The organism is Dehalogenimonas formicexedens (assembly GCF_001953175.1).
GTDB classification, from domain to species: Bacteria; Chloroflexota; Dehalococcoidia; order Dehalococcoidales; family Dehalococcoidaceae; genus Dehalogenimonas; species Dehalogenimonas formicexedens.
This window is the reverse complement of record NZ_CP018258.1, coordinates 849,549-964,891: the sequence shown is the minus strand read 5'-3', so window position 1 is coordinate 964,891 and position 115,343 is coordinate 849,549. Positions and strand designations below refer to the sequence as shown.

111 protein-coding genes, 5 tRNA genes, 2 riboswitches and 1 other annotated feature (2 of these 119 cut by a window edge) are annotated in these 115,343 nt (G+C 53.5%); of the genes, 60 read left to right on the top strand and 56 right to left on the bottom strand.

The annotated features are described in order from the left end of the window. A protein-coding gene (gene ileS, locus Dform_RS05130; RefSeq protein WP_076004055.1) for an isoleucine--tRNA ligase crosses the window boundary here: on the top strand, positions 1 to 2,115 show its 3' portion. 921 nt of this gene lie to the left of the window's left edge; the window shows 2,115 of its 3,036 coding nt (coding positions 922-3,036); its start codon lies off the left edge, out of view; its stop codon occupies positions 2,113 to 2,115. A gap of 70 nt (positions 2,116 to 2,185) precedes the next feature. On the opposite strand, the gene Dform_RS05125 is transcribed toward ileS, so the two are convergent. Further along, positions 2,186 to 3,550 (bottom strand): TrpB-like pyridoxal phosphate-dependent enzyme, encoded by a 1,365-nt coding sequence (locus Dform_RS05125; RefSeq protein WP_076004054.1) that lies wholly within the window; start codon positions 3,548 to 3,550, stop codon positions 2,186 to 2,188. 109 nt (positions 3,551 to 3,659) lie between these two features. Then, positions 3,660 to 3,911, bottom strand: a binding site (T-box leader). A 123-nt stretch (positions 3,912 to 4,034) separates the two neighbouring features. Between Dform_RS05125 and Dform_RS05120 the strand changes: the two genes are divergently transcribed. The 10 genes from Dform_RS05120 (at position 4,035) to Dform_RS05075 (ending at position 16,065) form a co-directional block, all read left to right on the top strand. Continuing rightward, a complete protein-coding gene (locus Dform_RS05120) occupies positions 4,035 to 5,558 on the top strand; it encodes a class I adenylate-forming enzyme family protein (RefSeq protein WP_076004053.1) in 1,524 nt (507 codons plus the stop codon). Positions 5,559 to 5,584: 26 nt separating this feature from the next. Next, the gene (locus Dform_RS05115; RefSeq protein WP_076004052.1) at positions 5,585 to 6,178 is read left to right on the top strand and encodes a P-loop nucleotide/nucleoside kinase family protein; all 594 of its coding nucleotides are present in this window, start codon (positions 5,585 to 5,587) and stop codon (positions 6,176 to 6,178) included. Positions 6,179 to 6,188: 10 nt separating this feature from the next. Then, a complete protein-coding gene (locus Dform_RS05110) occupies positions 6,189 to 7,685 on the top strand; it encodes a leucyl aminopeptidase (protein ID WP_076004051.1) in 1,497 nt (498 codons plus the stop codon). Positions 7,686 to 7,882: 197 nt separating this feature from the next. After that, positions 7,883 to 9,793 carry an AMP-binding protein gene (locus Dform_RS05105; protein WP_076004050.1) on the top strand — a complete coding sequence of 637 codons (1,911 nt, stop codon included), beginning with the start codon at positions 7,883 to 7,885 and terminating at the stop codon, positions 9,791 to 9,793. Continuing rightward, positions 9,793 to 10,677, top strand: a complete 885-nt coding sequence (locus tag Dform_RS05100) for a branched-chain amino acid ABC transporter permease (RefSeq protein ID WP_076004049.1) — start codon at positions 9,793 to 9,795, stop codon at positions 10,675 to 10,677. Before Dform_RS05105 ends, Dform_RS05100 begins: the two co-directional genes overlap by 1 nt. 1 nt (position 10,678) lies before the next feature. Further along, complete coding sequence (locus Dform_RS05095) at positions 10,679 to 11,734, top strand: branched-chain amino acid ABC transporter permease (RefSeq protein ID WP_076004048.1); 1,056 nt, start codon at positions 10,679 to 10,681, stop codon at positions 11,732 to 11,734. A 63-nt stretch (positions 11,735 to 11,797) separates the two neighbouring features. After that, positions 11,798 to 13,078, top strand: a complete 1,281-nt coding sequence (locus tag Dform_RS05090; protein ID WP_076004047.1) for an ABC transporter substrate-binding protein — start codon at positions 11,798 to 11,800, stop codon at positions 13,076 to 13,078. A gap of 43 nt (positions 13,079 to 13,121) precedes the next feature. Then, a complete protein-coding gene (locus tag Dform_RS05085) occupies positions 13,122 to 13,913 on the top strand; it encodes an ABC transporter ATP-binding protein (protein WP_076004046.1) in 792 nt (263 codons plus the stop codon). 42 nt (positions 13,914 to 13,955) lie between these two features. Further along, positions 13,956 to 15,224 (top strand): phenylacetate--CoA ligase family protein, encoded by a 1,269-nt coding sequence (locus Dform_RS05080; protein ID WP_076004045.1) that lies wholly within the window; start codon positions 13,956 to 13,958, stop codon positions 15,222 to 15,224. A 1-nt stretch (position 15,225) separates the two neighbouring features. Then, a complete protein-coding gene (locus Dform_RS05075) occupies positions 15,226 to 16,065 on the top strand; it encodes an ABC transporter ATP-binding protein (RefSeq protein ID WP_076004044.1) in 840 nt (279 codons plus the stop codon). Positions 16,066 to 16,091: 26 nt separating this feature from the next. Here Dform_RS05075 and Dform_RS05070 read toward each other — a convergent pair whose 3' ends face one another. Beyond that, on the bottom strand, positions 16,092 to 16,379 hold the full coding sequence (locus Dform_RS05070) for a hypothetical protein (RefSeq protein WP_083635361.1): 288 nt from the start codon (positions 16,377 to 16,379) through the stop codon (positions 16,092 to 16,094). A 109-nt stretch (positions 16,380 to 16,488) separates the two neighbouring features. On the opposite strand from Dform_RS05070, the gene Dform_RS05065 reads away from it, so the two are divergent. Then, positions 16,489 to 16,728, top strand: coding sequence for a hypothetical protein (locus Dform_RS05065; RefSeq protein ID WP_076004043.1), 240 nt, complete (start codon positions 16,489 to 16,491; stop codon positions 16,726 to 16,728). Here Dform_RS05065 and Dform_RS05060 read toward each other — a convergent pair whose 3' ends face one another. Continuing rightward, positions 16,729 to 17,142: a PaaI family thioesterase gene (locus Dform_RS05060; RefSeq protein WP_083635360.1), complete on the bottom strand. Its 414-nt coding sequence runs from the start codon at positions 17,140 to 17,142 to the stop codon at positions 16,729 to 16,731. Beyond that, positions 17,139 to 18,665: a cobyric acid synthase gene (locus Dform_RS05055; RefSeq protein WP_076004042.1), complete on the bottom strand. Its 1,527-nt coding sequence runs from the start codon at positions 18,663 to 18,665 to the stop codon at positions 17,139 to 17,141. Before Dform_RS05055 ends, Dform_RS05060 begins: the two co-directional genes overlap by 4 nt. 117 nt (positions 18,666 to 18,782) lie before the next feature. On the opposite strand from Dform_RS05055, the gene Dform_RS05050 reads away from it, so the two are divergent. Further along, positions 18,783 to 18,857 (top strand) — tRNA-Gly (locus Dform_RS05050). A 48-nt stretch (positions 18,858 to 18,905) separates the two neighbouring features. On the opposite strand, the gene Dform_RS05045 is transcribed toward Dform_RS05050, so the two are convergent. The 4 genes from Dform_RS05045 to Dform_RS05030 form a co-directional block, all read right to left on the bottom strand. Beyond that, on the bottom strand, positions 18,906 to 19,553 hold the full coding sequence (locus Dform_RS05045; RefSeq protein ID WP_083635359.1) for a response regulator: 648 nt from the start codon (positions 19,551 to 19,553) through the stop codon (positions 18,906 to 18,908). 2 nt (positions 19,554 to 19,555) lie between these two features. Continuing rightward, a complete protein-coding gene (locus Dform_RS05040; protein WP_076004040.1) occupies positions 19,556 to 20,716 on the bottom strand; it encodes a sensor histidine kinase in 1,161 nt (386 codons plus the stop codon). Positions 20,717 to 20,854: 138 nt separating this feature from the next. Continuing rightward, positions 20,855 to 21,598 carry an ABC transporter permease gene (locus tag Dform_RS05035; protein WP_225973737.1) on the bottom strand — a complete coding sequence of 248 codons (744 nt, stop codon included), beginning with the start codon at positions 21,596 to 21,598 and terminating at the stop codon, positions 20,855 to 20,857. Next, a complete protein-coding gene (locus Dform_RS05030) occupies positions 21,585 to 22,331 on the bottom strand; it encodes an ABC transporter ATP-binding protein (RefSeq protein ID WP_076004039.1) in 747 nt (248 codons plus the stop codon). Before Dform_RS05030 ends, Dform_RS05035 begins: the two co-directional genes overlap by 14 nt. A 166-nt stretch (positions 22,332 to 22,497) precedes the next feature. Between Dform_RS05030 and Dform_RS05025 the strand changes: the two genes are divergently transcribed. The 5 genes from Dform_RS05025 to Dform_RS05005 all read left to right on the top strand — a co-directional run bounded on the left by Dform_RS05025 (position 22,498) and on the right by Dform_RS05005 (position 23,474). After that, entirely contained in the window at positions 22,498 to 23,025 is a 528-nt protein-coding gene (locus tag Dform_RS05025; protein WP_076004038.1) for a hypothetical protein, read from the top strand. A 77-nt stretch (positions 23,026 to 23,102) separates the two neighbouring features. Next, positions 23,103 to 23,175, top strand: a tRNA-Phe gene (locus tag Dform_RS05020). A 29-nt stretch (positions 23,176 to 23,204) separates the two neighbouring features. Beyond that, positions 23,205 to 23,292, top strand: a tRNA-Leu gene (locus Dform_RS05015). A gap of 24 nt (positions 23,293 to 23,316) precedes the next feature. Continuing rightward, positions 23,317 to 23,390 (top strand) — tRNA-Gln (locus Dform_RS05010). Positions 23,391 to 23,399: 9 nt separating this feature from the next. After that, positions 23,400 to 23,474 (top strand) — tRNA-Asn (locus Dform_RS05005). Between the two features lie 49 nt (positions 23,475 to 23,523). On the opposite strand, the gene panC is transcribed toward Dform_RS05005, so the two are convergent. From panC to surE, 5 genes are all read right to left on the bottom strand, one after another. After that, positions 23,524 to 24,357, bottom strand: coding sequence for a pantoate--beta-alanine ligase (gene panC / locus Dform_RS05000; RefSeq protein ID WP_076004037.1), 834 nt, complete (start codon positions 24,355 to 24,357; stop codon positions 23,524 to 23,526). Further along, complete coding sequence (gene panB / locus Dform_RS04995; protein WP_076004036.1) at positions 24,344 to 25,189, bottom strand: 3-methyl-2-oxobutanoate hydroxymethyltransferase; 846 nt, start codon at positions 25,187 to 25,189, stop codon at positions 24,344 to 24,346. Before panB ends, panC begins: the two co-directional genes overlap by 14 nt. Positions 25,190 to 25,197: 8 nt before the next feature. Further along, the gene (panD, locus tag Dform_RS04990) at positions 25,198 to 25,575 is read right to left on the bottom strand and encodes an aspartate 1-decarboxylase (RefSeq protein WP_076004035.1); all 378 of its coding nucleotides are present in this window, start codon (positions 25,573 to 25,575) and stop codon (positions 25,198 to 25,200) included. Continuing rightward, positions 25,572 to 26,438 (bottom strand): Rossmann-like and DUF2520 domain-containing protein, encoded by an 867-nt coding sequence (locus tag Dform_RS04985; RefSeq protein ID WP_076004034.1) that lies wholly within the window; start codon positions 26,436 to 26,438, stop codon positions 25,572 to 25,574. Before Dform_RS04985 ends, panD begins: the two co-directional genes overlap by 4 nt. 142 nt (positions 26,439 to 26,580) lie before the next feature. Then, positions 26,581 to 27,363 carry a 5'/3'-nucleotidase SurE gene (gene surE, locus Dform_RS04980; protein ID WP_076004033.1) on the bottom strand — a complete coding sequence of 261 codons (783 nt, stop codon included), beginning with the start codon at positions 27,361 to 27,363 and terminating at the stop codon, positions 26,581 to 26,583. Between the two features lie 86 nt (positions 27,364 to 27,449). On the opposite strand from surE, the gene queA reads away from it, so the two are divergent. Further along, entirely contained in the window at positions 27,450 to 28,487 is a 1,038-nt protein-coding gene (gene queA / locus Dform_RS04975) for a tRNA preQ1(34) S-adenosylmethionine ribosyltransferase-isomerase QueA (RefSeq protein ID WP_076004032.1), read from the top strand. A 68-nt stretch (positions 28,488 to 28,555) separates the two neighbouring features. On the opposite strand, the gene Dform_RS04970 is transcribed toward queA, so the two are convergent. Both Dform_RS04970 and Dform_RS04965 read right to left on the bottom strand, forming a co-directional pair. Beyond that, complete coding sequence (locus tag Dform_RS04970) at positions 28,556 to 29,638, bottom strand: ABC transporter permease (protein WP_076004031.1); 1,083 nt, start codon at positions 29,636 to 29,638, stop codon at positions 28,556 to 28,558. Beyond that, entirely contained in the window at positions 29,635 to 30,552 is a 918-nt protein-coding gene (locus Dform_RS04965; RefSeq protein WP_076004030.1) for an ABC transporter ATP-binding protein, read from the bottom strand. The genes Dform_RS04970 and Dform_RS04965 overlap by 4 nt, the downstream gene beginning before the upstream one ends. Before the next feature lie 122 nt (positions 30,553 to 30,674). On the opposite strand from Dform_RS04965, the gene hpt reads away from it, so the two are divergent. The 3 genes from hpt (at position 30,675) to Dform_RS04950 (ending at position 33,688) form a co-directional block, all read left to right on the top strand. After that, complete coding sequence (hpt, locus tag Dform_RS04960) at positions 30,675 to 31,241, top strand: hypoxanthine phosphoribosyltransferase (RefSeq protein WP_225973736.1); 567 nt, start codon at positions 30,675 to 30,677, stop codon at positions 31,239 to 31,241. Beyond that, positions 31,213 to 32,901: an adenine deaminase gene (ade, locus tag Dform_RS04955; protein WP_076004029.1), complete on the top strand. Its 1,689-nt coding sequence runs from the start codon at positions 31,213 to 31,215 to the stop codon at positions 32,899 to 32,901. Before hpt ends, ade begins: the two co-directional genes overlap by 29 nt. Positions 32,902 to 32,995: 94 nt before the next feature. Continuing rightward, positions 32,996 to 33,688, top strand: coding sequence for a phosphoribosyltransferase (locus Dform_RS04950; RefSeq protein ID WP_076004028.1), 693 nt, complete (start codon positions 32,996 to 32,998; stop codon positions 33,686 to 33,688). Here Dform_RS04950 and Dform_RS04945 read toward each other — a convergent pair. From Dform_RS04945 to Dform_RS04930, 4 genes are all read right to left on the bottom strand, one after another. Next, the gene (locus Dform_RS04945) at positions 33,685 to 34,374 is read right to left on the bottom strand and encodes a pseudouridine synthase (protein ID WP_225973735.1); all 690 of its coding nucleotides are present in this window, start codon (positions 34,372 to 34,374) and stop codon (positions 33,685 to 33,687) included. The two genes, Dform_RS04950 and Dform_RS04945, sit on opposite strands and share 4 nt — an antisense overlap. A gap of 224 nt (positions 34,375 to 34,598) precedes the next feature. Continuing rightward, positions 34,599 to 35,834, bottom strand: a complete 1,236-nt coding sequence (locus Dform_RS04940; RefSeq protein WP_076004027.1) for a metallophosphoesterase family protein — start codon at positions 35,832 to 35,834, stop codon at positions 34,599 to 34,601. Positions 35,835 to 35,900: 66 nt separating this feature from the next. Continuing rightward, entirely contained in the window at positions 35,901 to 37,196 is a 1,296-nt protein-coding gene (locus Dform_RS04935; protein WP_076005068.1) for a glycine--tRNA ligase, read from the bottom strand. 110 nt (positions 37,197 to 37,306) lie between these two features. Then, on the bottom strand, positions 37,307 to 37,852 hold the full coding sequence (locus tag Dform_RS04930; protein ID WP_145925532.1) for a DUF1648 domain-containing protein: 546 nt from the start codon (positions 37,850 to 37,852) through the stop codon (positions 37,307 to 37,309). Between the two features lie 80 nt (positions 37,853 to 37,932). Here Dform_RS04930 and Dform_RS04925 point away from each other — a divergent pair, with 80 nt between their 5' ends. Continuing rightward, positions 37,933 to 38,601 carry an MBL fold metallo-hydrolase gene (locus tag Dform_RS04925; RefSeq protein ID WP_225973734.1) on the top strand — a complete coding sequence of 223 codons (669 nt, stop codon included), beginning with the start codon at positions 37,933 to 37,935 and terminating at the stop codon, positions 38,599 to 38,601. Positions 38,602 to 38,605: 4 nt separating this feature from the next. On the opposite strand, the gene Dform_RS04920 is transcribed toward Dform_RS04925, so the two are convergent. From Dform_RS04920 to rsmG, 8 genes are all read right to left on the bottom strand, one after another. Beyond that, positions 38,606 to 39,253 (bottom strand): translin family protein, encoded by a 648-nt coding sequence (locus tag Dform_RS04920; RefSeq protein ID WP_076005066.1) that lies wholly within the window; start codon positions 39,251 to 39,253, stop codon positions 38,606 to 38,608. A gap of 4 nt (positions 39,254 to 39,257) precedes the next feature. After that, entirely contained in the window at positions 39,258 to 40,103 is an 846-nt protein-coding gene (locus Dform_RS04915; protein ID WP_076004025.1) for a thiamine phosphate synthase, read from the bottom strand. 65 nt (positions 40,104 to 40,168) lie between these two features. After that, positions 40,169 to 40,531, bottom strand: a complete 363-nt coding sequence (locus tag Dform_RS04910; protein WP_076004024.1) for a YraN family protein — start codon at positions 40,529 to 40,531, stop codon at positions 40,169 to 40,171. Continuing rightward, positions 40,528 to 41,166 (bottom strand): ribonuclease HII, encoded by a 639-nt coding sequence (locus Dform_RS04905; protein WP_076004023.1) that lies wholly within the window; start codon positions 41,164 to 41,166, stop codon positions 40,528 to 40,530. Before Dform_RS04905 ends, Dform_RS04910 begins: the two co-directional genes overlap by 4 nt. Beyond that, positions 41,166 to 42,203: a tRNA 2-thiouridine(34) synthase MnmA gene (mnmA, locus tag Dform_RS04900; RefSeq protein ID WP_076004022.1), complete on the bottom strand. Its 1,038-nt coding sequence runs from the start codon at positions 42,201 to 42,203 to the stop codon at positions 41,166 to 41,168. The genes Dform_RS04905 and mnmA overlap by 1 nt, the downstream gene beginning before the upstream one ends. Continuing rightward, the gene (tmk, locus tag Dform_RS04895; protein WP_076004021.1) at positions 42,200 to 42,835 is read right to left on the bottom strand and encodes a dTMP kinase; all 636 of its coding nucleotides are present in this window, start codon (positions 42,833 to 42,835) and stop codon (positions 42,200 to 42,202) included. The genes mnmA and tmk overlap by 4 nt, the downstream gene beginning before the upstream one ends. A gap of 2 nt (positions 42,836 to 42,837) precedes the next feature. After that, positions 42,838 to 44,361, bottom strand: a complete 1,524-nt coding sequence (locus Dform_RS04890; protein ID WP_076004020.1) for a R3H domain-containing nucleic acid-binding protein — start codon at positions 44,359 to 44,361, stop codon at positions 42,838 to 42,840. 63 nt (positions 44,362 to 44,424) lie between these two features. Then, entirely contained in the window at positions 44,425 to 45,141 is a 717-nt protein-coding gene (gene rsmG / locus Dform_RS04885) for a 16S rRNA (guanine(527)-N(7))-methyltransferase RsmG (RefSeq protein WP_076004019.1), read from the bottom strand. 57 nt (positions 45,142 to 45,198) lie between these two features. Beyond that, positions 45,199 to 45,299: riboswitch (TPP riboswitch) on the top strand. Here rsmG and thiC point away from each other — a divergent pair. The 6 genes from thiC (at position 45,297) to Dform_RS04855 (ending at position 50,070) form a co-directional block, all read left to right on the top strand. Continuing rightward, on the top strand, positions 45,297 to 46,598 hold the full coding sequence (gene thiC, locus Dform_RS04880; protein ID WP_076004018.1) for a phosphomethylpyrimidine synthase ThiC: 1,302 nt from the start codon (positions 45,297 to 45,299) through the stop codon (positions 46,596 to 46,598). It overlaps the preceding riboswitch by 3 nt. Continuing rightward, a complete protein-coding gene (locus Dform_RS04875) occupies positions 46,595 to 47,377 on the top strand; it encodes a PrsW family intramembrane metalloprotease (protein ID WP_076004017.1) in 783 nt (260 codons plus the stop codon). The genes thiC and Dform_RS04875 overlap by 4 nt, the downstream gene beginning before the upstream one ends. After that, positions 47,367 to 47,558 carry a hypothetical protein gene (locus tag Dform_RS04870; protein WP_076004016.1) on the top strand — a complete coding sequence of 64 codons (192 nt, stop codon included), beginning with the start codon at positions 47,367 to 47,369 and terminating at the stop codon, positions 47,556 to 47,558. The genes Dform_RS04875 and Dform_RS04870 overlap by 11 nt, the downstream gene beginning before the upstream one ends. A gap of 140 nt (positions 47,559 to 47,698) precedes the next feature. Further along, positions 47,699 to 48,514, top strand: coding sequence for a GreA/GreB family elongation factor (locus Dform_RS11020; protein WP_083635355.1), 816 nt, complete (start codon positions 47,699 to 47,701; stop codon positions 48,512 to 48,514). 26 nt (positions 48,515 to 48,540) lie between these two features. Further along, a complete protein-coding gene (locus Dform_RS04860) occupies positions 48,541 to 49,659 on the top strand; it encodes a site-2 protease family protein (RefSeq protein WP_076004015.1) in 1,119 nt (372 codons plus the stop codon). Positions 49,660 to 49,719: 60 nt separating this feature from the next. Beyond that, on the top strand, positions 49,720 to 50,070 hold the full coding sequence (locus tag Dform_RS04855) for a DUF4870 domain-containing protein (RefSeq protein ID WP_076005064.1): 351 nt from the start codon (positions 49,720 to 49,722) through the stop codon (positions 50,068 to 50,070). Between the two features lie 27 nt (positions 50,071 to 50,097). Here the strand turns inward: Dform_RS04855 and Dform_RS04850 are convergent, their stop codons facing one another. From Dform_RS04850 to Dform_RS04825, 6 genes are all read right to left on the bottom strand, one after another. Then, positions 50,098 to 50,655 (bottom strand): DUF6812 domain-containing protein, encoded by a 558-nt coding sequence (locus Dform_RS04850; RefSeq protein ID WP_076004014.1) that lies wholly within the window; start codon positions 50,653 to 50,655, stop codon positions 50,098 to 50,100. Between the two features lie 29 nt (positions 50,656 to 50,684). Next, a complete protein-coding gene (locus Dform_RS04845) occupies positions 50,685 to 50,924 on the bottom strand; it encodes a hypothetical protein (RefSeq protein WP_076004013.1) in 240 nt (79 codons plus the stop codon). Positions 50,925 to 50,967: 43 nt separating this feature from the next. Next, positions 50,968 to 51,663: a response regulator transcription factor gene (locus Dform_RS04840; RefSeq protein ID WP_076004012.1), complete on the bottom strand. Its 696-nt coding sequence runs from the start codon at positions 51,661 to 51,663 to the stop codon at positions 50,968 to 50,970. A gap of 2 nt (positions 51,664 to 51,665) precedes the next feature. After that, positions 51,666 to 52,682 carry a sensor histidine kinase gene (locus Dform_RS04835; protein ID WP_158513469.1) on the bottom strand — a complete coding sequence of 339 codons (1,017 nt, stop codon included), beginning with the start codon at positions 52,680 to 52,682 and terminating at the stop codon, positions 51,666 to 51,668. Between the two features lie 148 nt (positions 52,683 to 52,830). Beyond that, positions 52,831 to 53,844, bottom strand: a complete 1,014-nt coding sequence (gene gap / locus Dform_RS04830) for a type I glyceraldehyde-3-phosphate dehydrogenase (RefSeq protein WP_076004010.1) — start codon at positions 53,842 to 53,844, stop codon at positions 52,831 to 52,833. A gap of 97 nt (positions 53,845 to 53,941) precedes the next feature. Further along, entirely contained in the window at positions 53,942 to 54,940 is a 999-nt protein-coding gene (locus Dform_RS04825) for a 2-hydroxyacyl-CoA dehydratase family protein (RefSeq protein WP_076004009.1), read from the bottom strand. A 210-nt stretch (positions 54,941 to 55,150) separates the two neighbouring features. Between Dform_RS04825 and Dform_RS04820 the strand changes: the two genes are divergently transcribed. Beyond that, positions 55,151 to 55,666 (top strand): nitroreductase family protein, encoded by a 516-nt coding sequence (locus tag Dform_RS04820; RefSeq protein ID WP_076004008.1) that lies wholly within the window; start codon positions 55,151 to 55,153, stop codon positions 55,664 to 55,666. 6 nt (positions 55,667 to 55,672) lie between these two features. On the opposite strand, the gene eno is transcribed toward Dform_RS04820, so the two are convergent. The 5 genes from eno to Dform_RS04795 form a co-directional block, all read right to left on the bottom strand. Beyond that, positions 55,673 to 56,953 (bottom strand): phosphopyruvate hydratase, encoded by a 1,281-nt coding sequence (eno, locus tag Dform_RS04815; RefSeq protein WP_076004007.1) that lies wholly within the window; start codon positions 56,951 to 56,953, stop codon positions 55,673 to 55,675. 190 nt (positions 56,954 to 57,143) lie between these two features. Continuing rightward, positions 57,144 to 57,572: a universal stress protein gene (locus Dform_RS04810; RefSeq protein ID WP_076004006.1), complete on the bottom strand. Its 429-nt coding sequence runs from the start codon at positions 57,570 to 57,572 to the stop codon at positions 57,144 to 57,146. 54 nt (positions 57,573 to 57,626) lie between these two features. Further along, the gene (locus Dform_RS04805; protein WP_083635354.1) at positions 57,627 to 58,733 is read right to left on the bottom strand and encodes an FtsZ/tubulin family protein; all 1,107 of its coding nucleotides are present in this window, start codon (positions 58,731 to 58,733) and stop codon (positions 57,627 to 57,629) included. A 392-nt stretch (positions 58,734 to 59,125) separates the two neighbouring features. Further along, positions 59,126 to 59,440, bottom strand: a complete 315-nt coding sequence (locus tag Dform_RS04800) for a hypothetical protein (RefSeq protein WP_076004005.1) — start codon at positions 59,438 to 59,440, stop codon at positions 59,126 to 59,128. Positions 59,441 to 59,559: 119 nt separating this feature from the next. Next, a complete protein-coding gene (locus Dform_RS04795) occupies positions 59,560 to 60,231 on the bottom strand; it encodes a LuxR C-terminal-related transcriptional regulator (protein WP_076004004.1) in 672 nt (223 codons plus the stop codon). Between the two features lie 715 nt (positions 60,232 to 60,946). On the opposite strand from Dform_RS04795, the gene ligA reads away from it, so the two are divergent. From ligA to Dform_RS04775, 3 genes are all read left to right on the top strand, one after another. Continuing rightward, positions 60,947 to 63,010 (top strand): NAD-dependent DNA ligase LigA, encoded by a 2,064-nt coding sequence (gene ligA / locus Dform_RS04785; RefSeq protein WP_076004002.1) that lies wholly within the window; start codon positions 60,947 to 60,949, stop codon positions 63,008 to 63,010. Further along, on the top strand, positions 63,007 to 63,576 hold the full coding sequence (gene pth, locus Dform_RS04780; protein ID WP_076004001.1) for an aminoacyl-tRNA hydrolase: 570 nt from the start codon (positions 63,007 to 63,009) through the stop codon (positions 63,574 to 63,576). The genes ligA and pth overlap by 4 nt, the downstream gene beginning before the upstream one ends. A gap of 62 nt (positions 63,577 to 63,638) precedes the next feature. After that, a complete protein-coding gene (locus Dform_RS04775) occupies positions 63,639 to 64,940 on the top strand; it encodes a DUF1015 domain-containing protein (RefSeq protein WP_076004000.1) in 1,302 nt (433 codons plus the stop codon). On the opposite strand, the gene pdxT is transcribed toward Dform_RS04775, so the two are convergent. The 5 genes from pdxT to Dform_RS04750 are packed head-to-tail and all read right to left on the bottom strand — an operon-like array spanning position 64,937 to position 70,423. After that, positions 64,937 to 65,539: a pyridoxal 5'-phosphate synthase glutaminase subunit PdxT gene (pdxT, locus tag Dform_RS04770; RefSeq protein ID WP_076003999.1), complete on the bottom strand. Its 603-nt coding sequence runs from the start codon at positions 65,537 to 65,539 to the stop codon at positions 64,937 to 64,939. The two genes, Dform_RS04775 and pdxT, sit on opposite strands and share 4 nt — an antisense overlap. A gap of 13 nt (positions 65,540 to 65,552) precedes the next feature. Further along, positions 65,553 to 67,130 carry a phosphoglycerate dehydrogenase gene (gene serA, locus Dform_RS04765; RefSeq protein WP_076003998.1) on the bottom strand — a complete coding sequence of 526 codons (1,578 nt, stop codon included), beginning with the start codon at positions 67,128 to 67,130 and terminating at the stop codon, positions 65,553 to 65,555. A 17-nt stretch (positions 67,131 to 67,147) separates the two neighbouring features. Next, positions 67,148 to 68,236: a pyridoxal-phosphate-dependent aminotransferase family protein gene (locus tag Dform_RS04760; RefSeq protein WP_076003997.1), complete on the bottom strand. Its 1,089-nt coding sequence runs from the start codon at positions 68,234 to 68,236 to the stop codon at positions 67,148 to 67,150. Positions 68,237 to 68,264: 28 nt separating this feature from the next. Continuing rightward, positions 68,265 to 69,488: a tyrosine--tRNA ligase gene (gene tyrS, locus Dform_RS04755; protein ID WP_076003996.1), complete on the bottom strand. Its 1,224-nt coding sequence runs from the start codon at positions 69,486 to 69,488 to the stop codon at positions 68,265 to 68,267. Further along, positions 69,488 to 70,423 (bottom strand): bifunctional riboflavin kinase/FAD synthetase, encoded by a 936-nt coding sequence (locus Dform_RS04750; RefSeq protein ID WP_076003995.1) that lies wholly within the window; start codon positions 70,421 to 70,423, stop codon positions 69,488 to 69,490. The genes tyrS and Dform_RS04750 overlap by 1 nt, the downstream gene beginning before the upstream one ends. Positions 70,424 to 70,723: 300 nt before the next feature. Here Dform_RS04750 and rpoB point away from each other — a divergent pair, with 300 nt between their 5' ends. The 6 genes from rpoB to rimI all read left to right on the top strand — a co-directional run bounded on the left by rpoB (position 70,724) and on the right by rimI (position 82,043). Continuing rightward, positions 70,724 to 74,491, top strand: coding sequence for a DNA-directed RNA polymerase subunit beta (rpoB, locus tag Dform_RS04745; protein WP_076003994.1), 3,768 nt, complete (start codon positions 70,724 to 70,726; stop codon positions 74,489 to 74,491). A gap of 1 nt (position 74,492) precedes the next feature. After that, on the top strand, positions 74,493 to 78,371 hold the full coding sequence (gene rpoC, locus Dform_RS04740; RefSeq protein WP_076003993.1) for a DNA-directed RNA polymerase subunit beta': 3,879 nt from the start codon (positions 74,493 to 74,495) through the stop codon (positions 78,369 to 78,371). Positions 78,372 to 78,540: 169 nt separating this feature from the next. Continuing rightward, entirely contained in the window at positions 78,541 to 79,308 is a 768-nt protein-coding gene (locus Dform_RS04735) for a hypothetical protein (protein ID WP_076003992.1), read from the top strand. A gap of 72 nt (positions 79,309 to 79,380) precedes the next feature. Further along, on the top strand, positions 79,381 to 80,424 hold the full coding sequence (gene ruvB, locus Dform_RS04730) for a Holliday junction branch migration DNA helicase RuvB (protein ID WP_076003991.1): 1,044 nt from the start codon (positions 79,381 to 79,383) through the stop codon (positions 80,422 to 80,424). A 442-nt stretch (positions 80,425 to 80,866) separates the two neighbouring features. Then, positions 80,867 to 81,430, top strand: coding sequence for an epoxyqueuosine reductase QueH (locus Dform_RS04725; protein WP_076003990.1), 564 nt, complete (start codon positions 80,867 to 80,869; stop codon positions 81,428 to 81,430). A 1-nt stretch (position 81,431) separates the two neighbouring features. Beyond that, the gene (gene rimI, locus Dform_RS04720) at positions 81,432 to 82,043 is read left to right on the top strand and encodes a ribosomal protein S18-alanine N-acetyltransferase (RefSeq protein ID WP_076003989.1); all 612 of its coding nucleotides are present in this window, start codon (positions 81,432 to 81,434) and stop codon (positions 82,041 to 82,043) included. Here the strand turns inward: rimI and Dform_RS04715 are convergent. The 4 genes from Dform_RS04715 to Dform_RS04700 form a co-directional block, all read right to left on the bottom strand. Then, entirely contained in the window at positions 82,040 to 82,237 is a 198-nt protein-coding gene (locus tag Dform_RS04715) for a tautomerase family protein (RefSeq protein ID WP_076003988.1), read from the bottom strand. The genes rimI and Dform_RS04715 overlap by 4 nt on opposite strands. Beyond that, the gene (locus Dform_RS04710; protein ID WP_076003987.1) at positions 82,238 to 82,570 is read right to left on the bottom strand and encodes a hypothetical protein; all 333 of its coding nucleotides are present in this window, start codon (positions 82,568 to 82,570) and stop codon (positions 82,238 to 82,240) included. It abuts the gene before it with no gap. Between the two features lie 8 nt (positions 82,571 to 82,578). After that, positions 82,579 to 82,797, bottom strand: coding sequence for a hypothetical protein (locus Dform_RS04705; RefSeq protein WP_076003986.1), 219 nt, complete (start codon positions 82,795 to 82,797; stop codon positions 82,579 to 82,581). A gap of 85 nt (positions 82,798 to 82,882) precedes the next feature. Continuing rightward, positions 82,883 to 83,632 carry a class I SAM-dependent methyltransferase gene (locus Dform_RS04700; protein WP_257787731.1) on the bottom strand — a complete coding sequence of 250 codons (750 nt, stop codon included), beginning with the start codon at positions 83,630 to 83,632 and terminating at the stop codon, positions 82,883 to 82,885. On the opposite strand from Dform_RS04700, the gene Dform_RS04695 reads away from it, so the two are divergent. The 9 genes from Dform_RS04695 to Dform_RS04655 all read left to right on the top strand — a co-directional run bounded on the left by Dform_RS04695 (position 83,583) and on the right by Dform_RS04655 (position 93,218). Next, positions 83,583 to 84,965 carry an elongator complex protein 3 gene (locus Dform_RS04695; RefSeq protein ID WP_076003984.1) on the top strand — a complete coding sequence of 461 codons (1,383 nt, stop codon included), beginning with the start codon at positions 83,583 to 83,585 and terminating at the stop codon, positions 84,963 to 84,965. The two genes, Dform_RS04700 and Dform_RS04695, sit on opposite strands and share 50 nt — an antisense overlap. Positions 84,966 to 85,132: 167 nt before the next feature. Then, positions 85,133 to 85,723, top strand: coding sequence for a 4Fe-4S dicluster domain-containing protein (locus Dform_RS04690; protein ID WP_076003983.1), 591 nt, complete (start codon positions 85,133 to 85,135; stop codon positions 85,721 to 85,723). Beyond that, positions 85,720 to 86,583, top strand: a complete 864-nt coding sequence (locus Dform_RS04685) for a CoB--CoM heterodisulfide reductase iron-sulfur subunit B family protein (RefSeq protein WP_076003982.1) — start codon at positions 85,720 to 85,722, stop codon at positions 86,581 to 86,583. Before Dform_RS04690 ends, Dform_RS04685 begins: the two co-directional genes overlap by 4 nt. Before the next feature lie 2 nt (positions 86,584 to 86,585). Further along, positions 86,586 to 89,615 (top strand): FAD-dependent oxidoreductase, encoded by a 3,030-nt coding sequence (locus Dform_RS04680; protein ID WP_076003981.1) that lies wholly within the window; start codon positions 86,586 to 86,588, stop codon positions 89,613 to 89,615. Between the two features lie 22 nt (positions 89,616 to 89,637). Further along, positions 89,638 to 90,081: a hydrogenase iron-sulfur subunit gene (locus Dform_RS04675; RefSeq protein WP_192846602.1), complete on the top strand. Its 444-nt coding sequence runs from the start codon at positions 89,638 to 89,640 to the stop codon at positions 90,079 to 90,081. Between the two features lie 8 nt (positions 90,082 to 90,089). Then, a complete protein-coding gene (locus tag Dform_RS04670) occupies positions 90,090 to 90,275 on the top strand; it encodes a hypothetical protein (protein WP_076003979.1) in 186 nt (61 codons plus the stop codon). A 64-nt stretch (positions 90,276 to 90,339) separates the two neighbouring features. Beyond that, complete coding sequence (locus Dform_RS04665; RefSeq protein WP_076003978.1) at positions 90,340 to 91,257, top strand: NADH-quinone oxidoreductase subunit B family protein; 918 nt, start codon at positions 90,340 to 90,342, stop codon at positions 91,255 to 91,257. Between the two features lie 21 nt (positions 91,258 to 91,278). Continuing rightward, positions 91,279 to 92,721 carry a Ni/Fe hydrogenase subunit alpha gene (locus Dform_RS04660; protein WP_076003977.1) on the top strand — a complete coding sequence of 481 codons (1,443 nt, stop codon included), beginning with the start codon at positions 91,279 to 91,281 and terminating at the stop codon, positions 92,719 to 92,721. Further along, positions 92,721 to 93,218, top strand: a complete 498-nt coding sequence (locus Dform_RS04655; protein ID WP_076003976.1) for a hydrogenase maturation protease — start codon at positions 92,721 to 92,723, stop codon at positions 93,216 to 93,218. Before Dform_RS04660 ends, Dform_RS04655 begins: the two co-directional genes overlap by 1 nt. On the opposite strand, the gene Dform_RS04650 is transcribed toward Dform_RS04655, so the two are convergent. Further along, positions 93,215 to 93,526, bottom strand: coding sequence for a hypothetical protein (locus Dform_RS04650; RefSeq protein WP_076003975.1), 312 nt, complete (start codon positions 93,524 to 93,526; stop codon positions 93,215 to 93,217). The genes Dform_RS04655 and Dform_RS04650 overlap by 4 nt on opposite strands. A 243-nt stretch (positions 93,527 to 93,769) precedes the next feature. On the opposite strand from Dform_RS04650, the gene glmS reads away from it, so the two are divergent. The 12 genes from glmS to cobU all read left to right on the top strand — a co-directional run bounded on the left by glmS (position 93,770) and on the right by cobU (position 106,109). Continuing rightward, positions 93,770 to 95,557 carry a glutamine--fructose-6-phosphate transaminase (isomerizing) gene (gene glmS, locus Dform_RS04645; RefSeq protein ID WP_158513468.1) on the top strand — a complete coding sequence of 596 codons (1,788 nt, stop codon included), beginning with the start codon at positions 93,770 to 93,772 and terminating at the stop codon, positions 95,555 to 95,557. A gap of 160 nt (positions 95,558 to 95,717) precedes the next feature. After that, positions 95,718 to 96,461 carry a radical SAM protein gene (locus tag Dform_RS04640; protein WP_076003969.1) on the top strand — a complete coding sequence of 248 codons (744 nt, stop codon included), beginning with the start codon at positions 95,718 to 95,720 and terminating at the stop codon, positions 96,459 to 96,461. A gap of 344 nt (positions 96,462 to 96,805) precedes the next feature. Continuing rightward, positions 96,806 to 97,993 (top strand): ABC transporter substrate-binding protein, encoded by a 1,188-nt coding sequence (locus Dform_RS04635; RefSeq protein WP_425481070.1) that lies wholly within the window; start codon positions 96,806 to 96,808, stop codon positions 97,991 to 97,993. A 67-nt stretch (positions 97,994 to 98,060) separates the two neighbouring features. Then, positions 98,061 to 99,122, top strand: a complete 1,062-nt coding sequence (locus tag Dform_RS04630; protein WP_192846599.1) for a FecCD family ABC transporter permease — start codon at positions 98,061 to 98,063, stop codon at positions 99,120 to 99,122. Beyond that, complete coding sequence (locus Dform_RS04625) at positions 99,123 to 99,941, top strand: ABC transporter ATP-binding protein (protein WP_076003967.1); 819 nt, start codon at positions 99,123 to 99,125, stop codon at positions 99,939 to 99,941. A gap of 1 nt (position 99,942) precedes the next feature. Next, positions 99,943 to 100,689 (top strand): adenosylcobinamide amidohydrolase, encoded by a 747-nt coding sequence (locus Dform_RS04620; RefSeq protein WP_076003966.1) that lies wholly within the window; start codon positions 99,943 to 99,945, stop codon positions 100,687 to 100,689. Between the two features lie 8 nt (positions 100,690 to 100,697). Beyond that, positions 100,698 to 101,654, top strand: a complete 957-nt coding sequence (gene cbiB, locus Dform_RS04615; RefSeq protein ID WP_076003965.1) for an adenosylcobinamide-phosphate synthase CbiB — start codon at positions 100,698 to 100,700, stop codon at positions 101,652 to 101,654. Beyond that, positions 101,635 to 102,738, top strand: coding sequence for a pyridoxal phosphate-dependent aminotransferase (locus Dform_RS04610; RefSeq protein WP_076003964.1), 1,104 nt, complete (start codon positions 101,635 to 101,637; stop codon positions 102,736 to 102,738). The genes cbiB and Dform_RS04610 overlap by 20 nt, the downstream gene beginning before the upstream one ends. Before the next feature lie 11 nt (positions 102,739 to 102,749). Beyond that, a riboswitch (cobalamin riboswitch) is annotated at positions 102,750 to 102,937 on the top strand. A 101-nt stretch (positions 102,938 to 103,038) separates the two neighbouring features. Continuing rightward, complete coding sequence (gene cobT, locus Dform_RS04605; RefSeq protein ID WP_076003963.1) at positions 103,039 to 104,100, top strand: nicotinate-nucleotide--dimethylbenzimidazole phosphoribosyltransferase; 1,062 nt, start codon at positions 103,039 to 103,041, stop codon at positions 104,098 to 104,100. A 59-nt stretch (positions 104,101 to 104,159) separates the two neighbouring features. After that, entirely contained in the window at positions 104,160 to 104,924 is a 765-nt protein-coding gene (cobS, locus tag Dform_RS04600) for an adenosylcobinamide-GDP ribazoletransferase (protein ID WP_076003962.1), read from the top strand. Between the two features lie 11 nt (positions 104,925 to 104,935). Beyond that, the gene (locus Dform_RS04595; protein WP_076003961.1) at positions 104,936 to 105,544 is read left to right on the top strand and encodes a histidine phosphatase family protein; all 609 of its coding nucleotides are present in this window, start codon (positions 104,936 to 104,938) and stop codon (positions 105,542 to 105,544) included. 1 nt (position 105,545) lies between these two features. Beyond that, positions 105,546 to 106,109, top strand: coding sequence for a bifunctional adenosylcobinamide kinase/adenosylcobinamide-phosphate guanylyltransferase (gene cobU / locus Dform_RS04590; RefSeq protein WP_076003960.1), 564 nt, complete (start codon positions 105,546 to 105,548; stop codon positions 106,107 to 106,109). Between the two features lie 78 nt (positions 106,110 to 106,187). On the opposite strand, the gene trxA is transcribed toward cobU, so the two are convergent. The 8 genes from trxA to acsB all read right to left on the bottom strand — a co-directional run. Next, positions 106,188 to 106,505 carry a thioredoxin gene (gene trxA / locus Dform_RS04585; RefSeq protein WP_076003974.1) on the bottom strand — a complete coding sequence of 106 codons (318 nt, stop codon included), beginning with the start codon at positions 106,503 to 106,505 and terminating at the stop codon, positions 106,188 to 106,190. Positions 106,506 to 106,641: 136 nt separating this feature from the next. Further along, on the bottom strand, positions 106,642 to 109,995 hold the full coding sequence (locus tag Dform_RS04580; protein WP_076003973.1) for an FAD-dependent oxidoreductase: 3,354 nt from the start codon (positions 109,993 to 109,995) through the stop codon (positions 106,642 to 106,644). A gap of 19 nt (positions 109,996 to 110,014) precedes the next feature. Next, positions 110,015 to 111,163, bottom strand: coding sequence for a (Fe-S)-binding protein (locus Dform_RS04575; RefSeq protein WP_076003957.1), 1,149 nt, complete (start codon positions 111,161 to 111,163; stop codon positions 110,015 to 110,017). 75 nt (positions 111,164 to 111,238) lie between these two features. Then, positions 111,239 to 112,189, bottom strand: a complete 951-nt coding sequence (locus tag Dform_RS04570; protein ID WP_225973733.1) for a sensor histidine kinase — start codon at positions 112,187 to 112,189, stop codon at positions 111,239 to 111,241. A 212-nt stretch (positions 112,190 to 112,401) separates the two neighbouring features. Beyond that, entirely contained in the window at positions 112,402 to 113,076 is a 675-nt protein-coding gene (locus tag Dform_RS04565; RefSeq protein ID WP_076003955.1) for a response regulator transcription factor, read from the bottom strand. A gap of 61 nt (positions 113,077 to 113,137) precedes the next feature. After that, positions 113,138 to 113,776, bottom strand: a complete 639-nt coding sequence (locus Dform_RS04560) for a DUF3786 domain-containing protein (protein ID WP_076003954.1) — start codon at positions 113,774 to 113,776, stop codon at positions 113,138 to 113,140. A gap of 1 nt (position 113,777) precedes the next feature. Next, positions 113,778 to 115,124: an acetyl-CoA decarbonylase/synthase complex subunit gamma gene (gene acsC / locus Dform_RS04555; protein ID WP_076003953.1), complete on the bottom strand. Its 1,347-nt coding sequence runs from the start codon at positions 115,122 to 115,124 to the stop codon at positions 113,778 to 113,780. 13 nt (positions 115,125 to 115,137) lie between these two features. Continuing rightward, a protein-coding gene (acsB, locus tag Dform_RS04550; protein WP_076003972.1) for an acetyl-CoA decarbonylase/synthase complex subunit alpha/beta crosses the window boundary here: on the bottom strand, positions 115,138 to 115,343 show its end. It continues 1,978 nt past the right edge of the window; 206 of the gene's 2,184 nt are visible here — the last part of the coding sequence; the start codon falls outside the window, past its right edge; it ends in the stop codon at positions 115,138 to 115,140.

Below are 115,343 nucleotides of genomic sequence, written 5' to 3'. Positions count from 1 at the left end.
GTTCCCGTGAACCGTTTGAGTGAAGCCGGGATAGTGCCCGTCGAAACAACCTCTTTGCTGTACCCGGTTATCGCTACTGATTACGTCTCGATGGAAGACGGCACCGGCATCGTCCACACCGCCCCGGCCTACGGAGAAGTCGATTACGAGTCCGGAAAGAAGTACGGGTTGTACTTCATCCATCACGTCGATCTCCAGGGAAAAATTACCGGGTCGTATCCTGGTTCCGGCAAATTTGTAAAGGCGGCTGATCCACTGATCACCCATGCCCTGAAAGAACACGGCCTGGTGCACAAGGCTGAAAAGATACACCATACCTATCCCTTCTGCTGGCGCTGCGGCACGCCGCTTCTTTACTTTGCCAAGCAAAGCTGGTACATCCGGACAACGGCGTGCAAGGCCGAACTTATCGAAGGCAACGAAAAGATCAACTGGTATCCCGAGCACATCAAGCGGGGGCGCTTCGGCGACTGGCTCCAAAACAACGTTGATTGGGCTTTCTCCCGTGAAAGATACTGGGGAACCCCGGTTCCCGTTTGGAAATGTGAATCCTGCCAGGCTACCGATTGCATCGGTGGGATGAATGATCTGAAAGCCAAACCGGGGTTTTCGGGATTCCAAGAACCGCTCGACTTGCACCGGCCTTATGTGGATGACCTGACCTACGATTGCCCGCAATGCGGCGGGAAGATGAAGCGGGTCACCGATGTCATCGACTGCTGGTTTGATTCCGGTGCGATGCCTGTAGCCCAGTACCATTACCCCTTTGAAGCGGACAGTCTGCAGATTTTCGATGACGGGCGGTTCCCTGCCGACTACATCTGCGAAGGCATCGATCAAACGCGCGGCTGGTTCTATAGCCTCCATGCCCTGGCGACATTGTTGTTTGATCGACCCAGTTTTAAGAACTGCATCTCGCTCGGCCTTATCCTGGATGAGAAAGGCGAGAAGATGAGTAAGACGCGGGGCAACGTGGTGCTTCCCGAAACTGTCATCTCTAAACACGGCGCCGATGCCGTCCGGTGGTACCTGTTCACCGCTTCGCCGGCGGGCAATACCCGCCGCTTTTCTGAAAAGCTGGTAGGCGAGGTTACCCGCGCCTTCATGTCCACGCTCTGGAACACTTACTCGTTTTTCATCCTTTATGCCAACATCGATAACTACAAGCCTGGCAACGAAAAGTATGATGTTGCCTCGGAACTGGACCGCTGGATCATCTCCGAGCTTAACCAGCTGATTTTGGAAGTCACGGCTGATCTTGAAAATTACGACCCGGTTTCAGCCGGGCGCTCTATTGAGGCATTTGTCGACTACCTCTCAAACTGGTATGTTCGCAGATCGAGGCGGCGGTTCTGGAAGAGCGAGTCCGATGCCGACAAATTGTCAGCCTACAATGCCTTGTACGAGTGCCTGGTAAAACTGGCCAAACTCCTTGCGCCGTTCATGCCCTTTGTCGCTGAGGAAATGTATCAGAACCTGGTGGTATCGATAGACGGGAATGCTCCGGATTCGGTGCACCTTTGTGATTACCCTGAAACGGACGAGACGAAAATCGACTCTGAATTGTCAGCCTCCGTCCGTCTGGCGATGAAAGTGTCGAGCGTAGGCAGAGCCGCCCGCGCCCAGGCCGCGATCAAGGTTCGGCAGCCCATAGCCGAAGCTATGGTGGCGGGTTTGGCGCCTTCGGAGCAGGCGAACCTTTTAAAGCTGGCCGATTCGATAATCGAAGAGCTCAATGTAAAGAAATTAGGCTTCATCGCCGACGCGGCTTCGTTACCAACTGATGCCTACTCGCTGGTGTCAGAAGGTCCAGTCACCGTCGCCATAGACAAACGCCTGAGCAAGGAACTGGCCGACGAGGGCTTGGTGAGGGAGATCACCCATCGACTACAGGGATTGAGGCGGACGGCCAATTTCGAGATCGCCGATAGCATCATCGTCTACTATGAAACCGATGATCATACCGAAGCGGTAATCGCGAATTGGGCGGATTACATCAAAAAGGAAACCCTGGCGAAAGAACTGGTCAAGGGTATGCCGGATAACTCACTGATCACCGCTGAAAGCTTCAAACTTGAAGGGCATGAGATCAAACTGGGAGTGAAAAAAGCCTGAAAAGATAGATATGATTTAAAAAGAACGGGGGCGTCTTAATCGCCCCCGTTCTTTCGTTTACCTGGGTGTTTTATCTGAGAATGCATTGCGGCAGGTCTTTTAGGGCTTCTTTGACCATCTCGGCCGGATACTCGAAATCGGCTAATTTACCCGATAGGTAGGCGTCATAAGCAGCCATATCGAAGTGGCCGTGACCCGAGTGGTTGAACAGGATCACCTTCTTCTCTCCCGATTCGCGGCACTTGATGGCTTCGTCGATAGCGGCACGGATGGCATGGTTGGTCTCCGGCGCGCTGATAAAGCCCTCGGTCCGGGCGAACTGGATCCCGGCTTCGAAGGTGGGCAGCTGCGGAACAGCCTTGGCCTCGATGAGCCCTGACTTATAAAGATGGCTGACAATGGGAGCCATACCATGGTAGCGCAGACCACCGGCGTGCACCGGCGGGGGCATGAACTTGCGGCCGAGAGTGAACATCTTGGCGATCGGCGCCATTCCGGCGACATCGCCGTAATCGAAAGCGAAGGTACCCTTGGTAAGAGAGGGACAACTCGAAGGCTCGACGGCCATGATACGGGTCTTCTTGCCCGCAGTGAGGTTCTGATGGACGAAGGGCAGAGCCATGCCGCCGAAGTTGGAGCCGCCGCCGACGCAACCGATGACGACATCCGGGTATTCGCCGGCCATTTCCATCTGTTTCAACGACTCAAGACCGATCACTGTCTGGTGCATGAGGACATGGTTCAGGACGCTTCCCAACGCATAGTGGCTATCCGCGCGCGGGGCGGCATCTTCAACTGCTTCCGAAATCGCAAGTCCAAGGCTGCCGGGATTATTGGGATCTTCGGCGAGGGCGGCGCGGCCTGATTCGGTGTCCGGGCTGGGGCTGGGCACGCACTGAGCGCCCCAGGTCTCCATCATCATGCGGCGGTAAGGTTTCTGCTGGTAGCTCACCTTCACCATGTAGACTTTGAGATCAATGCCGAACTGGCTGCAGGCAAAGGCCATAGAGGAACCCCACTGACCGGCGCCGGTCTCAGTGGTTAGTCGCTTGATTCCTTCTTTCTTGTTGTAATATGCCTGCGGGACAGCGGTGTTCGGCTTGTGGCTGCCGGCTGGAGAAGAGCCCTCGTATTTGTAGAATATCTTGGCGGGTGTTTGAAGTGCTTTCTCCAAGCGGTGAGCTCTATACAGTGTCGTCGGTCTCCAACTTCGGTAGATGTCGATAACAGCACCAGGGACGTCGATATAACGCTCTTTTGAAACTTCCTGCATGATGAGTTCCATCGGGAAAAGGGGCGCCAAATCGGCGGGTCCAAGAGGCTCCTTTGTCCCCGGATGCAGGTAGGGGGCGAGAGGGGTAGGCAGGTCAGCCTGGATGTTGTACCAGGCGGTGGGCATTTCCTTTTCATTCAAAAGAAACTTTGTACGATCCATAGTTGTTTCTCCTTTCAATTCGTCTTTTAAGAGTCACTCAGGCGTCAACCAGTGTCCTTCAAAGCATTTTGGTGCACCTCCCGAGGGCAACAAAAAGCCCTCTGCCTTATTAAGGGGCAGAGGGCTCTGCGGTGCCACCCTTTTTAGCTTCGCCACACGGCAGGAGCTATCTCATTACGGATACGCCATCATTTGATGGTATATATCCTGGGATTATAACGCATCCCTCGCGGCTGCTCCTATTTTCTTTCGGGCAGCGGCTCCCGGGTCCATTCAATTCCCGCTCAGGCGCCGGCTTTCACCTTTTCCGGCTCTCTGGGGCCTGGCTGAGGAACTTACTATTCCCGCTCACAGCCTTTGATATTGATTTGGCGCCAATATAGACCAATTGAAATTGCCTGTCAAGTATTAATACTTTGGTATTAAGTTTGGCATTGACTGCCGGATTTGATAGACTTCTGCTCGACGAACATGTCGAGGCAATATGAATTTAGTTGAATTTATAGCCGGGGCGGCGGATAAGTACCAGGACCGAACGGCCTTTCAAATGGGCGACAGATGCCTTTCGTTTCGGGATCTGGACAAACTCTCCAACGGATTAGCCAGGAATTTGATTGAGACAGGGTTAAAACCCGGCGAGCGGGTCGCTTTGCTGCTGGAGAACAATCCTGACTTCGCGGTCTGTTATTTTGCTATTATCAAAGCCGGGGCACTGGCCATACCGCTGGATACCAAGTATAAAATACTCGAAATCAAAGCGGTTTTCGATGACTGTGAGCCTTCGATGGTGATTGCCGAGGGGGCCATCTTGAAAACCCTCGGCGGAGAATTTTCACGTTTCGAGTTTTTGAAACACATTATTAGTAGCGTTGAAACTCCTGGCATGAACTACACAGTTTTAGGTAGTCTCCTTGACGCTGCGGACTCCCCGCCGCCGGTTGAAAAATATCTCGAATTGGCTCACATCGCCTACACCTCCGGTCCCACCCTGAGGCCCCACGGCGCCGAGATTACCCAGGAACACCTTATCGAAGCGGCAGCAGGGTCTGCGGCTGGTTTTGGTCAGACAGATCAGGATACGGTCATTCTGTTTGCCCTGCCTCTGCACCACACCATCGGCATCGCGGTTATCATGATGACCTCGCTTTTCGCCGGCAGCCGGGTGGTTATTGTCTGCGGCGTATCCATGGATGCGGCTTTATGCGCCGTTGAGAAAGAACGCGCCACCATGTTCCACGGTGTGCCTTTTATCCATGCCATGATCGTTAAGCACATCAAAGACAACGGGCTCAAATACAATTTAAGCACACTGCGTTTCTGCGGCAGCGCCGGGGCTCCGATACCTGTAAAGGTGATCACTGATTTTGAAGAATTGACTGGGAAAAACCTGGTGCAGTACTACGGTCTGACCGAGTCCACCAGCCACGTCACTTGCCAGGACGTAACAAAAAGCGGACGGAGCGGCGGGGTGGGCAAAGCGATTCCCGGATTTGCAGTCCGGGTCGTGACCGAAGACGGCATCGACGCCGCGGCGGGAGAAGCCGGCGAAGTCATTATCAAGGGACCGATAATGCGCGCTTATCACAACCTGCCCGGCCTGACGGAAGAGTTCATCCGGTCAGGCTGGCTATATACCGACGACATCGGTGTCATCGACGGTCAAGGCGAACTGTTCATCAAAGGCGTCAAGAAACCGATGCTGATCACCAAGGGGCAGAATATCTATTTTTCCGATATTTCCGACTTACTGCTGACCCATCCTGCGGTAGCTGATGCCGCCGCTTCAGGAATCCTGGATCCCGATGGCATGAGGGGTGAGGTTGTGCTTGCCGTTATCAAGCTGAAAATCGGCGCGGCAATGACCGAACAGGAGGTCAAGAAATTCTTCCTCGAAAAACTTGCCAACTATAAATGCCCCAAAAAAGTTGTTTTCGTCAATGATATCCCCAGGAAGGCAAAGGGCGAACTGGATACCTTCGGTTTGCTAGACAGACCTGTTCAGGTTTGATAAGCCCTCAGCGTATAATAGCTTCGATGAGGGATGAGCAGTTACTGGCCCGGGACGCAACCCGGCTCCGTAAGGCTGTTAACACCAAAGCCGGTTCGCGGACCGATCATCCGGCCTTGATCGTTTTTGTCGGCTTACCGGGCAGCGGTAAAAGTTATCTTGCCTCCCGCCTGATCGAAAAAGTCTCAGCCGTGGTTCTTGAAAGTGACTTCCTCCGTAAAATCCTGGTCAGGCGGCCGATATACACCCAATTCGAGAGTTTTCGGCTCTTTCATGCTATCCATAAATTGATAAGAGAGATCCTCAAAGAAAAACACAATGTGATTCTCGACGCGACGAATCTGAGCGAGGATTCGCGGCGACCTCTGTACAACATCGCGAAGGAAACAGGCGCAAAACTTATTATCATCCACCTGAACACCCCCAGGGAGGTGGCAGAGGAACGTTTGCTGGGGCGGCAGTTTAGGCGCGACGGCTATTCGGACGCGGATTGGACTGTTTATCAGAAATTGGAGCCTGCTTTTGAACCTATTCGGGAACCGCATTTCGAGGTCAAAGGCATTATGGACATTTCCCCCGTTATTGATAAAATAGTCGCTGAAATTAACAGTAATTTATAAAAGGAGTCTCATGGACATCAAGCTCATCACCGGAGACCTGGAAAAAATCAAGGCTGATGCGATCATTCTCGGGGTGTTCGAAAACGGCGAAGGCAATAACTTGGAACAGTCGCTCGATGAAGCTTTAGGCGGTGCAATTGCCGAACTTCGGCTGAAAAAAGAAATCAAAGGCAAATCTGGCGAAATCAACGTGATTCACTCCATGGGCAAGGTAGCCGCCGCCAAAGTAGCCGTTCTCGGCCTGGGCAAGAAAAAAGACCTCGACGCCACCAAATTACGCGCTGCCGTTGCCGACGCGGTCAGGGCTCTTCACAGAAAAAACAGCCTCGATCTGATACTTGCGTTGCCGGATACCGGGATCAGCGTGAAAGAGATCGGCCGCGTGTCAGCCGAGGCGGCTTATCTGGGTAGCTATAATTTCAGAAAGCATTTGACTAAGGAAGCGGAATTTGGCGAAATCAAGTCACTCGGGGTTCTGTTTTCGACGAAACCGCAACAAGATGATTTTGCGACAGGAGCCAACAGAGGGCAAATCGTTGCCCAGGCGATCATGCTTGCCCGTGACATGGGCAACGAGCCATCCAACTTCATGACCCCGCAGGACATGGCTGACACCGCCGAGAAAGTCGCTAAGGAATCGGGTTTCAAGGTTGAGGTTTTAGAACGGCGCGATATGGAAAAACTGGGGATGGGAGGTTTGCTCGGGGTATCGAAAGCGTCCTTCGATAAAAACCCGCCCAAGTTAATTATCATGCGTTACAAAGGTAAAGAAGCCGACGGTTGGGATCTGGCGCTCATCGGCAAGGGGTTGACCTTCGATACCGGCGGCATCTCCATCAAGCCTGCCGACAAGATGGAAGACATGAAGTTCGATATGACCGGCGGCGCCGCCACTATCGCCGCGATGGGCGCCATAGGCAAACTCAAACTCAAGGTCAACGTCATCGCCGCTGTCCCGGCGACGGAGAACATGCCGGACGGTGGTTCCTATAAACCGGGTGACGTCCTGAAAATGTTCACCGGCAAGACTGTTGAGGTCATCTCTACAGACGCCGAAGGCCGGCTTATCCTGGCGGACGCGCTGGGTTACATCAATAAAGAGAAACCCGCGGCGATGGTGGACATGGCGACTTTAACGGGGGCCTGCGTTATCGCACTCGGCATGATCACGACGGCCGCCATTACCAACAATCAGGCTCTTGTTGACAAGGTTATCAAAGCTGGAGCAGCGGCAGGCGAACGCATCTGGCAACTCCCGGGTTACGATGATTACAAAGAACAGTACAAGAGCGACTACGCAGATTTCAAAAACGTTGGCGGGCGTCCGGCGGGTACCATCACCGCGGGGCTGTTCCTCGGCGAGTTTGTGGGCGACACCCCGTGGGTCCACCTGGATATCGCCGGTACCGCATACGGAGAAAAAGAAAAGGGCATCATCACCAAAGGCGGCAGCGGAGTGCCGGTGGCGACACTGGTGAACCTGGCGGAAATGATGTCGGAGTCCTAGTCCCAAAGTCCGATGCCTATTTGACACGGTTTTAGGCACATGATATTCTACGGCATCATGTTCACAGGCAGGTTCGGCTATACATTCGCCTTTACCCGGCGCACCAGGGTGCGCTTGGGCCGGTCGAATATGAACTAATAAAGTACTTAGAAGGCGAAAACTAAAGACCACCTCCCAAGCGGGGGTGGTCTTTGTTTATGGGGGTATTCACCAGTTTGGATCCACAGACCATACCGGGCCTCATAAAACGAAATGCCGAGCGTTGGTCGGACAAGGCGGCCATGTGCTACAAGAACCTCGGCGTGTGGCACCGCTACACCTGGGCAGATTATTTCACCTCGGTCAGGCATTTTTCGCTGGGGTTACTGAGCCTGGGTCTTAAGACCGGAGACGTCGTCGCCATCATCGGCGACAACGAACCGGAATGGTTCTGGGGCGAGTTTGCCGTCCAAGCAGCTGGGGCAATCCCAACGGGTATTTTTGTAGACGCCGTGCCTGACGAGGTCAAATTCGTCGTCAATCACTCGGGAGCAACTTTCGCTATCGTCAATGACCAGGAACAAGCCGATAAATTCCTGGAGATTCGGGACGCCGCTCCCCAGTTGAAGAAAGTCATCTACTGGGACCCGAAAGGGCTCAAGAATTACGACGACCCGCTCCTTATCGGATTCATTGAAGTAATCGCAATGGGCCGGGAATACGAAAAGAACTACCCCGGCGTGTTTGAAGAAAAATTGTCCCGGGTCAAACCTGCAGACACCGCTTTCATCTACTACACCTCCGGCACCACGGGACAACAGAAAGCCGCGATTTTAACCCATAAAGCGCTTATCGCCACCGCCTCCGGTTTCGTTACCCGCTATCCGCTAGATCAGAAGAGCGATCTCATTTCCAATTTTCCGGCGGCATGGGTCGGCGATAGTTTTTTTGCCACCATCCCGCACATTTTGTCCGGGGCGAGGTTGAACTTTCCCGAGGAACCGGAAACCATTGCTGCCGACACCAGGGAAATCGGGCCGCATTTCGCCATTTACGGCCCGAGGCAATGGGAGGGCATCGTTTCCGATATCCAGGTGAAGATGATGGATGCCCACCCATTTAAGAAATTAGCCTATAAAGCCTTTCTGCCGGTCGGTTATAGGCTGGCTGAAGCCAAATTATCGGGTGTCGAGCCCAATATTTTCTGGAAGTCGCTCGGAAGGGTCTCCGATGGGCTGATGTTCCATCCGCTTAAAGACAAACTAGGTCTTTCGCGAGTGCGCTGGGCGGTTACTGGCTCATCAGTTTTGGCGCTGGATACTTTCAAGCTCATCCATGCCATCGGGATAGAACTCCGGCAGAATTACGCTTCGACCGAAGCCGGATTCATCGCTTCCCACGGCCAAGGCGATATCGCTTTCGAAAGCGTCGGCCGCCCCGCTTTGAATACCGAAGTTCGCCTTACCAATGAAGGTGAACTGTTTGTCCGCTCCGACTGCATGTTCTCCGGTTATTACAAGGATGAAGCCAAGACCAAAGAAAGCTTCGCTCCCGGCGGTTGGTTCAAAACCGGAGATGCGGTCAACATCAATGAGGCCGGACATATTATTTTCCTGGATCGACTCAAAGACATGGGTGAACTGAAGAGCGGCGTCAAGTTCGCCCCTCAATACATCGAAGGCCGGTTGAGGTTTTCACCGTACATCAAGGACGCAATGGTCCTGGGTGACAAAGACAAGGATTATGCCTCAGCTGTCATCAACATCGATTTTGCCATGGTAAGCAAATGGGCGCAGAACAATCGCCTCAATTTCACCACTTACGTCGATCTGTCTCAGAAAAAGGAGATCGCGGATCTTGTTTCTAAAGATGTCGCCCGAGTCAACAGCTTTTTACCTGAAAACTCACGAGTGAAAAAATTCGTTATTTTACATAAGGAATTTGACCCGGATGAGGCTGAACTCACCCGCACGCGAAAGTTGCGGCGTGGGGCTGTGTACCAGAAATACGCCGATCTTATCGAAGCGATGTATGGCGAGCGTAAGGATGTGGTAGTAGAAGCCCCTGTTACTTATCGCGACGGGCGTAAAGGCGTTGTGACTACTTCTATCAAGGTGAGGGGACTGTAATGGCTGATCTGATGCAGTTCGTCCTGACCGGCATCACTGTGGGGCTGGTGTACTCTCTGATCGCGCTCGGCTTTACGTTCATCTGGAAATCATCATCAGTGGCCAACCTGGCGCTAGGCCAGATGGTGCTGCTGTTTTCCTGGATCGCTTACGGCACGATGCAGCAAGCCGGTATGCCTTTCTGGCTGGGACTGCCGGTGACAATCGCTGCGGCTGCCGGAATAGGTTGGATCCTCGAACGGGTCATTTTGAGGCCGCTTATCGGACAGCCCATCCTGTCGCTCATAACAGTAACCCTTGGCGTCGCCTTTGTTTTCGAGGGGCTGGTGGCGATGTTCTGGCCGATTTCAACGGCCGCCATGCCTGATTTCATTCCCGACGAACCGGTCCACATTCTGGGTGCGGTGGTATCCCAGGAATACCTGTGGGCGGCGGGCATAGCTCTCGTACTCTTTATCATCGTCAGCTTATTTTTCCGCTACCATCGATACGGAGTCGCCATGAGAGCCACCGCCGACGATCAGATGGCTGTCTGGGCGTGCGGTATCCCGGTGACCAGGATATTCTCGGTGTCATGGATGTTCGCCGGAGCCCTTGCCGCCATAGGCGGGGTGTTGATGAGTTCTATCGGCGGTATTACCACCGGACTTGTCGAAACGGGGCTTAAATCGTTCTCCGTGGTTATTCTGGGCGGGCTTGATTCGTTCCTCGGAGCGATAGTTGCCGGACCGGTCATCGGCCTGGCGGAAAATGTCGGGGGCGGCTATCTAACCGATCTCACCTGGTCGGGAGTCAAGGACGTTATTCCGTTCATCATTATCGTCATCGTCCTGTTCATCAAGCCCTTTGGGCTGTTCGGGCAGGAAAGGATAGAGAGGATCTAGCGTGGCACTTCCTTGCGGGACCCGCAATTTCAGCTATGCCGCGGACATGGCCATATTCCGTACCAAAACGCAGTTGGCGCTGCTGCTTATCGGCCTGGCCGTCCTTTTCACCGCCCCGCTATGGTTGTCCTTCTACTGGCTTGGTGTGGTCAACCTTATAGGAATAACGATCATCGCCGCGACGGGACTCAATCTCCTCACCGGCTATTGCGGCCAGCTTTCGGTCGGTCACGCCGGATTTATTGCCGTCGGCGCCTTTACGTCGGCGGTATTCACCGCCAAGCTGGACCTGCCGTTTTTGGTTGCCTTGCCGGCCGCCGGGCTCCTCGCCGGGTTTATCGGCATCATCTTCGGGGTTGCCTCTTTAAGGGTAAAAGGCTTCTACCTGGCTATTTCGACTATCGCCGCCCAGATTATCATCCTATGGGTGATCAATCACCTGGACAATATCACCGGCGGCTTCATGGGCATGGCGGTACCGAGAGCGGAAATTTTCGGCTTCACGTTCAAGACCCCTCAGAGCCTGTTCTTCCTGATTATGACCGTTGCCGTTGCCGTCATTTTCTTCGCTAAGAACCTGGCCCGGACCCGCATCGGCAGGGCGTTCGTCGCTATCCGTGATAACGACCTGGCCGCTGAAGTCATGGGCATAAACCTCTTCAGATATAAACTCCTGGCTTTCTTCCTGGGGTGCTTCCTTGCCGGTGTGGCCGGATCGCTCACCGCCCATTGGGTGACCTACGTCTCTGCCGAACAGTTCTCCATCACGGAGTCGATTCTCTACGTCGGCATGATTATCATCGGCGGCGCCGGAACCACCCTCGGGCCGATCCTGGGGGCGGTCATCATCCGGCTATTGCAGCAGGGGGTCACCTACGTTTCGCCGATCCTGGAGAGCACATTTTCAGGCAATTTACCTTCCGGCTTTACCGCCGGGTTGGGACCCTTTTTATTCGGACTTGTGATCGTATTGTTCCTGGTCCTCGAGCCGCGAGGTCTGGCCCACCGCTGGAACCTCTTCAAAGCCTCCTACCGGCTCTGGCCCTTTTCATATTAGGTTCGGGAGGAAAAGATGTGACGAACTGCCCGGCGACCAAGCCATAGATTAAAGGAGGGGAGAATGAAAGGAAAAACCTGGTTCAGCAAGGCAATAATTGCGCTCGTGACCATTGTTGTCGCCGGACTGCCCGTACTGGCCTCTGGCTGCGGGAACGGCAACGGTTCAACGACAACACCCGGTTCGACAACCGACGCGGTGAAGAACCCAATCAAAGTGGGTATCATGGCCCCTTACACCGGTGTGGCGGCATCCAAGGGCAAGCCCATGGGGGACGGTGTTCAAGATGCGATCAAGTACATCAATACGGAGTTGGGCGGAGTTCAGGGTCACCAGATCCAGGTGGTGTTCCGGGACGACCAGTACACTGCCGCCAATGAAACAACCATTATCAATGAATTCATCTCGCCGTCCAGCGGCATCGTCATGTTCGCTACGCAGGCTTCGGCCGAAATGACCGCCGTCATGGGCATCGCCAACGAAGCTGGCTTGCCGGGTTTCACCGTCTTTTCAGCCCCCAACATTACCCAGCCTGCAAAGCATCAATACGCCTCGTTCCCTGATTACGGCGATGACTGGGTGGCCTTCGCCAAATACTACATGGCTAACATCTGGAAGGGGACCGGCAAACCCAAGATGGCATTGCACCTTCTCAACAATGCCACCGGTCAGGGCGCGAAAGACGCTGCCGATAAACTGGCTGCCAGCCTCGGCATCGAAATCGTGGCCGTTGAAACCCATACCTCAACGACCGCTTCCGAGATCGAAAGCCTGACCCGCATCAAAGCTAAAAATCCCGATGTGATCTACATTTCCTCCACACCGCCGCCGACCGCGGTAATACTGAAGAACGCGGCGACCCTGGGCATGACCCCCGCCATCACCATCGGCTGCGGCGGTGCTTCGTTTACCAGCGAAATGGTCAACCTGGCCGGTGCTGCCGCTGAAGGCGTCTGGGGCATCTACCCGACCGTCGGCTGGGGAGATAACGTTCCGGCGATGGCCAAGATGACCGAATACATGACCAAGAACCATCCTGAGGATGCCAATAACATGGACTACATCACCGGATGGGCTGAGGGCTTACTTATCGCCGAAATCCTGAACAAGGCCATTACCAACACTCCGGGCGGCGGCAATGCCCTCACCCCGGCGCTGGTCGAGGCTAACGGCTTCAAGAAGTTAAGCGGATTCGATGTGGGCGGACTACAGGGCTCAGCAAGCTACACCGTTGGCGACAACCGTTTCAGCAAAACCGTCAAGCTCTACCAGGTTAAAACCGGCAAGATAACCGCTGTCGGCAGCTGGATTGATGCTCCGTTCATCGACTACGGATTCAAATAGAAGGAAAGCGGGAGGGGGCTAAAACCCCCTCCCAACCTCAACGATGCTCAAGATAAACAATATCGAAGTCGCCTACCTCAACGTCATCCGCGTCCTGCACGGTGTCTCGCTGGGCGTGCCTGACGGGCAAATCGTCACTTTACTTGGAGCTAACGGCGCCGGCAAGACGACGACCCTGAAGGCCATTTCCGGCCTCCTTCATGTGGAGGAGGGAGAAGTCACCGACGGCAACATCGAGTGGAACGGCGAGCGGATAGATAAGAAGAATGCTGAGTATATCGGGCGGCTCGGCATCGTCCAGGCGTTGGAAGGCAGGCGCGTTTTTGAGCACCTTACCGCGGAAGAGAACCTTCTGGTAGGCGCTTTTCATCGCAAAGACCGCTCCGAGGTGAAGAATGACCTGGAGATGGTCTACAACTACTTCTCCCGGTTGCGGAACTTGCGCAACAACACCGCCGGCTACCTGTCCGGCGGCGAACAACAGATGGTGGTAATAGGAAGGGCTATGATGGCCCGGCCGAAACTCATGATGCTCGATGAACCATCTTTGGGACTGGCCCCGTTGATGGTCGATGAGATCTACTCCATTATCAGACGCTTCAATGAGGATCAAAAAACTTCCGTCTTACTCGTCGAACAAAACGTCCGGATCGCCCTTTCCATCGCCCATTACGGGTATGTCATGGAAAACGGCCGGGTGGTACTCGATGGCACGGCGGACTTCCTGAAGAATAATGAGGACGTCAAAGAGTTTTACATGGGGCTTTCGGCGGTTGGCAAGCAAAAGAGTTACCGCGATGTAAAGCATTACAAACGGCGCAAACGCTGGCTATAAAAGCACGAAAATCGATATTAGAAAATAGAGTAGATTAGTCGAATGGATCAGCATTACGATAAGCTGGAATCGATGACCGCTGCGGAGCGGAAAGTATACATGGATGGCCGTCTGAGGACGGCGGTCTCCCGGGCTTACCGCGGGGCGCCCGCGTCCAGGGCAATGATGTTGGAAACCGGGGTCAGGCCTTCCGAAATCAAGACCGTCGCCGACCTTGAAAAATTGCCCATCAGCCGCAAGACCGATCTTATCGATTCCCAGAAACTGGCCCCGCCTTATGGCGGCTATTATATCGGTAAACCGGAAGAGATCGAACGTATTTTCGTCTCGCCCGGGCCGGTCTATGAACCCCTGCACTCGTCCAAAATCGAATGGTTCGCCAGGTCATTCTGGGCGGCGGGGTTCCGTAAAGGTGACATTGTAATCAATACCTTTACTTATCATCTTTCGCCAGCGGGAACGCTTTTCCAGGAAGGGCTGCGCGATTGCGGGGCGACCGTCATAGTAGCCGGGGCTGGGAACACCGATATTCATATCAAGACAATAAAAGATCTCTCCGTTAACGCCTTTGTCGGCACGCCGAGCTACCTGATGTCCCTCATAAAGAAGATCGAAGAGACCGGTGGCGATTACAGGAAAGATTATCGCATAAACAAAGCCTGGTTCACGGGAGAAATGCTGTCGCCGTCGATCAGGAAAGTCCTGGAGAGTGATTATGGCATCGACACCTACCAGGCCTATGCGGTTACCGAACCCGGCGGGGCGCTTGCCTACGAGTGTTCGGATAAATCCGGCCTGCATCTGATGGATGATTATGTCATTGAAATTGTCGACCCATTGACCGGAAAACAACTGCCGCCAGGGGAGGTGGGTGAAGTAGTAGTGACGCCCTTGCACAATCCTCATTGGGGTTTGCTTCGCTTTGGAACAGGCGACCTTTCTAAAATGCTCATCGACAACTGTCCCTGCGGCAGGACGGCTCCAAAACTGGCGGGGCTACTTGGGCGGTCGGGAGAGGCGGTCAAGGTCCGCGGGATGTTCGTCGTACCCAAGCAGGTTGAGACGGCTTTAGCGGCGGTCGCCGAGGTCGGGAGGTTCCAACTGGTGGTCCGCCGAAACGGGACACGGGATGAACTGACTCTAATAACAGAATTAAAGTCCGGCGTTACCGCTAACCTTGAACTTCAGAACCGCATCGAATCTGTTTTTCAAAAAACGAGTATCGTTAAGCTGGACTCCGTGGTGCTTTTACCTCCGGGAACCATCGCTGCAGACGCCAAACCGGTCATTGACGAAAGAAAATGGGACTAAGATGGGACAGCCGATAACCTCCGTTGCAAACGGTGTCAAGGTCAGCCTGCGAAACCTTACCCTTTCTTTCGGCGGCATCAACGCGCTTAAAGACGTGTCGGTCGACATCCGGGAAAACGAAATCCTGGCGATCATCGGACCAAACGGCGCCGGCAAGACCTGCCTGTTGAATTGCCTCAACGGCTTCTACAAGCCCCAAAAAGGCGAGATATTGTTTGAAGGTAAGAATATCTCCCGCATCCGCCCGGACAAGGCCGCAAAATTGGGCCTGGCGCGAACCTTCCAGAATATCGAACTATTTTCCGGCCTGACAACCCTTGAAAATGCCATGGCGGCCAGGCACGTGTTCATGAAGCAGAATCTGCTGACTGGTGCTCTTTATTTTGGTCCCGCGCATAACGAAGAGATCCGGCATCGGAGAGTCGTCGAGGACATCATCGATTTCCTGGAGATCGAGCCGGTGCGCAACAAAACGGTGGCTTCTCTTCCTTACGGCATGCGTAAAAGGATTGAGCTGGCGCGCGCTCTGGCACTCGAGCCCAAGGTGCTGCTCCTTGATGAGCCTATGGCGGGCATGAACACGGAGGAAAAGGAAGACATCGCCCGGTTCATCGTAGATATCTTTGAAGGCCAGGGAGAGTCCTACCCGGATACTCCCGTCCTACGGGATGGAGTTCGTACCATCGTGCTGATAGAACACGACATGGGTGTTGTCATGGACCTGGCAGACCGCATCGTGGTGCTGGATTTCGGTCGTAAGATCGCCGAAGGCACCCCGGAGGAAATCAAGAACAATACGCAGGTGATCTCAGCTTATTTGGGGGAGAGCTCAAAACGCTAAAAAGCGTTTCCCATTTTTGACGCGGATTACTTTACGGCTTCCTCAGCCATAATTTTATCGCGGTATTCGGTGACGCTCCTGCACTGCGGGCCTTCGCACCTGGTGGTAATCCCGAGCTTCCTGGCCCGTCTTTCGAGATTAGCCAGGTTTTTTTTATCTGTTGCGCCATATTTCAAGAAACTGGCGCATTTTGCGGTCCCGTCAGGGTAAACCATGATGGTCACTTCATCGCTGACGATATCGCATTTGATCGTGGTGGCTGTTAACTGCCAGTCCGGCTTTTGCATAGTGCAGGTATTATAGCACAGGGGCATACCTGGGAATATTCTCCCATTTTCGTATGAACGTTGTCTTTGACATAACTAACATTTTGCCTCTAAAAACGTTTCTATTATTAGAAACACTTTTTCGGGGAGAATTCCTATGGCGGACACATCGATCAGGCGAGAACAGATTAAAGTTGCCGCGGCCCAATATCCTGAATCTATTGAAAAGGGTATTTCTCAGCTTATCGGCGGGCTGCTGGTTTTTGGTTTGGCGCTGGGAGGGCTGGCGATCGGCTACTCTACGACAATAACCCAATGGGCGGCGACATCGGTGTTAGTGGTCACCGGTTTCTTATTAACCGTTTCGGCTCTATGGTCTTTGATCAGGAAACAATAACTATTCCTGCTGCCTTTCCAAGGGTATTCCTGTGCCCGTTGCTTTGGCGATGATTTTACCAGATGTTGTCGATACCGTTATTTCAGCCATCACAGTGCGTTTCCCGGCTTTAACTACCCGGCATTCGGCTTCCAATTCATCGCCAAGATTCGCCGGGTTAAGGAAATGGATATTGAACTGGCTGGCCACTGTCGGAAAATATAACGAATTCAGCGCATAACCGAAAGCCGAGTCAGCCAGGGTCGCAATGATTCCGCCATGAACCGTGCCCACAAAATTCAGGAAGTCCGGCCTGACCGTGAGATTGACCCTGGCAAATCCATCCTCGATGGCTTCCAGCCTTATCCCGAGCAACTGCCAGGCGGGCTCACCAATACTTGCCTGGCGCATCCTCTGGATATTTTCCTTGCTCACGCCTCGACGCCTTCATCGATAATCCTGTAGACGGTTTTCATGTCCAGCGAACTTCGCACCAGATCAGCCAGGGCGTCATAATGCTTTTCCTTGTCCAGAGGAGCATCGTATATCCGTTCCGGCAGACCTTTCCGGCGGCGCAGATTGTTCAACAAACCCCGCCTGAAGCCGTGGCTCTGAAAGATCCCGTGGATGTAGCTACCGATAACCGTGCCATTTTCGTTGGCGCTGCCGTCAGCATAAAATGCCGGTCCGTCCTGGGTTTCTGTGATCTGGAACGGGCGCACACGGCTTTCTGTCCGGCCCATGTGGATCTCATAACCGGTCAGGATTTCACCTTTCAAGCCCTCCAGCAACCCGCTGCCGCCGGTGACGATGCCTTTCACCTGGGTGGTCGCTTTCTCGCTGACAAAAGTCGTTTCCGCGTCTATCAGGCCAAGGCCCTGCACCCTATCGTTATCCGATTCGACATGGTCAGGATCGTGGATCAAGTTCCCCAGCATCTGGTAGCCGCCGCAGGCGCCGAACACCGGTGTGCCTGATCTGGCTTTGTTGACAATGGCATCAGCGACGCCTGATTCTCGGATGGCTAAAAGGTCGGGGACCGTGGTTTTGGAACCCGGAATGATAATGAGGTCGGGGTTTCCCATTTCTTCGGGACGGCAGATAAACCGCAGGTTGGCTCCGTCCTCCTCAAGCGGATCAAAATCATCGTAGTTGGATATCCTGGGACTGCGGATGATGGCGATATCGAGGTCGGCGTTGGAAGCGGCATTGCGGCGCTCGTCGAGATATACGGAATCTTCCTGGGCAAGCAGGATATCCCGGTAGTAAGGAACCACTCCGAGAACAGGCAATTTAGTTCGTTCTTCCAGGAAGTCGTTGGCATCCTTGATCAGGCTGACATCGCCCCGGAATTTATTGATGATGAAACCCTTTACCAATTTCCGTTCGCTCTCATCGAGCAGTTCGAGAGTTCCGACGAGGAAAGCGTAAACGCCGCCGCGGTCGATATCTCCGGCAAGCAGCACAGGTGACTTCGCCAGCTTGGCGATGCGCATGTTAGCGATTTCACGGGCTTTCAGGTTGATCTCTGCCGGGGAACCGGCCCCTTCGATGACTACAATGTCATTCCGCGATCTGAGATATTCCAGCGACTCCTTCACTTTCTCAAGGAGCATCATGGTGTAGTTGTAGTAGTCTCTGGCAGAGGAGGTGTCGAAAACCTTGCCGTGCACTATTATCTGGGCACGCGAATTGGCTTCAGGTTTCAGCAGAACCGGATTCATGTGGATACTGGGGGCGATTTCAGATGCTTCGGCCTGCATCGCTTGAGCCCGGCCTATCTCACCGCCCTCAGGCGTAACAAAGGCGTTGAGGGCCATGTTTTGTGCTTTGAAGGGCGCTACTTTATAGCCGTCTTGTTTGAAAATTCTGCAGAGGGCAGCCACTAACACGCTCTTGCCAACGTTGGAAGATGTTCCCTGCACCATGATAACTTTTGCTTGTTTGTCGTTGGGCATAATGTCCTCCAGGCACGCAGATTATAGCAACTGGGATGCCGGGAAACCATATTGGAAGTTAGATGCCGGCGGGCGCTTTACAAACGCGGCCGCTCAAGGTTAAAATTGCCTTGTATTGCGGGTGTAACTCAGTGGTAGAGTTCCTGCCTTCCAAGCAGGTTGTCGCGGGTTCGAATCCCGTCGCCCGCTCCATTTTCGAACTTGTTTGTCCCGGATCTCGATCAATCGAATCGGGACATTTTATTTGTTTGAAGACAGTCCCCGCCTGGTGGCATACGCAACGGCGGCTGCCCTGTTCCTAAGCTGGAGTTTGTCCAGGAGCCGGGACAGGTAAGTGCGGACGGTGCTTTCTCCCAAAAACATTTTCTCAGCAATTTCCGAGTTGGTCAGGCCATCGCCTACAAGTTTCAAGACTTCCATTTCACGCGGAGAAAGGTCGATATCTTCTTTGTTAGCCTGACGCTGACGAAATTCCGAGACCAGCGATCCCGCCATCTGCGGCGAAAGAATGACCTCCCCACTGGCCACCCGCCTGATAGCCGAGACGACTTCCGTGATTCCGGATCCTTTAAGGAGGTAGCCTTGGGCGCCGTATTTAAGGGCGGTGAACAGGTCTTTTTCCTCGGCGGAAACGGTAAGCATGAGTATCCTGGCGGCGGGCGCTTTTTCCCTGATTACCGGCAACGCTTCAAGACCGGTACAGCGGGGCATCAGGATATCCAGCAGAATGACATCCGGTTGCAGGGCGGTAGCTTTAGTGATGGCTTCGTTTCCATCGGCGGCTTCGCCGATGATATGCATCTTATCCTCGCCGGCCAGGATAGAAGTAAGCCCGCTTCGGACAATCGCGTGGTCATCGACGATAAGTATACGAGTATTTTCAGCCATGACTATCTCCTCTCCAATGGAATATCGATGGTCAAAATCGTGCCTTTCCCCGGCACACTGTTGATCTTGAGAACGCCGCCCGCTGAAATAGCGCGTTCTTTCATCACGTTGAGACCGTGACCGTGCCGTGACTGCCCGTGATAATACTGGCCGGAATCGAATCCCTTGCCATCATCTTGAATGGACACCCGAAGGTGCTCGTCTCGCCGCACCATCTCGAAGTGTATGTTCTTAGCCTCGGCATGTTTCCGGATATTGTTCATAGCTTCCTGGCAGATACGTAAAACCTGCAGTTCGATCTGCGGCGGTAGTGATGGCTCCGCCTCAGGCAGGTTGATGCTGTAATTGATTCCGGCATCCTGTTTCAAGTGATGGAGGTAATTCTTGAGGTGCGACATCATCTGCCCGGCGCCGGAATACTTACGCAGCAACTCCAATGATTCCAGGGCTTCGATCCTTGATTCCTCGACGAGCCGCAGAAGTTTATCTACCTCCTGCATCTCGATGCCGCGGCGGTTCAGTTCCCGTTCGATAATCTGTACCTGCCAGTTGATCGCTGAAAGGGTCTGTACGGTGCCGTCATGGATTTCACGCGATAACCTCTGCCTTTCTTCGGTCACAAATTCTTTTTCCAGGCGCTGCTGAAGGTTGATATTGACCAGGTAAGGCAAGGAAGCAGCAAGGCTTACCGCTGCGATATATATCAAAAAGTAGCTGATTTCCGTGGCGTCAAAACTGGCGCTTTCAACCGGCGCCACCAGTTGGGCGAGCAAAACATCCAGAATTGAAGCAACGCCAACCGTCATCGCCAAATATGAAGAATAAAACAGCGAGGCTGTCAGGACGGGGGATAACGTATAGAGGAGGAAGGGGCTGCTGACGCCACCGGTAAGCCAGATCAAAAAGCCGGAGAACACGAGATCAAGGGCAAGCAGCAGTTGGCCTGTGATGTATCGTTTGGGAGATGCGGGGGTGAGGAATTTAAAAAAAGTGTAACCGGTAACCCCCCAAAAGATAACACCCACAGGTAACGGCGACACAACGCCGTTGACGCTTAGTTGGCTGCCCGCGATAACCAAAGCCAGCGCCCGGTACAGATTCAGGTAAAACCTCAATCTGCCGCCGAATCTCATTGCCTGGGTGAACGAAGACGGGTCCTGCATATCCTTCCCAGCGTTGAATCCAGGAACCTGAAAACACGTCGCGGGTTAAACCCGGACTATAATAAGTCGCTCCCAAAAAGGTGTCAACGAGTGTTTGGTAATCAAATGTCGCAGGCTGAGCCAAATTCTTTGGAAACGTCAGCCGCTTGCCCGGCGGCGCAGTGTTAAGGCAGCCAGGGCGGAAGTCACTACAGCGAATCCCAGGAGAAACAGCAGATCGCTCCCAACGCCACCCAGCGATTCTCCCTGCCGCATGATGCCGCGGAGGCCTTCGACGGCGTAGGTCAGCGGAAGAAACTTGGAGACGCCCTGGAGGAAACCGTTCATTTGCTCGACCGGCCAAAGGACGCCGGCCAGGAAGACCTGGGGTACGATGATCAGCGGGATGAATTGGACCATCTGGAACTCGTTTTTGGCGAACGTCGAGATGAATATGCCCAGCGTTACCGAGCCGACAACGATGGCGGTTTGGAACACCAGGATTTCCCAGAGCGCCCCTTTGTAAGGAACATTGAATACCCATACCGTGAAGAAAAAGATGATCAACGTCTGAACCAGGGCGAAGATCATGAAACCCAAGAGATACCCCAGGACGATATCCGTTCTCGAAACAGGCGATACCATCAGTCTTTCCATGGTGCCCTGGGAACGTTCACGCAGGAAGCTGATTCCCGTGAGCAAAAAACTGAAGAAAAGGGCCATCATGGCGATCAGCGCCGGAGCGGTGATTTCAAGTTGAGCGTTTCGGTTGGGCATGCTGAATCCGATGAGTGTCATGACTACCACCGGAACTACGATGATCAGCCCGAGTGTGCGATGATCGCGGCGTAATTGAGTAATCACACGTTGTGAGATAGCAAATGCCAGTTTAGGCATTTTCATTCGCACCTTTACGGATAAAATACAGGAATGCATCTTCCAGAGAGGCTTCAGGATCGCCGACGGCTTCTTTTAATTCGGATGGGGATCCGCGGGCGATAACTTTCCCTTCGCGCAGGAAAACCAGGCAATCGCAATGAGTAGCGTCGTCCATGGTATGGCTGGAAATTATCAGGGTGTGGCCTGCGGCGGTAAGTTTCCGGAAATAATCCCAGAAATGGACGCGGAGCTCAGGATCCAATCCAACCGTCGGTTCGTCGAGAAAGATGATGCTCGGGTTGTGAACGATGGCGCAAGCCAGGCTCAAACGCTGCCGCATGCCACCGGAAAGCTCGTGGGCACTGGTATCTCTTTTGGGCCAAAGGTCGACAATTTTGATGACCTCTTCGACGCGTGTCTTCCGCTTTGACCCCGCGGCCATGCCGTAGATTTTGGCGAAAAATTCCACGTTCTGCCGCACACTCAGCTCCTGATACACCGAAGGGGTTTGGGGCATGTAGCCGATAATGGATGATCTCTTACGGGTGAGAGGTTCGTTCAGTACCTGAATCGAGCCCTCATCAGGCTGTAGCAGACCGGCCATGAGTCTTATAAGGGTGGTCTTACCGGCTCCGTTGGGTCCAAGCAAGCCGAAGGCCTGCCCCTGTGGGATTTTCAAAGACAAATGGTCAATTACGGTGAGGTGGCCGTACTTGAAGCTTACGTCAAAGATGGAAACGGCGTCACTGGCTATCATGGTTATTGGGTGTCACTGTAATACCGGGTACAACGTTTGTCAATAGATTTATTGTTCGGTGTGCTATAATTGGCGAATTCTTTTATGAGCAGGCGTGAATAGTTTGCGAACCCGAATTGCACATCTGATTTCAAATGGTCTAAGCCCCCTGGTATTGGGCATTCTCATGACCGCCTTGCTCGCTTTCGACGATTCCGCCACAGCCGCTGAGGGTTTTGGCTGGTTTCTCCTGGCGACGGGTCTTGTGATCCTACCGGTATTGCTAATATCGCTATACATGGTTAAGACGGGGCGCATGGATTCCCTTTTCTCCAACCGCAGGCACCAGCGTCACCGGGTTTATGTCGTCGGCCTGTTTTTCGACGTTTTGACGATCTGGATCTTAAACCTGTTGAACGCGCCGACGATCCTGATTGCCGGCCTGGTAGCCGGGTTGGCATCGGTCGTTTGCCTGGCTTTCATCAATCTTTGGTGGAAGATATCGGTCCATTCTTCGACCATGGCTGCCTTCGTAACCCTGCTATTCGTTCTGTTCGGCTGGTGGGCGGCGTTCTCGTTAATTTTGCTGCCGGCAATCTGGTGGGCCAGGCTGAATCTGGCCCAGCATACCTTGTGGCAGGTAGCCGCGGGTTCGGCTCTTTCCACTGTGATCTTGCTGGTTACCTTTTCACAGTACGGCGTTATACAGTTCTAAACCTGAAACACGCTCTGGACAAGTTCAATCGCTTGACCCACCTACGCAGAACGGCTACAATATCTTTCGTTGTCTGCGCCGGGGTAGCTCAGTTGGTAGAGCAGCGGACTGAAAATCCGCGTGTCCCCAGTTCAAGTCTGGGCCTCGGCACTTTGTTCTTTAATAGCATTCGGCTTTACGCCGGAGTGGCGGAATGGTAGACGCGGCAGTCTCAAAAACTGCTAGGGGGCAACTCCTGTGTCGGTTCGAGTCCGACCTTCGGCACCAGCTTTTGAGGCTGCGAAAGCCAATTGCCGAGTTGTGTAGTGGTAGCACGGAGGACTTTGAATCCTTTTGCCCAGGTTCGAACCCTGGCTCGGCAGCCAAATACTCGCTCCCGAGTAGCTCAGTGGTAGAGCGGTCGGCTGTTAACCGATTGGTCGAAGGTTCGAATCCTTCCTCGGGAGCCAATTTTATTATCAGACGTCCTATCGAATATCTCCGATAGGCTCCATTCAATTACACCAATATCAGATTATCTATCAGCCGAGTCCGTCCAAACCTCACGGCGAGCGAGATCAAAGCCGGTCTTGTAATTATAGTCTGCTCTGCCAGGCTATCTCCGTCGGAAATACTGATATAATCAGTACAGGCAAGTTTCTCGTTCGAGATAAATTCCGCCATTTTCTGTTTAACTGTTTCGGCGTGTTTTTCGCCGCTTTCGATGAGGCTTTCAGCCATCTTCAGTGATTGATACAATATTGTCGCGGCCTGTCGTTCATCCTCGTTAAGGTAGGTATTCCGGCTGCTCATTGCCAGTCCGTCGCTTTCCCGGACGATGGGCATCACGAGCAGTTCAACCGGGACATTCAGGTCAGCCACCATTTTTCTCAAAACTGCTACCTGTTGGGCATCCTTCTGCCCAAAGTATGCCTTCTGGGCTCGAACAAGGTTGAAGAGTTTTAGAACAATCGTGGCCACACCTTTGAAGTGGCCGGGGCGGACAGCGCCTTCAAGTCTTTCGGCGATTTTGCCGGGAACGACAAACGTATCTGCGCCAGGTGGGTACATTTCTTCGGCAGCGGGGAGAAACACGGCATCAGCGCCGGCAGCTTCCAGCATCGCTAGGTCTCGATCGATGTCTCGGGGATACGAATTGAAGTCTTCATTTGGACCGAACTGGGTGGGGTTTACGAAGATGCTGACAATGGAATGATCGCAATCCGATGTTGATCGACGCACCAGAGAAAGATGCCCTTCGTGAAGAAAACCCATTGTCGGAACGAAGCCGACGGAACCGGAAAGGCTACTCCTGTACGTTCGAAGTTCGGAGACTGTGTTAAGCAGCTTCATTTTCTTGTTTCAGTGTGTCCAAAACCGAACTGTCCATTGTGAAACTTTGTTGGGCGGTCGGGAATTCGCCTTTACTCACATCCTTGGCATAGCCTGTAATTCCCTCAGCCATCAGACCGGCAAGTTTGGCATACTGTCCGGCGTGTTTGGGTACAAAATCAGTGAACAATCCCAGCAAATCAGAAATGACCTGTACCTGGCCGTCACAGGCAGGTCCGGCTCCGATTCCGATCGTCGGTATGCCGATCTTAGAGGTAATAAACGCCGAAAGTTCGGCGGGGATCGTCTCGAGGACCACCGCAAACGCCCCGGCTTCTTCAAGAGCCCTGGCATCGGCGATTAGCTTCCGCGCAGCGTCGAGGCTGCGCCCCTGGACTTTATGACCGCTCAATTGATTGATAGATTGGGGCGTCAGTCCGATATGTCCCATGACGGGAATGCCGCATTCGACGAGTTTCTTTACTTTGTCTGCTACGGTCACCCCGCCTTCCAGTTTCACAGCTTGTGCCCCGGCTTCCTGTATAAACCGCGAGGCATTCCGAAGGGTTTCCTCCACGTTTATCTGGTAAGTCATGAAAGGCATGTCGCCGACAACAAGGGCATTATTCGATCCTCTAACGACAGCTTTGGTGTGGTGGATCATGTCATCCATGGTTACCGGGATGGTCGAATCATACCCAAGCACCACGTTTCCCAGGCTATCCCCGACCAGGATGACTGGTATCCCACACCGATCGATGATCTGCGCCGTCGGGTAGTCATAAGCGGTGAGCATGGCGAATTTTTCGCCCCTGAGCTTGAATTCCTTGATCTGCTGGATTGTGGTTTTCATCTCAACTCCTAGAATGAGATGGCGCCAAGGGCGTGTTTGACGTCGACGATCCGATTATTCTCATCAACATAAACGAGCTTCGGCATGTGGCTGGAGAGCTGTTCCTCGGCTACCTGATCGTAGGTCAAAATGATGACGGTATCACCTTTGCAGGCGCACCGGGCGGCAGCTCCATTAAGACCGATCTCGCCGCTGCCTGGCTCGCCCTCGATGGTGTAAGTTGCGAATCGGGCTCCGTTGTTCAGATCCAAGACCTGTACCTGCTCGAAAGGCAGGATATCTGCGGCTTTCATGAGGTCCCTGTCGATAGTAATACTTCCTTCGTAATCCAGATTGCAGCGGGTGACCCGTGCGCGGTGAAGTTTGCTTTTGAGCATCGTTCTCATTGTTTCTTCTCCAGGATTTGTAATAGTCGATCGGCTTTTTCCCTATCAATACCGCCCTTTGCCAGCGCGATCGGTACAGTATGAAGCCCGAGGATGCGGTAGACATCAAGAACGGTGGGGGCGTGCTCAACCAGCGCCTCGAGGTGAAGTTTGATTGAGTCAATATCTCCGCGGGCGACGGGACCTGTCAGGCATTCCGGAATACCGATTTGTTCGACGTTGTCCAGGGTGCCCCTCATAAGCGGCATCAACGCCCGCACCGCCTGTTCGCTGGTCCCGAAACCCTGCCATAATTCGGCAGCAAGGCTCACCAGGGTTACGAGGTAGTTGGACGCGAATATAGCCGAGGCGTGATATAGAACCCGGTCATTTTCTTTCAGTGCAATGGTACGCCCATCCAACCTTACCGCCATTTGTCGGAGTATGGTTAATAATGGTTCATCGGCTTCGATGGCGAACGTGATTCCAGGCAAAATTTCAGCGTTTTTTGACCCGATCGCCTGTAACGGATGGAAAACACCCGTCAGCGCTCCGCTTTTCTTCAGTCCATCGAGGGCTGAAACAGCTACCGCAGCGGCGGTATGGCAGATCATCAGGCCGGGATGAAAGGGAATAGAAGCAGCAATTTCGCTGATTACGGAGTCCGGAGTGGTTATGAAAATAAGATCGCAGGCGCTGCCCATTTCCTCCGGGCTGTCGAAGACGACCGCCGAAGGCAACTTATCGGCCATTTTGTACGCCGAGGAAACATCGTTGCTGGTGACGGCATTTACCGAATACCCCGCCTTAACCAGGGCCATAGCCAGGGTGTTGCCGACTTTTCCCGCCCCGATGAAACCGATCCTCAAGCCGTTGTCTGCCATTAAACGCCAATGCCTCCCCGGCAAAAGCAGGGAAGGCATTCCTTCCGGGCTATTGCCGTCTCGTTCTCTCAGAAAAAAGATACAAGCGGACTGATTGACCTAATTATAAAGGATGCCTCGAAAATTAGGAAATCGGGGCTTCCTATTTGGGTGATTCTAGTTTTTTGAACCATTCCTGGCAGAGCGTTTCCAGGTTGGAAATTGGGGCTGTACGGAATAAATCGACATGTAGTTCGGTTACCGATATACAGTCCCGCTCGATTGCCTTGATGTCGGTCCCGTCGGCAGCCTCAAGGTCTAGCTTTCGCCGCACTAACCAATAAAACTCGCGCCTGCCGTCATGGCCTTCCTTGACAGTGTCGATATGGGTTTTATGCGCCAGGTGACAAAGCCGGATACCCTTGATATTGTCGAGTGGAATATCAGGGGTGTTGATATTCAGGAAGATATCTCCCGACAATTTACCGTCCGCGATATCTTTCGCAATGATGGCGGCCAATCTCGCGGGCGTCTCGTGGTTGGTAGATTCAATATTGAATGTTGAAACGGCGATTGCCGGGACATTCCTGAGGTAGGCTTGCAGCACCGCCCCGACGGTGCCGGAAATCAGGACGTCGTCGCCAACATTTGGCCCGTTGTTAATTCCTGACACCACAAGGTCAACTGGTTTTTCCAGGACATGTTCCAACCCTAGAATTACAGCATCGCCAGGCAAGCCCTCCGTAGCCCAGCATTCGACGCCTTCGAGTTGAGAAGCCACTTTGCTGACACGCAACGGGTGCCGGAGGGTGAGTGACGTTCCTGTCGCGCTCTGTTCCCGGTCAGGCGCCACAATTGTGACCGAACCCACCGTTCTCAAATGATTAGCCAGGACCCAAAGTCCTGCGGAGTGAATACCGTCGTCGTTGGAAATAAGGATTTTCACGAGAGGTTAGGATAACACATCGGCTGTACCCGGTAAAACCGGCATTCGTGGCGGTCGAGGTTTCCGAACCAGTATAATAGGCTGCTTTGAAAACTTCAGATTTTGACTACGAGCTGCCACCCGAGCTGATTGCCCAAACCCCCGCAGAACCCCGGGATGCGTCGCGGTTGCTGGTTCTTGACCGGAAGGGTGGGAAAATCGAACACCGGCGGTTCTTCGACATAATCGGTTACCTCCACCCGGGCGACGCTCTAGTCTTCAATGACTCCAGGGTGATTCCTGCCCGGTTATTCGGGTTGAAAAAGAGTACCGGCGCTCGGGTTGAAGCCTTGCTCCTGCTTCGCCGCGGCTTCGGCGAATGGCAGGCGCTTCTCAAACCAGCTCAGCGTCTCGGAGTTGGGGCTATTGTCGATCTTTACGACCGGTCAGGAAGTCCAAGCGGGCAGACACTCGAAGTTCTGTCAAAATCAGAAGATGGAACCGCGGTTGTCCGTTTGTCCGACGAAAATCGCCTTACCGAACTTGGTATCCTCGCTCTGCCGCCATATATTCACCATCAACTTTCCGAATCTGAGGCCGAACGCTACCAAACCGTTTACAGCCGGATAGCCGGCAGTGTTGCCGCGCCTACCGCCGGGCTTCATTTCACCCCGGAACTACTGAAAGCCATTGAAAGCAAAGGGGTGCGGCTGCTGTTTGTGACGCTTAACATCGGGCTCGACACCTTCAGGCCGGTAAAAGAAGAAGACCCGGCGCTTCATCCCATCCATCGTGAATATGCCGTGCTTTCTGCTGAAACCGCCGAAGCGATAAATCAGGTTAAGGCATCCGGGGGCAGGGTTTTTGGTGTTGGTACATCCGCGGTAAGAACCCTTGAATGGGCAGCGAAAAACCAGGGATTGCCGCTGAAGCCTTTCGAGGGTTGGGTTGAATTGTTTATCCTGCCCGGCTTCAAGTTCCAGGTCATTGATAATTTGATCACAAATTTCCACCTGCCCCGCGGCACTCCCCTTATGCTCGCAGCCGCCTTTGCCGGATGGGAGACGTTAAAACAAGGCTACCGAAACGCGGTCGATGAGAGATATCGCTTCTACAGCTTCGGGGACAGCATGCTCATTCTTTGATAAAATTGCGGAATAAGAAAAAGTCGCTTCACGAGGAAGCGACTTTTTCATTCCTTCACAGAGTTACATTATTCCCATTTAAACAGTTTCACAGTCACCAGCATGCACACCGCCAGCCATCCGGCCATTACCAGTATGTCGATGCCAAGAGGGTACAGCGGCGTGGATTTGACCATCACCTGTCTCAAACCGTCGCCAAGGTAGGTGAGGGGTAGTGCTGTGACCACCGGGCGGATAAATGCAGGCATGATGTCAACCGGCCAGAACACACCGGACAAGAACATCATCGGGAATGAAATCAACTGGACGATGGGATTGGCGCCTTCGACGGTCTTGACCCGCGCTCCCACGACATAACCCAGGGCCACAAAGAGCAGGGTGCCGAGTATGATCAGACCGAGGAGCAACACCCAGTTGCCGAGGATCGGCACATGATATGCGAATTTAGCCACCACCAAAATAACCGCCGACTGCAGAACCACAATTCCGAGGCGGAAAACCAGTTGACTGGTGACGACCGTACTCCGGGAAAGCGGCGTTACTCCCAGTCGCTTGAGGACCTTTTTCTCCCGCCATTCGATCAAAGGCAGAACTCCGAACAGGCCGCTTTGCATGATGGACATACCCAGAATGCCCGGCACGAAGAAGTCAATGAACCGCAGGTTGGTGGAAAGGATCGATTTTTCAGCCAGGGTAACGGCAACCGGCGCCTGCGTTATCTGCCGGTTGAACTGGTCGACAAATTGCTGCATCACCGGGAGGATAACCTGGGCTGTAGCGGTTTGCGATGGGTCGTGGAACAGAGTAATATCCGCGGCGTTTCCGCTCCCGATGGTGGCATCGATACCCGCGGGGATCACCACCACCGCCGAAATATCGCCCTTTTTCAATGCGTCGAGTGAGGCGTCAAAAGCGTACTCGGAAACGGTAAATATGGGGATTTGTTTCAGGGCGTCGGCCATGTGCTGACCTGTGACCGACGTGTCTTCCTGCACCAGGCCGACTTTGTAATTTACCGAGTTGTTTCCACCGAATACCATGCCGAAGAGTGCGATGAAGATTAGAGGGAAGGCGAAAGTAAAAAATAGAGCGGTCCTGTCTCTCAGGAACATTTTAAAGTTGGCTATCAACAATTTATTGAAAGCGGTCATTCTCTGATCTTTCTGCCGGTCAGTTTCAGGAACACATCCTCGAGCGAAGCCTGGCGGACACGGAGGTCTTTGAGTTGGGGCGGGCTGCAATTCATTTCGGCGTACTTGATGGCCGCGGACATGGTTGCCGGGACGTCCTTGGTGTACACAACAACCTCGTTCAGGTCGGTCGCGACGCTTGTGGCGCCGGGAAACGATAGCAGTATATCGTCGGAAGGCCTGGGATCAAGTTCGAATTGGATTGCCTGTTCTTTGAAATTGGAATTGATCAGGCCTCGCGGCGTATCGAGGGCGATGATCTTGCCGTGGTCGACGATGGCAATTCGGTCGCAAAGGCGTTCAGCCTCTTCCATATAGTGGGTGGTCAAGAAAACCGTTTTGCCTTTGGCTTTCATGTCCTCGATAACCTGCCACATGCTCCGCCGCACCTGGGGATCGAGGCCTGTGGTGGGTTCGTCCAGGAAGGTGATCTCGGGGTCATTGACCAGCGCCATAGCAACCGAGAGACGCTGTAGCTGTCCACCGGAGAGATTTTTGACTAGCACACGTCTACTTTCTTTCAGCGAAACGATTTCCAGAAGTTCTTCGGTCGGCAGGGATTTATCGTAAAATCCTGCGAATACTTCGAGCAATTCTTCAACGGTCAAAGAAGGCATGAGGGAAGGAGTCTGCAGTTGAGCCCCGATCCGCTGTTTGATCTCTTTGGTGGCTTTTTGTGAGTCCAGTCCAAGAACGGTAACTTTCCCTGAGTCCTGGGTACGCAGACCTTCGATGATTTCTACGGTCGTGGTCTTACCGGCGCCGTTGGGTCCCAGCATGCCGAAGACTTCGCCCTTATTCACTTCAAAGCTGATGCCGTCGACCGCTCGAATAGGTCCGTAGACCTTGACCAGGTTTTCAACCTTGATAACCACTTATTCTCCTTTACGGTCTTTATCCGCATGTTCAGGCTAAAACGAAAGCTATTATAACATGTACATCCGCCGCGGGAACTAGCTTTTTGGGTAGACACAAGCTGGTCTGATGACTATAATTTGTGGCCGTGACACCCCCTTATGAGTTGAAACTGCTGTATTCCCGGGAACAGATCGCCGCTGTTGTGACTGATCTGTCGGCTCGAATTTCGCGTGATTTCGAAGGCAGAGACCTCTTGGTCATCGGCGTGCTGAAGGGGTCGTTCATCTTCTTGTCCGATCTCGTTAGGGAGTTGAGTATTCCCGTTGAAATCGATTTTATCGGTACCTCAAGTTACGGCAACGCCACAACAAGTTCCGGTCATATCAGGATAACCGCGGAGCCCACCTCTTCTCTGGCCGGCCGCCATATCTTGATCGTCGAAGATATTGTCGATACGGGCCTGTGTATCGAAGCCATCGTGGAATATCTGTCCAAACGGGATCCTGCCTCGGTCAGTGTTTGTACTCTCATGAATAAGCCTGCCAGGCACCAGGTGCCGGTTGAGATCGCTTATACCGGCTTCACCATCCCGGACAAATTCGTTGTCGGTTACGGCCTTGATTTTTCCCAGCGTTACCGCCATTTGCCTGAGATATTCACCCTGGAGGAAAAGACCGATGCCGGACAACTTGCTTCGGACGATTAAGGTTGCCCGTGGCGCCGAACCCGCCGACCTCCTGTTCAAGAACGCCAGGATCGTAAACGTCTTCACCGGCGAAATCGAAAGCGGATCGGTTGCTGTCAGCGACGGCGTAATCGCCGGCATAGGCCACTACACCGCTGCCAAAGAAGTAATCGATCTCGGGGGTAAGTTCCTCGTTCCGGGACTCATTGACGGACACACTCACGTAGAAAGCTCCATGTTGGACATCGGCGAATACGCGCGCGCTGTCGTCGCCCGCGGCACCACTTCCGTAATCACTGATCTTCATGAACTCACTAACGTGGTTGGCACCGAAGGAGTTGAATACGTCCTGAAATCCGTCAAAACTTTGCCTATCGATCTCCACGTCATGGCGCCTTCATGCGTTCCCGCCACCCACCTGGAAACCTCTGGGGCGACTGTCACCTCAAAAGATATCTCCAGGCTCTTGAAGAAAGACGGCGTCATCGGCCTGGGCGAGATGATGAACTTCCCGGGGGTCATTTTCGGAGATGAAAGCGTTCTCGGCAAGATCAAAGCGTCATACGGCAAGGTCCTCGACGGCCACGCTCCCTTCCTCACTGGTCGAGACCTCAACGCCTACATCTCTGCCGGCATCGGCTCCGATCACGAATCGACCCGGCTCGACGAAGCCCGTGAGAAACTCGCCCGCGGCCTTCACATCATGATCCGCGAGGGTTCTACAGAGAAGAATTTAGCCGAACTATTGCCGCTGGTTACCGATAAGACCTACAAGCGTTGCATGTTCGTCGTGGATGACCGGAGTTGTTCCGATCTCAGGCGCGACGGAGACATCGACGCGGTGGTCCGTAGAGCCATCGCTCTCGGTCTTGATCCGGTGCGCGCCATCCAACTGGCAACGATCAACCCCGCTGAATATTTTGGTTTGCGCCAGACTGGAGCCATAGCGCCCGGTTACGCCGCCAATATGTTAATTGTTGGCAACCTTGAGACGCTTGAGATCACTGGCGTATATTTCAGAGGCAAGCTCGTTGCCAAAGAGGGCACGGCGTTGTTCAAGCCCCGCCACCGATCGTCCTCCCGGCTTCAAAAGAGCATGAATGTCGGACCGTTCACCATTGCCGATCTTGCCGTCGATCTCAGTCATGAAACAGTGCCCGTGATTGGAATCATTCCCGGCCAGATCGTCACCCGGTATCTTAGCGAACCGGTCAAGTGCGTTCCGGATTTCGAACGCGATATCCTCAAAATTGTTGTCGTCGAGCGTCACAAGGGCACCGGCAAAATCGGCAAAGGTTTAGTCAAGGGCTTCGGCATGGCCAGGGGCGCTATCGCCTCTTCGGTTGCCCATGACTCACATAACATCATCTGTGTCGGGGCCTCCGACGAGGACATCTTCGCGGGAGTTAAGGCTGTTATCGAAATGGGCGGCGGGCTGGTAACCGTTGCCGGAGGCAAAGTTGTTGCCAGGCTGCCTTTGCCGGTGGCCGGATTGATGTCTTCGGAACCTCTTGATTCGGTGATCGAGCGTTTCGAATCGGTCGAAGCGGCGGCACAGGACATAGGCGTCAGGCTCCAGGCGCCTTTCGCCGCATTATCATTCCTCGCCCTGCCCGTTATCCCAGAACTCAAGCTGACCGACCTGGGATTGGTCGACGTCAATGCCTTTAAACTGATCTAGGGGATTTGTCATTCTGAACGCATTGAAGAATCTCGGTGCTGGATTGTGGTACTTATTGATTTCTTAAAGATAAAACGATGGAAGGATTCCCTTTATGGTCTACCGCCAACCCAATCCCTCCCCCCTTTTTGAAAACCGTTTCGATGCCGGGCGCCAATTGGCGGAGAACCTTTCAACGTTTAGAAACGAGCCAGTCATTGTCCTTGCCATACCCAACGGCGGCTTGCCGGTAGGGCTTCAGGTCGCATTAGCTCTTGGCGCTGAACTTGACGTGGTCGTCGCCCGAAAACTTCCCATCCCTTTGCGTCCGGAAGGCGGCTTTGGAGCCGTCGCCGATGACGGCACGACCGTCCTTAACCACGAACTTGTCAGGTCGCTGGGTTTGACCCAGCCGCAGATAACCTATCAAACCGCCAAAGTCAGGAAGGATATCCGGCAGCGCAGCCTGGCTTATCGTAACAACCGGCCCTTATCGGTTGTGACGGGAAAGACGGCGATAATCGTGGATGACGGCCTGGCTTCAGGGTACACCATGATGGCCGCAATCGAATCGGTCCGGCGGCGGCGTCCGGCGCGTATCATCGCCGCGGTACCCGTGGCGTCAGAACTGGCGGTCCGTACCGTTTCCAAAGTTGCTGACCGCGTGATAACCGCCCACACCACCCTCGTCCCCAAGTTCTATGTTTCCTACTTTTATCGCTTCTGGAACGATATGCCGGAGGAAGAGGCGATCAAGTGTCTGCGAGAGTGGGAAACCAGAAGGTTCAAAACGACGCCCAAAGGTTAAAGTTCCCGAACCTCTGCGTGGGTCAATCTTCTGGTCTCGCCCTCTTTCAGGTTCTCCAGTTTAAGCTTGCCGATGCGTATGCGCTTCAGGAGTCGTACCTGGTGCCCCACCGCCGCGAACAGCCTCCGGACGATCCGTTTTCGCCCCTCGTGTATTATGATTCGGTAGTTGTACGGCGCCAGGAGAACCGGCTTCAGTTTTGCCGGCGCCGACATGCCGTCATCGAGTTCGATGCCTTTTTGTAATTGGTCGACCTGCGTCACGTTCAAAGCGCCGTCCACCGCCACCAGGTATTCTTTTTCAACCTCGAATTTCGGATGTGTCAGCCGATAAGCCAGGTCACCGTCGTTGGTCAGCAATATCAGCCCCGTTGTGTCCTCATCCAGCCGGCCGACGGGGAAAAGCTGGAAATGCTTGTAATCCTCCGGTAGAAGATCTATGACCGTTCGGCGGCCGTGTTTGTCTTCGGTGGTCGAGATCACATCCAGCGGCTTGTTCAAGGCAAGGTAAACTTGTTGCGTCTTGGCGCGTTCGATAGGCTTGTCGTCAAAAGTGATGCTATCAGCCGGTTTAAGCGGCAGGCTGAAACTCTCGGCGATGACGTCGTTCACTTTGACTCGCCCCGCCTTGATCGCCTCCGCTAGGTCCCGGCGTGAACCCAGCCGCTTATCCCTCAGCGTTTTCAAGAGAGTCGGAATTTCCAGTTGTGGACCGCTCTTACACCGTTGCGAAGAGCTGCCTTGCCTGCCTGGAGCTTGCCTGGAAGGCTTAATTTTCGACGGGTTCTGCGCTGGGGCTGCTGCTGTTCGCCCGCCCAACAGCGGTTCACCCGTAGGGGCGGGTCTTTGCCCCGCCCGCCCGCCCATAGGGGGCCGAAAACTGGCCCTTGTATTTATTTTATCTTTGGGATTCATGATCCTAAACTCGCTATCAAATCTTCCGCTTTTTCCATCAATTCTTTCTTTCGAGATTCTGAGACGCCTTTCATCGAGAGATATTTCTCCAATGCCTGCATCGGGGTTAAAGATTCATCGTGTTCGGCGCCTAATCGATTTCGTGCCTGGCGCTCAATCTCCCGCGAGACCGCAAAATAATAGGCGTCTTTGAGCGCGCTTTTGATCTCAGCGTTGCGGAGCAGGGGAGCCAGTGATTCCGGCATTTTGATTTTTAATTGGACTATGGCGTCCTTGATATCTTCCCGGCGGTCGGCAAGCAGTTTCAGGACTGACGCGTTAGGGTTCAGATCTTCCTCATCGAGGGTCTTTTCAAGTGTCAGGAAACGGCGGCCGTCCAGTTTTTGAAAACGGTGCCCGACAATTTTCCGTCCGTCGCGAACGGTTATCTCGATAACGTAGAAACCTTTATCATCATTTTCTTCGCCGAAATCCAGCCGTTCCAGGCTGCCGCTGTAAACCACGGGTGGCGTTCCACTCAGTTCCTGTCGCTTGTGCAGGTGGCCGAGAGCCACATAATCGAAAACGGGCAAGGCAATATTACTTAACATAACGGTAGGTTCGGCGCCGAGGATGAATTTTCGTTCGGAAGCCGTAGCCGCGCCGTCAACCCAGATGTGGGCTGCCAAAATCGAAGGTTGCATCGGGTCGATGGCATCCGCCATTTGTTGGATTTTGGAAGACATAGCCCCTTCGATCTTGGCTTTAAGTTCATCGGAGGACAGGCTCTGTCCTTCGCTCTGAGCTTTGCCTTCTAGAGTACTTTTTCGAGGCCAAGGCAGGGCGGCAATCTGAACGGGCCCTGAATCCGTTTCGATGTTATAAACCTTCGGTTGCGCCGCCACGGTGACCTTGTCAATTCGGAGGGTTTCATAAATCTCAGTGGAGGTCGCTCGTCCAGAGGCCGCCGGAAGATCGTGGTTTCCTATAAGCAGGAACACCGGGATGCCGGCGTCCGCCAATTTCCGGATACGGCGGGCGAACTCCCGCTGCTGGGTCTGCGACGGGTCGCGGCTTTTGAACGCATCCCCGCAGAAAAGAACCAGGTCAACCTTCTGGCAGATAGCGTAATCAACCAGTTTATCGAAGGCCGCCAGGAAATCTAAAAGCCGGGTGTCGAGGCCGGTGGTGGGGTCGGGCCTACCATAGACCTCGACGCCCAGGTGCAGGTCAGCGAAGTGAATGATTTTCATCGTCTTGTCATCCTACGCGAAAGCGGAGGATCCATGGTGGCTATCGGAACGACCCGGGTTTCTCGCCTACATCCCCTCCCTTTTCAGCCTCGGGAACAGGTAGGCTTTGATCTCATCGATCGGAATTCTATCCTGTGTCATGGTATCGCGATCGCGAACCGTAACCATCTTATCGTTTAAGGAATCAAAGTCCACGGTAATGCAGTACGGCGTGCCGATCTCATCCTGCCTACGGTAGCGGCGGCCGATACTCTGGGCTTCATCGTAGGTAACCATCCAGGCTTTACGCAGGGAGGCGTAGATCTCCTTCGCCAGGGTGGTCAACGGCTCCTTCTTCGAGAGTGGAAGGATGGCGGCTTTGTAGGGCGCCAGCCGTGGATGGAGCTTGAGAACGGTACGTATCTCATCTTTGTCGGGTTCTTCGGTGTAGGCGTCCAACATGAACGCCAGAACAGAGCGGTCGACCCCGGCGGAAGGCTCGATAACGTAAGGTGTGAAGCGTTCTTTGGTCTCTTCATCGAAATATTCGAGGTTTTTGCCGCTGAACTTGGAGTGCTGTTTCAAATCAAAGTCCTGCCGGTTGGCGATGCCCTCAAGCTCGCTCCAGCCCATGGGGAACAGGTACTGGATATCGGCGCAGGCTTTGGCGTAGTGCGCCAGTTCTTCCTTGCAGTGGTCGCGCATCTGCAGGTGTTCCTTTTTCATTCCCAGGGAGACATACCACTCAAGCCGTGTCTTGAGCCAGTGGGCATGCCAGTCTTCGTCGGTACCCGGTTTGACGAAATACTCCAGTTCCATCTGTTCGAACTCGCGGCTGCGGAAGATGAAATTGCCGGTGGTGATTTCGTTGCGGAAGCTCTTGCCGATCTGGCCGATGCCGAAGGGCAGCTTTTTGCGTTGGGTGTTAAGCACGTTATCGAAGTTGGTGAAGATGCCCTGTGCCGTTTCAGGGCGGAGGTAAACGACGCTGGCGGTATCCTCGAGCGGTCCCATGAAGGTCTTGAACATCAGGTTGAACTGCCGGGGCTCGGTCAGCTTTCCGCCGCAGGCCGGGCATACCGTGCCTTCGAAATCACCGGGACGCCAGCGCATTTTACAGACCATGCAATCCTGCATCGGATCTGAAAATCCGGTGACATGGCCGGAGGCTTCCCACACCTTGGGGTTCATCAATATCGATGCGTCGACGCCGACGACGTCGTCTCGCTCCTGGACCATCGATTGCCACCACGCCTGCTTGACGTTGTTCTTCAGCAGAACTCCCAGCGGGCCGTAATCCCAGCAGCCGCCAGGAGGACCGTAAATTTCGGAAGATTGAAATACAAAGCCGCGGCGGCGGCTCAATGAGACGATCTTTTCCATTTCCACATGATTGCTTTGATTTTCGGCCAAGTAATTACTCCTTATAAACCCAATGTCATTCTGAACGAAGCGAAGAATCTCAAATGCCTCAGAAAATGCTCAACGGCCGCTTAGTCCTTTTTCTTTTCTTCGACGCCCGTTATCGCTTTGTAACCTTTGATGGCGATAGGAACGCCAAAAACCAGAATTATACCCCCGCCTATAACCAGGGTGACTACGGCAAAGACCCACAGCGGGATAATATGCTCCGCTTGTTTGGCGTAGATAACGGCATCCACCAGAACGTAGGCCATGATCAACTGGATAATAGCGGGCATATTCCCTATAAGCGCCAGAAGGCGTCCCGGGTTGAACTTGAATTTATCGGTGTTATCGCGGAGCACCGGGATGTTTCCGATAGCTGAGGTAGTAATATAGGCGACGAGGGTTAGCAAAGCCTGGATGCCGATCATCAGGACGATAAATGAGGTTTTCGCCATCTCGGCTGAGGGATTTCCGTGAATATCGAACCTGAAAGTCACGTTATCCGGTAACTGGCCGTAGTAAACCGCCGATATGATTATCGTTGCCAGCAAGCAGAGAAGCGGCAGGATGATGAAGCTTGCGCGAAATTTCAAAGGGCTGGGGGTCGGTGGATTTTGGGATGGCTGATTCATCTCACGTATTTTACCTGAATCCGGGTTCGGTTAAAAGGTACGCCCTCCTGAATGACAGGGTCCGAGGATTTCCCTACAATATGAGAAAACGCTTCCTGGAAGGAACGCCAATGATCATTGAACGCCTTGTTGTCGGTCCCATCGAGGCAAACTGTTACATCGTCGGCGACGAGAAGACGAAACAAGGTATGGTCATCGATCCCGGTGACGACGCCGAAGATATTATTCAAGCGATAGGCCGGTTGGGTCTGAAAATCAGCTTCGTCGTCCTGACCCACGGGCACTTTGACCATGTTTCGGCCACCGCCGCGGTCAGGAAAGCCACCGGCGCCAAGCTGGCGGTTCACCAGGCTGACGCCGCGTCCCTGAATGATGGCATGCTGGCGCGACTCGCTGGTTTTATTCACCAACCGGTGCCCCACCCCGATATCCTGTTAAAAGGCTGGGAGGAACTCTCCGTCGGTGAATTGCGCTTCACCGTGTTGAGCGTTCCCGGCCACACCCCCGGAGGCATCGCGTTATACGGGCAGGATGCAGTTTTCACCGGGGATACCTTATTTGAAGGCAGCATCGGCCGGACGGACCTGCCGGGCGGCGACTACGATGTGATCATTGAGAGCATCAACACCCGGTTGCTCGCCTTAGATAATGAGATCAAGGTTTATCCCGGCCACGGCGACCCGACGACCATCGGGTTTGAACGGGATCACAATCCATTCCTGGTCAACCCGCCGCGAAAACAATGCTAAAGCATTATTTTCCGAGCCGGTCGCTGAATGCGTCAAGGCGTTCTTCCAGCCGCTTCTGCTGAAGCGTCAGGGTAAGGTCGGAGCGCGTCTTCTCAAGAATGCCTCGGACCATGTCCGTAGTCCTTCTCAGGCTGCCGGTGATGGCATCCGGGAAGTCCATGGTCACCAGGACCTCATAGATGGAATCCATATCAGACAGTAATTCTTCAGCCCTGGAAAGGTCTCCGGAACGCATCCCGTCCAAAATGTAGCGCCTGAGTTCTCCCACTACTTCGCCCATGCCGTTCAGGTACGCGGCCGAATCGACGGCTAGTTCCTCAGGAGTGGGAATCGGGCTGCCGGTGGTGATAGCCAGAGTGATGCTTCCTTCCGAATACTCCTTCTGGGCGTCCCGGAAGAAAGCGGTATTGGACAGTTCCTCGCAGGACTTTATGGTGGCTTCACCTTCATCGATGAGGGATTTGGCCTTTGCGAGGGATCTCCCGGCGTCATCGAATTGATGCCGGTGAATGGACCTGATTGACTCTGAGCAGTGCCTGATCGCTTCGCGGCAAAGCGGCAGTGCTTTTTCGCGGGCGCCATCCTTTTCGGTGAAAGATTGGCGGATGGATTCGATAATGGAGTCGAGCCGTTCATTGAAAGTTTCGGACATGATTTCAATCCTCATGTACCGGCGATACCACCGGGATGTTGACCGCCGTTGAAATTTCAAGGTTCAGGACTTCGGGGCAGAGTATGTAATCGGCGCCGCAGCTTTGCGCCTGGACGGCCTCTTCGGGACTTTTCGCGGCATAACCGATAAGACGGTCTATTTTCAGCAGTTTCCGGACGACTGAAATCGGCAGCGAAAACTCATCCAGGGCGACACCATCAACGTTGGCTGCCAGAGCGATATCAACGCTGTCTTCGACGATCAAAAGCACGTCGTTTTCGGCGCAGCGCGTTTTCGATTCCTGGACAAGGTCGTAAAAATGGTTTGGCGCAAGTGTGCCACGCTCCAACTGAATAGCCTGGGCGCCCGCTTCGACCGCCTGCGACAATTGCGCCTGGTTTTGGGCGATTTTATAGAATTTAAGCCTCTCAGCCTTGGCGGACCGGTTCAAGCGCGACAAGATTTCTTTTTCGATGGCATAAATCGCATAGCGGGCTTCTTCAAAAACCAGACCATTTTGGCATATGCCCGGCACCCGCGATATTTCTTCAAGGACACGGAGTGACTGTTCGACGCGACGGGCGTTGGCAACCACCGTATCGGCAAGGTGTGAGGCCGGTTCCTTTTGGTGTTCGACCTTACGGCCAATATCCCCGGCGCTGTCACGCGCTGAAATCAAGTCAACGGTTTGGTGGGGGAAAGACTGGTGGATGGCATGCCTCATCGCCTTAAGCCTGGCGGAAAGGTTGATGTCGTCAAGCGTGAACCGCGCAATGTCTTCAAGGACCCGCAAGCCCTCGGTCGCGCGGTCGAGATTGGCATCGATGATACGCAGGTTTTGGCTGTTCATTCGATCTGCTTTAAGATCAATTCTTACGATTTTATCATCACGCAGTTGACGGCGACAAAATCCGGTTACTCGATGGCGTCTACGGCGTTTGGGATATGGTCCAGGCGGGGACCGGACGCGGTAAACTCGATACCGATGAAGTCGATTCGCCAGAGCATCGCCGGATCAGCCGACTCAGAGACGTAGCGCTCAGCGGCGGCGATCAGTTTTTCCTGCTTACAGCGGGTAACGGATTCTGCGGGGCTTCCAAATTCGGCAGATGATTTGGCTCTGACTTCGACGAAAACTGTTTCGCCGTTCTGCTCGGCGATGATGTCGATCTCTGATTCACGGCAGCGCCAGTTGGTTGTTTTGATCCGGAAGCCTTCCTTTTCAAGATACTCTCTTGCAATTACCTCGGCGAGCCTGCCCGTCTGCTGTTTATTCAAAGTAGCGACCTGAACGAATTTACCGGGTCGAAGGTATATCGGTGAATGGGCGACGGTCCCAGCTTATTCAATCTCTGGATGTGCTCAGGTGTGCAGTAACCTTTATGCTGTCCCAGGCCGTAGCCGCAATGTTCGGTATCCAGGCGCTGCATCAACCTGTCGCGGGTTACCTTGGCGATGATTGAAGCGCAGGCGATAGAAACGCACAGCGCGTCGCCGTCGGTAATGCCTTTTTGAGGCAGATTGAACGACGGCAATGTCAGGTAATCTATCAACAACGCCTGCGGTTTGGAGGACATGGCTTCTATCGCCAATTTCATCGCCAGCTTGGTGGCGGGCGCGATGCCGTTCTCGTCGATGTATATGTGAGAAACGATCCCCGCCCCGAAAGAGACGGCTTCGGAAGTAATAGCCCGGTAGAGTTCCTCGCGCGCTTCCGCCGTCAGCATTTTCGAATCGCGGATGTCTTTAAGCCAGCCGCATCTCCGGCGTCGGGCCAGGATGACCGCTCCGGCGACTACCGGGCCGGCTAGAGCGCCGCGCCCCGCCTCGTCCACTCCGGCAATGAGAGTCAGTCCGCGGTCATAGAGCGCGTTTTCTTCTCTGAAAGTTGGACAGATCATCTTTCCCGGCATCAGGCGGTGATTATACCACCCCCCAGCACCTCGTCGCACCGGTATATGACCGCCGATTGCCCCGGGGTGACCGCCCTCACCGGTTTTTCGAAGGCAATTACGGCTGAATCCGGAGAATCGGGTTCTATGGATGTGACACATGAATCCGGCATGCGGTATCTGATCCTCGCCGACAGTCCGGAAACGTCCGCCGGCCACGACCCGGAGATCCAGTGAATGTTTTCAATTCTGACTTCGTGTTGAAAGAGCGCGTTTTCGTCACCGACGGTGATTTGGTTCCTCACGGCGTCGATACGTGTGACGTATCGAGGGCAATTAGCGACGATATCAAGTCCGTGGCGCTGCCCGATAGTGTATCGGGCTATGCCTCGATGCCGTCCGACAACTTCGCCCCGCGTATCGATGATTTCTCCCGGCGCCATGGGAAAACGGCTTTCCAAAAACGATTGGTAGTCGCCGCTTTCAAGAAAACAGATATCCTGACTTTCGTTTGTTTGAACGGGGATGGCGGCATCTGCGGCGATCTGGCGGACGCGGTCCTTTTCCAGCTCTCCAAGGGGCAGAATTACCCGGCTAAGCTGAGCCTGGCTCAACCGGTAAAGGAAATATGACTGGTCCTTCCGTGGATCCGTGGCTTTATAAATGTGATATCCGGTCTCGTCGCTTTGGATTCTGGCGTAGTGACCGGTTGCCAGATAGGTGGCGCCGATTGTTTCGGCGAGTTTTAAAAGAGCGCCGAACTTTATCTGCTGATTGCAGATGATGCACGGATTCGGTGTCCGGCCCGCCCGGTATCCTTCGCAAAAATAGTCGATTACATCCTTTTGAAACTGTTGAGTGAGGTCGAAGATATAGTGCCTGATTCCCATTTTGGCGGCGATGATCGAGGCGGAATCGGCAAGAGCGATGCTGTTCGGTAAGCCGGTGAGCCGCATGGTAACTCCGCTGACGTCATAGCCGGCTTCTTTAAGCCGTAGCGCGGCAACGGAGGAATCTACGCCTCCGCTCATGGCGACGGCTACCCTGAAACGGGTCATGGCATCATGGAGGCGCGGAGTTCAAGCGCCGCCAGGGTTTTGTTCCAGATAATGTTTGCGATCTCATCTTTGGGGAGTAATGCGTCGATCACCACGCAACGTGAGGGCTCAGTTGCCGCCAGCGCTCGATATCCGTCTCGGACGCGGCGGTGGAAATCGGTGCTTTCTCTTTCGAAGCGGTCGGCCTTGGTGCCGAATTTCCGGCGCGCGCCTTCATCCACCGGGAGGTCGAGGAAAAAGGTAATCTCCGGCATCAAACCCTGGGCGGCCATGGAGTTGATGGCTTTTACCGTAGAAACAGTCAAACCCCGGCCGTAGCCCTGGTACACCAGCGTGGAGTCTACGTACCGGTCGCACACAACGACCTTCCCGGATGCCAGGGCGGGTTTGATGATCCGGCTGACCAGTTCGGCTCTCGAGGCGTTGAATAACATGACTTCCGCCAAAGGCGAGATATGTTCGTCTTCACTCCATTTGAGCAACTGGGTGATCTTTTCACCCAGGCCGGTGCCTCCGGGCTCATGGGTCAAGACGGCCTTAAGTCCCGCCGTAGCCAGGCGTTCGGCCAGTATCCCGGCCTGGGTACTCTTCCCGGATCCTTCGCCGCCCTCAAAAGTTACGAACAATGACATCGCTACTCCTTGAAGATACTGACCCGGCGGTTGGGTTCGTTGCCCTGGCTGTCAGATTTCAGGTTGGCCCGCTCCGCCACCATGTGCTGCAACCGGCGGATGTAAGCGCTCTGTGGCGACAGGTCCACCCGTTCGCTGCCGCTCTTGACGCGATGCACCGCTTCTTCCGCTTCGAATAATGCCCGGTTGAGCGCACCGGATTCTTCAGCCTGCTCAGGTTCATGACGGGAGAGCATGCCCAGGAACTGCCGGAACTGGGCGGGAGTGTGGCTTTTGAGAACGTATACAGGCAGATTATGAGCCTCGGCATCCCGGATGCGCTGCGGGCGGCGCCTGAAGTAATTGCGGGAGGTTACCAGCATGCCCGCCTCACCTAATTTCTCGGTGATGTTGAGCCTCACGTGCATCTCTTCCGCCACCTGCTCCAGGCGGGAACGGTTGATGCCGAACAGGTAGAGGCTCGGGGTTTCCGCCACCGGCTGAGCCGCCGCTCTTCGCCGCCCTTCCGCCTGGACCGCTTCCGGCGCGGCATGGGTGGTTTTGACTTCACCGTCTTCGCCCACCGATCGGATTTCAGTTTCAAGCTCGTTGCCCCGCAAGAGAGCGTCCACCGCCTCCGAAGTATCGCAATGTACCGCTACGGTGTCGCGCTCCTGGATTTCAACTATGATATCAAAGGTCGGTGGGGCTTTGCGTTCCAGTACCGTTTTCTGGGTGCCGCGCCGCCTGGCTTCCTCGTCGCCCAGGGTGACGGCCTGAATTCCGCCGATAAGGTCGGAAAGGGTCGGGTTCTGCATCAGGTTGTCCAGCGTGTTGCCATGGGCTGTGCCGACCAGCTGAACGCCCCGCTCGGCGATGGTCCGCGCCGCCAGAGCCTCCAACTCCGTGCCGATTTCATCGATGACGATGACTTCCGGCATGTGATTTTCCACCGCTTCGATCATCACCGCGTGCTGCATGTCCGGCATGGCCACCTGCATCCGCCGTGCCCGCCCGATGGCAGGGTGGGGGATGTCGCCGTCGCCGGCAATCTCATTTGAGGTGTCTACAATCACCACGCGCTTTTTCAGGTCGTCGGCCAGGACCCGGGCCACCTCCCGCAGCATCGTCGTCTTCCCCACGCCCGGCCTCCCCAGGAGCAGTACGCTTTTACCGGATTGTATGAGATCCTCGATAATCTTTATGGTGCCGAAGACCGCCCGACCAACCCGGCATGTCAGACCGATGACCTTGCCTTTACGGTTCCTGATAGCCGAAATCCGGTGAAGCGTTCTCTCTATCCCCGCCCGGTTGTCCGCCCCGAAGGCGCTTACCCTGGCGATAACGTATTCAAGGTCCGCTTCCGTGACCTCTTCGGTTCGTAAGACTGCTTCTCGCTCGGCAAACCGGCCTTCAGGCGCCCGTCCCAGGTCCATAACCACTTCCACGAGTTGGCTCAGATCAGGTTGCAGGCTCAAAGGGCGGCGGATTTCAACGGGGAGGGTATCCAGGAGAGCTTCCAGGTCGTCGGTGATAAGGTTTGGCAATTGCAGCCTCCCGGCAGGCAGATTCAATGATTATTCTACTATTCGCAGCATATACGGGCAACGTTATCGCAGCGGATTTTTAGCCGGGATGCCGCTGCGCCTCGGGTATTCCGGCGGGGTGCGTTTGATCTTCTCGATAATGACCAGTTGTCGGGGGTCGGGCAGGCCGGCCAGGGAGATTTCCTTTACCTCGTAAAGCCGCCCGCCGAGGGTTTCAATGGCCGCTTTCGCGTATTCGATCTCGGAGGCGATCTCGCCCTTTTTCATGGCTATGAAGGTCGCCCCCACCCGGCAGAAGGGCAGGCACAGTTCACATAAAGTATCCAGTGAAGCCACCGCGCGGGAGACTGCCAGGTCGATTCTTTCCCGGTAATCAGGCTGCCTTGCGGCGTCTTCAGCCCGGGCATTCAGCACGGTGACTCCTTCCAACCCCAGCGCTGCCGCCGTTTCCTTCAAAAAGACCGCCTTTTTCCCCGTTGCCTCAAGCAGGATGAGCTTGATCGCGGGGAACGCGACTTTGAGAGGCAAGCCCGGGAAACCCGCTCCGGCGCCGATGTCGATTACCTTGAGACTTTCGAAATCGATCCCGGATTTGACCAGGCTCAGTGAATCCAGGAAATGCGTGGTTTGAACCCCGGTGTAATCCGTAACGGCGGTGAGGTTGAACCGCCCGTTCCATTCAACCAGCAGGTGAAAATACTTCTCAAATTGGCCGAACTGCTCTTCGGAAAGACGTAACCCCAGTTCTTCGGCGCCGGTTCTCAGGGTGGGTAGAATCATGTCCCAGATTATAGCAATTTTTGTCCTGCCATTGGAGATTATGTTATGCTAACCGAACCAGACCGCTAGGGGTGCGAGCCTGCTGAGAGTCCACCTATCGGACAACCCTGGCACCTGAACTCGATAATCCGAGCGTAGGAAAGCGGTGCCGCTGAATGACGACACAATTACAACTCGCCCGCAAGGGTATTATTTCACCCGAAATGCTCTCGGTGGCCGCCGCCGAGGGACTGTCGCCGGAGACCATCCGAGAGGGCTTGGCTGATGGGACGGTCGTCATTCCAGCCAATCCCAACCACCGGCATTTGAAACCGTGCGGTATCGGCTGGGGACTGCGCACCAAGGTCAACGCCAATATCGGCACTTCCTCAGATTGTGTCGACCTGGAAAATGAATTAGCGAAACTCGCCGTCGCCCAGGATTTCGGCGCTGACGCGGTCATGGACCTTTCGACCGGGGGAGATCTAGTCGCTATCAGACAGGCAGTCCTCGAACGTTGCTCGATAGCCCTGGGTACCGTTCCGATTTACGATGCGGGCGCGACAGCCCGGATGACCCGAGGTTCCATCGTGGAACTGACCGCCGACGGTCTATTTGAAGTTATTGAAAATCATGCCCGAGAAGGTGTTGATTTTGTCACGGTGCACTGCGGCGTTACCCGCGCCGTCATCAGCCGCTTGAAGGAGCAAGGCCGGGTCACCGACATCGTGTCGCGTGGCGGCGCATTGCTGGCCGGCTGGATGGCCTATCACCGCCGTGAAAATCCCCTGTACGAACAATACGACCGGCTTCTTCAAATCGCCGCCGAATATGATGTCACCCTGAGCCTCGGCGACGGCTTGAGACCGGGTTGCCTCGCCGACGCCACCGACCGCGCCCAGATCGAGGAACTATTGACCCTGGGCGAACTTGTCGACCGAGCCCGTTCTGCCGGCGTTCAGGTCATGGTCGAGGGGCCCGGCCATGTTCCGCTGAACCGCATACAGACTAACATTGAATTACAGAAATCGGTCTGCCGCAATGCGCCGTTCTATGTCCTGGGGCCGCTCGTCACCGACATCGCGCCCGGTTACGACCATATCACCTCCGCCATCGGCGGAGCTTTGGCGGCGATGCACGGCGCCGATTTCCTGTGTTACGTGACGCCGGCGGAACACCTGGCCCTTCCGGATGTCGAGGATGTCAAGCAAGGCGTCATCGCTTCCCGCATCGCCGCGCATGCTGCCGACATTGCCAAGGGGTTAAAAGGGGCAGGGGATTGGGATCTTAAGATGGCTCGTGCCCGCAAGGAACTGGATTGGGAAGCCCAGGCCGGACTTTCCATCGATCCCGAGTTATCCAAACGGCGCCACGGCGCCCATCAGACTTCCGGTTCCGCGTGCACCATGTGCGGCGAGTTTTGCGCCATGGAACTAGCCTCAAAATACCTGGGGACGACCGTTGGACGGTGCGCGTGATCAAGGCCGCCAAAGACTTGTTGCGCGATCCCAGGAGGCTGTTTTTCGCTTTCCTGGTTGTTTCCATCGGCGCCTATTTGATCTGGAGCCAGACCGATAACCGCATTGCCGCTGCCGTATTGATCTTGGTCGGAACTTGTACTGTTCCAATTCCGGTCATGGTGTTCCTATTCAACCGCCTGGATTACCGCGGCGGCGTCACCGCCAGGGACCTGGCGAATGTCTTCATGGTGGGCGGCGCTATCGGACTGATCATCGCCGGTTTTCTGGAATACAACCTTAGAGTCACCAGAACCCTGGGGGGCGATCTTTCTGTGGGCGTGATTGAGGAATCCGCCAAGATTATTTTTCCCCTGATACTTTTCTATCAATGGCGCTTTAAAAAACTTTCCGACGGCATTTTGATCGGGGCGGCTTCCGGCATGGGTTTCGCCGTGCTGGAAACCATCGGTAAAGGGCTAATCGTTCTCGCCGACGGCGGCAATGTCGGCTATACCATGCTTACCCGGGGTTTCTTCACGCCGTTCGGCCACCCGGCATGGACCGCGCTTATTTGTGTCTTTCTTTGGCTGCAGAGATCCCGCGGCAGGGTCAATACCGCTCAGATATTAGGTATCTTTGTTTTGGCGGCCGTGCTTCACGGCATCTGGGATGCCGCCAACCAGCTGGATATTCCTGACATCGCCACGGCTGGCCTGTTGATGTTGATCAGTATCTTCACCATGAGCGTTTTGTTCTTCCAGTTTGAAAAGGCTGAGCGGGAGAACAATGGTGCTTAGCGCCGCCAGCATCATCATCCAATACCACATTTTCCTGGCCTTTGCTTTGGTTGTGGCCGCTCTTCTTGGCCTGGCGATCCGCGCCCTGGTGAAGCGGAAATGGCTGCCGCCTTTTTTGGACGCGCCCGAATATCTGATTATCGCCGTTCTGGTCGTAATTTACGTGTTCGCCAATGTATGAACGGGGTCTGCGTTTCCTTTGCGTGCAAGACGTTTGGTTTTGTCCCAGGGGAAGGCTGAGTATATACTTTTAATTGAAGGCGACACCCGAATTATTCTAAAGTGTTTGTTAAGTAATCGATATTTTTATGTGAGGTATGGATGACCCCGAACGAAATTCAATTACCATCAAATCTGGCCGATGCCGCGGTAGCCTACCTGGGGACTCTTTCGCCCGCCAAGCGGGATGCCGTGACCCCGGCGATCATGAATTTTGTACGCTGGTACGGCGGCGGCAATCAGATCGAAAACCTCTCGCCGCCTAAACTGGGCGAATACGCCGATGGTCAACCCTCCGGTGCGGATGGCGGTGAGCGCATGAAAGCGCTACGGGAATTCCTGGGATTCGCTGCCAAAAAGGGCTGGACAGAAACAAACTACGGAATTCATCTCAAAGCTAAAAAGTCTCCTTCGCGCCTTAAGGCTGCCGCGGCGGTCAGATTGCCGGAAGTGGAGCGGCTGGTGCTGACGCCGGAGAAACAAACGGCAATGCAGCAGGAACTGTCCGGGTTGAAAGAGCGGCGTTTTCACGTGATCGAGGACATCAAGCGCGCCGCCGCCGACAAAGACCTTAAGGAAAACGCCCCCTATCACGCCGCCAGGGAAGAAAAAGCCAAGATAGATGGCAAGATCAAAGAACTGGAAACTTTGCTTAAGCACGCCGTAATCAGTGAACAGAAAGAATGCCTGGCCGGAGCCACCGCCGAATTGGGCCACAAGGTCACCCTGCGGGACCAGAAAACCGGCGTTGTAACCGTCTACACCCTGGTTACCACCAGGGAAGTAAACCCGAAAACGGGCCGGATTTCGCCGGCTTCTCCCATCGGTAAAGCCATTATCGGACATTCAGCCGGGGAAATTATCGAAGTCGTGGCGCCTGCTTTTGTCCACCGGTTCACCATCGAGTGCATAGAATAGAAACCTGAGCGCCAAGGAGGCCCGAAATGCGTTCTTCTTTTAGACTGGGACGGATACTGGGTATAGAGGTACGCATTCACGTTTCCTGGCTTCTGATCTTTGCTTTTCTAACCTGGTCCCTGGCTGCGGGCTATTTCCCTTCCCTGCTGCCGGATGGCAGCACCGCGGAATACTGGCTGCTGGGCGCCGTTTCCAGCATCGCGTTGTTCGCTTCGGTTCTCGCCCATGAGATCGGGCATTCCATCGTGGCTCGCCGCAACGGCATCCCGGTAAAGGATATTACGCTGTTCATCTTCGGCGGCGCCTCCAATATCACCCGTGAGGCGGAGAGTGCCGGCGCTGAATTCAGGATGGCGGTCACCGGACCGGTAGTCAGTTTCATCCTGGGCGGTATCTTTCTGGCCATCTATTTCGCGGCTGGCGGTTCCGGGACAAAAACCGCTTTTAACGCCGTCATGGTCTATCTTGGGCAAATCAACCTGATTTTAGGCGCCTTCAACCTGGTGCCCGGCTTTCCGCTCGACGGAGGCCGCGTTTTTCGCAGCATCGTGTGGACGATCAATCACGACGCAATGAAGGCCACCAGGATCGCCGCCACAACCGGCCAGATCATAGCCTATATATTTATCTTCGGCGGCATCGCGCTGGCATTCACCTTGAGCATCAGCGGTCTTTGGCTCGCTTTTGTCGGATGGTTTCTCGCTTCGGCTGCTTCAGCCAGTCTGCAGCAATCGGTTTTGCTCGATACGCTCAAAGGTGTGAAAGTGCGCGAGATTGCCAAGCCGGAAATTAAAACCGGGCAACCGAACCTTACCATTGAACAGGCATTATCTATCATGCTGGATTCCCGCCAGCGGGCATTGCCGGTGATGGAAGACGGCCGGATGTCGGGTCTGGTGAGCATGACCGACATCAAGCGTTCCTCCCGTGAAAATTGGCCGGTGGAGACCATCGACCGAATTATGACGCCCGCCGCTTCAGTGAAAACCGTGGCTCCCGATGATGATTTGACCAGGGCTCTGGAACTGCTTCAGAGTGAGGGCTTCAACCAGTTGCCGGTCATCTCAGGGGGGCAACTGCGGGGATTGATTTCCCGGTCGGATCTGTTGAACTATATCCAATTGAAACAGGAAGCGTCCCGCTGATTTCATTGATTATCCTTGTATTACCGGGATAATCCAGCCTTCAGCATAAAAGGATCTAACGTGGAAAAGACCTCGACTGGCTTACAGGAGAATATTGCCGGGCTGTTATGCTATGCCGGAGCCTGGGTTACCGGCGTCATTTTTCTCATCTTGGAACCTGATAACCGTTTCGTGAGATTCCACGCCATTCAGTCGGTCGTCACCTTCGGCGGACTGAGCATAATCGGGGCTATGTTCAATACCGTCCGCGGCGGATGGTTTTTCTCCGCTGTTGCCACAAGCATTAACGTCGCCCTATCCGTTTTGTTCTTTGTCTTGTGGATTGTCCTGATGATAAAGGCGTATCAGGGTTCTCTCTTCAGGTTGCCTGTAGCAGGGGACATCGCGGAACAGTTTTCGCGCAAGTCCTAGTTTGATAAGTCTGCAATTACCTGGAGCTTATTGCTTGCCCACGTAAACAATGTGGTCTTTGTTGACCGCCACAAAACTTGAGTGGCTTATTCCGCTGGGCAACTCCGGCGCGATATCGGCGTCAGTCACTGGAATGAACTGGTCGCTCCGGTTCAAGGAGTCCTGCAGTTCTTCCCACATCTCGGCGTACATGTTTCCCTTTACGCTGGTCTGAGGCAGGTTGATTATCGTTTCCAGCGTTTTTTTTCGGCGGATAGGGTAGGCGCTGGCTGAGGTTCCTGATTTTGGGCTTTCAGTCTCTCCGACCATGAGGACATTGTTTTTCCTGATGTAGACCGTGTCCATGTGTCTCGTCGGTATCCCCGGTGAAAAAACATCGAGATCGAACAACGGTAAAAAGTCCGACCCGCTCTGCAGCTTCGATGTTACGAATCCCTTGTTGAGGGCGTCCAGTAAACGCTGCTGGTATTGGCAATAGGTATAGCCGGAGAATACCCCGGTGGTGGTGTAAATAAACACCTTGATGCTGCGAAACCTGGAAGGGTCAATGCCGTCAGGCAGGTTTGGGGCTTCGTTTTCTTCCATGCCTATACTCCCACTCGATGTTTAGCTTATCACAGGTTATGTCCGATGCCGTAAATTATTGCGCCGGCAACCAGTGCTATGCTGGAACCGGCGACACCTCCCCAAGCCGCCGCCCGCTTTTGCTTCCTGGCCAAACCTGCCAGCCCGGAGAAAATCCCCCCAATAGCGGGGACCGCTGTCAGGACGACCATTAAGCGGGTATCGGTCGCCGTCCCGATCCCCAGTAAGAACAGGCTCACGATGCCAAGCGACATGCTCAGGATACCCATCGACGCCTCATATCCGGCCCGCCCGGAGAGCGGGTTGACCGGTTCATTCCGTTGGCCTGGCGGAGTTGGCCAGCATGTAACCCACGCCGTGCTTGTTCAGGATTACCTTGGGATTATCCACATCGGCTTCGATCTTTTGGCGTAACTGCCTGATATATACTCTCAACGCCGCCACGCAATCGGGGTAGTAATCATTCCATAGCGCCTCGGCTAAAGCGGTATAGGTAACTACTCCGCCCGCGCTTTGCATCAGTTTGCTGACTATGATTTCTTCCGTCCGAGTAAGGGGGATTTCTTTGTTTTGATAATGAAGTACCCCGGTAGCCGGTGAAAGCTTGAGTTCGCCGACAGACATGGTTGATTCGGGCGCCGGAGAGGCGGATCGCCTCAACAAGGCTTTGATCCGGGACAGCAGTTCCATCTGCCTGAAGGGTTTAACAAGGTAATCGTCGGCGCCGGCTTCAAGAGCTTTGACGATGTCGAATTCGTCTTTCCTTGCCGTGAGGATGATTATCGGCATCGTCGAAAATTGGCGGATGTTTTTCAGGACCTCAAAGCCGGGTATGTCGGGCAGCCCCAGGTCCAGGATCACCAGGTCGGGACGCGTCTCCTTCGCCAGGGAGGCGCCGCGCTCGCCGGAGTCGGTGGACGTGAATTCAACGTCAGGCCAGCGCATCCGGAATGCCCAGGCTACCGAGTCGACTATCTGGGCATCGTCCTCAATCATCAGTACTTTCATAATTATCCCTTCACCTCCGGGGCGCGGCCCAGCCCGGGCAGGGCGAACCCGAAGGAAGAACCTTTTCCAGGGGCGCTTTTGACCCATACTCGCCCGCCGTGCAATTGGATGATCATCTTGGACAGGGCAAGCCCCAGTCCCAGCCCTGAAAGCCTCTCTCCCCCGCGCTGCGGCACCCGGTAATAGGGTTCGAAGAGCCTTTTCTGACCATCATCGCTGATTCCGGGCCCTGTATCGGTTACTTCAACCACAAGTTCTCCGGCGTCGCCATGGGCGCTGAGCGTGATATGCCCAGCTTCGGGGGTGTACTTAACGGCGTTGGTGAGGTAATTATACATCACCTGTCTCAGCCGGTCTTCATCAACTGACACCTGGGGTAATTCCGGGGAAATATCGACCGATAACGTTTGTTTTTTTCGCGCGGCCGCGGCTTTAATGTTATCCGCCATTGAGAATAATAGTTGCCGCACATCCCCTGAGGCAGGCGATATGGTCAGCATCCCAACCTCGCCGCGGGCTACGTCCAGCAGTTCATCGGTACGGCGATCAAGATTTTGGGCCGCCCGGTAAATGTTTTTTGCCAGTTCCACCCTGGGATCGCCGTTCAATTCATCGACGAATAATTCCGCCGACGCCAGCATGGCCGTCAGCGGCGTCTTCAGTTCATGGACAAGGGCACGGTTGAATTCCTCCCTGCGGTGTATTTCCCGGTCCAATTCCTCGTTCAGTAATTTAAGTTCGGCGGTTCTCATTGCCACTTCGGATTCCAGCACCGCCTTTTGCCGGGCGATAGCTCGCAGTCTCAGGTAATAAACGCCGTAGGCCAACAGAACGCCGGCGGCCGCCGCCAGCATATTGACCCACCAGTTGGACGGGACCTCCAGTTCTGCCGGCGCGGAGGTCGTTGGGGTGCCTGTCACCTGGTAATGAATGCCGGAAACGGCGCTTTCTTGGTTACCGGGAACTGCCGCTGATACCGTCACCGGTAAAAATCCCAAGGCAAAAAGCGCGACAGGCAATAGCAATAGCCCGGGTAATTTAAATCTGGTGTTTTTGTATTTGCGGCAGTTATCCATCTATTTGAGGCATTGTAGTACAAGAATCTGCCTCTGGCAACGAAAATAAAGAGGGGCTCATTCAGCCCCTCTCTCGCGCCGGGTTATTTCTTTAGAAGCCCTGGGCGCCCATGTAGGCCGCCAGGTCGCCAAGGCGGGTGGAATATCCCCATTCGTTATCGTACCAACCGAGCACCTTGACCATGTTGCCGTCCATGACCATGGTTGAAGCCGCGTCGATGACGCAGCTGGCGGGGTCGCCCCTGAAATCGGAACTTACCAGTTCTTCCTTACAGAATGACATGATGCCCTTGAGTTCGCCGTTTGCGGCTTCTTCCAATGCCGCGTTGACTTCTTCAGCGGTCACCTTTCGTTTGACGATAGCGGTGAGATCGGCGATGGACACGCTGCCGACCGGGACCCTGAGAGAAATGCCGTGGATCAGTCCCTTCAGTTCCGGGATGACCTGTGCCACAGCCTTGGCGGCGCCGGTGGTGGTGGGAATGATGTTCAGAGCGGCGGCGCGGGCCCGCCTGAGATCTTGGTGGTAGATGTCCAGCAGGCTCTGGTCGTTGGTGTAGGCGTGAACGGTGTTGATGAGCGCCTTTTCAATGCCGAATTTGTCGAAGATTACCTTGGTCATCGGCGTCACGCAGTTGGTGGTGCAGGAAGCGTTGGAAATTACCACGTGCTTGGCCGGGTTGTACATCTTTTGGTTCACACCCATGACTACCGTCAGGTCGGCGTTGGAGGATGTGGTGGAAATGATGACTTTCTTGGCTCCACCGCCCAGGTGCAGCGCCGCCTTGTCCTTGTCGGAAAAACGTCCGGTCGACTCGATGACGATGTCGACACCGTAGTCTCCCCACGGGATCTTGTTCGGTTCTTTCTCGGAGAAGGCTTTCACCATTTTGCCGTCAACGGTGATAAACCCCTCGCCGGCCTCCACTGTTCCGGGATAAGCGCCGTAGCTGGTATCATGTTTCAACAGGTGAGCGTTGGTGGCGGTGTCAGCCAGGTCGTTGATGGCGACAATCTCGAGTTCATCCTGGTGGTACTTCTTCATAGCCCGGAAAGTCAGGCGGCCGATGCGACCAAATCCATTGATACCGATGCGGGTTACCATGATACCTCCTGCTTCAAATTTTGGTAGGGTTTTTTATCCAACTAATGGTATCAGAAATGGAGCTTGAAAATAAATGCGAATAACCATTCCAGTGTAACTATCGGGACCGGCGTTGAAATCGCACCACGTCGAGAAATGCTTCCAGCCTGGTCCTTAAATGCTGTGACAATCCAAAATCGGCGTTGCCTTCGATCGTTAATACCGGGACATCCAGTTCCGACCTGATGATGATGTCGCCGATAGCCCGGTGGCAGAATGACTGCACATAATGGATGACACCGTCGAGCCTGCGCTCCTTTATCGCCTGCCTGATGTCCGAAACTCTGCCGGAGGTTTCATAGGGATAGGTGTATCTACAGTATTGTTCGGTGAGGTTTGAGAGCTTGTAGGGCATTGAGAATTGCCTCTGGACCTCATTGAAAACCACCCGCCCGGCGCATCTTTCCAAGAACGGGTATAATTCTGCCGCGTATATCGGGGGAACGCCGGCGAATCCCAGGCGGAGTTCGGTCGGTGGATGAGGCTCGCGTTCGGCTGCCTCGTTGATGACTTCGGAAAGCTCTGTTGAAAACCGCTTCACGTCCTGGTTGAAATCGGATGAAGACACCAGCCAGTAGTGGTTTTCCTTGCCACTGACCTTGTTGTCTTGCCAGGTCATGCGGTCCAATTCCGAACTGAAGGCGCGCACGGATGCCAGGTCTTGCCTGACCGACTCTGCGGCATCGGCGGTTGTGCCCAGTTTAAAGGCCAGAGTTTCGATAGCTGCTTTCACCTGTCCTTGATCGGGTTCGCCGGGATAGGCGAAAGGGATCGTCTTGACGCCCCGGTGCCGCAGCACCTCCATCAGCATCAGGGTGTTCGAGCAGTCGCCGCCGGTGACGCAGATTACTTCTTCGATACCGTATTTGAGGGTAGCCCCGTAGATACCCTTGATCCAGGCGCACGTGTTGAGCGGGAAACCTGCCCGTTCCGCCGCGGCGATAAGCGATGCCGGGTCGCCATCGCTGACGAAGAGATTGTTAAGGTCTACCGGGACAGCGCCCGCGGCAAGGATAACTTCGACGGGCACAGTCGTCGTAATGCCGATCCTTTTCATTCAATCAATCTCGTCAAAATTCTCTCTTATTCCTTTCGTGGCGAGCCTGTCGAACCATGAACGGAATAGCGTCCTGAAACAATACGAACTAGGTTTGAACCGTTATTATATCTGATAACGAATTATCCTGCCGGGCGATGATAATTTCGACTGAGGAGTTGGGTTTTTAGCGTAGTATAATTCTAATATCAAAATACGGCGAGGAAATCTGTGGAATTTACCGAGGTCATCAAACAGCGCTATTCGGTCAGATCTTACCGCTCGGATCCCGTCCCTGACGATGTCCTGGCGCGAGTCCTTGAAGCGGCGGTCATCGCGCCTACCGCCGCCAACCGCCAGCCCTTCCGGATCCTGGTAATTCACACTGAAGATCGTGATTTGGAGCTTCAGCAGATTTATCCCGCCGCCTGGTTCTCCAAAGCTCCGATACTAATATGTATCTGCGGCATCAAAGACAAGGCCTGGAAACGGCACGACGGCAAAAATTACGCCGATGTTGACGCCGCCATCGTCATGGATCACCTGGTACTGGCAGCCGTCAACGAAGGCCTGGGCACCTGTTGGGTAGCCGCTTTCGACGTGCCGACAGCCCGCAAAGTCCTGAATATCCCGGACGAATGGGAACCGGTTGCTTTCACTCCCCTGGGCTATGCCGAAGGATACGCCAAAAACAGGACTCGCAGACCTCTCTCGGAGTTGGTCGTCCACGACAGGAAACCGGGATAAGATCCGCTAGTGTTGTTTGAAAGCCGCCATTCCCGCGTATTTCGCGGCGGCGCCCAACTCAGATTCGATCGCCAGCAGGCGGTTGTATTTGCACGTCCGCTCGCCGCGGCAGGGGGCTCCGGTTTTGATTTGGCCGGTTGCCAGGGCGACCGACAGGTCGGCGATGGTCGTGTCCTCGGTTTCGCCTGACCGGTGGCTGGCGATAGCCGTCCAACCGTTGTCGTGCGCCATCCTGATCGCGGCGATGGTTTCGGTGAGAGTGCCGATCTGATTCGGCTTGATCAGAATCGAATTGGACGACTTTTCGCAGATGCCTTTTTCCAGACGCCTGATATTGGTGACGTAGAGGTCGTCACCGACCAATTGCACTTTCTTGCCGATCCTTTGGTTCAGCAGTTTCCAACCGTTCCAGTCATCTTCAAACAATCCGTCCTCGATACTGATGATCGGGTAATCGGCAACCCATTTGGCGTAGAAGTCGATAAACTCTTCCGAAGAGAAGGTTTTACCTTCCCGTTCAAGAACGTAGACTCCGTCCTTGTAGAGTTCGGAAGCAGCGGGGTCAAGGGCGATAAAGCAATCTTTTCCCGGGGCGTAGCCGGCTTTTTCGATGGCCTTGACGATCAACTCGACCGCCTCGGCGTTGGACTTGAGCGAGGGCGCAAAACCGCCTTCATCTCCGACATTGGTGCCGTAGCCCTGTTTTTTCAACAGGGCTTTTAGGGCGTGATATATTTCGGAACCCATTCGCAGCGCGTCGGAAAAACTCGGAGCGCCGGCGGGTGCGATCATGAACTCCTGCAGGTCGGTCGAGTTGGTGGCGTGCCGTCCGCCGTTCAGGATATTAAGAAGCGGGACGGGCAGAGTATATCCTCCATCCGGATTAAGGTACCGGAACAGCGGCACCTTTTTGGAGTTGGCGGCAGCTCGGGCGGCGGCCAGCGAGACGGCGAGCATGGCGTTGGCGCCCAGGCGGCCTTTATTATCTGTGCCGTCCAGGGCGATCATCGTCTCGTCCAAGTCTTTTTGGGCGGTAGCTTCTTTTCCGTTCAGGGCTTTGGCAATTTCGGTATCGACATTCTTGACGGCGTTGAGGACGCCGTTGCCGTTGTAGCGTTGCGGGTTTTTGTCCCGCAGTTCGACAGCTTCATGAGTACCGGTGCTGGCGCCGGAAGGCACCGCCGCCCAACCGCTCGTCCCGTCTGACAGAACCACTGTGGCCGCCACTGTGGGATTGCCGCGTGAATCCAGGATTTCATGGCCCTTGACACTCGTTATCTTTGGCATGCGTATTCTCCGATCACACTAGTGTATTGAACAGGCAAAAAGGTGAGACAACCGGGTTTATTCGCGGGCGGATTATAGCATCGGGATTCGTTTGCGGGCAAAATACTGTGGCGTTATTTAGCCTAAGCTGAAAGCCGAAGAACCGAGGTTTCACTGCTAGGTGTTACACGAAAGTGGGGGTTTCGGTTTATCAACCTGATTTTATTATCATAAGAGGCACATTGGACTTGTGCAGGAGATGATCAGCGACACTTCCGCTAAGGAATTTAACCAAGCCACAATGGCCATGGGTTGCCAGCGCGATAAGGTCGTATCCTCCTTCTTCGGCGCAGTCCAATATTGATTCGCCAGCTTCGTTTGAACGGAAAACTGAATATTCGGCTTTTAGCCCTTTAGAGCGAAGCTCGGCTGCTTTCATCGCCAGATAACCAACTGCCTCATTCTCAAGCTTTTTTTGAAGATCGGGAGCGCGGAAATCTTGCGACTGCATAACTCCAAGTCCAACCGATTCAACGAGACATAATTGACTACCGAAGGCTTTGGCTTGAGCCTCAGCATAGGGCAAAATCTTTTCGGATTCTTTTGAACCATCAAGACATACCAGTATCTTATTAAACATAGCTGTTCCCCCGGTAATCGGTAAAATTAGTTTTCTCAATCCCGGGTATTAGTGTCATGCCACCTTTTGGACTTCGCTCGCTTTAGGCATTTCAGCCAATTGCTTGTCCATAGATGTAAAATACCCTTGGATTTTTTCGAAAGTCGGGAAACCAGATAGGACCGCCGTCACATCAACCAGTCCTTTTTCGACCGGATAATCGCCGTACCTGATAGGCGCTTCAGGAGCTATACTCTTCATAAACTCCCCGAGGTATTTGACGAGGTCAGTACCAATCTCCTTTTCAGGAGCAGAAACCAGATACATAGCCTTGGTTGCTTGCTTGGTATCACACTGAACCGAAAGTTCGCTGATGGCCTCCTCCATTGCCTTGCGGCCGCTGGTCGTCTCATCACCTTGCTTATCCCATGGCAAAGTAATCATCGGTATCAAGGTCTTGCCGTATCCAATAGTTGTCCATCCACTCAACATGCTCTGGACATCACTGGTTGATAACATACTGACGCCGATGTGCTGCCGCTTCTTTTCTTCACCTGCGCAAAGGAGCCCATAAAATGGCTCAACGATGGCACGGTTGATTTCGGAAATATTGGAACTCCAGGACAAACCTTTCTTCGCATACCGCTGGTTGTCGATGACGAAAACCGCGTCCATGTTCGCCTTGGAGTTAACCAGGCAATACGCAGTGTTCGTGACATTGATCTTTTCCAAAGATTCTTCATGCTCGAAGGGTAATACCTCAATTCCGTATACCGGGAGATCGCGGAACCTTTCCTTCAAGATTTCAGCGATAACCGGCATACACCCTGCGGCAGTACCACCGGCGGTAGCCCCAACCAGAAGAAAGGCATCGGATTCAGCAAATCGCTTGGATTGTCTGATTGCATCGATAACCTTGAATCCCTCATCGCGAGCAATTTGCGCCGCCACTTCGCTCTGTCTGCCCACTCCCCTGCCGCGGGTTTTATTTTCACCAATTACCAATCGGTTTTTTTGGGGCACTTGCGATAGCCCCCGGAGTGAAGAGGCGTCCGTGTCTACCACATAAACACCAGTCAGGATTTCCACTTTTCGAAAATCGTGAGCCCGTTTCTGTAGAGTGATAAAATCGTCGGCTAGACGGCCGCCGCACTGTCCTAAACCAATAACCATGAGTTTCATTTGACTGCCTCCTTATCGTTTTGAAGTAGATACGACTCTTTGGTTATTTCAAACCCAGGTGTCCAATTGCCTTCCTGTTAGACCGGTCCTCGTTGAGCATATTTCTCGCTCGGAAGTTCGGAGTTCGAATTCAATAATGAGAGTTGACCCACCAGGCGGGACCTCGCTTAAATATTCGCTAGCTTCAATGTCCTGGCTATTGCGGAAGTCACCGGGAAGCGAAGCGCGCTTGATCCCCAAGGCGCGGCGATGCGTCGAATAAAGAATCGACACGAGTTGATCCCGCGGGAGGCGCTGGGACACTTGCATGGATACCTGTTCCGGTTGCAATGGCGGCACAGCATATTTCGACCTCCTTTCCAACAATTGTTATCGCGTGCGACGATTTTTATTTATTCGATCTCCGGTCGTTTGCCGTTTGTTCTCATCAAACACAATCCAACGTCCTCATTTTCGGAATAGTCCAGCCGCCACCCGTTGAATTGTTTAAGTACCGCCGGCTCGACGAAGATTAACATTTCACCTACAAGGATGATCCTATCTGCCTCGGTGACCTTGTCCAGTTTTATTGTGAGCCCGTTTGGCGATTCTCGCCCCGCGGTTGGCAGGAGACGGAATCCGATACCTCTGTTGCGGCATCTTTCGGCCAGTATATCTTTCAGCTTACCAACAGCTTTTGGACTTACCGACAAAGTCACTGTGTCCATACGAATATTTTGCCTCCAATTCTGTTTGTTGCCTATTCCCCAAAAGGGGCATTTTGAAAAAACCGAAGGGATTACCTTTAAGTAATCCCTTCGGTTAGAGTATCAATATTTTCCCGCGACTAAAGGTGAGGCTTATCCTCTTGTCTTATCCATTCGTGGAGGACCGCATAAACCGACAATTGTTGCCTATTTTTCAGTTCGAGTTTCCCGAGCGTGTTTTTGACATGCATTTTCACGGTGTTTTCGGAAATGTAAAGTTCCGTTGCAATTTCACGATTCGTTTTACCGTGCGCGATCATCGTTGCCACCTCTCGCTCCCTTTGAGTGACTTCTTCTCCAGACGGGTGCTCTTCCATCATAGTTCGTGTGTTGAGGCTGTCGGTGAACTGTTGGGCAAATACGGGAGAGATGATGATACGCCCGCTTGAAATCAATTCAATAGACTTAACCAAATCTTCGGGAGAGATATTTTTTGAAAGATAGGCCCTGGCCCCAGCCTTCAGGCCAGAAAATCCGTCATTGATTTCTCCCTGTCTTTTAAGAATTGCGATTTTAGTTTCAGGACAATCCTCTGTCACGGATTTCACAAAAGAAGCAGTTTCTTCTCCAGTAAGTTCGTCTTCAACCAGGAGAACATCAGGGTGTATCCGCCTGCCTTCTTGCACGATCTCTTCAGATTTATGACACCGTGAAACCACCTGAATTTGTGGGTGCTCTGTCAAGATCTTCTCCAGGCCCTGGACGAAGACCTCTTCGCTATCGGCAATTACCACCTTTATTACGTCAGTCAATTAGCCTTAAACCTCCGTGATGGGATATATAGGCCGATGACTAATCATAAATCCGCGGGCAGACCAATTCAATATGGCAAAAGACTGTCTGCCGGCTTTTAATCCTGAATCTTGATTTACATAACAAAATAATCCACCAAAAACGTCACGAGCCGCTTGACAAACCCAGTGAACACTAGTGCTATAATGTCTAGTTCTCTTCGATTCCATATGCCTCTTTGTCTTTCTGAGCGTAGCGAAGAATCTCGGTGTTGCCCTCGAAACCGTGCATTCCCCGAAAGAGAAGCTCCCAGATTTTTCGCCGGTAATATTGGGACTCGGAATAACAAATTAGAAAGGTCTTCCTTCGCTCCCGAGTGGAAGAGGAAATGAAGGAGAGGTCCTTGGTAATGATCCTTGAATAAAACTCCGAGGCAAAAGGGGTTGGGTTGGGGGTACGGGCGAGCGGCTGCTCGCCCGCGCCTGGTTCCGGCATGAATTCCAAGCCGCTACAACCCCTCGAAATTGGTATTAGTAGAATGATTACTGAAAGCAAGATTGTCCGAGTTGTCCGGATTGTTTGAATTGTTTGTTCCAGACGACTGCGAGTATGAGTCGCAAAATCTCAAAGCTGAATAATGGAGTCGTTTCGGTGAATTTCATTATCAGGGCCCAAACAAATATCAAAGACAGGCAGACCTGACACTCAATCTCAATTGTGATATAAAGTAAACCGATGACCGATAATCTTCTGAAAGCCCAGGCGAGAGCGCAGGAACTCCGCCGCGAGATAGAACACCACAACTACCAGTATTACGTGCTGGACGCTCCCCAGATTTCCGACCAGGAATACGACGCTCTCCTCCGCGAACTTCAAAAGATCGAAACCGAATATCCTGCCCTGGTGACGCCCGACTCTCCGACCCAGCGGGTAGGAGCGGAGCCGCTGAAGGCCTTCGGCGTGGTCAAGCACCGCCGGCCGCTCCTTTCCCTGGGCAACGCTTTCACCAAGGACGAACTTCGGGAATGGGTCAAGAGAGTAACCAAACTATTGCCCGGCGAAGAACTGGAATTCGTCTGTGAACACAAGATGGACGGCCTGGCCATCGCTCTCACCTACGAAAACGGCCAGTTTACCGTCGGTGCCACCCGGGGCGACGGTGAAGAGGGCGAGAACGTCACCCAGAACCTGAAGACCATTCACAGCCTCCCGCTCAAGACCCATGACGGTTCCCCGGCTGCTTTCGAGGTCCGCGGCGAGGTCTTCTTACCTAAATCGGGCTTCGAGAAGATGAACAAGGAGAGAGAAAAAGAAGGACTGCCTCTCTTTGCCAATCCCCGCAACGCCGCCGCCGGTTCCTTGCGGCAGTTGGATCCCTCAGTTACCGCTAAGAGGCCGCTGGATTGTTTCCTGTACCAGCTTGGCTGGGTTGAAGGCACGGGGATGCCTGCAACCCATTGGGACACGCTGCAACTGATGAAAAAGTGGGGTTTCAAGCTAAATCCCAACAACAGGCAATGCGCCACCCTGGCCGAAATCGAAAACTATTACGATGAATGGTACGCCAAACGCGACGGCCTGCCTTACGAAGCCGACGGAATCGTGATCAAACTCAATTCGATCGATCAACAGAATACACTGGGTTCGGTTGGGCGGGAACCCAGATGGGCTATCGCTTTCAAATTCCCGGCGCACCAGGCGACCACCCAGCTCAAAGACATCGGCATCAGCGTCGGGCGCACCGGAACGCTCAATCCGTACGCCATTCTCGAACCGGTTTACGTGGGCGGCGTGGTCATCAAGCAGGCCACCCTCCACAACGAAGACGACATCCGCCGCAAAGACATCCGGCTTGGGGATACGGTCATCGTCCAGAGGGCCGGCGATGTTATTCCCCAGATCGTCGGTCCCGTGCTTGAAAAGCGTAAGGGCAACCCTCCAGTGTTCAGTATCGAAGAAAAGCTCAAGAGTAAAGACGGCAAATCGCGCTGCCCCGTCTGCGGTTCTGAGATATATCGCCCGAAGGGCGAGGTAATGTATTACTGCCCCAATTCAGCCTGTCCGGCGCAGGTCCAGGAGAACCTGGAACATTTCACCTCACGTCCGGCCATGGATATCCGGGGCGTGGGTGAAAAACTTTCGGCGGCCTTTCTTGCCGAAGGACTGGTCAACGACGTCGCCGATCTCTACGAGTTGAAACCTGATCAGTTGGCATCTCGTGAGGGCATGGGAGAGAAAAGCGCAGGCAATATCCTTGCCGCGATCGAAAAATCAAAGACCCGGCCGTTGGCCAACGTCATCTTCGCTCTCGGTATCCGCCACATCGGGGAAGAAAACGCGGCCTTACTCGCCAACCAGTTTGGTACTCTGAAAGCTTTGTCCGAGGCGACGCGGGATCAAATCGACGCCATTCCCGGCATCGGCGATAAAATCGTCGACAGCATCGTGGCCTACTTCCAGAACAAAACGAATGAAACAGTTGTCGAGCGCCTGAATTCGATCCTGAAAACCCCTCCCGTGGAGACGGCAAAAAAGACAGGGCCACTGGACGGGGAGGAGTTTGTGATAACCGGTATTTTGAAATCCATGAGCCGTGAGCAGGCGTGGGAGAGGATCCGTGCCGCTGGCGGCACAACCAAGCCGGATTTAACCAAAAACACCAGCTACCTTGTAGTAGGGGAAGACGCCGGATCCAAATTGGAAAAAGCACAGGCAAAAGGCATTCGAACCATATCTGAAGAAGAACTGTTGAAGATGCTCAATCCCCCCAGTTCCGGGCAGCCGAGGTTGTTTCAATGAGACTCATTATCGGGCTCGGCAATCCTGGCAGGGAGTATTCCGGTACCAGACATAATATTGGGTTCACCGTTTTAGGCGAACTGGCGCGCAGGCACGGCATCAACTTCGATAAGCGATGCTGCCATTCCCGTGCCGGGGAAGGCCGGATCGGTGAACACCAGGTCGTCCTGGCCAAGCCTCAAACTTATATGAACCTGTCCGGCGATTCTGTTGCCGCTTTGATGCGCAAGTTCAAGATCAAACCCAGTGAAATTCTGGTGGTTCACGATGATCTCGACCTGCCGCTCGGTAAGCTGCGAATACGTTCCAGCGGCAGCGCCGGGGGACATAACGGCCTGAAATCGATCATTGCATCCATCGGTTCAATGGATTTTGCCCGTATCAAAATCGGTATCGGAAGGCCGGAAACTGCTATGTCCGGTGGCAGGGATATAGTCGACCATGTATTATCTGGTTTCGATCCCTTGGATCGGAAAGTTGCCGAGGAAGCTGTTGATCGGGCTGCCGACGTGATCGAAGCCGTTCTCGAACTCGGCCTTGAGACCGCTATGAACCGCTTCAACTAGGTTGAACAACCGGTCACAATCGGGTAAACTTACGGCTTTCTTAAGGTTTAGAAAGGAACTCAATGGCTGATATTCGACCCTTTAAGGCTCTCCGCTACAACACGGCGACGGAAAATATGTCCGCGGTAATCTGCCCTCCATACGATGTGATCAGTCCGCAGCAGGAAGCGGCTCTCCTGGCAAACGATCCGCACAACTTCATCCGCATCGAATACGCTAAAACGATCCCCGGCGATGATGAAACCTGCAACCGTTACACCCGGGCCTTATCCCATCTTCAGAAGTGGCTGCGGGACGAGGTATTGAAGCAGGATGATAAACCCGCTTACTATCTTCACGAGCACACTTACACCTTCGGTGGGGAGAAAGTCATCAGGCGTGGGTTGTTCGCACGGGTTCGGCTGGAAGAATGGGATAAGATGATTGTTCGTCCCCACGAGCGGACCATGGCCGGACCGAAAAAAGACCGGATCAAACTCATCGGCACCCTGGAAGCTGACACCAGCCCGGTCTTCGGGTTGTACCAGGATGATGGCAGGTTCATCGGTTCCGTCCTGGACCAGGTGACCGCCTGGCCTGAAGCGATCGAATTTGCCGGTGAACCGGGAGAGTCTCATCGCCTGTGGGTCATCACCGATGTTGAAGCCGTGTCGGCTATCCAGCGCGCCTTCACCGAAAAACCGATCTACATCGCCGACGGCCACCACCGCTATGAGAGTTCGTTGGCTTACCGGAACGAACGGAATAACCTTGATCCAAAAATTCCGCCGGATGCGGCGGTTAATTTCGTGATGATGTCGCTCACTGACATGGCTGATCCCGGCTTGTTGATCCTGCCGACTCATCGCGTGATAAAAGGTCTGTCCAAAAACCTGCTCTATATCTTGCCGGAACGCCTCCGGGAGCATTTCAACGTCGAGACTTTGAAAGCCTCAAACGGCGGTTGGGAAAACCTGAAGACGCTGATGGCTGAGGATAGTTCGCGCTTCTTCATTTTTGGCTTGAGCGGCGACGATATTTTGAGCCTGACGGTGAAGAATCAGCCCAAAGTCGAAGGCTTTATGCCATCGGGCCATACGGCAACTTATCGCGGCATGGATGTCAGTGTCGTAGACCACGTTGTCCTGGAGGACATCCTCGGCATGAACGCCATGGACGAGGAGCGAGTGGCTTACGATCATGATATGGACTCGACCATTTCACGGGTCAAGTCGGGTGAGTTCCAATTCGCCTTTATCCTCAAACCAGTCAAGCCGGAAACGATCCAGGCAATTTCGGATGCCAAAGACAGGATGCCGCGCAAGAGCACGTACTTTTACCCCAAGTTGCCGTCGGGGATAGTGGTTTATCGGCTGCGCGACTAGGCGCGCTTCTGGGCCAGATAGGTCTCCGCCATTCCTATGAAGTAACGGTGAAACCTGTCGTCAAGCGATAGTTCCGGGTGGAAACTGGTGGCAAGGAGGTTACCCTGGCGGACGGCCACGATAGTTCCGTTACCGAGCCTGGCCATCACTTCCGCCGGAGGCAAAACGCTCTCGATAAGCGGCGCCCTGATGAAAACGGCGGGGAAGGGCTCGCAACCGAGGCCTGCTACGGGGAGCTTGACCTCGAAACTGTCTACCTGGCGCCCGAACGCGTTGCGGCGGACGGTCATCCGCATCAATCCCAGACTCACCGGCATATGTGGCCCGGCGTTGGTGACTTCATCCGCGAGAAGTATCGCTCCGGCGCAAGTGCCCCATACCGGCAGTCCCGCCGACGCCTTCGTTTTTACCGTCTCGTTTATACGATAGATATCGGCCAGTTTGAGCATGGTGGTACTTTCGCCACCGGGTATGATGAGCCCCGCGAGATCGTCGAGTTGATCGATCTTGCGAACCTCAACGGCTTCGATTTCCAGGCGCTGAAGGACGCCTATATGCTCGGCGAAAGCCCCCTGCATCGCTAAAACGCCGATTTTCATGCTTCGCCCCAGGCTATATCTTCACCAGTTTGACGGTCTGCACACCCTCGAGCGCCCGGATCTGTTTCATCCCGGCGTCAGGTAGAGCTTCATCGAGGGCAAGGATCATCAGCGCCTGGCCGCGCGGCTTAAGCCGTGAAAGATGCATGTAGCTGACGTTGACGTCATATTTTCCGGTGATGCTGCCGACCGCGCCGATGAGCCCAGGGCGGTCCCGGTGGTCAGCGAACAGGAAATAGCCGCCGGTGGGAACGATATCCAGGTAGTATTGATCGATGCGTACAATGTGGGTTTCACCCCGGGTAATCGTACCCGCGACGATGGTGCTGCCTTCGGTGGTGACCGCTTCAACGGTGATGATGCTGGCGTAATTGTCGCAGGCGCTTTCTTTCTGTTCGGTGATATTCATCCCCCGCCGGGCGGCGACGATGTCCGCGTTGACCATATTTACACGTTCTTCGGATATCTGCTCGAGGATGCCGCCGAGCACCAGGGCTTTCAGCGCCCGGCTGTCATAACCGGAGATTTCGCCGGAATACTTGATATTGACCGCTGTCATTTGTCCTTCGGCCAGTTGAGAAACAAGCTTGCCGACAGTGTTTGCTACTTTCAGGAACGGATTAATTACCGGCAGGGCTTCGATGGCGAAGAACGGGGCATTAACCGCGTAGCGGGCCGGAGCGCCGTTGAAGATATCGATCACCTGGTCGACAACATCCGATGTCGCCAGGTCTTGAGCTTCGATGGTTGAAGCGCCGAGGTGCGGCGTGACCACGATATTCTCGGCGGCGAAACAGACGTTATCGGTGCACGGCTCTTTGATGAATACGTCGATGGCTGCCCCGGCTAATTTCTTGGCGTTTACGGCGGCTACCAGTGCCTCTTCATCGATAAGACCGCCCCGCGCGGCGTTAACAATGCGGGCGGTGGGTTTCATCATTTCCAATTCTTTAGCGCCGACCATATTCTTGGTCTGTGCGGTAAGCGGTACGTGCAGGGTGATAAAATCGGCTTCCTTGTAGATTCTTTCCAGTGAAGCCAGTTCGATCTGCATGTTCTTGGCGCGTTCGGCTGAAACGAAAGGATCGTACCCAATCACTTTCATTTCGAAAGCCCGGGCCCGTTTGGCTACTTCAGAGCCGATGTTCCCCAGGCCGATAATGCCAAGCGTCTTGCCGCGAAGTTCGGTCCCTAGGAACTTGCCCCGCTCCCAAACGCCGCCTTTGAGGCAGGAATTGGCACGGGGAATATGCCGCGCCATGGATAGCATCAGGGCCAGGGTGTGTTCCGCGGCGGATATAGTATTCCCGGTTGGGGCGTTGACGACAATGATTCCGGCTTCAGTCGCGGCTTTTATGTCGATATTATCGACACCGACTCCGGCGCGGCCGATAACCTGCAGCTTTTTGCCTGCGCTGATGACATCGGCGGTAACCTGGGTCTGCGACCTGACGAGCAGGGCGTCATAACTACCGACGATAGCGATCAGTTCTTCCGGTTTGAGACCGGTTTTAACGTCAACTTCGGCGATAGCCTTGAGCCGTTCGACCCCGGCTGCTGAAAGAGCGTCCGCAACTAATACCTTTTTCATCGTCCTGAATATTCTCCTTATTTTACGAAACCGGCCTTCGGCAAAGCCACCTTAAGGCCATCAAAAACCGCCTGGATATCTTTTTCATTAACCATACCCAGATGACCGATGCGGAAGATCTTGCCTTCCAGAGGCCCTTGGCCGCCGGCCAAGACAATATCAAATTCTTCTTTCATGATCTTGTTCAATTTTTTGGCGTCGAGTCCGCGGTCGGCGACTACCGAGGTAACTGTGTTCGAGGCAAACTTTTCGTCGGCTAACAACGTTAGGCCCAGGGACTTGACTCCCTCACGCGTAAATTTGCCGATCCTCGCGTGCCTGGTAAAGATATTATTTATGCCTTCCTTAAGCATCATCTCCAGGGCAACCTGAAAGGCAAAAACCACCGACACGTTGGGTGTCCATGGCGTTTGGCCTTTCTCAAGCCCGGCTTTGGCCTTGCCAAGATCCCAATAGAATCGCGGCATTTTCGCCTGGGCGTATGCCTGCCAGCCGGTTTCAGAAACCGATATCATGGCCATACCCGGAGGAACCATCCAGCCTTTTTGAGAACCTGAAATGGCAACGTCGATGCCCAATTCGTCAACGGGGACATTGAGAGAACCGAGCGATGAGATGCAGTCAACCAGGAGTAGTTTTCCCGCGCCTTTTACGATCTTGCTGATGGCAGCCAGATCATTGGTGACGCCGGTGGAGGTTTCGTTATGAGTGACCAAAACCGCCTTGATTTGCGGGTTGGCGTCCAGGGCTTCCTTCATCAGGGCTGGATCGGCGGCTTTGCCGTGCTCAAAATTCAACGGTATGACGTTGGCACCAAAAGTTTGAGCAATCTTGGCGAAACGTTCGCCGAAAACACCGATAGCCACCCCCAGCACCGTATCCCCGGGTGAAAGCATGTTGACCACCGCCGCCTCTAGACCCGCGGTACCGGAGCCGGTTAAAAGCATCAGTTCGTTCTTGGTCTGAAAGACATGTTTCATTTTGACGGTGACGTCCTTGATGATCTCGGCGAACTCGCTGCCGCGGTGGTTGATCATCTGGCGTCCCATCGCTGCCAGGACTTCGGGAGGGCAGGGCGTGGGGCCGGGAATACGTAGGTTCTGCATCTGGAATCTCTCCTTCAAAAAAATGGGTCTATGAAGCGCTGATAATATCGGTATTGATGATACGGGCAAATTTCCGCTTGCCGGCTTTTAAAACGCAACCGCTCGTGATTCGAGCCTTTTCCGAGGTGACCTTTTCGCCCTCAAGTGATACGCCGCCCTGCTGGATCAACCTTTTGGCTTCTCCCTTGCTGGCTGCCAACCCGGTAGCCACCATCAGGCACGGCAGGTCGATATCCTCGCAATCGCCGGATTTCATGGCTTCGAATGAAACTTTGCATTCGCTGATTTCTTCCGGCATCTCCCGGCGTTGATGGACTCGCTCGAACGCTATCTCGGCGTCGGCGGCTTCAGACTGGTTGTACAGTTGGTTGATTATCTCCCTGGCCAACCGCTTTTTAAGTAGCATCGGGTTGGTGCGGCCGCTTTCGATATCTCTTTCGAAGTGGCGCAGTTCTTCATCGGTAACGTCGGTTAACAGATCGAAATATTGGATAATGAGGTCATCGCCAATGGACATGACCTTACCAAATATGTTTTCCGGGGATTCAGCCACCCCGATATAGTTGCCCAGGCTCTTGGACATCTTCTTGGTGCCGTCGGTGCCAGTGAGGATCGGGGTGAGGAAGACTTGCTGGGCCGGCTGGCCGATCATTGATTGGAGTTCGCGACCAACCAGAAGGTTGAATTTCTGATCGTTGCCACCGAACTCGACATCCGCCTTAACCATAACGGAGTCATAGGCCTGGAGTAGCGGGTACAAAAATTCGGTGATGGTGATCGGCCGGTTGGACTCAAAACGTTTCTTGAAATCTTCTCGGGCCAGCATCTGAGCGATAGTAAACCGGCTGGTCAATTTGATGACATCGGCCAGAGTAAACTTGCCGAACCACTCGCTTTGCCAGCGGACTTCGGTTTTTGACCTGTCGACGATTTTGAAAAACTGCTGCATATAGGTCTCGGCGTTAACTTTGACCTGCTCGGCTGTCAGCATCGGTCGGGTGACCGAAGCTCCGGTGGGATCGCCTATCTGCGCCGTCCAGTCGCCAACGATGAGAACAACCTGGAGACCCAGTTCCTGCAATTGTCTCAGTTTCCGTAGCCCGACCATGTGTCCAAGGTGGATATCGGTCGAACTGGGATCGAATCCTTCCTTGAGCCGCAAGGTTTTGCCGGAATCTAGCAGCTTGCGCAGTTCTTGTTCGTCGATAATTTCGCTAACTGCTCTTTTAAGAATGAAATCTAAATCAGCCATCAAACGCAACCCGTCTTTTTCAATAGCTCTTTGGCGTTTTCAATGTCGCCGGCAATCTGAGACAGCAATTCTGCGGCGCTGGAGAATTTCTTTTCAGGTCGGATCTGCTCTATTATAGCAATTTCAAGAGAACGGCCGTAAAGGTCGCCGTTGAAATTCAAAAGATGAGTCTCGATGGTCCGATGCCCTCCGCCGAACGTCGGCCTGGTCCCGATATTTGTAATGGACGGCATGGATTTTCCTTCTAAACAGGCGATGGTGGCATAAACCCCATCCGCAGGGAGTGCCTGGTCCAGCGGGACCTTGATGTTGGCCGTAGGGATGCCTATTGTTGCGCCACGTCCTTCGCCCTTCACCACCGGACCCTCAAGACTGAAATACCTTCCTAAAAAATCGTGAACCTTTGCCATATCGCTCTCGGCCATTGCCTTACGGATGAGCGTGCTTGAAACTTTCTGGCCGTTTTTCAGCAGCGGCGGTACCACGGTGACGCCAAAGCCGAGTCTTGCCCCGATCGTTTTGATCGATTCGATATTCCCTTCCCGTCCCTTACCCAGGGCGAAGTCGGGGCCGATCACCAATTGCGTTAGCTTAAGTCGCTTTACCAGCAGCGAAAGAAATTCCTCCGCGGAAACCGATGCCAATTCTTTAGTAAAGGTTAAAACAATAATCGCATCGATGCCGGTTTCCCTGAGAAGGCCAGTCCGTTGTTCGAGGCTGGTGAGGTGGGGCAGTTCTTCGTGTTTGCCAAGAACCCGGCGCGGATGTCCCGCAAATGTGACAACTGCCGGAAGAAGATCGTTTCTTTTGGCTTGCCGCAGCGTTTCGGTTATCAAAGCCTGGTGGCCGAGGTGAACACCGTCAAAGACGCCGATGGTCAATGCCGTCGGTCGGTCCGGCCTAAATGCCGCGAGTTCTTTTTCCAGTTGTGTCACAGTTTTAATAAATTAAAAAGGGGATCATCATCCCCTTGAGCAACTGCGTTTAAGTTGCCCCATAGTATCACTGGGAAACGGTATCCGTCAATCGTTTTGGGGCGTGTTCCCGTTCGAAAGGTGTCGATCAGATCTTGAACCTGACCCATGTTGACAGGCCGGTAACATTGGTATATACTGAGTGGTTGTTAATTATGCCTCTAAAGCAATTCCATTATATAAAGGTCTTTTCAGGTTCCACTTTTCCCAGGAACTAGTCTGCCCAATTCCTTTACTTTACTACTGGTATAAGGAGTAAACATGGTCTCAACATTAGCCGCTACCGGCGAACTGTCGGCAGCCGCAGCCCGCAAATCCTATTCCAAAATCCCCGAAGTCGTCGACGTTCCCAACCTGATCGACATTCAATTGGCATCGTTCCGCTGGTTCATGGAAGATGCCCTTAAGGAACTCATCGAAGAAATTTCACCCGTAAGAGACTTCAATGGCAATCGTATGGAACTCGAATTCATCGGTTACGAGTTCCGGGAACCGCGCCTGTCAGAAGAAGAATGCCAGCAGAGAGACCAGAATTACTCGGTGCCTCTGTACGTCAAAGCCCGGCTGATTATTAAAGCCACCGGCGAAATCAAAGAACCATTTGAACTTTTCTTCGGCGACTTACCGCTGATGACCCGTAACGGCACCTTTATTACCAGCGGCACGGAACGGGTGGTCGTCAGCCAGCTGTTACGCTCTCCGGGCGTTTATTTCACCGTCCAGGAAGACACCGCTACCGGTCGCCCGCTGTGCCATACCTCACTTATTCCCAGCCGCGGCGCGTGGTTGGAATTTGAGACGTCCAATAGGGATGTCGTGTCGGTTAAAATCGACGGCCGGCGTAAAATTCCGGTCACCAGTTTCCTGAGGGCCATCGGCTACAGCTCCGATCAGGAATTGATCAATTTATTCAGCGATGTCGATACTTCGATGGAGCACCTGTACACCCAATCCTCGATCGACAAGGATCCCTTGATCCGCGATACCAACGGCGCCCTCATCGATATTTACGGCCGCCTGCGCCCGGGAGACCCGGCCAACGTGGAGAACGCCTCCCGCCTGGTGAACGACATGTTCTTCAGCCCGGACCACTATGACCTGGGCATGGTCGGCCGCTATAAAGTCAACCGGCGCTTGAATCTCGAGGGTAAAGTCTCGGAAGAAAACCGGGCGCTAACCCGCGAAGACATTGTTGCCATCATTAAACAGATCATCCGCATTAATAACGGCATTGAGCACGCTGATGATATCGACCATCTCGGCAACCGCCGCATCAGGACGGTCGGGGAGCTGATTCAGAACCAGTTCCGCATCGGTCTGCTTCGTTTGGAGCGCGTCGCCAAGGAACGCATGAGCATTGTCGCCCTTGACCAGGTGACGCCCAGCGGGCTGGTCAACATCCGGCCCGTCGTGGCCGCCGTCCGCGAATTTTTCGGCGGTTCCCAGTTGTCCCAGTTTATGGACCAGACCAATCCTCTGGCAGAGTTGACCCACAAGCGACGTTTGTCGGCCATGGGCCCCGGCGGTCTTTCGCGCGAACGCGCCGGTTTCGATGTCCGCGACGTTCACTACTCCCATTATGGCCGGATCTGCCCCATCGAAACTCCTGAAGGCCCGAACATCGGTCTTATCGGTTCGCTCGCGTCTTACAGCCGTGTCAATCGATATGGGTTTATCGAAACTCCTTATCGCAAAGTTTTGAAGGAACTCTTGAATCATGATTCGCGGTTGATCGGTCTGGCGCTCCGGGAAGATGTGAAAGACGAAAGCGGCACCACCATCCTGGCTGCCGGAGATGTTGTCGACGACAAGTCGTTCACCAGGATCGCCAAGCTGCCCGAACATCTCGTCATGATAGAACCGTTTGTTTCGGACGAAGTCCCTTATCTCTCCGCCGATGAAGAGGACAAGTACGTCGTAGCCCAGGCGACCGCCAGACTCGACGCCCGCGGACGCTTCATCGACGAGCGTATCGAGTCCCGGTTCGGCGAGCAGTATCTATACGAACCGCCGCTCAAGATCGATTACATGGACGTTTCGCCGCGGCAGATTTTCTCTGTCGCCGCGTCACTTATCCCGTTCCTTGAACATGACGATGCCAACCGCGCTCTTATGGGCGCCAACATGCAACGCCAGGCTGTGCCTTTGCTGAGGCCGGAAGCCCCGCTGGTGGCCACCGGCATGGAGATGGAGGCCGTAAGGTATTCGGGTCACGTCATTTTCGCCCGGAATCCGGGTACCGTTAGATCAGTCACCTCTGAAAAGATCATCGTCAAGACTGACGGTAAAACCGAAGACAGCTACAAGCTGATCAAATTCATGCGCACCAACCAGGGTACCTGCATAAACCAGCGCCCGGTGGTTTCCGTCGGCGACGTTGTCAAAGCCGGTCAGGTACTGGCCGACTCTTCGGCCACCGAAAACGGCGAGTTGGCTCTCGGGCAGAACGTTATCTGCGCCTTCATGAGCTGGCACGGTTACAACTACGAAGATGCCATTATCATTTCCGACCGACTGGTAAAAGCCGATCGGTTTACTTCGATCCACATCTCCAAGCACGAGGTGGAAGCCCGGGACACCAAGCTGGGTCTTGAAGAGATCACCCGCGATATCCCCAATGTCGGCGAAGAATCGCTGCGCGAACTAGACGAAGAAGGCATCATCCGGGTCGGCGCCGAGGTCGGACCGGACGATATCCTGGTCGGTAAGATCACCCCCAAGGGTGAAACCGAACTTTCTGCCGAAGAAAAACTGCTCAGGGCGATCTTCGGTGAAAAAGCCCGGGAGGTCAAAGATACCTCCCTCCGCATGCCTCACGGCGAATGGGGCAAGGTCATTGCGGTAAAGGTCTTTACCCGCGACGGCGGTGACGACCTGCCGGCCAGGGTCAACAAGTGGGTCCAGGTTTGGGTCGCCCAGAAACGCAAGATTTCGGTCGGCGACAAGCTGGCCGGACGCCACGGCAACAAGGGTGTCATTTCCATCGTCGCTCCGGCTGAGGATATGCCTTTCCTGCCCGACGGCACCCCGGTAGATGTCGTTTTGAATCCCATCGGCGTTCCCTCCCGCATGAACCTTGGTCAGATACTTGAGCTCCACCTCGGTTGGGCCGGGCATCTGCTTGGTTTCAGGGTCCGCACCCCGGTCTTTGACGGCGCCACCGATGTTGCCATCGAAGACGATTTGGCCAGGGCTTACATCGCCCAGGTTGCCGGTTTGATAAAACTGGATTACGAATTGAAAGATGCCAAGGCCGTAGCCGGTGCCGCCGCTGCCTGGCTCAACAAGAAAGGTTTTGATGGCACCCGTGCTTTTGATGACAATCATCCCGGCGTCGGCCGTGAGACCTGCCTGAGGCTGTGGCTGGAGGAACTGGGTGTCGGCGACGCGCGCACCATGCCAGCCTCCGACCTTGATGCCCGGGTTTTCAAGCTCTCCCGTGAACGCAATATTCCGTCGCCGGTCGCTGGCAAGATGATCCTCCGCGACGGTAAGACCGGCGATCTTTTCGATCAGCCGATCACTGTCGGCAATATGTACATCCTGAAGCTGATCCACCTCGTTGAGGACAAAGTCCACGCCCGCGCCACCGGACCTTACTCATTGATCAGCCAGCAGCCCCTTGGCGGTAAAGCCCAGTTCGGCGGCCAACGCTTCGGTGAAATGGAAGTCTGGACCCTGGAAGCGTACGGCGCCGCCTACAATCTCCAGGAGATGCTGACCATCAAATCCGACGACGTGACCGGCCGCGCCAAGGCCTACGAATCAATCGTCAAGGGTGAGGATGTGTCCCAGCCCGGCGTGCCGGAATCGTTTAAAGTCCTGGTGAAAGAATTGCAGAGCCTCGGTCTGGCCGTAGAAGTCATCAATGAGGAAGAAAAAGTTCTTTCGGCCGAACGTTTGCCCGAAGTAGGGAGCCAGGAAGACGAATCGGAACTGGCCACCCTGGCCGGAGAGTTAACCTCGCAACTGGTTGAGGTTGATGACTCGGGCGAAGAAGAATCTGAAGAAGAGGATACCGATAACTAATATGAATGAAGTCATTGATTTTGACGCCATTCGAATCTCGCTGGCCTCTCCGGAGCAGATCCGCAGTTGGTCGTATGGTGAAGTCACCAAACCCGAGACCATCAACTACCGGACCCTGAAACCTGAACGGGACGGCCTTTTCTGCGAGCGCATTTTCGGTCCGACCAAGGACTTTGAATGCTCCTGCGGCAAATACAAGCGGATCCGCTACAAGGGCATTATCTGCGATAAGTGCGGCGTTGAGGTTGCCCGGGCTAAGGTTCGGCGCGAGCGCATGGGCCATATCGAGCTTGCCTGTCCCGTTGGCCACATCTGGTTTACCAGGGGTATCCCAAGCCGCGTCGGTCTGCTTCTCGATCTTTCGACCCGCAGCCTTGAACGCATCGTCTATTTTTCGCACTATGTGATCACCTCGGTAAATGAGGCGGCCAGGCAGGCCGCCATCGGTGACCTTGAAAAGGGTCGCCGCCTTGAGATGGACGAGCGCCAGAGCGAGATCGACGCCAAGGCTTCCGCGATGGAATCCGCCGGCGCCGATATCCAGGAGATCAACAATCTGCGCCGCGACTTCGAGGCGGAACGCGACGAGAGCGAAGAAGAGACCGTCAGCATCGTCGAGCAACTGGCCGGCTTACGCACCGGTAATCTGCTGACCGAAAGCCAGTATTACGATCTGAAGACCCGGTATCCGGAAATCTTTGAAGCCAAGATGGGCGCCGAGGCGATTCTCGACCTGCTGCGCGCCATTGACCTTGGCGAGATGCGCAATCACCTGATCCAGGAAACGCGCTCTTCCTCAGGCCAGAGGCGCAAGAAAGCGTCTAAGCAACTCCAACTGGTTGAAGCCTTTCGCCGGAGCGGCAACAAGCCGGAGTGGATGGTACTGACCGTCCTGCCGGTGCTGCCTCCGGATTTGCGCCCGATGGTCCAACTCGATGGCGGCCGCTTCGCGACCTCCGACCTGAACGACCTTTACCGCCGCGTCATCAACCGTAACAACCGCCTCCAGCACCTGCTTGAGATCGGCGCCCCGGAGATCATTATCCGCAACGAAAAGCGCATGCTCCAGGAAGCTGTCGACTCTTTGATTGATAACGGGCGCCGTGGCCGTTCTGTCGCCGTGTCCGGCGATCACAAGGCTAAGTCTATTTCCGATCTGCTGCGCGGCAAGCAGGGCCGCTTCCGCCAGAACCTGCTGGGTAAGCGCGTCGACTACTCCGGCCGCTCGGTCATCGTGGTCGGCCCCAGCCTCCAGCTGCATCAGTGCGGTTTGCCCCGCCGCATGGCCCTTGAGCTTTTCAAGCCATTCGTCATGCACCGCCTGGTCACCGACGGATTGGCTCCCAACATCAAGAGCGCCCGCCGGTTGGTGGAGCGGGCACGTCCCGAGGTATATGACATTCTTGAGGATGTGGTCAAAGACCGGCCGGTCATGCTGAACCGCGCGCCGACGTTGCACCGGTTGTCGATCCAGGCGTTCGAACCCGTGTTGATCGACGGCTCGGCGCTGCAGATCCATCCTTTAGTTTGCTCCGCTTTCAACGCCGACTTCGACGGCGACCAGATGGCCGTCCACCTGCCTTTATCCAAGGCGGCGGTCAAAGAAGCCCGGGAGGCTATGCTGTCCATCCACAACATGCTGCTGCCTTCATCAGGCGATCCGGTGGTCACCCCCAGCCTTGATATGGTCTTCGGTTGCTACTACCTCACCACCATCCGCCCAGGACTCAAGGGCGAGGGTAAGCACTTCGGCAGCTTTGAGGAAGTCAAAAGGTATTTCGACCTCGGCATAATCGAACTGCGCGCCGAAATCGAAGTGCGGACTCCCGATGGCGAAAAACTAAAGACCAGCGCCGGGCGCATTATCTTTAATGAAGCCTTGCCGCCGGGTTTGCCTTTCTTCAACAAGCCGGTTGACAAGTCCACCATCCGCCGCCTTATCGGCGAGTATAAGAGGGTTGCCAGTGACGAAGTGATGGCCAAGTCGCTGGATCATGTTAAACAACTGGGCTTCCGTTTCGCGACACGCTCGGGCATCACCATCGCCATGGGTGACATCGCTGTACCGGCGGCTAAATCCAATATCGTCGCCACCGCTGAATCCGAAACCGGGATCATCGAACAGCAATACGCCCAGGGTCTTATCACCGACGACGAGCGTTATGCTGGCGTTATCGAGATCTGGATGCGGGCAACCGAACAGATCACCGATGCCATCTCCAAAGGCCTGGACACCTACGGTAATGTCTACATGATGGCCACCTCAGGCGCCAAGGGTAACATTTCCCAAATCCGCCAGATGGCCGGCATGCGCGGCCTCATGACCAACCCTTCCGGCCGCATCATTGACTTCCCGATCAAGGCCTCCCTGCGCGAAGGCCTGTCAGCCATTGAATACTTCATCTCGACGCACGGCGCGCGCAAGGGTCTGGCCGATACCGCTCTGCGAACCTCCGGCTCCGGCTACCTGACCCGCCGCCTCATCGACGTTACCCAGGACCTGATAATTTTCGAAGACGATTGCGGCACTATGGACGGACTTTGGATCGAAGAACCCAAGGAGAAGGGCATCCTTCCGCCCCTGGCCGAGCGTATTTCAGGCCGGTTGGCCGCCCAGCCGGTGGCCCATCCCCAGACTGGCGAAATCCTGGTCGACCGCAACGGTGAAATCGACGATAAAAAAGCTAAAGAGATCGCCTCCGCCGGCGTCACCGCGGTCTATGTCCGCTCGCCTCTGTCATGCGGCTCGCGCCGCGGCGTCTGCACCAAGTGCTACTGGCGCGATCTCGGCCGCGGCCATACCGTTGAACCGTATACCGCCGTCGGTATCGTTGCCGCCCAGAGTATCGGCGAACCGGGTACCCAGCTGACGTTGCGGACCTTCCACACCGGCGGCGTTGTCGGTACCGACATCACCACCGGTCTGCCCCGCGTCGAAGAACTTTTCGAGGCCCGGCCGCCCAAGGCTCAGGCCATTATTTCCGAAATTGACGGTACGGTTCAGGTCATGGAATCTGATGCCGGCCGAAGCGTGCAGGTTATCTCCCGTGAAACCTACCAGGATGAATATGAACTGCCGGAAGGCTGGAAACTTGAAGTAACCGAAGGCCAACCCGTTGATATGGGTGCCGTTCTCGCCACCGCGCCGGAAGCAAGTAAGAAGTCGGCTCATCTGACTACCGGTGAATTCGTTCTGGCCGCCAGGGTCGGCGGGCGGGTAAGTGTCGAGGGCTCACGCCTCGTTATCAAATACGAAGATATCGACCAGCGCGAGTATCCTGTTCCAGCGGCTTCGCATATTGCTGTTAAAGACGGCGACATCGTGAAAGCCGGTCAGCGCCTGACTGACGGTTCCGTCAATCCGCAGGATATTCTGGCGGTTCTGGGCCGCGAAGCCGTCCAGCGGTATCTGGTTGAGGAAGTTCAGAAGGTCTACTTCTCACAGGGCGTTCATATCAATGACAAGCACATCGAGGTCATCGTCCGCCAGATGATGAACCGTGTTCGGATTGATTCGTCCGGAGATACCGACCTGGTTCCCGGTGAACTGGTGGATAAATTCCGCTACGAAGATATCAACGCCAACATTCTCGCCGAGGGCGGTGAACCTGCCACGGCGCACACCGTGCTGATGGGCATCACCAGGGCTTCGCTTTCGACCGAATCTTGGCTGGCCGCCGCCTCGTTCCAGGAGACGACCCGCGTCCTGACCGACGCCGCCATCCACGGTAAGAAAGACGTCCTGTCAGGCCTCAAGGAGAATGTTATCATCGGTAAGCTAATTCCGGCGCAGTGCCAATCCTGCCGTGATGCCACCGCCGACAAGAACGCGGAATTGGAAGCCGCCAAGATGGTTCAATTGGAGCAACCAGCCATCTAGATAATTTACCCTCAGACCAAAAAAGAGAGCCTTCGATCGAAGGCTCTCTTTTTATATCCGAGCGTGAAAAAGAATCCCTGGTTTTCCAGGCAAATGAAATACATTACATAATATTATTGTATCCGCGATTTCCGGGGTGTATGATAAATGAAACTGAGGGAGAGCTATTATGACCGGAAGACCTGCCAATAAGTTGATGGGCTCGCTGGGGGGAGTTGCTCTGATTTTCATTTCGCTTTTTTCACTTCTTCCCAAGGAAGTGAATGCCCAAACCAGCGACGGTAGCTATCAGATGTACGGGTTCAACCTGGTCGGGTCGTTGCCCATGATGAATAAGAATGGTCAGTCGATCTCCAGCGGGGACCTGCAGACGCCTGACGGAAAAATGAGTTTGAAGATCCCACTAGGGACCATCATCCACAACGCCGCCGGGAAAAACCAGGAGTTTATCTCAGCCATCCTTGTTCAGAACCCGGCCTCTGTTCCGTCTCAACAGCAATCGGTCATTGCCTACGAGATTGGTACTCCTGGGGCTACTTTCAATCCCACGGTCGGGCTGGCCTTCAATTATTCCGATGCTGAATTGCCTTCGAATATCTCCGAATCGAGCCTTTACATCGCCCAGTGGAATGGGTCGTTGTGGGTACGGCTGGCATCCGACGTCAATACTTCGTTCAACACCGTCTCAACTACTATCTCAAGTTTCACGACTTACGCCTTGATAGGCGGCGGTTCTACAGTCACGACCACCCCATCGGCGACAACAACCCCGCCCGCTACAACGACCACCAATCCTACAACTTCGCCGTCGACCCAGGCGTCAACCTCGGAAACCTCAAGCTCCGGGGGTAGTTCCAGTTCTACGATGATCTTTGTGATCGGCGGGGCCGCCGTACTCCTAATCATTTTATTGATCGCGGTAACAAGGAAGAGTTAGTCCTTTCGTGAGGTTTTCCTGTATTTATTCGGACCAATTTTTCCGTTGACTGTGTTATAATCTGCACAATTTATGGCCGAACGCATAATTTCCAGCCAATCAGTTCCTGACGATACCAAGCTTGAAACGAGCCTTCGTCCCAGGTCGCTTGATGATTTCATCGGCCAGGCCAAAATAAAAGATAACCTGGCGGTAACAATGGTGGCGGCCAGAGCCCGCAAAGAGGCACTGGACCATGTTCTCCTGTATGGTCCGCCCGGTTTAGGCAAGACCACGCTTGCCTATATCATCGCTCACGGCATGGAGGTCAATATCCGGATCACTTCGGGTCCGGCTATCGAACGCCCAGGTGACCTCGCCGCTATTTTGACCGGCCTTCAGCCGCATGATGTCCTTTTCATCGATGAAATTCACCGCCTCGGCAGGACGGTTGAAGAGATCCTTTATCCGGCTATGGAAGATTTCGCTCTCGATATCGTTATCGGTAAAGGCCCTGGAGCCAAGAGCCTACGGCTGAAACTGCCGCCCTTCACTTTGATAGGGGCCACTACCCGATACGCCATGTTATCTTCGCCGCTACGTGATCGCTTCGGTTCGATTTACCGCCTCGACTTTTACACCGATGAAGACATCGAGGCCATCCTAAGAAGGTCCGCCGAAATTCTGGGAGTCCAGGCCGATCAGGCTGGCTTGAGAGAGATTGCCTGCCGCGCCCGGGGCACGCCTCGTGTCGCCAACCGTCTGCTCAAGAGGGTACGTGATTACGCCCAGGTGAGAGGTCGCGGGGTCATTGATTGCGAGATCGCCCGGGTCGCGCTTGGCCGATTGGAGGTGGACGCTGTCGGTTTGGACAATATCGACCATCAACTCTTGAAGGCCATTATCGAGAAATTCTCGGGAGGACCGGTCGGTCTTGAGACCCTGGCAGCCGCCATCTCCGAGGATACCGACACCATCATGGATATTTACGAACCTTATCTCATGCAGCTCGGCTTTTTAGAGCGCACGCCTCGGGGGCGGGTCGCCACCCGCCGGGCTTACGACCATCTCGGCCTGAAATATCCCAAAAGTCGCCTTGCTGCGGAAGGTGAATCGCCCCAGGCGCCCCTTCTTTAGCTTTTTTATACGGGCGACATGCAATCGCCCGCCCCGTCCGGACCTGAAGAGATATAACAATGTACCCATCTCTTGTTAATCCAGACGGATAGCGCAATTCTCTCGTTTTTTTGAATGCCGTAAAACCGCCTTTGAGAAATTGAAAACATCTTCCCAAAAACGACATGAAACGCTTGACAGCTCGCTGAACACGTGTGCTATATTATACCTACAATATGGTTAAGTACCCGAAGCTCCCGTCGCCGTTTTTCCATCGTTCCTCCGCACCGGGGGAATTGTTTCCTTTGTTTTTGCGAGCGCGCGCCCGGCTGACGCTGCGAACGTCAAGAACATGGCGCACAACATCGGAAACACGGGATTGCGTGATTGTTGGCAAGAATCTACTTAGCCCGGGTGATTCGTTTCATTCGTTTTTCACACCGGAAATTTGTGAGAAAATTCCGTGACACCCAAACTTCTGGTCCATTGCTGCTGCGTGCACTGTTCGGCCTATACCCTTAACTACTGGCGGGAACAGGGCTTTGGGGTCACCGCCTTCTGGTATAACCCCAACATCCATCCGTTCCTTGAACATCAGCGGCGTCTGGAGGCGCTAAAATCCCTGGTCGCCAGGGAGGGCATTTCGGTCGAACTAGAGCCGGGGTATGACCTGGACAAGTACTTTGTGGCTGCCGCCGGTAAAAATGAGAACCGCTGCCGGGAATGCTACCGTCTGCGCCTTGGTAAAGTCGCTTCTTACGCTGCTGAACACGGTTTCGACGCTTTCACCAGCAGCCTTTTGATCAGCCCTCAACAGAAGCACGATCAGATTATCGAAATCGCCCGGTCGGTGGAGCTAATCTCGGGGGTTGTGTTTGAGTACGCTGACCTGAGGAAACGATATTCTGATAGCCGCCGCCTGACCAAACCGCTGGATCTGTATCGGCAGCAGTATTGCGGTTGCCTTTATAGCGAATGGGAAAGATATCGGGATGAATCGACGACTCCAAAGGGGATAGAGGTCTGATATGCAGTACATCGTGCGTCCAATGACCCAGGAAGACGTTCCCCAGGTAACCGCCATAGATCGTGAGGCCTTTCCCACCATGTGGCCGCCGATGAACTACCAGCGCGAGTTGGAGAACCATCTGGCCCATTACATCGTCGTCGCCGAAGAATCTGATAAAACAAGTGAACCCCCAACAACTAAAATCGAAGCCAATACCGGGCTTGCCCACAAAGTTGTAGAATGGCTGACACCGCACAAAGCCGGCCCGGAGCCTCCTCAGAAAATCGTCGGTTTCGCCGGGTTTTGGATGATGGCCGGCGAGGCTCACATCATAAGCCTGGCCGTTAAAAAGGAGTTCAGACGTCGCGGGTTCGGTAAACTGCTGCTTGTCGAACTGGTCAGGGCGGCAGTTAAAATCGAGGCTGAGATTGTGACTCTCGAAGTTCGGGTTTCTAACTATGAGGCGCAACGCCTCTATCTGCAATATGGGTTTATCGGCAAAGGCGTGCGCCGGGCTTACTATACCGATAATCGGGAAGACGCGCTCATCATGACCCTGGATGACGCTGATTCAAGCCAATGTGTCGCTAAATTTGAAGAGTGGAGAAACAGCCTGAAATTTGGCCTTTAAAGGGGCCGCGCGGCTGATTCCGAGCTTAATTTACCCCCGGAAGCCCAGTTGGTTTTGGCGACATCGCGGAATATGATCGTGACCTTTTCGGCGGGAGTACCTATTTTAACGAACTCGTTGGTGATGCCCTCAACCAGTTGCTTCTTCTGGGCAATGGATCGGCCTTCATGCATCTCTACGGTGATAACAGGCATTCAAGCCTCCTTGGTTATTCTCTTTAAGAAAATCGGGCAGGTTTGCCAGTCGCCATGGATGTCCGGGGTGGCAACTATCAGCCCCCAAATATCATCCGAGCCGCTGCGGGCGACATGCCACCAATGGGTGAATCGCGGAGGAATGCCTCTGGTTCTGAAAACCGCCTCTTCCACTCCGATGGTTTGCACCATAAGGCCGGGCCACTCTGAAAAGCCGCCTTCAGGCTCGGACATACTTACGTTAACCTGTTTTCCGAGCCAGTCAATCTCAAGCACCACCGTACTGGAGTGGTTGGTTCCAGGCAGGTGGACTTCTCCTTGGAACGACTCCATATGGAATTTTACCGGCCGCGGGAGCGCTTCTTGGCTTCCTGCTCTTGTTCAAAGCGGGCCAGTTCTGCGTCATCCATCGCTTCGCAGCTTACCAATCGGTTGTTCTCAAGATTTATCTTTAAAACTGCACGGCATTTCCAGCACTTGTAAGGGCCAATGTAATAAGCATCGGTTATAGAAAAACCGCCGCTCGTATTGCACTTTGGGCACGTAATGTTGACCAGCATAACACTGCTCCTTTACAAAGCGTCCTGTATGGTCGCTATGTTCGCGATAATGTTATCAGTTTGATTTATCGTAAACAAATGACGGTTAGGGTTTTTGGACAAGCAGACATATGTTTCGGGAAAAATATTTTACCGGCAGGTGGTAGGTTGATTCAGGCCGAGAACTGATAATCCTGAAACCGGCGGATTCAAATAGTTTCTCAAGTTCTCTGTAGGAAAATAGATGGTAGAAACGTTCGATCACTTCGTCTTTGGCACGCCACGGGATGTGAACATCGCGGTTCCTGAAAATGAAACGGGGCTGAAAGGCATTCCAAACGGTAATGAATGCTTCGCCTCCGGGCTTCAGAACTCGGAACATTTCCCTGGCGGCTTTCTCTCTGCCTGGTTTGTCGTCGATGTGATGCAGGCTGGCCACAGCCAATTCGAAATCGAAGGAGGCGTCCCGGTAGGGTATCAATCTCATGTCAGCCTGCTTCAGATCGGCTTGGAATCCATGTTTCCGCATGAATTTTTCGGCGAACTTGAGCATTTCAGAGGAAATATCGATGCCCGTCAGATCGAAACTATCCTTGAAAGGTAGAAAATCAGCGCCGTGCCCGCAACCGAGGTTCAATAATTTACCCTTTTCCCACCTGCGGGCGAGTGAATCCAGTTCTGTTTTGAAGATCGTCCGGTGTCTGAACCCGTACCATCCCGCGGCGATACGATCAAAGGTGGGAGATGTCTGGTAAATTGACATAAATATTTCTTCGAAATGGCGCCTATTGTATAATGGAGTATAAATGAAAAAGCTGACCCGGACAATTTCAGGCGTCACCCCGGTGGCGGTCATGAGTCGACCCGCGCCATGTCCGGGGCGCTGCGTTTATTGCCCTGACTTTTCGGACACACCTCGCAGTTACACGCCTCACTCTCCGGCAGTCATGCGCGCCGTGAGATACGACTATGATCCGGGCGCCCAGGTAAAGGCCCGGCTGCGTATTCTATCCGACATGGGACACCCGACAGATAAAGTTGAGTTGATCGTGATGGGCGGCACGTTTTTAGCCACTCCGGTTGATTACCAAAACAGTTTTATAAAATCATGTTTCGACGCTTTGAATGGCTCTACCGGCGTTTCTTTGGAAGATGCTCAGAAAACCAACGAGTTATCGGCTAACAGGGCAGTGGGCTTATGCATCGAGACCAGGCCTGATTATTGCGGTGACGCCGAAATCGAGCGCATGATCAAATGGGGTACTACTCGGGTTGAACTTGGGGTTCAAACCCTTGATGATAACGTTTATCGCTTGATCAACCGTGGGCACGACGTGTCGGCCGTGATTGGAGCCACTGCTCGATTGAGAAGAGCGGGTCTGAAAGTGCACTATCACTGGATGCCGGGATTGCCCGGATCGACGCCGGAAAACGATCTGGCGATGACCAAACGCCTTTTTAATGACCCCAATTTTCAGCCGGACGGGATTAAAATCTATCCCACTATGGTCATTGAAAATACGGAACTGGAAAAATGGCAGCGCGAACACCGGTATGAACCTTATAATGACGAAACAATGATCAAGCTGATCGCGGAGATGAAAATAAACGTTCCACCGTATGTCAGGATTTCACGGGTTCTAAGAGACATTCCCTCTGAGTACATTACCGGGGGGCTCAAGAACTCTTTGAGGGACGGGGTAAAGAGCATACTTCAGGCGCAGGGGCTCAACTGCCAATGTATCAGGTGCCGCGAGTTTGGTCACCGGAAGACCAGGAATTTCACCGAACTGGTGCTTCGGCGGCGCGAATACGAAGCGTCAGGGGGCAAAGAGCTATTTCTTTCGATTGAGGATGAAACGGACACCTTGTTCGGATTGCTCAGGCTCAGGATTCAAGATCAGGAGCCGGATAATCTTCAACACATCTCAGAACGAATTGCGATCGTGAGAGAACTACATGTTTACGGCCCTGAACTCCAGTTTGGAGAAAAAGGACGCAACTCCGCCCAGCACAGGGGTATAGGCAGACAATTACTCCAGGTGGCTGAAAAAATAGCTCTAAACGAATTTGGGATGGAATATATCGGCATATTATCGGGCGTGGGAGCACGCAATTATTACAGGGAACATGGTTATGAATTTCGTTCCGGATATATGATCAAACAACTTAAACCACCTGTCTCCTGAACGCAATTCGATTGACAAAATCGGTCACTGTGCGATAGTATTGTACCAAAGATATAGTACCTGTTTGGCATTTTCAAAGTCGACCTTATCGTTTTTTGACACGGGTACTAGGCCTAAGATACTATATTATGCCTTGGCGGTTAGACTCTATATTAAGGCTAACACGTATGACTCAAACTGCGGATCCCCGCGAATTTAACCTGATCCCGGGCCATATAAGCGAATTTGCTTCAAGCATTAAGGCCCTTCACGGGGTCGACGCCAACATGTGTTTTCAGTGCCGGAAATGCTCCAGCGGTTGCCCTCTTACTGAATTCATGGATATGACTCCGGTCCAGGTGATCCATGCTGTTCGCCTCGGGCTCAAGGATGAGGTGCTGAATACAAATACCTATTGGTTGTGCGTTGCTTGTGGTACCTGTACCGCGCGCTGCCCCCAGGAAACCGGTTTATTAAAGGTCATGGACGCACTGGCTAACATCGCAATCAGGGAAGGCATCCAACCTAAAGAACCTGACATTGCGGCTTTTTACAAGTCAGGCTTATTTATTATCAAGAACTTCGGAATGATGTACGAGACCGGAGTGGCTGGCCTTTTAAGCTTGAAAACGGGAAACCTTGGTCGCGACGCTGCGCTCGGTATTCGTATGCTCAAAAAAGGAAAACTAGAAGTTTTCCCCCATTTCCAGAATTCACGTGAAATGAAACGACTGTTCAAAAAAGTCGCTAAGAAAGAACGGGAGCTGGCTCAATCTTGAAATACGCTTTATTTAACAGCTGTTCCCTCCGGGCTAGCGGCAAAGACTACTATCAGTCCCTGTTGCGGCTATTTGAAATCGTCGGCATCGAAACTGAGGAGTTGAAAAACTGGATATGCTGTGGTTCGACCATAGCCCATAACGCCTCAGTAATGTTGGCTGATACTCTCCCATTAAAAAACCTCGCCGAGGTTCAAAAACAGGGATCCGACCAAATAATCGTACCCTGTACCGCCTGCTATAACAGGTTCAAGGTTGCTCAGTACGAAGACGAAGGTGATAGCCGCCTGAAACGTGAGATCGAAAAGATCATTGATCACAAATTCGAAAAGCCGGTTTCTGTGCTTCACCCCCTCGAGATATTATCTACCGATGAAAATCTGTCCAAGCTAAAGTCAAAGGTGCGAAGGGACCTTTCGCATCTCACCGTGGCCTCATATTACGGGTGTTTACTTGTCCGGCCACATAAAGAAACAGGCTTCAGAGATGATCCTGAATATCCGATGTCTATGGATAGGATACTGAACGCCGTAGGCATTAAAACGACTGATTGGTCTCACAAGGTTGACTGTTGCGGCGGTTCGTTATCTCTTACACGACCCGATGTCGTATTAAAGCTCACGACTAAAATTATCGATGACGCCTGCGCTTGTGGAGCCACGGCGATCTCGGTTCCTTGCAGCTTCTGTCAACTCAACCTGGACGTGCGGCAGGATGACCTCAATAGACTTGGTGGAAACTACCATGTTCCGATCTTTTATTTTAGTGAGCTTTTGTCGTTGGCGCTCGGCGTCCCCGAGAGTGAATTAATGCTGAACAAACATTTCGTCGAGGGTGAAAAACTGCTGGTGAAGGTTTAGAGTTGAGCAAGACAAAAATTGGCGCAGCTTTAGTCGTTGGGGGCGGAGTCGGCGGCATGCAGGCAGCTCTTGATCTGGCAGAAGCCGGCATTAAGGTATATCTGCTGGATGAAGCTCCCGCCATCGGCGGCAAGATGGTGCAGCTGGATAAAACCTTTCCTACCAATGACTGCGCCATGTGCACGGTTTCACCGCGGCTTGTCTCCATAGACCGTCATCTGAACATAGAACTGCTAACGAACTCCCGAGTCATCAGCTGCGAAGGTGAAGCGGGTAATTTCAGGGTCAACGTACTAAAAAAAGCTCGCTTCGTCGATCTTTCAAAATGCACTGGATGCAATGTTTGTGTGGAGAAGTGTCCGGCCAAAACTACCAGTGAATTTGAGCATGGGCTTGCCAAGCGTAAAGCCATATATACTCCCTTTGCCCAGGCGGTACCCAACGTACCGGTGATTGATAAGGACAATTGCATCTATTTCAAGAAAGGCAAAGGGTGCAAGGCTTGCGAGAAATTTTGTGAGGCGGGGGCTATCCTTCTCGACCAGCAGGATGAAACTGTCGAAATCAATGTCGGCGCCGTGGTGCTGGCGCCTGGCTATGACCTTTTCGATGCGGCAGAAAAACCCCAACTCGGTTTTGGCCGGTATCCGGACGTCCTGACGAGCCTCCAATTCGAAAGAATGCTCGCAGCTTCAGGGCCTTTTGCCGGAAAGGTGGTTCGCCCGTCCAATGGAGAACTGCCTCAAAAAGTGGCGTTTATCCAATGTGTCGGCTCTCGGGAGACATCGGCTGATTTCTGTTCCGCGGTATGTTGTATGTACGCAACCAAGGAAGCGTTGATTCTTAAGGAACACCATCCGGAGATTGACGTCGCTATTTTCTACATCGACCTGAGAGCCTACGGTAAAGGCTTTGAAAGTTATTACGAAAGAGCAAAAAAGGCCGGAGTGCGTTATATCCGCTGCCAGCCATCCTCATTGAAACAGATTCCCGCCAGTAAAGAAATAATCGTCAGGCATCAGGACGAGCAGGGTAAGATAGAAGAGGAAAAGTTCGATCTTGTCATGCTGTCATGCGGCCTTCGGCCGTCCAAAGGCAGCCAAACGTTAGCTGACAGATTCGGTATCAAGCTCGATAGTAATGGGTTCTGTCTCACTGACGGTTTGGATCCGGTTGCTACCAGTCAGGAAGGAGTTTTCGCCGTTGGTGCGTTCACCGGACCAAAGGACATTCCTGAGACCGTAATTCAGGCGGGGGCTGCGGCTTCCAGGGTGATGGCTCTCCTTGCTGAGAAGAAAAACGAACTTATTCAACAGAGAATATATCCCGAGGAACGGGTGGTCGATGGTTCCGAGCCGCGCCTGGGTGTTTTTGTCTGCCATTGCGGTAAGAACATCTCTTCAGTAGTAAATATCCCTGACCTGGTCGATTACGCCCGGACATTGCCGAATGTCACTTTTGTCGATGACACACTTTTTGCCTGTTCGACCGACGCCGGCGAGAAGATCAAACAATCCATTATTGAACATGGGCTCAATCGGGTGATCGTGGCCGCCTGTACCCCTCGAACCCACGAGGGTTTATTTCAGGATACCTTGCGGGAAGCCGGTCTTAACCCATATCTCCTGGAAATGGCTAATATCAGGAACCAGTGCTCCTGGGTACACATGCACCAGCCAGCCGAGGCCACTTACAAGGCTAAAGATATCGTCCGGTTGGCTGCGGTGAAGGTTAATCATCTTAAGCCTTTACGTCCTGGTCAAGTCCCGGTCAGTCACGAAGGAGTTGTTATCGGCGGCGGGTTAGCCGGGATGACCGCGGCTTTAACGCTGGCTGATTCAGGCTATAAAACGTATCTATTCGAGAAATCAAGAGAACTTGGGGGGAATTTTAAGCGGGTAAAATTCGGGGAGCCGGGTGAGGAACCCCAGGCTAAGCTTCATGAAATGATCGAACGGATCAAGATCCATCCCAACGTCGAATATTTTCTTGAAGCCAGTTTCAATGCATTCGAAGGCGCCGCTGGTAATTTCCTGATCGGTTTCGAACTGGATGGTCAACAGCGGCAAGTAAAAGCCGGAGCGGTTATCGTCGCGACAGGAGCCTCGGAGTATCAGCCAACCGAATACCTTTACGGCAAAGACCCGAGGGTGTTAACCCAGCTCGAACTGGAAGAACGGCTTTCAACCGAAAAAATCGAAGCCAAAACCGTGGTTATGGTCCAATGTGTTGGCTCCAGGGATGAGAAACGACAGTATTGCAGCCGTTTGTGCTGTATTCAGGCAATCAAAAACGCCATCAAAATTAAAGCCCGCCAACCCGAAACAGAAGTATTCATCCTCTATCGGGATATTCGCTCCTATAGCCTGCATGAGGCGGAATACACCAGGGCGCGCAAATTGGGCATTCGCTTTCTCAGATATGAGCAGTTTGAAAAACCGGTTGTTAAGATGGAAGCCGGTGTATTAAAGGTTTCGACGTTTGATCCGATATTAAAGGCGCGGCTTAATGTCACGGCCGACATGTTGGTTCTTTCTGTCGGTGTGGTCCCTTCGGAAGATCAGGATGTCGCCAAATTGTTGAAATTGCCGCAATCCGAAGATGGATTCCTTATGGAGGCTCACATTAAGTTACGTCCGGTGGACTCGCCGGTTGAAGGGGTGTTTCTCGCTGGATTGGCGCATGGTCCCAAACTAGCCGATGAGTCTATCGCTCAAGCTGGGGCAGCGGCGGCAAAGGCCGCGGCTATTCTTTCGAAGGACGAACGCCAGCTTGAAGCCTGTGTCTCAGAGGTTCTAGATGATAACTGTGACGGCTGCGCATACTGCGTCGAACCGTGTCCTTTCAAAGCGATAACTCTTATCGAATACATGTCGAACGGCTCCGTAAAAAAGACAGCTGAATCCGATCCCGCTAAATGCCAGGGTTGCGGGGTGTGCATGGCTACCTGTCCCAAGAAAGGTATCATGGTCAAGAATTTCAACCTTGAAGAACTATCAGACATGGTGTCTGCGGTTTTAACCCCTGCGTAAAGGAAGACATAAGATGAGTTCCATGACGGTAACCGATAACGTTGATGCCTCCCAGGATCAGGGGTATCAGCCCATCATTATTTGTTTCGCCTGCAACTGGTGCTCCTATGCTGCCGCCGACCTGGCCGGGGTATCACGCATCCAGTATCCACCGAACGTTCGAATAATCCGGGTCATGTGCTCCGGCATGGTCCATCCCAATCTGGTTATAGACGCTTTGACTAAAGGCGCCGATGGCGTTTTGATGTGCGGCTGCCACCCTGGCGACTGCCACTATCGGGAAGGCAACCTGCGCGCAGAATCTCGCGCGGAAGCGATCAAGCTGATGCTCCAGGATTTCGGCCTGGAAGATGAACGTTACAGGTTGGAGTGGGTATCGGCTTCTGAAGGGGCGAGGTTTGCGCAGGTTGTAACCGATATGGTAGCGGACCTTAAAAGACTGGGACCAAGCCCGTACAAAATGTAAGGAGGACGATGGAACTCTCTCGCCTCTTCGATGGCAGGAAATTCATGTGGGACGGCAAGGAATATCACAGCGCAACCGAAAGCCGGGAACAGGAAGAACATTACAGGTCACTCGGTTTTGAGGTTAGATCGCTGAACGAGGGTGACATGCATTATCTGTATACACGCAGGGTGGTGTTAAACTCTCTGGGATAAATCTATTTCGGGATCGTGTCGCGGGGTCAACCGGAAGTCAAGCAAATTACAAGGAGGATCTGACATGGTACGTGTAGCTGAAGAATGGTTCGCGGTGTGCGGGGGGTGCGAGGTCTCTATTCTGGACATCGGCGAGCCACTTCTGGATCTGCTGCCCAGCCTGGAGTTCGTCCACATGCCGGTACTGATGGATCACAAGCTTTTCGGTCAAACCGGCGAAAAAAAGCACATGGAAATACCGGAGGCCGATGTCGGCATTGTCACCGGCAGTATCCGCAACCAGGAAAACAAAGAACTGGCTGAGGAAATGCGCCGGAAATGCAAAATCATCATCTCTCTGGGATCTTGCGCCAACTTCGGCGGCATTCCGGCTTTGGGCAACATGTACAACAATGGCGATATTTTTGACATTGCTTACCGTAAAACCGCGAGCACCGAAGCTGGCGACAACCCGAGTCAGGGTCTGCCGGCGCTAACCGACCGCGTTTATTCGGTGAATGAGGTGATCAAGGTGGACGTCTCGATCCCGGGCTGTCCGCCTACGCCAGAATGGATCGCCGGCGCCTTGACAGCGCTGCTTCAGGGCAAGAGTTTCAGCCTGCCCGAGCGAAGTGTTTGCGATGATTGCCCTACGGTACGCGAGAAAAAGGCCAAGGTGGCCATTCGGCGACCGCTGCAGGCTCCTGAATTTACCCCGGGGCGCTACGATAATATGCGCTGCATGAATGAGCAGGGTATCCTCTGCCTTGGGCCTGCCACCCGCACTGGTTGCGGTGGTTCGGAAAAGACACCTCGATGCATTAAGGCTTACATGCCTTGTCGGGGTTGCTTCGGTCCTATTCGCGCCGGGGCGAATCCCATGGTCGATATGATGGGCGCGTTGTCCTCCGTTGGCCTGGATCCCAAACAGATCGAAGACCGGATGGCAACATTCAACCGCTTCATCGGCGCCGGGCGTCTGCGCCCGATGCCGACCCGCTAAATCAGGGTAAGGAGAAGAGAAATGAAAGAAATTGTTATTCAGCCGGTCTCTCGTATTGAAGGCGGGGCAAAGATCACCATACAGCTTGATGACAGCGGCAACGTTGCCGACACGCAGGTCAACGTGCTCGAACTTCGCGGCTTTGAGAGATTCTGCATAGGGCGTCCTGTCGAGGAAATGCCACGGATAACCACCCGCATCTGCGGCGTTTGTCCGTGGTCGCACCACCTGGCTTCAGCCAAGGCTTGCGACGCTGTTTTCGGCGTCACTCCGCCGCCAGCCGGCAGGAAACTGCGCGAACTTTGCAATAGCATTGCCTACATGGAAGAGCATATTTTGCACTTCTACTTCCTTGGCGGAGGCGACTTCGTCATGGGTCCCGACGCTGCCTACGAGGTTCGGAATGTGTTTGGTATCGCACAGAAGTTGCCTGATGTGGCTCGAAATGTGGTCAAGGTTCGCCACATGTGTGCCCACATGCTGGAAATTATCGCCGGCAAATCGATTCATCCGGCGGCGGCCGTACCGGGCGGATTCTCCAAGCCCATGACAGAGGCAGAGCGCCAGAAATTGATTCCCATGGGCAAGGAAGCGCTAGAGTTAGCCAAATTCTCAATCGACTATGCCAAGAAGAATATCTTTCCTGCTTACATCGATGCAGTCAAAACCGTTGGTGTTATCAAGACGGGCTTCCTTGGTACCGTTAGAAGTGACGGCGCGATGGACCTTTACGACGGCAAGTTGCGGATGATGGATCCGGATGGCAAGTATGAGGATTTTGAAGCCAAGGACTATCTTGATTACATCACGGAACATGTCGAGCCGTGGTCGTTCGTCAAATTCCCCTACAACAAGAAATGGGGCGGCTTCTCCATGGATCCGGATAATCCGAAGGGTATTTATCGGGTCAACACGCTTGCCCGCATGAATGTAGCTGACAAAATCTCTACCCCTCTTGCGCAAGCGGAGTTGGAAGAATTCCGGGCCAACTTCGGCCGGCCTGCCCAGGCGACCTTGCTGTTCCATTGGGCCCGCCTCATAGAGATCCTTTATAACGCTGAAAAAACTCTGGAGCTTTTAAACGATCCCGAGATAACATCTCCCAATACCCGGGTTGCTGCAACACCTAGGGCGGCTCGTGGTGTCGGCTGCACGGAAGCTCCGCGCGGCACCCTGATTCACGACTATACCACTGACGAGAAGGGACTGGTGACGGCTGCCAACTTAATTGTAGCCACCTGCCAGAACAATGCTCCCATCAATATGTCGGTCAAGCAAGCCGCCAAGCTCCTGATCAAGGACGGCAAGTACGACCAGGGCATCCTGAATACCGTGGAAATGACTATCCGCGCCTATGACCCATGCCTGTCGTGCGCCAGCCATGATCTTAACGGACAACTAGCCTGCAAAGTCGATATCGTGGGAGCTGACGGGCAACTCATTGAAACACTGACCAACCAGTAATGGAATACGTTCCGGATTACTACAACAAGGATCTACTGATACTCGGTGTGGGTAATCCACTCTTCGGCGATGATGGATTCGGCCCGGCTGTGGCGGAGGAACTCTCCTGCCGCGGCCGGGTTCCGTCTTTCTCGGCGGTGCTCGATGTCGGCACCGGGGTTCGCGAGATCTTGTTCGACCTCATAATATCCCCTAAAAGACCAAAGGAAATTGTCATCGTTGATGCCCTTGATTGCGGGCGTGAACCTGGGGAAGTGTTCAAAGTAAGAGTCGATGAAGTCCCGAGTCTAAAGAGCCACGACTTTTCTTTGCATCTCGCGCCCAGCCTGAACCTGTTGCAGGAATTGCGAGACAACTCTGGGGTCAGGGTAACCATTCTGGCAGCACAACCCGAAATTATACCTGAGATTGTCACAGCCGGGTTGTCAGAACCTATCCGGAAAGCGGTGAAAGAAACCGCTGACTATATTGAGGCTAGCTTTTTCAAACGAATTTAGGCGTTTTCGTCTGACCAATTCTGCATGATGCGCTTGATGCGCTCCGCCAGCTTCGGGCTTTCGCGCAGCCGCTGAATGAACACCGGGCAAGCTTCCACCATCGAATTCTGCACCGCCTGAGCCATGCTTCCTATCATGTTTTGCATGTTGGCGTCATCCTGGGCGGTAAAGGTCACGCCCTGCTGAGCTTCCATCTGCCTCTTGATATCTTCGGCGGTGAATCGCATCGGAATGGTGCAAGATTTATACCAGGCACATTCCCGGCACAGTGCTATATTACTGGCTTCTCTTAAAATATCGTCGGTCATACCTACATCTCACAGGTGTTATTCAAATATATCGACCCTAATATTATACATAATCATCCACATCGGAGTCACTTATAATCGATGCACCGCCAGATACGGTAAGAACCTTGACATCTCTAATGGTGAAACATGATCCGTCGAATTCATCTAACCCTAATTTCCGAATAGAAGGTGGTAAGAATAGAACCCTGGAATCTCTGTAGTGGCTGCCTATCTTGACTTAATATGATAGGACTGCCAATAATGACATTTATGTGCGGAATTGCTGGGTATATAGGCATCAAACCTGCTAAAGAGATATTGCTGGATTCCTTATCTAGACTCGAATACAGGGGCTATGATAGTTGCGGGATTGCCGTTCGAGGCAGTCCGCTTACCATTTTTAAAGGGACGTCCCGGGTTGGGCATTTGAGGCTGCAATCACCCGAACTGGGTGGGACGATAGGAATCGGACATACCCGATGGGCAACTCATGGTGAAGTATCTGCGGCAAATGCGCATCCTCATACTGATTGTCACCACAAAATCGCGGTTGTGCACAACGGTATAATTTCCAATTATCGAGAATTGCGCAAATTATTGAAGGACGAAGGTCATACCTTCAGGTCGGAAACAGATTCTGAGGTTTTGCCTCATCTCGTAGAGAAATTCTATAGAGGAGACATTGAATCCGCCCTCCGTCAGGCTCTTGGCTTGATCGAAGGGACCTATGCCGTTCTGGCGGTTACTGAACATGAAGACAGGGTCGTGGCAGCCAGAAACGGTAGCCCGTTGGTCGTAGGTGTTTGTTCCGACGGATTCATTTTCGCTTCAGACGTCCTGGGAATAGGGGCTCAAGCTGAAAGCATCGTTTATCTTGAAGACGGCGACATCGCAATCTGTGATAAACGCCAAATTAAGATTACCAACGAAGGGAAAACGGTTCAGAGAATCCCTTCCAGTGTTCATTTGAACGCTTTGATGATTGAAAAAGGTGGGTTCGAGCACTACATGCTGAAGGAGATCAATGAACAGCCGGAAGTAGTTCGCGCCTGCTTGCGGGCTTATTCCGATCCACCAAGATTTCGTAACCAACTCATCTTTGACTCAACCACTGATAGCCTTACTCTCACGGCATGTGGGACTTCTTATCACGCAGCAGAAGTAGGGAAATTCATCATTGAAGAACTGACCGGTATTCCGGTGAGATTGGAAATCGCCTCGGAAATAAGGCATCGTCCGACAATTATCAAAACGGCGAAAGCCATTGGTCTTTCTCAATCCGGCGAAACAGCTGATGTATTGACCAGCCTGAAGAGAATGAAGGAAGCGGGAATCGAAACCATCGCTTTGACCAATGTTTTTCAAAGTTCCATAAGCCGAATAGCGGATGACACGATATATATCCCCGCCGGTCCCGAGGTGGCCGTTGCCGCCACAAAAACGTTTGTAGCGCAGATTATAGCCTTGATCAAACTGGCATTGGCGCACCAGAGTGTTGACCGTACGATGCGTGATCAAATAAATTTGGAACTTGAACGCATCCCTCATAAGATTCAACAAATACTCGATAATCGCCACCTCATCAAACAAGCGACGTCTCTCGTGGCGGCTGCCGATCAAGTATTTTTTATAGCAAAAGGTGTCAACGTCCCTATCGCGTTGGAAGGTGCCTTAAAGGCAAAGGAAATCGCGTATATCAATGCGGAAGGTTTTTGTGCCGGGGAGCTGAAACACGGACCGTTTGCTCTATTATCGCCATCTTCTACTGTTATCGCCATTATCGCCGGGGATGAGAACCAAGCGTCAATCACCGCCTCTGTTCGAGAGATACAAGCCAGAAAATCAAAGGTTGTCTGTATCACCAGAGAAAACGATTCGACGTTTAACGATTCAACAGACAATATTTTGAGAATACCGTCCACACACAGGCTTTTATCACCGATTTTGAATGCCGTGGTGGTGCAATTACTGGCTTATTACACCGCGGAGGCCAGAGGCTGCCCGATTGACTTCCCGCGTAACCTGGCAAAAAGCGTGACGGTTGAGTAAACCTTTGGTTTAAGACTGTTTTTTCCTTGTTTAGGTGTAACAGTATCGCCGGAAACAGGCGCGCGATTTGAGTTTGGCGTTGTTTCTACTTTGCCGCCATGGCTCGTTCGAGTGTATACTTGACCGTTAATCACTTTTCAAAGAAACCGGAGGGATCAACTTGAAGGTCTACCATATCGCCTATGAGCCATCGTATGGATCGGTGGATATCCACATTTGGACTAAGTGCACTCTCGATTGCCAGGCTTGCTATACGAATTGGGAATTGTATGACTTCAGCCTTTACGATGACGCAACCACTGAGATCATGACCCGGCAAAGAACTACCCCACCAGACAAATTTTTATCTTATGACCAGGTTATAGAACTGCTCAAGCCTCTCCAAATCAAATATGCTGTATTTATGGGAACCGAGGCGGCCTTGGATCCGGAATTGCCGAAATTGACTAAAGAGCTGCACGAGAAATGGGGTGCTTATAATATACTGTTGACCAATGGCATTGTCATGCCGGATCTGGCTGATATTGATCAGGTTATATTCAGCATCAAGGCTGTATCCGACGATATCTACCGTAAGTACACCGGAAGAAACAACAAACCCGCTCTTGCTCATTTCGCCGAAATCGCCAAAATGGGCAAGAACCTTCACGCCGAGGTAGTTCTCATACCGGAATTAATCGAAGCCGAAGAGATCGAAAAGGTTGCCAAGTTCGTTGGCTCGATCGATCCGAACATCCCTTTCCGCATCGATGCCTATTTCCCCGTCCCTGAGTGTCCGTGGCGGGCAGCCACCAACGCCGAAGTTGAATACGCCGCCGAACTGGCAAAGAAATATATGAACAAAGTGACCATCCTCACTCTAGATATGAAAAGAGTAGGGGACAAGGCGCTACGCATTTTCTAGGTCGAGGGCGGGAATCGAAGGTCGTGATTTGACACGCTGCGTCACCCGGCGTATATTATAATCAATTAAATATTAGCCAACTCAAGGCTGCTTGTTTATTCAAGCTACGGGAGCAAGTCCGGTGAAAGTCCGGCACAGTACCGCCTGCTGTAATCCCAATATTCTTGGGAGAGTCAGAACCCCGGCCTTAAGGCAACTAAGCTCTCCGCGGTTTAAGGAGCGCAAATTGGTAAGCATTAACCTCCTGACCGCAATGGATTTGGAGGTTTTCTTTTTAACCGAATATAAGAAGAATCTTTCTATACCAGAGTAGCCTGTTGATCAGGTGAACGGGTGCAAGTCCGGTGAAAGTCCGGCACAGTACCGCCTGCTGTAATCCCAATCTTCTTGGGAGAGTCAGAACCCCGGCTCAGGTCGAGTGTTTCTCCGCGGAAAAGGAGGCGGGTAAATGTGTAATACAAGCTGACATAGATTTCTTCGATGACCAGTATCAACGAAACAAAAAAGGAAAGTTCAGGATGATCAGCTTCAATAAAATAATAAATTACACACGGGCCAAAATAGGCTTTCTGTCAATCGCCCTGACCGCCGTGCTGATGATAGGCCTGTTGCCAGGCTGTGGAAGCACGACCGAAAATACGACATCACCTGTTACCACGACGCCACCGCCGACCACCGATTACACCGTTACTTTCCCTCTCACGATTAAGGACCAAACCGGGCAGTCATTCACCTTTACCAAACCAGCTACTAAAATAGTGTCTTTGGCGCCGGGTAATACCGAGATCGCTTTCTCGATAGGACTCGACGCAAACATAATCGGTGACACCACTTATTGCGATTATCCACCGGCGGCCGCGAGCAAGCCGAAGATGGGTGGCTTTTCCACCGCCGATACCGAAGCGATCGTTGCAGCTCAACCTGACCTTATTCTCACGGCAAATTTGCACATCACTAAAGTCGTTCCTCAACTACAATCACTGCTACCCAAAACCGCCGTATTCACATTGAATCCCAAAACCATCCAAGATGTAATGGATGCCATGATCTTGGTCGGAAAGATTACTGATCATTTGAAGCAGGCGACCGAACAAGTGGCAGCTTTGCAAGCGAAGTTTGACTCGGTCACTTCGAAAACTGTCCCGCTTACCTCCTTCCAGAAGCCAAAGGTTTTGTACGTCCTGTACCCCGACCCGCTAATGACCGTCGGACCGGATACCCCGCAGTACCAGCTTGTCGAGTTGGCGGGCGGACTCAGTATTTCCCGAGGCATGGCCAATGGATACCCTACCATGTCAATCGAAGCTTTAGTAGCGGCTAATCCGGACATAATAATCACCAGTGGCATGGGAACCGCAGGGTCAGCCAAAGACCAGATTCTAAATAACCCACAACTGCAGACCGTCGCCGCCGTGAAAAACAAGCAGGTATTTGATATAGACGGAAACATCATCCAGCGAATGGGACCCCGCCTGGCTGATGGCCTGATAGCTATGGCACAAGTGATCCATCCAGAATTAGGAATAAAATAAAAGAATAGCGCGGGACGGCGGTTGCCGTCCCGCGTGTAAAACTATGGCCTTGAATTCACTGACTCAAATGAAAGCGGTAAACGCAGCTCCATCGCTGGCCGTAAAGTGGCATTCCCGCGTGGTCACTATGGCTTTGTTATTGACCGGCTTGTTCTTGCTGGCCGCCTTCGCCACGACCATCGGCACCGTTCAGATCCCCTTCAGTTCCACTATAAGCATAATCCTGGACAAGCTGCCGTTCATCCACATAGATCAAACGTGGTCAGATGCTGCACAAACCATCATTACTCAGATCAGGCTCCCTAGAGTAATCCTGGCCGGCGCTGTCGGAATAGCGCTTTCTGTAGCTGGGGCAACTTACCAGGGATTGTTCCGCAACCCGCTAGCAGATCCCTACCTTATTGGCGTTGCCCAGGGGGCCGCTCTGGGTGCTGCAATCGGTTTTATTTTACCCATCACTTTCCACAATGTAGCATTTAGCATCATTCCTGTATTCGCCGCACTCGGCGCTATTCTCACCGTTTTCGTTGTATACAGCATCGCTAAAGTAGGGACGTCAATCCCTGTCACCACCCTCATTTTGGGCGGTGTGGCGGTAGGTTCGCTGCTCATGGCCCTGGTTAACTTCATCATCACAATAAGCGGCGACAAGATCCACGGAATAGTTTTCTGGATGATGGGCAGTTTTTCTTCGAGCCAATGGTCAGATGTTGAAATTGCGCTACCGATCATCTTGCTTGGCAGCGGATTCATTTTCCTGTTTGCCAGGTCGCTAAACATCATCCAGCTTGGTGAAGACCAGGCCAAGCAACTTGGAGTCGACATCGAGAAGATGAAAGTTATGCTGTTGGCAGCAGCCACAATAATCACGGCCGCGGCTGTATCTTTCGTGGGAATCATCGGTTTTGTCGGCATTATCATCCCTCATGCCATCAGGTTGATCTGGGGTGCGGACTATCGCTTCCTACTTCCTTTTTCGGCCCTGGTTGGAGCGATTTTTCTGATTGGTGCGGACATCGTCTCCCGAAGCGTCGGAGCTTCAGAAATACCGATAGGCATTATTACTGCGCTTTGCGGTGCGCCGTTCTTCATGTACCTGTTGCGCAAAAGGACGAAGGTGCTGTTCTAAATGTTAACCCTAGAAATGGAGAACATCACCCTCGCTTACGGCAATAAAGAGGTTGTCCGCAATATTACCTTCAAAGCCATGCCCGGAGAAATGGTCGGCCTGGTCGGGCCAAACGGGTCCGGCAAATCGACTATTATAAAAGCGCTGTGCCACGTCTTGAACCCCAAAGCGGGGCGCATTCTCACTAACGGCAACGACATTTCTCAGTTGTCGTACAGGGATTTAGCCAAGACGATTAGCGTGGTGCCGCAGACTCCCGTGTTGCCCAGTGCTTTTACGGCTTTCGAAATTGTTCTCATGGGTCGCAATCCACATCTCGGCATGTTCCAATATGAGAGTAAAAATGACATAGACATTGCCTGGGGGGCAATGGAACGTTGCGGAGTGCAACAATTCGCCGACAGGCATATTTCGGAATTGTCCGGCGGTGAAATTCAGAGCGTGGTCATCGCCAGAGCCCTGGCCCAGGAAACAGAAGGGATATTGCTCGATGAGCCAACGGCTAATTTGGACATCGGGCGCCAGATAGAAGTTCTCGATCTATTAAAAGAAGAGTGCACCAACAGGCATCTTACGATCATCGCGGCTATTCACGACCTGAACCTGGCGGCACATTACTGCGAAAAACTGGTTTTGATCAAAAATGGTGAACTGTATGCTTTTGGTAGCCCCCGAGAGGTAATAACCTCCGAAAACATTTGCAACGTTTACGGCCCCGGCAGCTATGTCCACACTCACCCATTAAGCGGTCTGCCCGCGGTTTTACCCAAAGTCAGCAACATTAAAGATATCGAACCTTGCATCGTTCACGGAGCGTAAAATGGCCCAGGATATTCATTCGGAGATACTCGGATGTTTCCACGGCATAACCGCCGAAGTGGTTTTTCACCGCATATGGAACGTACCTTCGAACGCGTTGTTGTTGCACCTGCCCGAGCCCCAGAGGACACTCTCCGGCCTCCAGGGATACCGGCGCGTCAGCGTGGTCGCCAACTGTCACATTCCCCAACCGCTATGGATGAAACTTCATGACCCGGCGGTGGATTGGCGCGATTATTACCGGCGTATCTTGAAGGCGAATTCTTTCGGCAAGGTACTTTCATTGGACAATGCCACCATGCTTTCCACTGGCGTCCCGATGCCTGAACTGGCTTATCGCGAAGAAACCGACTGCCATCTTTGGGCTATAGCCTTTGTAACCGCCGGTGTCGAAGGCAATGCCCTGCGGGTCGGAGTAGATACCGGCCGCCACCATAACCCCGTTGGTACCATAAACACGGTTGTATTCACATCGGTCGAACTGACTCAGGCGGCGATGGCAGCCTCTTTTATAACCCTGACAGAAGCCAAGGTGGTTGCCCTGGAAGATCTCGGAATAAAAAGCTCCTACAACCCGGCGCTGCAAGCCACGGGAACAGGCACCGATCAGATTGTCATCGTTTCGGGTAAAGGCGAAAAATGTACTTACGTCAGCGGACATACTAAAATAGGCGCGCTGATGGCGCGGGCGGTTACCGCGGCCACTAAGGAAGCCATCACCAAAAGGCGTAAAGCCCTTAACAGTTAGGAGTCCCGTTGGATATTGTCCTGATACTCCTGGTCGCCCTGGCCGTTGAGTTCACCTTGGGTGACCCTCCGAACGTGGTACACCCCGTTGCCTGGATAGGCAAGGCTATTTCCTCCCTCGAACGTTTGGGATTCATCGGCGGGAAGACCTATCAGTTCGTTTACGGCGCCGTTGCCACCCTCGGGCTGACTGCGGTTGTGATAACCGCCTCGCTTTTCATCGTCTCCTGGCTTAAGGATATCAACTATGTGCTCTATGTGATCGTCGCCGGCGTTTTGCTTAAGATGACGTTCAGTTTTGTATACCTTCGAAAGACGGCGTTGCACATCAAACACTTGATCGAGAACGACGAAACGTTAGACAAGGCTCGTTTCGAACTAAGGGCATTGGTAAGCCGGAACACTTCGAAACTGACACGGCCATACCTCGTTTCCGCCACCGTCGAATCGGTCTCCGAAAGCCTGTGCGATAGCCTGGTTTCACCCCTGTTCTTTTTCGTCGTTTTCAGCTTGTTCGGACCATATGGGATCGCTGCGGCGTTTGGGTTCCGGGTGGTTTCCACCTTCGACAGCATGATCGGTTATCACGGTAAATACGAATACCTGAGTAAATTTCCTGCACGGCTTGATGACGTGCTGAATTATCTTCCGGCCCGGATCTCGGCTCTCCTGGTCGTTGTCGCCGCCGGGATTACCAGGATGGGTGCCCGGCGCACCTGGAGCATCGCCCGGGTAGATCACCTTAAGACCGAAAGCCCCAATGCCGGATGGCCGATGGCTGCCGCAGCAGCGGCGTTACGTGTTCAATTTGAGAAAATTGATCATTACCGCCTGGGGAGAGCTGATCGTCCGATGACGCCTGAGGTAGTCGACGATTCATTGAGACTTATCAACAGCGCCACCTGGGTGTGGTTCATCATCTGTTTTGCCGCGGGAGGACTGCTCTATGCCCTCGCCAAGGCCTGAAATTGCGGCACTCTCAAGCTGTTATCATGGCGGGCCGAATTACACCGAATTCGCTCGGCTGGGAATTGACCCAAAGGATGCCATCGATTTCAGTTCAAACTCCAACCCTTATCCCTTCAACCTTGATTTTAAACTAGATGATGTAATTATCGACCATTATCCCGATTCCGATTCGACGGAATTGCGCCGGGCGCTTGCAGCTCAAAACCAGGTTGGCCTTGATAACATCGTCGTAGGGGCTGGGAGCATGGAGATAATAAGGCTTATTGCTCAAGCCTATTTCAGCCGCGGCGATGAAGTAATCATCGTTAAACCGACCTTTGGCGAATACGAGACTGCCTGTTTGGTCGCCGGAGCGGAGGTGGTGGAGTTTTGGGCTCAGGAAGCTGCCGGTTTTTGTCTCAATATCGAGCGCGCGGTCCAGGCTGTCAAACACCTGAAACCAAAAGCAATCTTTATCTGCAACCCCAACAACCCCACCGGCCGGCACGTTTCCAGGAAGGCGATCGAAGAACTCCTGGTTGCGGCAGACCATGGGCTGGTGGTGCTCGATGAAGCCTATCTTGCGTTTACCGACAATCCGTGGAATTCAGTCGACCTTCTTTCATACGGTAATCTGATAATTCTTCGGAGTATGACCAAGGATTTTGCATTGGCCGGATTGCGCCTGGGTTATTGCCTGGCGTCCGCGGACATTATCGAAAACCTGAACAAGGTGAAACCGCCGTGGAACGTCAATGCCGTCGCGCAAAAAGCCGGATTGCAGGCGACAAGGGATGGAGCCTACCTGCGTCGAAGCGAACGGCTTGTAAAGAAAAATCGAGATTACCTGATGAATGAGTTTATCCCACTGGGGTTCAAAATCGTGCCCACCAGCACCAACTTCTTCCTGATGAAGGTCGGCAAGGCCGGAGAGTTCCGTTCAGCTCTTTTGCGTGATCGAATCGTCGTCAGGGATTGCACTTCGTTCGGCCTCCCCGAGTACGTCAGGATAGCTCCAAGGACAATGCCGGAATGCAGGGAGTTGGTGAGAGCAGTCAAAGGCCTAAAATGGCGGCTTGACACTACATTTTGCCGACGTTAATATTAGCAACAATTGAATATCGGGTTTACGGCGCTCGCAAGAGCTTAATTGGGAAGTTCCGCGCAAGTCGGATGCGGTCCCGCCGCTGTGACTGGTGACGAAACCGGCATCACGCCACTGTTCTTTAAAAGAGAATGGGAAGGCGCCGGGAATAGGTTGAGCCAGGAGCCAGAAGACCTGCCGTACAGCGTAACCCTCGAGGAAGGGTTCGGGAGATGGTAAATCCCTGGACCTGAAAAGGCGTACAGGGATTTTTTTATTTTCAGAATATACTAAATAACAAAAGGTAAGGAGACGACCATGGGAGATTTATTGAACAAGACAATCGCGGCGATCAAACCGCTGGACAAGGACGCTATGGCCAGGGCTGCGGCGCGGCAGGACATGCTAACCAAGCCCCAAGGCGCTCTCGGTAGATTGGAAGAAATATCGATCAGGCTCGCCGGCATCCAAGGCAAGCCAATTCCGGTAATAAAAAACAAGGCAATCATCACCATGGCCGGAGACCATGGAGTTGTCGCAGAAAAAGTCGGCAATTATCCCCAAGAAGTTACCCCGCAAATGGTATTGAACTTCGTACATGGTGGCGCGGCGATTAATGTGATCTCGCGCCAGGTAGGAGCCCGCGTCGTTGTAGTTAACATGGGTGTGGCGGGTGACCTGCCGGCCGACATCCCGGTGGTCAACAAGCTTGTCGCCAGGGGCACCAGGAACATCGCCAAAGGGCCTGCGATGACCGAAGCGCAAGCGGTCCAGGCCATCGAAGCCGGCATCCAGGTGGTTAACGCCGAGATCGATAAAGGCCTCGATATCGTGGGCACCGGAGACATGGGCATCGGGAATACCACGCCTTCCGCCGCCATCTGTGCCGTGATGACCGGCCAATCGGTAGTTAAGGTTACCGGCCGCGGCACCGGTCTTACGGACGATCAACTGCAACACAAAATCGAAGTTATCGAAGAAGCCATCTCGGTTAACAGGCCTGACCCGAAGAATGGACTTGACGTTCTGGCCAAGTTGGGCGGATTTGAAATAGGCGGTATCGCCGGCGTCATTCTGGGCGCCGCTGCCCGCGGGGTACCGGTGGTTGTCGACGGCTTCATTTCCGGCGCCGGCGCTCTGATCGCCGAAGCGATAGCCCCCCAGTCACGTGAGTACATGTTCCTGGGACACCTCTCAGTGGAACCCGGCCACAAGATCATGGCTGACAAACTGGAGCTCAAGCCGATAGTTACACTGGACCTGCGCTTGGGTGAAGGCACGGGCGCGGCGATAGGTATCTTTATCGCGGAGACCTCTGCTAAAATACTGGCCGAAATGGCAACCTTCGGCGAAGCGGGAGTCTCCGAGAAGGAAGAATAGGCAAAGGTCGAAATCTCCACCCGCGATCGTTTAGAGGTTACCCGGAAGGCGATAGAACGATGTCTTTCCTGGCAGCTCTACGTTTTTTGACCAGCATACCGATTCCTTTCAAACGGGAGGAGTGGGACAGGCCGTTGACCCAGCAGCAGTTCGCCAGGTCACTGGTCTTTTACCCGTTGGTAGGACTGATCCTCGGGGGAGTGCTGTGCGGGCTGTACTGGATATTCTCCAGATTATTGCCTCCGCTGCTTGCCGATGCGATGGCCATAGGAGTCCTGGCTTACCTGACTGGTGGATTGCACCTGGACGGCTTGATCGATACCTTCGACGGATTGGCCGGGGGGCACCGGTCTCCCGAGCGCCGGCTGCAGATCATGAAGACCCCGGACGTCGGCGCGATGGGGGTGGTAGCCGGCGTGGTCCTGTTGCTGTTGGAATTCGCCGCACTGGCCAGCGTGCCCCAGGACCATGTGTACCTGGCGCTCGTCCTGATGACGGTGCTTTCCCGGTGGGCCATGGCTTACGCTGTCTTCAATTATCCTTACGCCCGGGATACGGGGATGGGCAAAGAATTGAAAAGCGGCTCAAGCGGCTGGGTCATGCCGGTTGCCAGTATTGTCGCCGCAATTATCGTCGGCGTTACCGGCAGTTGGCTGGGAATAATTGTCATGGCGGGAACCTGGGGGTTAACCGTTATGCTGTCAGCGTTCTTCAAAGGCAAGTTCGGGGGCCTTACCGGGGACACTTACGGAGCGCTCAACGAAATCAGCGAATTTACCACCTTATTGCTGGTGGTTCTCTTCACCTTCAATAATTGGCTTTAGAGGACAAACGATTGCGACTTATCCTGGTACGACACGGCAAAACGGCTACCGATAATCCGGAAAAATGCCACGGTTCTACCGACATCGACCTTTCGGAAGAAGGGTACCGGCAGGCCCACCGCCTTGCCGAGCGATTCAGGCATCAGAAAATAGACGCCATATATGCCAGCACACTCCGCCGAGGGATCGAGACAGCTAAACACATCGCTGCTCCTCATAATATCAAGATATATAGCGCTCCCGAACTTAATGAAGTGAATTTCGGCCAGATCGAGGGCATAACCTTCGAAGAAGCCTGCGGGCTCTTTCCCGAGGTAACCGAATTATGGCGCTGTGGCAGCACCAGTATTTGCTTCCCGCTTGGAGAACGGTTCTTGGATTTTGTCGAAAGGGTCAGCGCGTTCACAGAGAAATTGAAGAGCCATAAAGACGATGATACGGTCATGGTCGTAGGCCATGGCGGACCCTACAAGGTGCTCCTGTGTAAACTCCTCGGCCTGCCTATCGATCATTATTGGCAATTCAAATTTGATATGGCTTCGGTAAGCATAATAGATATTTACCCCACCGGGGCAATGCTGGGAAAATTAAGCGACACGTCACATCTGACAAGGGATTAATATGAAAAAGAGAACCATTCTCCTCATTGGGGGAGCGCGGAGCGGCAAGAGCAGTTACGCTGAAGAATTAGCCCGTGAGATCGGCGGCGAGGTCTTATTTGTGGCTACTGCCGAAGCCCGCGATGAAGAAATGCGACGGCGGATTGAGGTGCACAAGAAATCGCGTCCGGCGCACTGGCATACGCTTGAAGCACCATGCAAGGTTGGCGATTGCATCTCCAAAGATAACCGGATACTCGACGTTGTGGTGCTGGACTGCGTTACCCTGCTGGTAAACAACGTCCTGTGCCAGCATATGGCAGTCTCAGGCGAGGACGTTGACGAAAAAGCCGTGGAGGCTGACATCAAAACCGAGATCAACTCGATCATCGCATGCATGGTTCAAAGTCTGGCCACATATATCATGGTGACGAATGAGGTAGGTGAGGGCATCATCCCGCTCGGGGCGTCGACGCGAATTTATCGAGATGTTCTGGGCAGGGCGAACCAAATGCTGGCAAAAGCGGTGGATGAGGTCTATCTGATGGTCGCGGGAATACCGCTGAAGGTAAAACCCCAGAACTAGCGATTCCCGTTACAAACGAGAAATCAAAAAGAGAGGCGGCTCGAATCGAGCCGCCTCTTTACATAATCTGGTGTCACCCTAGATCAATTTATCGATCTTGGACTGAAGGGCGCTCTCCGGAACGGCGCCAACAACGGTATCGGCAACCTTACCATCTTTAAAGAACATAAGGGTAGGGATGGACATCACCCTGTACTCACCGGCGGTTTTTTGGTTATTGTCAACGTTAATTTTGCAGAATTTGAACTTTTCCTTGTGCTTTTCTTCAAGTTTATCAACAATCGGGGCTACCATCCTGCACGGACCGCACCACGGAGCCCAAAAATCCACCAGGACCGGCAGCTTGGATTTCATCACCTCGGCATCAAATGTATCATCGGTAACTTCCAGCGGCATTGTTCACCTCTCTTTATAGACTATCTACAATAGTAACGTTTCGGGCTTAACTAGGTCAATAGTTGGAACAACGCGGTCCTGCCGCGCCGGATAATTATCGGATCGTAGCTGGTTACGAAATCGAAAACGGTAATATTTAAGGGCTCACAAAAGCGTCTACCATGGCACGTAACTGATCGGGCGTAAACCCTTTGACCACAATGCCAGCCTTTGGGCAGGTAGCCATGCAGACGCCGCACCCACGGCACTTGATCGGGTCAGTCTCAACTATTTTTTTGATAACGCCGGAATTTTCATACTCGATCAATGTGATTGCCTTATACGGGCAGGGGTCGATACAATAAGCGCAACCATCGCAATTTTCCTCTATGACTTCGGACACCCGGGGCTCAAGTTCGATCTTGCCTTTGGCGATGGTAGCCAGGACCCGGGCAGCCGCGGCCTGGGCTTGGGCAACCGTTTGGGGAATATCTTTCGGTCCCTGGGCGCAACCGGCGATAAAGACGCCCTCGTTCATTGTCGCGATCGGGTCCAGTTTGGGGTGCCTCTCGAGGAAAAAGCCGTCAGCACTACGGGACAGGCCAAAAAGACGCCCGACGGCTTCGGCGTCCGGTTGGGGTTCGACAGCCACCGCGAGAACCACCATGTCAACCGGTACCCTCAGGACGGTGCCCAGTAGCGTATCTTCAACAATAACGATGAGTTTGCCGCTCTGTTCATCACCGATCGTTTTGTCGGTGATCTCAGCGACTTTACCGCGGACAAAATTGACACCATCTTCAGCAATCCGGTTCGAGAATTCTTCATAACCTTTGCCCGCGCACCGAAGATCGATGTACATCTGGTAGACCCCGGCACCGGTGCGCTCCCGGATCAGGTGAGCCTGTTTAAGTGAATACATGCAGCAGATCTGGGAGCAGTATTCATGATGATTTTTGTCCCGACTGCCCACACAGTGAACGATGGCAACCGATTCTGGCTTGCGTCCATCCTTTAACCTGATATCACCGCTGGTGGGACCGGAAGCATTAGCCAGGCGTTCAAATTCAAGGCTGGTTATGACATTCGAAAATTTTCCGTAACCATAGCGGGAAATCGCAGCGGGATCGAAAGTATCGAAACCGGTGGCGACAACAATGTTGCCGATTTCCAAATCGATAGCTTCGGTCTTCTGGTCGAAATCGATGCACCTGGCTTCACACGCATCGACACACTGCTCGCAGTCGGAACAACCGGCGCAGTTGAGACAACGGGCGGATTCTGCCACAGCCTGCGCTTCAGTCAGGGTAAGTTCGGATTCGGTAAATGAATTATCGAACGGAGCGTGAGATGTTTTTGCCCGGTTTGTCCGGATAATCCCGTCAAGAGAAGGGTGCACGATATCTGATTGAGGTTTACGGTTAGCGGCGAGATCTACCCCGTTGAGAAAGCGGTCGATAGAAACGGCCGCCTGCTTGCCTGCGCCGATGGCTTCGATAACCGTTGCCGCTCCGGTGATGGCGTCACCGCCGGCGAAGACGCCTTTTAGATTTGTTTCCAGAGTCACCGGATCGGCTGTTACGGTTCCATTGGTATTGCGTTCGAGCTCCCCGAATTCAGCGCGGTCAACCGATTGGCCGGCAGCGATAATGACACTGTTGACCGGTACTTCAAATTCGCTTCCGGACACGGGTACCGGGCGGCGACGGTTGCTTGCATCAGGCTCTCCGAGTTCCATGCGGACACAGCGCAAAGCGCTCAGAGTGCCTTCAGAGGAAAGGATTTCAACCGGGGCAGCAAGCATCATGAACCGCACGCCTTCAGCTTCGGCAGCGGCTACTTCCTCGGGAATTGCCGGCATCTCAACCCTTGAACGGCGGTAGATGACAGTCACCTCGGTGGCTCCGAGACGAACCGCGGTGCGGGCGGAGTCGATCGCGGCATTACCGCCGCCGATTACAGCAACCCTGTCGCCGAGTTTGGGCGCCTGGCCTTTTCTTACCCGCTTTAGAAACTCGAGGGCGTTAAGGACGCCGTTGGCTGACTCACCTGGTATACCAAGTTCCTGGCTCTTCCAGGCGCCGCAGGCGACGAACACGGCAGCGAAGCCATGGTCGTCGAGACCGGCAAGAGAATCGACCTTGATCCCGGTTTTTATTTCGGCGCCGAGTTCCTCGATATACTTGATGTCATTATCCAGGGAGGCTTCTGGCAGGCGATAAGCCGGAATGCCGTAACGGAGCATACCACCTGGTTTTTCATCGGCCTCATAGATGGTCACCGGATAGCCAAGTTTAAGGAGGTCATACGCACATGCCAGACCAGCGGGACCCGAGCCGACGACGGCGATTTTTTCCGACCGCTTGATGTTCCGAACCACGGGGTCACGTCCGCGAGTCAATTCATAATCAGCGATAAAACGTTTAAGAGCCCGAATTGAAACGCTTTCATCGACATCTTTTCGACTGCAGGCGTTTTCGCATGGATGGGTGCACACGCGTCCGCATACGGAGGCGAATGGCATGGTTCGGCGCACGACTTCAAGAGCTTCACCAAATTTGCCTTTGGAGATCAAAGCCGTATAGCCCTGGACGTTCACGCCAGCCGGGCAAGCGGCGCGGCAGGGCGGGGTACCACGCCGGTCTATGGTATAGGTGTTGGGAACGGATTGTGGGAACGGCCGGTAGGCGGCTTTACGAACTGAGAGTCCCTGATCGAACTCGGAGGAAATCTCGACAGGGCAGGCGACAGCACAATCACCGCAACCCTTGCAGTCCTTTTCACGTATATAACGCGGTTTCCGGTTGACTGTAATTATGAAGTTTCCGGCGTGCCCGGAAACTGAGGCAACCTCGCTGTACGATAACAGTTCGATATTGGGGTGCTGGCCGGCCTGGCTCATCTTGGGCGTGGAAATACAGGCGGCACAGTCGAGGGTCGGAAAGGTTTTGTCCAATTGGGCCATGTGCCCACCGATGCTGGGTTTTTTTTCGACGAGGAAGACCTTGTGCCCGGCATCTGCGATTTCGAGGGAGGTGGTGATCCCTGCGATACCGCCGCCGACTACTAGAGTATCTTTATTAACTTCGATAGTGTGGGGTTCGAGGGGCTTTTGGAGAGCTACCCTCATTACTGCGGCTCTGACCGCGTCCTTAGCCTTTTTGGTTGCCGCCACCGGGTTTTCACGGTTAACCCAGGCGCAGTGTTCCCTGATGTTAGCCATCTCAAGCAGATACGGGTTAAGGCCGGTGGTTTGCAGCACCCGGCGGTAGGTTTTCTCGTGCATTGTGGGCGAACAAGCGGCGACCACCACACGATTCAGTTCGAATTTCGAAATATCTGCCTTGATAAGTTCTTGCCCGGGATCGGAGCAGGTGTATTTGTTCGCCCGGGCGATTACCACACCTGGAAGTGTACCGGCGTATTCGGCGACTGAGGCCACATCGACAACGCTAGCGATATTGATACCGCAATGGCAGACATAAACCCCGATCCTGATTTCCTCAGACACAAGAAGCCTCCAGCAAAATTTACAGGGCCTCGGCGAGTAGTTCGCTGATATCCATGATGTCGATGGTTTCCGAGGCAGACTGATTCAGAGAACTGTCTTTAAAATTCGATAAACAGTAAGGGCACGCGGTTACCAGTGTATTGGCGCCGGTTATCAACGCTTGTTTCAACCTGTCCTCACAGAAGCGTTCGTCTCGGGGGGTGTCCATCCAGATACGGCCACCCCCGCCGCCGCAGCAAAGGCTTTCGGCCTTATTGGGTTCAATTTCGATGAAATCAACCCCGGTTATTTCTTTGATCAGTTGTCTAGGATCGTCGTAAACCCCGTTGTGGCGGCCCAGGTAACAGGGGTCATGATACGTGACCTTGCGCTGAGTGTTTTTTCCGGGTTTGAGGCGCCCTTGACGGGTTAGTTCCGAAAACAATTGCGAGGTGTGAATTATTTCGAAGCGTGCTCCGATTTCAGGGTATTCACGTGCGAAGGTATCGAAACAATGTGGTGAATTTACAATAATCTTTTTAACCCCGTTGGTTTCAAAAAGACTGCTGTTTGTGCCGACCAGCTGTTGAAACAAGGCTTCATCGCCGGCTTTACGCGCGCTTTCACCGCAGCAGACTGCACCTTCAAGTATGCCAAAATCGATTCCAGCATGCGTAAGAATCCGTGTTGTAGCTCTGGCTACACTTTTCAAGTTCGGGTCGTAGGACGTGACGCAACAAGGGAAGTAAAGGTAGTGTGTGTTTTGATCGAACCGTTTGATATCTAAATCAGCAGCCCAGGCGTTTCGGTTTCCGGTGGGTTCGCCCATGGGGTTACCCACGGCAGACAGGTTGCGTAAAGCGCCGGCCAGGGCAGACGGGGCTTCGGCTATGCCCATTCCAATAACCGATCGCCGCAGTGCCCGCATCAGATCGATGATCGGCACCCCTCGGGGACAACGCTCGACGCATTTGTTGCATGTAACACATCGCCACAAAGATTCCGATTCAAAATCGGTCAGGCCGAGCCAGGCTTCCTGGAACATACGACGCGGCAAAAACGAGGTATAGTCTCTCCAGGGACAAGTGGCGGTGCAAGTGCCACATTGATAGCATTGTTTTAAAGCATCGCCGCCGCTTTCGATGATGAGATCTGCGACTTCTTGGAAGGGTGATTTGGTCCCCAACATTCACCTCACTGATGTTGAACGATCATTCAACATTATTGAGCGGGATTATAACATAGGGTCAAGATCCGTACCAATTTAGTAGGGGTGTTCAGTGTGCTCGGATGGGTTGGGGAGTTCGACCTTTACAGTCGTGCCCTCGCCTGAAACTGATTTTATCGACAGTTTTGCTCCGATCAATTGGGCCCGTTCCTGCATACCGGTCAGACCCAATTTCCCGCTGACTGCCAGATCACCTATCCGGTCCGGAGGATGGAAACCCCGGCCGTTATCCCTAACGGTAAAAACGGTTGTCTCAGGTTCGAAGTCCACGGTAACCAAAACCTCTGTCGCCATAGCATGCTTCCCGACGTTGCGGAGAGACTCCTGAACTATCCGAAAAAGAACGAGTTCCGCCTCAGGCGGAAACCGCTTAGCCTCTCCATTGATCTTCAGTTCGATTTTTATTTTGTAGTGCTTGGACAATTCCGGGATTAACCAATCTAAAGCCGGAATTAAACCAAGGTCGTCCAGTACCGAAGGGCGAAGGTCCTGACTGAATCGACGGACGCCACTTAAAGTGCGGTTAATATGCTGATGCATATCCTCAAGATAGCTTTCATCGGTTGAAGGCAAAGCCGGATGCAGGGTCATGAAACCATCAACTTTGCGTGATAAAGCGATCAGGTCCTGCGCCGTTTCATCGTGAAGTTCTTGGGCGATCCGCCGTCGCTCCTCTTCCTGAGCGATAGTAATCTGTTTCAAATAGAACCTGAGATTTTGTTGCATGCGCTGCAGTTCACGTTGAGCATTCTCTAATCTCAAATACGCTACCTGGCGGTGTCTTTTGTCAGTTTCATAACTCTCAAGCCAGAGATTAACCACCAAACCGATGATAACAATACCGATAATTTCAATGATGTCATCCTGGGTCGGTCCGGACTGCGAAAGAAACAAGTTGGGCATTATGATACCGATGGCGATCAATAAAGCGAGTAAGCCGAAACGCATCCCGAAAACGAGCGCGGCGTAGGTGACCGGCAGTAACATAATCAGCCGTCCGAAAGAGTGCCGGGTAAGCGATAAAAACGAATTAGGGTCGACTGTGTTGATAAATGGAATCAGGTGGGGATATTGCAGGAAAAATCCTCCCACAAATAAGAGAACCAGCAGCCAGAAATGGAAATTAAGTAGGAAACGAGGCCACCGCCGCGTTTTTGGTGTTTTGGGACCGGAGGGTGCAGTACTGGCACTAACCGCGCCTATGGCAATTCCTCCATATAGAACCAGCCCCGCTTCAGATCATACAAAATCGCTTCGGTACGCGAAGCGACATCTAATTTTTTGAATATGTTTGAAAGATGGGTTTGTACCGTCCTGGTGCTTACAAAAAGCTGCTCGGCGATATCCCTGTTACTTACGCCTCTAGCTGCCAGTTTTAGCACTTCCATCTCCCTTTCGGTAAGAGTGTTGGAAGAGGTGTCATCATCAGTTTTAACTGCCTTTACCTTGAGATGATCGATAACACGGCGAGTAGTGGAGGGTTGGAGAATCGACTCTCCGGAATATACCGCTCTAATGGCGTCTATGAGTTGATTGCCGCGAACGTTTTTTAGCAGGTACCCCGCGGCTCCGGCCTCTAGCAAAGCCATGATGTATTGGTCGCTATCATAGGCAGTCAGTATCAAGACAGCGGTAGAAGGCTGGATCTTCTTGATTTGCTTGGTCGCTTCGATACCGTTCATGTTCGGCATTGCGATATCCATTACAATGACGTCAGGTCTATAGACGCGCGCCAATTCCACCGCTTCGACACCATCGCTGGCTTCAGCCACGACCTGCATATCCGGTTGTCGCTGAACCAGTTCTTTTGTGCCCTCACGAACGATAACGTGATCGTCGGCAAGGAGGACCTTGATCTTTTCGGTACTTTCCATAAAGTTTATATCTAAATTATTATATTCCAGCAGGGTCAGGCTGTCTATGATTTGGCATTTTTCAGGCGGCTAACCGGTTGGCAACCGAATGGCATAAAACGGCAACATCTTCGACAGGGAGATAATCCGTGATGCTGGCATCGAACAAAATCGAACCCTCGGGTGGCAAAAGGTCATCGCCGCGCCAGAATACCCAGTTCAAGGTGACCCTGGCAAAGACAGGGATCGATAAACCCAGATCGCCCATAGCGATTTGGGTTCCACCAATATTTTTTGCCGCGCCGATTAGATCACCAACGGACTTGTTGAATATATTGACAATCGGAGCGATCGCCCTTTTGTAGAACGTTGGGAAATAACCCGAACCCTCGGGGAGGTCTTTGAACGAAATCAATTTGCCCGAAGCCGGTTTGCCCCCGGCCGTGACAAGGTAGTGCAGGATAACCAGTTTATCTGAAATCGAAAGTAGAGGAAACCCTGCTGCGGTCACGCTGCGCTGTCTGATGTCGACGATGACCGGAAAATTCAAAAAATCTAGCTTTATACCCTGGCCCGGCCCAAGCGAGGCGCCGCTGCGCATTCCCAATATCGTCGGATCAACCTCGGTGAGTCGATCAAAAGCCAATTCATAGGATTGGCCGTACGCCTGGTCGTATCCCGGAGGCGAAGGTAGCTTCGGCTTCTGTTCGTTCGGCTTCAATCTATTTCCAGTTCGATTTTAGATATGACAGGAGGTGAGCCGCTTCCCGGGGTCCTACCATAATCTCCCAACCAGGTAGCTGTTCTTCGAGGCCGCCGCTTTCCTGGGCAATGTATCCAGGGATAATAATCTTGCGGTGCTTGATCCGGTCGGCAATACCGCTCTTTTTGACGAATCCGCCGATGTTATCGGCGCCGAACTTTCCGGCGGCCCAGGCAGTCATCACGGAAAGCCCTTCAGTGTCCTTGATCAAGAGGTGGGCAGGCATCCGGGTGTTCTCGATCTCGCCGGAGACGATGAAATAAGTCAGCGAGAAATTGCAGGTGATGGCAACAGGAGAGTTCTCATCGGGTCCGTTTATCTCATAGATGCCCTCGGCGGTAGCCTGGGGCCTCTGGGGGTCGCTGAAAAGGTTCATCCGTGCTACCAGGAGCGGGAAAAGGGTCTCTCCCCGAAAATCCGACAAGACGATTATCCCCGCGTATTTCGCTACCATGATCGAAGCAATCAGCGCTTCTTTCAGGGGGTTATCCGTCATTTCGCCAGGAAAGGCGATCGTCGGATAACCCAATAACCGGAACTTCTTTAGCAAAGCCAACCTGCGTAGGGCAACTTGATCCGCCAGGGCGCTTTTGATGTTTCGGGCTCCGGAATCCAGGATTATGTCCTTGATGCCAAGTTTGACCAACCGGTCGGTCAATTCGGCCAACCCATCCAGGCTTTCGCTTCGCGCTACAACTGGCAGCTTGTAATCGACCGCAATTGGAGCCAGCAGGTCAAGGTTTGATTCTGTGATAGCGCAAAGAACTGGTTTTCTTTCTGAGCAGGCATTAGCCGCAGCTACTATACCATCGACGGCTTTGCACAGCAGGATGATGCCTGCGTCGGTTTCGGCTTTGGCTCGGCTTGCCAAAGATGCGTAAGTTTCCGGGTTGCCGGACTCATATTTCAGAGCCACCAGTTCCGGACGGAGGGTCGCTCCAACGCGGTTATAAGTGTAGAACTTCAAAGCTTTCAAACGGCGATCGATTTCAGCTTCAGGCATGGTATCGCTGATCGTAATCGCCAGTCCCGGGGGATTCTCAAACCTTTTCTCATGCCGGAATAAAACCGTCTCTCCACCGACTTTGAGCGTCTTGTTTCCAGTGCTTATCGTTATGGGGCGGATGGGCGGCGCAGAAGCTTCCTCAAGTTTTGCCTTTGACTCGGCGGTTACAAAAGGGCAGGCGCTCAACTCGGCCTTACCGGCAGCCAGACTCATGGCGAAAGCCAGGCAGGTGGGCACGCCGCATTTACCACAATTTGTTCTCGGTAGATATTTGAAAATTTCAATCCCTGAAAGGGCCATGGTGTCTCCTTTGTTATAACAGCGGATCTAACGAGAGCGCCGGGTGATTCATCTCGGTCAGGAAGGAAAGAATGGCCTCTTCCGTCGTACCAACGGTCTCGTCGGCAACCCGGTTCAATAGATCCGGGATGCCAATCTCGTTTGCCCGCTCGTTAAAAAGATCGGCGATCTCTTCTTTAAGGGAACGGGGCATCCAGACCAGCCGCTTAATCCCCTCTT

Coding starts and splice junctions, on each gene's coding strand:
- Dform_RS05125 (WP_076004054.1), bottom strand. CDS start 3,550: ATGGATCGTACAAAGTTTCTTTTGAATGAAAAGGAAATGCCCACCGCC.
- Dform_RS05120 (WP_076004053.1), top strand. CDS start 4,035: ATGAATTTAGTTGAATTTATAGCCGGGGCGGCGGATAAGTACCAGGAC.
- Dform_RS05115 (WP_076004052.1), top strand. CDS start 5,585: ATGAGGGATGAGCAGTTACTGGCCCGGGACGCAACCCGGCTCCGTAAG.
- Dform_RS05110 (WP_076004051.1), top strand. CDS start 6,189: ATGGACATCAAGCTCATCACCGGAGACCTGGAAAAAATCAAGGCTGAT.
- Dform_RS05105 (WP_076004050.1), top strand. CDS start 7,883: ATGGGGGTATTCACCAGTTTGGATCCACAGACCATACCGGGCCTCATA.
- Dform_RS05100 (WP_076004049.1), top strand. CDS start 9,793: ATGGCTGATCTGATGCAGTTCGTCCTGACCGGCATCACTGTGGGGCTG.
- Dform_RS05090 (WP_076004047.1), top strand. CDS start 11,798: ATGAAAGGAAAAACCTGGTTCAGCAAGGCAATAATTGCGCTCGTGACC.
- Dform_RS05085 (WP_076004046.1), top strand. CDS start 13,122: ATGCTCAAGATAAACAATATCGAAGTCGCCTACCTCAACGTCATCCGC.
- Dform_RS05080 (WP_076004045.1), top strand. CDS start 13,956: ATGGATCAGCATTACGATAAGCTGGAATCGATGACCGCTGCGGAGCGG.
- Dform_RS05075 (WP_076004044.1), top strand. CDS start 15,226: ATGGGACAGCCGATAACCTCCGTTGCAAACGGTGTCAAGGTCAGCCTG.
- Dform_RS05070 (WP_083635361.1), bottom strand. CDS start 16,379: ATGCCCCTGTGCTATAATACCTGCACTATGCAAAAGCCGGACTGGCAG.
- Dform_RS05065 (WP_076004043.1), top strand. CDS start 16,489: ATGGCGGACACATCGATCAGGCGAGAACAGATTAAAGTTGCCGCGGCC.
- Dform_RS05055 (WP_076004042.1), bottom strand. CDS start 18,665: ATGCCCAACGACAAACAAGCAAAAGTTATCATGGTGCAGGGAACATCT.
- Dform_RS05045 (WP_083635359.1), bottom strand. CDS start 19,553: ATGGCTGAAAATACTCGTATACTTATCGTCGATGACCACGCGATTGTC.
- Dform_RS05040 (WP_076004040.1), bottom strand. CDS start 20,716: ATGCAGGACCCGTCTTCGTTCACCCAGGCAATGAGATTCGGCGGCAGA.
- Dform_RS05035 (WP_225973737.1), bottom strand. CDS start 21,598: ATGAAAATGCCTAAACTGGCATTTGCTATCTCACAACGTGTGATTACT.
- Dform_RS05030 (WP_076004039.1), bottom strand. CDS start 22,331: ATGATAGCCAGTGACGCCGTTTCCATCTTTGACGTAAGCTTCAAGTAC.
- Dform_RS05025 (WP_076004038.1), top strand. CDS start 22,498: ATGACCGCCTTGCTCGCTTTCGACGATTCCGCCACAGCCGCTGAGGGT.
- panC (WP_076004037.1), bottom strand. CDS start 24,357: ATGAAGCTGCTTAACACAGTCTCCGAACTTCGAACGTACAGGAGTAGC.
- panB (WP_076004036.1), bottom strand. CDS start 25,189: ATGAAAACCACAATCCAGCAGATCAAGGAATTCAAGCTCAGGGGCGAA.
- panD (WP_076004035.1), bottom strand. CDS start 25,575: ATGAGAACGATGCTCAAAAGCAAACTTCACCGCGCACGGGTCACCCGC.
- Dform_RS04985 (WP_076004034.1), bottom strand. CDS start 26,438: ATGGCAGACAACGGCTTGAGGATCGGTTTCATCGGGGCGGGAAAAGTC.
- Dform_RS04970 (WP_076004031.1), bottom strand. CDS start 29,638: ATGACCGCTTTCAATAAATTGTTGATAGCCAACTTTAAAATGTTCCTG.
- ade (WP_076004029.1), top strand. CDS start 31,213: ATGCCGGACAACTTGCTTCGGACGATTAAGGTTGCCCGTGGCGCCGAA.
- Dform_RS04950 (WP_076004028.1), top strand. CDS start 32,996: ATGGTCTACCGCCAACCCAATCCCTCCCCCCTTTTTGAAAACCGTTTC.
- Dform_RS04940 (WP_076004027.1), bottom strand. CDS start 35,834: ATGAAAATCATTCACTTCGCTGACCTGCACCTGGGCGTCGAGGTCTAT.
- Dform_RS04935 (WP_076005068.1), bottom strand. CDS start 37,196: ATGGAAAAGATCGTCTCATTGAGCCGCCGCCGCGGCTTTGTATTTCAA.
- Dform_RS04930 (WP_145925532.1), bottom strand. CDS start 37,852: ATGAATCAGCCATCCCAAAATCCACCGACCCCCAGCCCTTTGAAATTT.
- Dform_RS04925 (WP_225973734.1), top strand. CDS start 37,933: ATGAGAAAACGCTTCCTGGAAGGAACGCCAATGATCATTGAACGCCTT.
- Dform_RS04920 (WP_076005066.1), bottom strand. CDS start 39,253: ATGTCCGAAACTTTCAATGAACGGCTCGACTCCATTATCGAATCCATC.
- Dform_RS04915 (WP_076004025.1), bottom strand. CDS start 40,103: ATGAACAGCCAAAACCTGCGTATCATCGATGCCAATCTCGACCGCGCG.
- Dform_RS04905 (WP_076004023.1), bottom strand. CDS start 41,166: ATGCCGGGAAAGATGATCTGTCCAACTTTCAGAGAAGAAAACGCGCTC.
- mnmA (WP_076004022.1), bottom strand. CDS start 42,203: ATGACCCGTTTCAGGGTAGCCGTCGCCATGAGCGGAGGCGTAGATTCC.
- tmk (WP_076004021.1), bottom strand. CDS start 42,835: ATGTCATTGTTCGTAACTTTTGAGGGCGGCGAAGGATCCGGGAAGAGT.
- rsmG (WP_076004019.1), bottom strand. CDS start 45,141: ATGATTCTACCCACCCTGAGAACCGGCGCCGAAGAACTGGGGTTACGT.
- thiC (WP_076004018.1), top strand. CDS start 45,297: ATGACGACACAATTACAACTCGCCCGCAAGGGTATTATTTCACCCGAA.
- Dform_RS04870 (WP_076004016.1), top strand. CDS start 47,367: ATGGTGCTTAGCGCCGCCAGCATCATCATCCAATACCACATTTTCCTG.
- Dform_RS11020 (WP_083635355.1), top strand. CDS start 47,699: ATGACCCCGAACGAAATTCAATTACCATCAAATCTGGCCGATGCCGCG.
- Dform_RS04860 (WP_076004015.1), top strand. CDS start 48,541: ATGCGTTCTTCTTTTAGACTGGGACGGATACTGGGTATAGAGGTACGC.
- Dform_RS04850 (WP_076004014.1), bottom strand. CDS start 50,655: ATGGAAGAAAACGAAGCCCCAAACCTGCCTGACGGCATTGACCCTTCC.
- Dform_RS04845 (WP_076004013.1), bottom strand. CDS start 50,924: ATGGGTATCCTGAGCATGTCGCTTGGCATCGTGAGCCTGTTCTTACTG.
- Dform_RS04840 (WP_076004012.1), bottom strand. CDS start 51,663: ATGAAAGTACTGATGATTGAGGACGATGCCCAGATAGTCGACTCGGTA.
- gap (WP_076004010.1), bottom strand. CDS start 53,844: ATGGTAACCCGCATCGGTATCAATGGATTTGGTCGCATCGGCCGCCTG.
- Dform_RS04825 (WP_076004009.1), bottom strand. CDS start 54,940: ATGAAAAGGATCGGCATTACGACGACTGTGCCCGTCGAAGTTATCCTT.
- eno (WP_076004007.1), bottom strand. CDS start 56,953: ATGCCAAAGATAACGAGTGTCAAGGGCCATGAAATCCTGGATTCACGC.
- Dform_RS04810 (WP_076004006.1), bottom strand. CDS start 57,572: ATGTTTAATAAGATACTGGTATGTCTTGATGGTTCAAAAGAATCCGAA.
- Dform_RS04805 (WP_083635354.1), bottom strand. CDS start 58,733: ATGAAACTCATGGTTATTGGTTTAGGACAGTGCGGCGGCCGTCTAGCC.
- Dform_RS04800 (WP_076004005.1), bottom strand. CDS start 59,440: ATGGACACAGTGACTTTGTCGGTAAGTCCAAAAGCTGTTGGTAAGCTG.
- ligA (WP_076004002.1), top strand. CDS start 60,947: ATGACCGATAATCTTCTGAAAGCCCAGGCGAGAGCGCAGGAACTCCGC.
- pth (WP_076004001.1), top strand. CDS start 63,007: ATGAGACTCATTATCGGGCTCGGCAATCCTGGCAGGGAGTATTCCGGT.
- Dform_RS04775 (WP_076004000.1), top strand. CDS start 63,639: ATGGCTGATATTCGACCCTTTAAGGCTCTCCGCTACAACACGGCGACG.
- pdxT (WP_076003999.1), bottom strand. CDS start 65,539: ATGAAAATCGGCGTTTTAGCGATGCAGGGGGCTTTCGCCGAGCATATA.
- serA (WP_076003998.1), bottom strand. CDS start 67,130: ATGAAAAAGGTATTAGTTGCGGACGCTCTTTCAGCAGCCGGGGTCGAA.
- Dform_RS04760 (WP_076003997.1), bottom strand. CDS start 68,236: ATGCAGAACCTACGTATTCCCGGCCCCACGCCCTGCCCTCCCGAAGTC.
- tyrS (WP_076003996.1), bottom strand. CDS start 69,488: ATGGCTGATTTAGATTTCATTCTTAAAAGAGCAGTTAGCGAAATTATC.
- rpoB (WP_076003994.1), top strand. CDS start 70,724: ATGGTCTCAACATTAGCCGCTACCGGCGAACTGTCGGCAGCCGCAGCC.
- rpoC (WP_076003993.1), top strand. CDS start 74,493: ATGAATGAAGTCATTGATTTTGACGCCATTCGAATCTCGCTGGCCTCT.
- Dform_RS04735 (WP_076003992.1), top strand. CDS start 78,541: ATGACCGGAAGACCTGCCAATAAGTTGATGGGCTCGCTGGGGGGAGTT.
- ruvB (WP_076003991.1), top strand. CDS start 79,381: ATGGCCGAACGCATAATTTCCAGCCAATCAGTTCCTGACGATACCAAG.
- rimI (WP_076003989.1), top strand. CDS start 81,432: ATGCAGTACATCGTGCGTCCAATGACCCAGGAAGACGTTCCCCAGGTA.
- Dform_RS04715 (WP_076003988.1), bottom strand. CDS start 82,237: ATGCCTGTTATCACCGTAGAGATGCATGAAGGCCGATCCATTGCCCAG.
- Dform_RS04710 (WP_076003987.1), bottom strand. CDS start 82,570: ATGGAGTCGTTCCAAGGAGAAGTCCACCTGCCTGGAACCAACCACTCC.
- Dform_RS04705 (WP_076003986.1), bottom strand. CDS start 82,797: ATGCTGGTCAACATTACGTGCCCAAAGTGCAATACGAGCGGCGGTTTT.
- Dform_RS04695 (WP_076003984.1), top strand. CDS start 83,583: ATGAAAAAGCTGACCCGGACAATTTCAGGCGTCACCCCGGTGGCGGTC.
- Dform_RS04700 (WP_257787731.1), bottom strand. CDS start 83,632: ATGACCGCCACCGGGGTGACGCCTGAAATTGTCCGGGTCAGCTTTTTC.
- Dform_RS04690 (WP_076003983.1), top strand. CDS start 85,133: ATGACTCAAACTGCGGATCCCCGCGAATTTAACCTGATCCCGGGCCAT.
- Dform_RS04675 (WP_192846602.1), top strand. CDS start 89,638: ATGACGGTAACCGATAACGTTGATGCCTCCCAGGATCAGGGGTATCAG.
- Dform_RS04670 (WP_076003979.1), top strand. CDS start 90,090: ATGGAACTCTCTCGCCTCTTCGATGGCAGGAAATTCATGTGGGACGGC.
- Dform_RS04665 (WP_076003978.1), top strand. CDS start 90,340: ATGGTACGTGTAGCTGAAGAATGGTTCGCGGTGTGCGGGGGGTGCGAG.
- Dform_RS04660 (WP_076003977.1), top strand. CDS start 91,279: ATGAAAGAAATTGTTATTCAGCCGGTCTCTCGTATTGAAGGCGGGGCA.
- Dform_RS04655 (WP_076003976.1), top strand. CDS start 92,721: ATGGAATACGTTCCGGATTACTACAACAAGGATCTACTGATACTCGGT.
- Dform_RS04650 (WP_076003975.1), bottom strand. CDS start 93,526: ATGACCGACGATATTTTAAGAGAAGCCAGTAATATAGCACTGTGCCGG.
- glmS (WP_158513468.1), top strand. CDS start 93,770: ATGACATTTATGTGCGGAATTGCTGGGTATATAGGCATCAAACCTGCT.
- Dform_RS04630 (WP_192846599.1), top strand. CDS start 98,061: ATGAAAGCGGTAAACGCAGCTCCATCGCTGGCCGTAAAGTGGCATTCC.
- Dform_RS04625 (WP_076003967.1), top strand. CDS start 99,123: ATGTTAACCCTAGAAATGGAGAACATCACCCTCGCTTACGGCAATAAA.
- Dform_RS04620 (WP_076003966.1), top strand. CDS start 99,943: ATGGCCCAGGATATTCATTCGGAGATACTCGGATGTTTCCACGGCATA.
- Dform_RS04610 (WP_076003964.1), top strand. CDS start 101,635: ATGCCCTCGCCAAGGCCTGAAATTGCGGCACTCTCAAGCTGTTATCAT.
- cobT (WP_076003963.1), top strand. CDS start 103,039: ATGGGAGATTTATTGAACAAGACAATCGCGGCGATCAAACCGCTGGAC.
- cobS (WP_076003962.1), top strand. CDS start 104,160: ATGTCTTTCCTGGCAGCTCTACGTTTTTTGACCAGCATACCGATTCCT.
- cobU (WP_076003960.1), top strand. CDS start 105,546: ATGAAAAAGAGAACCATTCTCCTCATTGGGGGAGCGCGGAGCGGCAAG.
- trxA (WP_076003974.1), bottom strand. CDS start 106,505: ATGCCGCTGGAAGTTACCGATGATACATTTGATGCCGAGGTGATGAAA.
- Dform_RS04575 (WP_076003957.1), bottom strand. CDS start 111,163: ATGTTGGGGACCAAATCACCCTTCCAAGAAGTCGCAGATCTCATCATC.
- Dform_RS04570 (WP_225973733.1), bottom strand. CDS start 112,189: ATGTTACTGCCGGTCACCTACGCCGCGCTCGTTTTCGGGATGCGTTTC.
- Dform_RS04565 (WP_076003955.1), bottom strand. CDS start 113,076: ATGGAAAGTACCGAAAAGATCAAGGTCCTCCTTGCCGACGATCACGTT.
- acsC (WP_076003953.1), bottom strand. CDS start 115,124: ATGGCCCTTTCAGGGATTGAAATTTTCAAATATCTACCGAGAACAAAT.